Source organism: Methanolobus sp. (genome assembly GCF_016278365.1).
In the GTDB taxonomy this organism is placed as follows: domain Archaea; phylum Halobacteriota; class Methanosarcinia; order Methanosarcinales; family Methanosarcinaceae; genus Methanolobus.
This window is the reverse complement of record NZ_JADQBZ010000003.1, coordinates 173,014-277,184: the sequence shown is the minus strand read 5'-3', so window position 1 is coordinate 277,184 and position 104,171 is coordinate 173,014. Positions and strand designations below refer to the sequence as shown.

Annotated in this window: 102 protein-coding genes and 2 tRNA genes (1 of these 104 running past the window's edge); 43 read left to right on the top strand and 61 right to left on the bottom strand. The window is 44.0% G+C overall.

Translation table 11 applies throughout. The features are described from left to right. Positions 1-533: 533 nt before the first annotated feature. The 5 genes from QZZ22_RS03480 to QZZ22_RS03460 all read right to left on the bottom strand — a co-directional run bounded on the left by QZZ22_RS03480 (position 534) and on the right by QZZ22_RS03460 (position 6,240). Entirely contained in the window at positions 534-1,142 is a 609-nt protein-coding gene (locus QZZ22_RS03480) for a transporter substrate-binding domain-containing protein (protein ID WP_292462728.1), read from the bottom strand. Positions 1,143-1,388: 246 nt separating this feature from the next. Then, on the bottom strand, positions 1,389-3,809 hold the full coding sequence (locus QZZ22_RS03475; protein WP_292462726.1) for a PAS domain S-box protein: 2,421 nt from the start codon (positions 3,807-3,809) through the stop codon (positions 1,389-1,391). Positions 3,810-4,102: 293 nt separating this feature from the next. Beyond that, on the bottom strand, positions 4,103-5,278 hold the full coding sequence (locus QZZ22_RS03470; protein WP_292462725.1) for an aminotransferase class I/II-fold pyridoxal phosphate-dependent enzyme: 1,176 nt from the start codon (positions 5,276-5,278) through the stop codon (positions 4,103-4,105). Positions 5,279-5,327: 49 nt separating this feature from the next. After that, complete coding sequence (locus QZZ22_RS03465) at positions 5,328-5,819, bottom strand: Lrp/AsnC family transcriptional regulator (protein WP_292462723.1); 492 nt, start codon at positions 5,817-5,819, stop codon at positions 5,328-5,330. A gap of 46 nt (positions 5,820-5,865) precedes the next feature. Continuing rightward, positions 5,866-6,240, bottom strand: a complete 375-nt coding sequence (locus tag QZZ22_RS03460; protein ID WP_292462721.1) for a 30S ribosomal protein S8e — start codon at positions 6,238-6,240, stop codon at positions 5,866-5,868. A gap of 225 nt (positions 6,241-6,465) precedes the next feature. On the opposite strand from QZZ22_RS03460, the gene rnz reads away from it, so the two are divergent. Continuing rightward, the gene (rnz, locus tag QZZ22_RS03455) at positions 6,466-7,392 is read left to right on the top strand and encodes a ribonuclease Z (protein WP_292462719.1); all 927 of its coding nucleotides are present in this window, start codon (positions 6,466-6,468) and stop codon (positions 7,390-7,392) included. Between the two features lie 53 nt (positions 7,393-7,445). On the opposite strand, the gene QZZ22_RS03450 is transcribed toward rnz, so the two are convergent. Next, positions 7,446-7,712: a hypothetical protein gene (locus QZZ22_RS03450; RefSeq protein ID WP_292462717.1), complete on the bottom strand. Its 267-nt coding sequence runs from the start codon at positions 7,710-7,712 to the stop codon at positions 7,446-7,448. Positions 7,713-7,750: 38 nt separating this feature from the next. Continuing rightward, positions 7,751-8,878: an AAA family ATPase gene (locus tag QZZ22_RS03445; RefSeq protein WP_292462715.1), complete on the bottom strand. Its 1,128-nt coding sequence runs from the start codon at positions 8,876-8,878 to the stop codon at positions 7,751-7,753. Positions 8,879-9,048: 170 nt separating this feature from the next. On the opposite strand from QZZ22_RS03445, the gene QZZ22_RS03440 reads away from it, so the two are divergent. Together QZZ22_RS03440 and QZZ22_RS03435 are read left to right on the top strand one after the other, a co-directional pair. Continuing rightward, a complete protein-coding gene (locus QZZ22_RS03440; RefSeq protein WP_292462713.1) occupies positions 9,049-11,331 on the top strand; it encodes a PAS domain-containing sensor histidine kinase in 2,283 nt (760 codons plus the stop codon). A gap of 97 nt (positions 11,332-11,428) precedes the next feature. Beyond that, positions 11,429-11,503 (top strand) — tRNA-His (locus QZZ22_RS03435). 277 nt (positions 11,504-11,780) lie between these two features. Here the strand turns inward: QZZ22_RS03435 and purF are convergent. The 3 genes from purF to QZZ22_RS03420 form a co-directional block, all read right to left on the bottom strand. Beyond that, entirely contained in the window at positions 11,781-13,196 is a 1,416-nt protein-coding gene (purF, locus tag QZZ22_RS03430; protein ID WP_292462710.1) for an amidophosphoribosyltransferase, read from the bottom strand. 34 nt (positions 13,197-13,230) lie between these two features. After that, on the bottom strand, positions 13,231-13,401 hold the full coding sequence (locus tag QZZ22_RS03425) for a 50S ribosomal protein L37e (protein ID WP_292462708.1): 171 nt from the start codon (positions 13,399-13,401) through the stop codon (positions 13,231-13,233). Positions 13,402-13,492: 91 nt separating this feature from the next. Beyond that, complete coding sequence (locus QZZ22_RS03420; RefSeq protein ID WP_015054685.1) at positions 13,493-13,711, bottom strand: LSm family protein; 219 nt, start codon at positions 13,709-13,711, stop codon at positions 13,493-13,495. Positions 13,712-13,965: 254 nt separating this feature from the next. On the opposite strand from QZZ22_RS03420, the gene thiD reads away from it, so the two are divergent. The 9 genes from thiD to QZZ22_RS03375 all read left to right on the top strand — a co-directional run bounded on the left by thiD (position 13,966) and on the right by QZZ22_RS03375 (position 21,088). Further along, complete coding sequence (gene thiD, locus QZZ22_RS03415) at positions 13,966-14,775, top strand: bifunctional hydroxymethylpyrimidine kinase/phosphomethylpyrimidine kinase (protein ID WP_342765071.1); 810 nt, start codon at positions 13,966-13,968, stop codon at positions 14,773-14,775. Positions 14,776-14,858: 83 nt separating this feature from the next. Continuing rightward, positions 14,859-16,163: a DEAD/DEAH box helicase gene (locus QZZ22_RS03410; RefSeq protein WP_292462706.1), complete on the top strand. Its 1,305-nt coding sequence runs from the start codon at positions 14,859-14,861 to the stop codon at positions 16,161-16,163. Positions 16,164-16,201: 38 nt separating this feature from the next. Then, positions 16,202-16,813, top strand: a complete 612-nt coding sequence (gene trmY, locus QZZ22_RS03405) for a tRNA (pseudouridine(54)-N(1))-methyltransferase TrmY (protein ID WP_292462705.1) — start codon at positions 16,202-16,204, stop codon at positions 16,811-16,813. Positions 16,814-16,837: 24 nt separating this feature from the next. Further along, on the top strand, positions 16,838-18,130 hold the full coding sequence (locus QZZ22_RS03400; protein WP_292462703.1) for a tRNA pseudouridine(54/55) synthase Pus10: 1,293 nt from the start codon (positions 16,838-16,840) through the stop codon (positions 18,128-18,130). An 80-nt stretch (positions 18,131-18,210) separates the two neighbouring features. Then, on the top strand, positions 18,211-18,504 hold the full coding sequence (locus QZZ22_RS03395; RefSeq protein WP_292462702.1) for a 50S ribosomal protein L21e: 294 nt from the start codon (positions 18,211-18,213) through the stop codon (positions 18,502-18,504). Between the two features lie 138 nt (positions 18,505-18,642). Continuing rightward, a complete protein-coding gene (locus QZZ22_RS03390) occupies positions 18,643-18,996 on the top strand; it encodes an RNA polymerase Rpb4 family protein (protein ID WP_292462700.1) in 354 nt (117 codons plus the stop codon). A 74-nt stretch (positions 18,997-19,070) separates the two neighbouring features. Next, on the top strand, positions 19,071-19,664 hold the full coding sequence (locus QZZ22_RS03385) for a DUF655 domain-containing protein (RefSeq protein ID WP_292462748.1): 594 nt from the start codon (positions 19,071-19,073) through the stop codon (positions 19,662-19,664). Positions 19,665-19,680: 16 nt separating this feature from the next. Beyond that, the gene (gene rsmA / locus QZZ22_RS03380) at positions 19,681-20,493 is read left to right on the top strand and encodes a 16S rRNA (adenine(1518)-N(6)/adenine(1519)-N(6))-dimethyltransferase RsmA (protein ID WP_292462698.1); all 813 of its coding nucleotides are present in this window, start codon (positions 19,681-19,683) and stop codon (positions 20,491-20,493) included. 1 nt (position 20,494) lies between these two features. Next, entirely contained in the window at positions 20,495-21,088 is a 594-nt protein-coding gene (locus QZZ22_RS03375) for a HemK2/MTQ2 family protein methyltransferase (protein WP_292462746.1), read from the top strand. A 26-nt stretch (positions 21,089-21,114) separates the two neighbouring features. Here the strand turns inward: QZZ22_RS03375 and QZZ22_RS03370 are convergent, their stop codons facing one another. Both QZZ22_RS03370 and QZZ22_RS03365 read right to left on the bottom strand, forming a co-directional pair. Continuing rightward, a complete protein-coding gene (locus tag QZZ22_RS03370; RefSeq protein WP_292462697.1) occupies positions 21,115-21,969 on the bottom strand; it encodes a 2-oxoacid:ferredoxin oxidoreductase subunit beta in 855 nt (284 codons plus the stop codon). Next, positions 21,970-23,697 carry a 2-oxoacid:acceptor oxidoreductase subunit alpha gene (locus QZZ22_RS03365; protein ID WP_292462695.1) on the bottom strand — a complete coding sequence of 576 codons (1,728 nt, stop codon included), beginning with the start codon at positions 23,695-23,697 and terminating at the stop codon, positions 21,970-21,972. A 440-nt stretch (positions 23,698-24,137) separates the two neighbouring features. Between QZZ22_RS03365 and QZZ22_RS03360 the strand changes: the two genes are divergently transcribed. Both QZZ22_RS03360 and QZZ22_RS03355 read left to right on the top strand, forming a co-directional pair. Then, the gene (locus QZZ22_RS03360; protein ID WP_292462693.1) at positions 24,138-24,935 is read left to right on the top strand and encodes an ATPase domain-containing protein; all 798 of its coding nucleotides are present in this window, start codon (positions 24,138-24,140) and stop codon (positions 24,933-24,935) included. Between the two features lie 50 nt (positions 24,936-24,985). Beyond that, complete coding sequence (locus QZZ22_RS03355; protein ID WP_342765074.1) at positions 24,986-25,876, top strand: methanogen output domain 1-containing protein; 891 nt, start codon at positions 24,986-24,988, stop codon at positions 25,874-25,876. Here QZZ22_RS03355 and QZZ22_RS03350 read toward each other — a convergent pair. The 4 genes from QZZ22_RS03350 to QZZ22_RS03335 form a co-directional block, all read right to left on the bottom strand. Further along, a complete protein-coding gene (locus QZZ22_RS03350) occupies positions 25,873-26,262 on the bottom strand; it encodes an AIR carboxylase family protein (RefSeq protein WP_292462691.1) in 390 nt (129 codons plus the stop codon). The genes QZZ22_RS03355 and QZZ22_RS03350 overlap by 4 nt on opposite strands. A gap of 9 nt (positions 26,263-26,271) precedes the next feature. Further along, a complete protein-coding gene (locus QZZ22_RS03345) occupies positions 26,272-26,559 on the bottom strand; it encodes a chorismate mutase (protein WP_292462688.1) in 288 nt (95 codons plus the stop codon). After that, a complete protein-coding gene (locus QZZ22_RS03340) occupies positions 26,560-27,435 on the bottom strand; it encodes a shikimate kinase (RefSeq protein WP_292462686.1) in 876 nt (291 codons plus the stop codon). Positions 27,436-27,850: 415 nt separating this feature from the next. Next, a complete protein-coding gene (locus QZZ22_RS03335; protein ID WP_292462684.1) occupies positions 27,851-28,402 on the bottom strand; it encodes a hypothetical protein in 552 nt (183 codons plus the stop codon). A gap of 625 nt (positions 28,403-29,027) precedes the next feature. Between QZZ22_RS03335 and QZZ22_RS03330 the strand changes: the two genes are divergently transcribed. The 7 genes from QZZ22_RS03330 (at position 29,028) to cfbA (ending at position 35,684) form a co-directional block, all read left to right on the top strand. After that, a complete protein-coding gene (locus QZZ22_RS03330) occupies positions 29,028-30,050 on the top strand; it encodes a 4Fe-4S binding protein (RefSeq protein ID WP_292462683.1) in 1,023 nt (340 codons plus the stop codon). 1 nt (position 30,051) lies between these two features. Beyond that, on the top strand, positions 30,052-31,809 hold the full coding sequence (locus tag QZZ22_RS03325; protein ID WP_292462682.1) for a formylmethanofuran dehydrogenase subunit A: 1,758 nt from the start codon (positions 30,052-30,054) through the stop codon (positions 31,807-31,809). Positions 31,810-31,814: 5 nt separating this feature from the next. Further along, positions 31,815-32,624 (top strand): formylmethanofuran dehydrogenase subunit C, encoded by an 810-nt coding sequence (locus QZZ22_RS03320; RefSeq protein ID WP_292462680.1) that lies wholly within the window; start codon positions 31,815-31,817, stop codon positions 32,622-32,624. Positions 32,625-32,634: 10 nt separating this feature from the next. Next, the gene (locus tag QZZ22_RS03315; protein WP_292462678.1) at positions 32,635-33,024 is read left to right on the top strand and encodes a molybdopterin dinucleotide binding domain-containing protein; all 390 of its coding nucleotides are present in this window, start codon (positions 32,635-32,637) and stop codon (positions 33,022-33,024) included. A 1-nt stretch (position 33,025) separates the two neighbouring features. After that, entirely contained in the window at positions 33,026-34,339 is a 1,314-nt protein-coding gene (locus QZZ22_RS03310; protein WP_292462676.1) for a formylmethanofuran dehydrogenase subunit B, read from the top strand. Positions 34,340-34,352: 13 nt separating this feature from the next. Continuing rightward, positions 34,353-35,159: a formate dehydrogenase accessory sulfurtransferase FdhD gene (fdhD, locus tag QZZ22_RS03305; RefSeq protein WP_292462674.1), complete on the top strand. Its 807-nt coding sequence runs from the start codon at positions 34,353-34,355 to the stop codon at positions 35,157-35,159. Positions 35,160-35,288: 129 nt separating this feature from the next. Then, positions 35,289-35,684: a sirohydrochlorin nickelochelatase gene (gene cfbA, locus QZZ22_RS03300; protein WP_292462672.1), complete on the top strand. Its 396-nt coding sequence runs from the start codon at positions 35,289-35,291 to the stop codon at positions 35,682-35,684. A gap of 41 nt (positions 35,685-35,725) precedes the next feature. Here cfbA and QZZ22_RS03295 read toward each other — a convergent pair whose 3' ends face one another. The 4 genes from QZZ22_RS03295 to QZZ22_RS03280 all read right to left on the bottom strand — a co-directional run bounded on the left by QZZ22_RS03295 (position 35,726) and on the right by QZZ22_RS03280 (position 39,751). After that, positions 35,726-36,790 carry a GTP-binding protein gene (locus QZZ22_RS03295; protein ID WP_292462670.1) on the bottom strand — a complete coding sequence of 355 codons (1,065 nt, stop codon included), beginning with the start codon at positions 36,788-36,790 and terminating at the stop codon, positions 35,726-35,728. A gap of 77 nt (positions 36,791-36,867) precedes the next feature. After that, entirely contained in the window at positions 36,868-38,139 is a 1,272-nt protein-coding gene (locus QZZ22_RS03290) for a GTP-binding protein (RefSeq protein WP_292462666.1), read from the bottom strand. 375 nt (positions 38,140-38,514) lie between these two features. Beyond that, the gene (locus tag QZZ22_RS03285; RefSeq protein WP_292462741.1) at positions 38,515-38,970 is read right to left on the bottom strand and encodes a GTP-binding protein; all 456 of its coding nucleotides are present in this window, start codon (positions 38,968-38,970) and stop codon (positions 38,515-38,517) included. 88 nt (positions 38,971-39,058) lie between these two features. After that, complete coding sequence (locus tag QZZ22_RS03280; RefSeq protein WP_292462665.1) at positions 39,059-39,751, bottom strand: DUF169 domain-containing protein; 693 nt, start codon at positions 39,749-39,751, stop codon at positions 39,059-39,061. A gap of 232 nt (positions 39,752-39,983) precedes the next feature. Between QZZ22_RS03280 and QZZ22_RS03275 the strand changes: the two genes are divergently transcribed. After that, positions 39,984-42,005 carry a hypothetical protein gene (locus QZZ22_RS03275; RefSeq protein WP_292462662.1) on the top strand — a complete coding sequence of 674 codons (2,022 nt, stop codon included), beginning with the start codon at positions 39,984-39,986 and terminating at the stop codon, positions 42,003-42,005. Between the two features lie 95 nt (positions 42,006-42,100). On the opposite strand, the gene clpB is transcribed toward QZZ22_RS03275, so the two are convergent. The 4 genes from clpB to groES form a co-directional block, all read right to left on the bottom strand. Then, positions 42,101-44,758 (bottom strand): ATP-dependent chaperone ClpB, encoded by a 2,658-nt coding sequence (gene clpB, locus QZZ22_RS03270; RefSeq protein WP_342765073.1) that lies wholly within the window; start codon positions 44,756-44,758, stop codon positions 42,101-42,103. 158 nt (positions 44,759-44,916) lie between these two features. Continuing rightward, on the bottom strand, positions 44,917-46,143 hold the full coding sequence (locus QZZ22_RS03265) for a DEAD/DEAH box helicase (protein ID WP_292462657.1): 1,227 nt from the start codon (positions 46,141-46,143) through the stop codon (positions 44,917-44,919). A gap of 238 nt (positions 46,144-46,381) precedes the next feature. Next, on the bottom strand, positions 46,382-47,989 hold the full coding sequence (gene groL, locus QZZ22_RS03260) for a chaperonin GroEL (RefSeq protein ID WP_292462654.1): 1,608 nt from the start codon (positions 47,987-47,989) through the stop codon (positions 46,382-46,384). A gap of 44 nt (positions 47,990-48,033) precedes the next feature. Further along, positions 48,034-48,309 carry a co-chaperone GroES gene (groES, locus tag QZZ22_RS03255; RefSeq protein WP_292462652.1) on the bottom strand — a complete coding sequence of 92 codons (276 nt, stop codon included), beginning with the start codon at positions 48,307-48,309 and terminating at the stop codon, positions 48,034-48,036. Positions 48,310-48,478: 169 nt separating this feature from the next. Between groES and QZZ22_RS03250 the strand changes: the two genes are divergently transcribed. Beyond that, complete coding sequence (locus tag QZZ22_RS03250; RefSeq protein ID WP_292462650.1) at positions 48,479-48,889, top strand: ArsR family transcriptional regulator; 411 nt, start codon at positions 48,479-48,481, stop codon at positions 48,887-48,889. A gap of 59 nt (positions 48,890-48,948) precedes the next feature. Here QZZ22_RS03250 and QZZ22_RS03245 read toward each other — a convergent pair whose 3' ends face one another. Beyond that, positions 48,949-49,788, bottom strand: a complete 840-nt coding sequence (locus QZZ22_RS03245) for a molybdopterin synthase (RefSeq protein WP_292462648.1) — start codon at positions 49,786-49,788, stop codon at positions 48,949-48,951. Between the two features lie 129 nt (positions 49,789-49,917). Between QZZ22_RS03245 and radC the strand changes: the two genes are divergently transcribed. After that, positions 49,918-50,610, top strand: a complete 693-nt coding sequence (gene radC / locus QZZ22_RS03240) for a DNA repair protein RadC (RefSeq protein ID WP_292462645.1) — start codon at positions 49,918-49,920, stop codon at positions 50,608-50,610. Between the two features lie 20 nt (positions 50,611-50,630). Here radC and QZZ22_RS03235 read toward each other — a convergent pair whose 3' ends face one another. From QZZ22_RS03235 to QZZ22_RS03210, 6 genes are all read right to left on the bottom strand, one after another. Further along, a complete protein-coding gene (locus tag QZZ22_RS03235) occupies positions 50,631-51,371 on the bottom strand; it encodes a 3-oxoacyl-ACP reductase family protein (protein ID WP_292462643.1) in 741 nt (246 codons plus the stop codon). Positions 51,372-51,373: 2 nt separating this feature from the next. Then, positions 51,374-52,348: an NAD(+) synthase gene (gene nadE / locus QZZ22_RS03230; RefSeq protein WP_292462641.1), complete on the bottom strand. Its 975-nt coding sequence runs from the start codon at positions 52,346-52,348 to the stop codon at positions 51,374-51,376. Positions 52,349-52,364: 16 nt separating this feature from the next. Next, entirely contained in the window at positions 52,365-53,375 is a 1,011-nt protein-coding gene (locus QZZ22_RS03225; protein ID WP_292462639.1) for a hypothetical protein, read from the bottom strand. Next, on the bottom strand, positions 53,356-54,834 hold the full coding sequence (locus tag QZZ22_RS03220; RefSeq protein WP_292462637.1) for a class I adenylate-forming enzyme family protein: 1,479 nt from the start codon (positions 54,832-54,834) through the stop codon (positions 53,356-53,358). The genes QZZ22_RS03225 and QZZ22_RS03220 overlap by 20 nt, the downstream gene beginning before the upstream one ends. Beyond that, complete coding sequence (locus tag QZZ22_RS03215; protein WP_292462635.1) at positions 54,831-55,085, bottom strand: acyl carrier protein; 255 nt, start codon at positions 55,083-55,085, stop codon at positions 54,831-54,833. Before QZZ22_RS03215 ends, QZZ22_RS03220 begins: the two co-directional genes overlap by 4 nt. A 218-nt stretch (positions 55,086-55,303) precedes the next feature. Then, positions 55,304-55,999, bottom strand: coding sequence for a hypothetical protein (locus QZZ22_RS03210; RefSeq protein WP_292462633.1), 696 nt, complete (start codon positions 55,997-55,999; stop codon positions 55,304-55,306). 589 nt (positions 56,000-56,588) lie between these two features. On the opposite strand from QZZ22_RS03210, the gene QZZ22_RS03205 reads away from it, so the two are divergent. From QZZ22_RS03205 to QZZ22_RS03125, 17 genes are all read left to right on the top strand, one after another. Beyond that, positions 56,589-57,101, top strand: a complete 513-nt coding sequence (locus QZZ22_RS03205) for an acyltransferase (protein ID WP_292462631.1) — start codon at positions 56,589-56,591, stop codon at positions 57,099-57,101. A 254-nt stretch (positions 57,102-57,355) separates the two neighbouring features. Continuing rightward, entirely contained in the window at positions 57,356-58,426 is a 1,071-nt protein-coding gene (gene wecB, locus QZZ22_RS03200; RefSeq protein ID WP_292462629.1) for a UDP-N-acetylglucosamine 2-epimerase (non-hydrolyzing), read from the top strand. Positions 58,427-58,460: 34 nt separating this feature from the next. Further along, complete coding sequence (locus QZZ22_RS03195) at positions 58,461-59,705, top strand: nucleotide sugar dehydrogenase (protein WP_292462627.1); 1,245 nt, start codon at positions 58,461-58,463, stop codon at positions 59,703-59,705. 226 nt (positions 59,706-59,931) lie between these two features. Then, positions 59,932-61,158, top strand: coding sequence for a glycosyltransferase family 4 protein (locus QZZ22_RS03190; protein ID WP_292462625.1), 1,227 nt, complete (start codon positions 59,932-59,934; stop codon positions 61,156-61,158). After that, a complete protein-coding gene (locus QZZ22_RS03185; protein ID WP_292462624.1) occupies positions 61,133-61,930 on the top strand; it encodes a hypothetical protein in 798 nt (265 codons plus the stop codon). Before QZZ22_RS03190 ends, QZZ22_RS03185 begins: the two co-directional genes overlap by 26 nt. Then, complete coding sequence (locus QZZ22_RS03180) at positions 61,927-62,952, top strand: peptidoglycan bridge formation glycyltransferase FemA/FemB family protein (RefSeq protein ID WP_292462622.1); 1,026 nt, start codon at positions 61,927-61,929, stop codon at positions 62,950-62,952. Before QZZ22_RS03185 ends, QZZ22_RS03180 begins: the two co-directional genes overlap by 4 nt. Before the next feature lie 34 nt (positions 62,953-62,986). Continuing rightward, positions 62,987-64,192: a glycosyltransferase family 4 protein gene (locus QZZ22_RS03175; protein WP_292462620.1), complete on the top strand. Its 1,206-nt coding sequence runs from the start codon at positions 62,987-62,989 to the stop codon at positions 64,190-64,192. A gap of 134 nt (positions 64,193-64,326) precedes the next feature. Next, positions 64,327-65,535: a hypothetical protein gene (locus tag QZZ22_RS03170; protein ID WP_292462618.1), complete on the top strand. Its 1,209-nt coding sequence runs from the start codon at positions 64,327-64,329 to the stop codon at positions 65,533-65,535. Beyond that, positions 65,481-66,638 (top strand): glycosyltransferase family 4 protein, encoded by a 1,158-nt coding sequence (locus tag QZZ22_RS03165; RefSeq protein ID WP_292462617.1) that lies wholly within the window; start codon positions 65,481-65,483, stop codon positions 66,636-66,638. Before QZZ22_RS03170 ends, QZZ22_RS03165 begins: the two co-directional genes overlap by 55 nt. 130 nt (positions 66,639-66,768) lie before the next feature. After that, on the top strand, positions 66,769-68,700 hold the full coding sequence (locus QZZ22_RS03160) for a hypothetical protein (protein ID WP_292462615.1): 1,932 nt from the start codon (positions 66,769-66,771) through the stop codon (positions 68,698-68,700). A 68-nt stretch (positions 68,701-68,768) separates the two neighbouring features. After that, a complete protein-coding gene (locus QZZ22_RS03155; protein ID WP_292462613.1) occupies positions 68,769-69,875 on the top strand; it encodes a glycosyltransferase family 4 protein in 1,107 nt (368 codons plus the stop codon). Between the two features lie 69 nt (positions 69,876-69,944). Further along, positions 69,945-71,432, top strand: coding sequence for an oligosaccharide flippase family protein (locus QZZ22_RS03150; protein ID WP_292462611.1), 1,488 nt, complete (start codon positions 69,945-69,947; stop codon positions 71,430-71,432). Positions 71,433-71,829: 397 nt separating this feature from the next. Continuing rightward, on the top strand, positions 71,830-73,605 hold the full coding sequence (locus tag QZZ22_RS03145) for a right-handed parallel beta-helix repeat-containing protein (protein ID WP_292462610.1): 1,776 nt from the start codon (positions 71,830-71,832) through the stop codon (positions 73,603-73,605). Between the two features lie 495 nt (positions 73,606-74,100). Then, entirely contained in the window at positions 74,101-76,668 is a 2,568-nt protein-coding gene (locus QZZ22_RS03140; protein WP_292462608.1) for a disaggregatase related repeat-containing protein, read from the top strand. A 105-nt stretch (positions 76,669-76,773) separates the two neighbouring features. Continuing rightward, entirely contained in the window at positions 76,774-78,303 is a 1,530-nt protein-coding gene (locus QZZ22_RS03135; protein ID WP_292462605.1) for a right-handed parallel beta-helix repeat-containing protein, read from the top strand. A 96-nt stretch (positions 78,304-78,399) separates the two neighbouring features. Then, positions 78,400-78,981, top strand: a complete 582-nt coding sequence (locus tag QZZ22_RS03130) for a metal-dependent hydrolase (RefSeq protein ID WP_292462603.1) — start codon at positions 78,400-78,402, stop codon at positions 78,979-78,981. Positions 78,982-79,224: 243 nt separating this feature from the next. Continuing rightward, the gene (locus tag QZZ22_RS03125) at positions 79,225-79,485 is read left to right on the top strand and encodes a hypothetical protein (RefSeq protein WP_292462600.1); all 261 of its coding nucleotides are present in this window, start codon (positions 79,225-79,227) and stop codon (positions 79,483-79,485) included. A gap of 77 nt (positions 79,486-79,562) precedes the next feature. On the opposite strand, the gene QZZ22_RS03120 is transcribed toward QZZ22_RS03125, so the two are convergent. Both QZZ22_RS03120 and QZZ22_RS03115 read right to left on the bottom strand, forming a co-directional pair. Further along, a complete protein-coding gene (locus tag QZZ22_RS03120; RefSeq protein ID WP_292462597.1) occupies positions 79,563-80,375 on the bottom strand; it encodes a CPBP family intramembrane glutamic endopeptidase in 813 nt (270 codons plus the stop codon). Continuing rightward, positions 80,365-81,210: a DUF1616 domain-containing protein gene (locus QZZ22_RS03115; protein ID WP_342765070.1), complete on the bottom strand. Its 846-nt coding sequence runs from the start codon at positions 81,208-81,210 to the stop codon at positions 80,365-80,367. The genes QZZ22_RS03120 and QZZ22_RS03115 overlap by 11 nt, the downstream gene beginning before the upstream one ends. Positions 81,211-81,545: 335 nt before the next feature. Here QZZ22_RS03115 and mmp11 point away from each other — a divergent pair, with 335 nt between their 5' ends. After that, on the top strand, positions 81,546-82,472 hold the full coding sequence (gene mmp11, locus QZZ22_RS03110; protein ID WP_292462592.1) for a methanogenesis marker protein 11: 927 nt from the start codon (positions 81,546-81,548) through the stop codon (positions 82,470-82,472). Next, a complete protein-coding gene (locus tag QZZ22_RS03105) occupies positions 82,465-84,000 on the top strand; it encodes a thiamine pyrophosphate-dependent enzyme (protein ID WP_292462590.1) in 1,536 nt (511 codons plus the stop codon). The genes mmp11 and QZZ22_RS03105 overlap by 8 nt, the downstream gene beginning before the upstream one ends. A gap of 68 nt (positions 84,001-84,068) precedes the next feature. Here QZZ22_RS03105 and QZZ22_RS03100 read toward each other — a convergent pair whose 3' ends face one another. From QZZ22_RS03100 to QZZ22_RS02965, 28 genes are all read right to left on the bottom strand, one after another. Further along, a complete protein-coding gene (locus QZZ22_RS03100) occupies positions 84,069-85,046 on the bottom strand; it encodes a methanogenesis marker 12 protein (protein ID WP_292462589.1) in 978 nt (325 codons plus the stop codon). A 16-nt stretch (positions 85,047-85,062) separates the two neighbouring features. Next, entirely contained in the window at positions 85,063-85,410 is a 348-nt protein-coding gene (locus QZZ22_RS03095) for a DUF2103 domain-containing protein (RefSeq protein WP_292462587.1), read from the bottom strand. A 75-nt stretch (positions 85,411-85,485) separates the two neighbouring features. Continuing rightward, positions 85,486-85,923 carry an ACT domain-containing protein gene (locus tag QZZ22_RS03090; RefSeq protein ID WP_292462585.1) on the bottom strand — a complete coding sequence of 146 codons (438 nt, stop codon included), beginning with the start codon at positions 85,921-85,923 and terminating at the stop codon, positions 85,486-85,488. 41 nt (positions 85,924-85,964) lie between these two features. Beyond that, entirely contained in the window at positions 85,965-87,269 is a 1,305-nt protein-coding gene (locus tag QZZ22_RS03085) for a phenylacetate--CoA ligase (protein WP_292462583.1), read from the bottom strand. Positions 87,270-87,287: 18 nt separating this feature from the next. Beyond that, on the bottom strand, positions 87,288-88,280 hold the full coding sequence (locus QZZ22_RS03080; protein ID WP_292462581.1) for a DHH family phosphoesterase: 993 nt from the start codon (positions 88,278-88,280) through the stop codon (positions 87,288-87,290). Positions 88,281-88,338: 58 nt separating this feature from the next. After that, positions 88,339-88,692: a prefoldin subunit beta gene (locus tag QZZ22_RS03075; protein ID WP_292462579.1), complete on the bottom strand. Its 354-nt coding sequence runs from the start codon at positions 88,690-88,692 to the stop codon at positions 88,339-88,341. Between the two features lie 109 nt (positions 88,693-88,801). Next, on the bottom strand, positions 88,802-89,044 hold the full coding sequence (locus tag QZZ22_RS03070; RefSeq protein WP_292462739.1) for a KEOPS complex subunit Pcc1: 243 nt from the start codon (positions 89,042-89,044) through the stop codon (positions 88,802-88,804). Between the two features lie 2 nt (positions 89,045-89,046). Beyond that, complete coding sequence (locus tag QZZ22_RS03065; protein ID WP_292462578.1) at positions 89,047-89,514, bottom strand: rRNA maturation protein; 468 nt, start codon at positions 89,512-89,514, stop codon at positions 89,047-89,049. A gap of 6 nt (positions 89,515-89,520) precedes the next feature. Beyond that, complete coding sequence (locus tag QZZ22_RS03060; protein ID WP_015054636.1) at positions 89,521-89,658, bottom strand: DNA-directed RNA polymerase subunit P; 138 nt, start codon at positions 89,656-89,658, stop codon at positions 89,521-89,523. A gap of 7 nt (positions 89,659-89,665) precedes the next feature. Next, complete coding sequence (locus tag QZZ22_RS03055; RefSeq protein ID WP_292462575.1) at positions 89,666-89,953, bottom strand: 50S ribosomal protein L37ae; 288 nt, start codon at positions 89,951-89,953, stop codon at positions 89,666-89,668. Positions 89,954-90,001: 48 nt separating this feature from the next. Further along, positions 90,002-90,769 carry an exosome complex protein Rrp42 gene (gene rrp42, locus QZZ22_RS03050; protein ID WP_292462737.1) on the bottom strand — a complete coding sequence of 256 codons (768 nt, stop codon included), beginning with the start codon at positions 90,767-90,769 and terminating at the stop codon, positions 90,002-90,004. Positions 90,770-90,773: 4 nt separating this feature from the next. Next, positions 90,774-91,814: an exosome complex exonuclease Rrp41 gene (rrp41, locus tag QZZ22_RS03045; protein ID WP_292462573.1), complete on the bottom strand. Its 1,041-nt coding sequence runs from the start codon at positions 91,812-91,814 to the stop codon at positions 90,774-90,776. 58 nt (positions 91,815-91,872) lie between these two features. Further along, positions 91,873-92,664, bottom strand: coding sequence for an exosome complex RNA-binding protein Rrp4 (gene rrp4, locus QZZ22_RS03040; protein ID WP_292462572.1), 792 nt, complete (start codon positions 92,662-92,664; stop codon positions 91,873-91,875). Between the two features lie 9 nt (positions 92,665-92,673). After that, entirely contained in the window at positions 92,674-93,366 is a 693-nt protein-coding gene (locus QZZ22_RS03035; protein ID WP_292462570.1) for a ribosome assembly factor SBDS, read from the bottom strand. Positions 93,367-93,403: 37 nt separating this feature from the next. Next, positions 93,404-94,204, bottom strand: a complete 801-nt coding sequence (gene psmA, locus QZZ22_RS03030) for an archaeal proteasome endopeptidase complex subunit alpha (RefSeq protein WP_292462568.1) — start codon at positions 94,202-94,204, stop codon at positions 93,404-93,406. A gap of 70 nt (positions 94,205-94,274) precedes the next feature. Next, complete coding sequence (locus QZZ22_RS03025; protein WP_292462565.1) at positions 94,275-94,649, bottom strand: Rpp14/Pop5 family protein; 375 nt, start codon at positions 94,647-94,649, stop codon at positions 94,275-94,277. Continuing rightward, positions 94,649-95,386: an RNase P subunit p30 family protein gene (locus tag QZZ22_RS03020; protein ID WP_292462562.1), complete on the bottom strand. Its 738-nt coding sequence runs from the start codon at positions 95,384-95,386 to the stop codon at positions 94,649-94,651. The genes QZZ22_RS03025 and QZZ22_RS03020 overlap by 1 nt, the downstream gene beginning before the upstream one ends. Then, positions 95,379-95,831, bottom strand: a complete 453-nt coding sequence (locus QZZ22_RS03015) for an RNA-binding protein (RefSeq protein WP_292462560.1) — start codon at positions 95,829-95,831, stop codon at positions 95,379-95,381. The genes QZZ22_RS03020 and QZZ22_RS03015 overlap by 8 nt, the downstream gene beginning before the upstream one ends. Continuing rightward, positions 95,828-96,418: a 50S ribosomal protein L15e gene (locus QZZ22_RS03010; RefSeq protein ID WP_292462558.1), complete on the bottom strand. Its 591-nt coding sequence runs from the start codon at positions 96,416-96,418 to the stop codon at positions 95,828-95,830. Before QZZ22_RS03010 ends, QZZ22_RS03015 begins: the two co-directional genes overlap by 4 nt. A 241-nt stretch (positions 96,419-96,659) precedes the next feature. Then, the gene (locus tag QZZ22_RS03005; RefSeq protein WP_292462556.1) at positions 96,660-97,424 is read right to left on the bottom strand and encodes a response regulator; all 765 of its coding nucleotides are present in this window, start codon (positions 97,422-97,424) and stop codon (positions 96,660-96,662) included. A 227-nt stretch (positions 97,425-97,651) separates the two neighbouring features. Continuing rightward, positions 97,652-97,846: transfer RNA gene (locus QZZ22_RS03000), tRNA-Trp, on the bottom strand. 75 nt (positions 97,847-97,921) lie between these two features. Next, entirely contained in the window at positions 97,922-98,998 is a 1,077-nt protein-coding gene (gene cobT / locus QZZ22_RS02995) for a nicotinate mononucleotide-dependent phosphoribosyltransferase CobT (protein ID WP_292462554.1), read from the bottom strand. A 60-nt stretch (positions 98,999-99,058) separates the two neighbouring features. Continuing rightward, positions 99,059-100,492 (bottom strand): proline--tRNA ligase, encoded by a 1,434-nt coding sequence (gene proS / locus QZZ22_RS02990; protein WP_292462552.1) that lies wholly within the window; start codon positions 100,490-100,492, stop codon positions 99,059-99,061. A 193-nt stretch (positions 100,493-100,685) separates the two neighbouring features. Beyond that, positions 100,686-101,411 carry a redoxin domain-containing protein gene (locus tag QZZ22_RS02985; RefSeq protein WP_292462735.1) on the bottom strand — a complete coding sequence of 242 codons (726 nt, stop codon included), beginning with the start codon at positions 101,409-101,411 and terminating at the stop codon, positions 100,686-100,688. Positions 101,412-101,604: 193 nt separating this feature from the next. After that, entirely contained in the window at positions 101,605-102,243 is a 639-nt protein-coding gene (locus QZZ22_RS02980; protein WP_292462550.1) for a ZPR1 zinc finger domain-containing protein, read from the bottom strand. Next, positions 102,240-102,620 (bottom strand): cell division protein SepF, encoded by a 381-nt coding sequence (gene sepF, locus QZZ22_RS02975; protein ID WP_015054620.1) that lies wholly within the window; start codon positions 102,618-102,620, stop codon positions 102,240-102,242. The genes QZZ22_RS02980 and sepF overlap by 4 nt, the downstream gene beginning before the upstream one ends. 185 nt (positions 102,621-102,805) lie before the next feature. Beyond that, a complete protein-coding gene (locus QZZ22_RS02970; RefSeq protein WP_292462548.1) occupies positions 102,806-103,288 on the bottom strand; it encodes an RNA-binding protein in 483 nt (160 codons plus the stop codon). 102 nt (positions 103,289-103,390) lie between these two features. After that, a protein-coding gene (locus tag QZZ22_RS02965) for a valine--tRNA ligase (protein ID WP_292462545.1) crosses the window boundary here: on the bottom strand, positions 103,391-104,171 show its 3' end. It continues 1,811 nt past the right edge of the window; only the last 781 of its 2,592 coding nucleotides appear in the window; its start codon lies off the right edge, out of view; it ends in the stop codon at positions 103,391-103,393.

The window sequence follows — 104,171 nt, the reverse complement described above, 5'->3', positions numbered from 1 at the left end:
ACGCGAGTCTTCGGGAACTACGGATCGCTGCCAGCTCACTTATTCTATCACTTTTTCTTGTATTATTATGATCATTGTGACCGAAGGTCATGCTTATGTTATTTTGTTATTGTTATGTTCTGATACTGGTGCTTTTGCACTATCCCTGTTGCTTCCTGGGTAATTGAGGTTGCACCTTTTTCATTATATTTAGCATATGCGGTATATTCAAAAAATCTGTACTATATTTGTCAAAAAACATATCCTTCCATAGCTACACAATCAAGACTTCATTTCCCTAATCGTGATTGATGGCTTCGCTCCTGATATCACTGAACGTAAAAAAGCAGAAAGGCACTCTGAGAATTGAAAACGAATCTGGAAAAGGTAATATTTCACATGTCCATTTTTAAAGGAATTTTGCCAGAACTATCACTCCTAAAATTTGTCCGGCTATTCAATCTTTAGACAAAAACAAAAAAGGAAAAGCAGAGTATTTGTGCATTTCACTCTTACTGATGGTTTAATAGCCATTATTCGGTCAGGTAATTGATTTAGGCAAGGTCAATGGCTGAAAGGTACTGACCGAGAATCCGTTCATATTCGCTAATGCCCTCAGTATCTTTCTCTTGCTTGATATCATCGAGTGCCTGTTGGAATGACCGTACTCTTGAATCAGGTATGTCCTTACTGAAGGCGTAGTAAAGGTCCTGGGTATGTAACTGATACACAACCGTGAAATGAGAATTGTTCCCGGTTGTCTGTTCGGTGAAGTACCTGCCTGAGGCTTCAGGGCATGCCCAGAGATCAATCTCACCTTTGTCAAGTGCCATAATTATTGTGGACACGTTGCTTTCGGGCACGATCTGGCTCTCATTTACACCAATACCGAGCAGATGCTGGATCGCTATATTGTCGGTAATCACTTCAATGCGATATCCCTTAAGGTTTTCGGAATTCTCTATAGTTATTCCTATGTCTGGTTTGGCAAACAGGACCTTTATTGCCTCGAGCAGATCGACGGAGATTCCCTGCAGAGTCCCGTTCTCCTGATAATTTGAAGGAGGAAGCTGTTCAGTATAGTATGTCAGGTCGGCCGGCTCCGAGGTGCCACTTAAATCTAAGGGCTCTGATTCAGGTTCAGAAACGCATCCTGCAACCATGATTAACGCTTCGGTGAGCACCACAATAAGTAAAAGGTAAGTCTCTCATAAAGAGAGTAACATGGGTCTTATCGACTGCAGATCTATTTATGTGTATATATATAAATAAGTATTGATTATTCCTCTTATCCTCTTAAACATAGCTCCAAACGGTGTTACATATGTATTAGACTAAAATAGTGGTTCCAAGTCTTTCTTTATGGTCATGTCATGGGGAATATATGTGCAGGAGGATCCCATGAATGTTTAAACATCTGGTGATTCCTTTTTTAAAGGGACTGTAATAGTAAATCTAGTACCTTTACCAGGTTCACTCTCAAGAGTAATATTGCCATCATGCATTTCCACAAACTTCTTGACAAGAGAAAGACCTAGTCCTGTCCCATCGTAGTGTCTGGATGTATCGGAATATACCTGATAAAAAGGCATGAATAACTTCTTTTGTTCCTCTTCGGAGATACCAATGCCATTATCACTTACAGAGATTTCCAGCATGTCATCCTTTTTACGTGCATCTATACACACATATCCATCTTCTTGAGTGAATTTTATTGCATTGCTGACAAGATTATACAATATCTGTTTCATGCGCACTTTATCCGCACTCACACAGAGGGATTCCGGCTGAGTAGAAACTGAAAATGAGATATTCTTCTTTTTTGCCAAGAAAGAAACCATATTTCCCACATTTTTCAATAAATCATATATATAAAAATCCTCGTAATGTAACTCCATCTTGCCGGATTCTACTTTTGACAGGTCAAGAATGTCATTGATAACTTCCAATAGGTGCTTCCCGCTGGCCAGTATATGTCCAAGAGACCGCCTTTGCTGATCATTAACTTCCCCAAATGCCTCCTCAAGCAGCATATCTGAGTAACCGATTACTGCATTGAGTGGAGTCCTCAGCTCGTGGCTCATGCTGGCAAGGAATTCGCTTTTAGTTTTGCTGGCCATCTCAGCAGCCAGTTTTGCACTTATCAGGGCTTCTTCAGCATCTTTCTGTCTGGAGATATCCTGGAAATTCTCAAGGATGAAAGTCTTTCCTTCTATTGTTATCTTTGTGGCATTCTTCAGGATCGGATTTCTCCTACCATCCTTACATTTAATTGTAGTATCCATTCCCTGGAAGCATTCCATGCCTTCTTCCCAGATCGGGCATTTCTTTGAAGAAGAACCTTTGGGGCATAATATATCGCAAAGTTGCCCTATAAGTTCCTCCCTCTTATATCCTGTGAGCTCACATGTCCTGGAATTTACATCCTCTATCACATAATCCTGACCGATTATAAGTGTCCCGCCAGGCATGTTCTCATAGAGTGTCGCCAGACGTTCCTTACTTTCCTGAAGGATCATCTGCGCTTTCTTGCTTTCAGTAATGTCATCCAGACTTAGCATCACATTGGTATCGCCGTTTAAACCTATTCTGGCAGTGGATATCAGCAGATGGCGTGTTAATATTTCGCCATCTCTAGCAATATTGAGATCACCTTCAACCTTATGGAAAACTTTTCCAGTATTAAAGGTTTCTGTGAATGTATTCCTTACCGCACATTCTGCGCATCTATCGCTTGCGCCACAACCTTTCTCTTTAAATGAATTCACACACGAAAAGGCCGTACCCCCAAGTAATCCAAGAATATCTTCTTTTTGCTTCCCGACAGCTTCAGCACCTGTGCGGTTAATGTTTGCAACTCTGCCTTCTTCATTGACCAGGAGCATGGCAACAGGTGCATGATTGAAAATTGTTTCTAAAACGTTCTTTTGTTTATGGATTTCAGCCTCAAGCTGCTTACGCTCGCTAATGTTGCGCGAAACTCCCAGGAAGGATCGAAAGTTTCCTGCATCATCGAAAATAGGGGTAACTGTCACATCGACCCAAACCGTAGAGCCATCTTTTCGGTATTGTTCCAGTTCTAACATGCTCTTAAAATAAGACTTGTTACCTTGTTGTATATCTACAAAGAAAGTTTTTATTATTTCATTTACTTTTTCAAGGGAATGGGAAGTTAACTTATCTCTAAGAGGTTTTCGCATTGCCTCTTCTGGAGAATATCCAGTCAGTTTCATTTGGGAAGGACTCACATAAAGGAAATTGCCTTCCTTATCCATCATCCATATCACATCATCGATATTCTCTGTAATTATGCGGAATCTATCTTCAATAATTTTAAGAGATTCGCTATTAATATTTTCCTGGAATGCATCGGAAGGTATTGACTTCTGCCGGGTGGACCTGCTGGCGTAGTTATTGGCCGTGCTCCTACATTTGTTTTTCTGCTCCCTTAAAGCAAACTCTGCATTACGGGACCTAATAAGCAAACCAATCGCATGGAATAGTTCATTTCCTGTGAATGGCTCTTTGACATAAGTTGTAAGCTCCATTCTTCCAAGCCAGTTAAAGAAATGCTCATCGGGCTCTTCAACGATGAATAATAAAGGAACAGGGATTTTGTTAAACGCCGCTCTGATACAGTTTAAGATGTTATCTGATGCTCCTTTCATATGTGTGCAGATAACGACTTCCGGTTTTTGTGCAGCAATTGATTTTGATAGATCTGTCTTGGTAATAGATAACAGGGATGTAGAATAACCATTAGCATCAAGGAGTCCCTCAAGGGATTTCGAATATCTCTGACCACAATCAAGCAGTATTACATTGGGCATTTGTTTTTCAACCAAGTTGTTTCAAATCGTTAAATACACCATGATTTAGTTATACAATGTGTATAGCGTTAATCCTTTTAACAATTGCACACTATAATTACTCATAAGTTAACTCTTTTAAAAGAGAATGCTTCCTATAAAAATATACTCTTACAACAAATAATGTATGAGACATCTTGTGTATGCATAACATGTCTGCTGGACACTATTACAAATAGAATATCAGGTATGTTTAAAAGTGCGCCACTTACATAAGACAATGCACTTTTGAACACTATTGATCCAATAGAAAATCACAGCCTATCCACAAATGCCTCTATCCTTGCCAGAGCTTCCTCTATCTCTTCCCGGGAAGTGGCATAGGAGCAGCGTAAAAAGCCATCACCGGCCTTACCAAAGACATTGCCGGGGATTGTGACAACTTTCTGTTCAAAGAGGAGTTTTTCAGCGAACTCTTCAGAAGTCAGCCCTGTGTTCTGCACGGACGGGAAAGCATAGAATGCCCCGCTTGGCTCGAAACACTCAAGGCCAATCTTGTTTAGGCCGTTTACGATAAGGTGGCGGCGGCGGTCATAATCACGCACCATGCGCTCCATTTCATGCGTGCCGTTGCGCAGGGCTTCTATAGCGCCTATCTGGCCCATGATGGGAGCGCACAACATGGAGTACTGGTGTATAAGCATCATGGAAGAAATCACTTCACGTGGTGCCATAGCATAGGCCATCCTGAAACCAGTCATTGCATAGGCTTTGGAAAAGCCATTTAGGAGAATAGTTCTGTCGCGCATGCCATCAATTGAAGCAAAACAAGTATGCTTCCCCTTGTAAGTGAGACAATCATAGACTTCATCGGAAATCACCATGATGTCGTGCTCTGACACTACATCGGCAATGGCCTCAAAGTCGTTTCTACCCATGGTGGCACCCGTGGGATTGTTCGGGTAATTAAGAATCAAAGCCTTTGTCTTATCAGTGATAGCAGCTTCAAGGTCCTCAGCATGCAGCTTGAACTCGTTCTCCAGACAGGTTTCCACTGGAACAGGTACACCTCCTGCAAACATCACTGAAGGTGTATATGCAACATAGGATGGCTGAGGGATCAGTATTTCGTCGCCCGGGTTTGTGATTGCGCGTATAGCTACGTCCAGAGCCTCGCTTACACCTGAAGTTACAAGAATCTCCGAATTTGGGTTATAGGACGTTCCATATTTATCTGAAAAGAAACTGGATATCTCTTCACGAAGTTCCATGAGACCATAATTTGAAGTATAAGAAGTCTCCCCACACTCAAGGGAGTGGATGCATGCTTCCCGGATATGCCACGGAGTTACGAAATCCGGCTCACCCACACCAAGAGATATAACATCATCTATCTCTGATGCAAGATCAAAATAGCGACGTATGCCGGAGGGAGGAACCTTCTTCATCACATCCGCAACAAATTTTGAGGGGAGGCATGCTTTTCTCATTAGGATTACTTCCTGCAGAATATATCATATTTTATGTAATAAAATAAAACTATGGTGTCACGGGTAAACGTGCAACACGGTCCTCTTCATAGAGGATTATTCCATCCTCTTTATAGGTCTTGAGCACAAAATGAGTAGTAGTGTGCTGCACTTGATCAAGAGTGGAAATTTTCTCAGCTACAAAGAAAGCGACTTCTTTCATAGAATGCCCCCCTACAGTAAGGGACAGGTCATACTGCCCTGAAAGCAGCCTTACAGAGCGCACTTCCGGGAACTTGTATAGACGCTCCACAAGCGCCTGGTAACCAAGCCTGCGCTCCAGGCTTACCTTGAGCTCGATGATAGCATATACATTCTCATCACCTGCAAGATCCCAGTCAACTACTGTCTTATACTTGCGGATGATGCCGTTATTTTCCATCTCTTTTATTCTGTTGCTTACTTCTTCAGCAGAAAGGCCAGTAAGAGCTGCTATCTGCTCAGATGTCATTCTCGCATCATCTTCAAGACATTCTAGTATATGACGTGTATTTTCATCCATCTGGAAAACCTCATCGCAACAGAAATAAAAAAATAAAGGTTTTGGTTTATTCTATCAGTACTGCGTTGACAACTCCGTCCTGTCCGGGGCGGCTTGTAACCTTTGCATTACCTAGAGCAGTCTTGACGACAGAGCCTCTTGTGAGTATGTTACGCCTGACGTAGTGCTCATTTGCGGTGTTTCCGACTACTTTGCTCATGGTTGTCTTCTGGGTCTTACCCTGTGCATCGGTGACATTCACGACATCACACTGCATGAGTCTTACCTTTCTGTTACCGCCGGTAGTTGAAACGTTCTTCCTTTTGGTCACAGCTATGCGAGTATCTGCGGATTCGCGACCTAATTCGTGCTTTCTCTTGCTGCGGAATGCCTTAATCTTGGCACCGGTATAGCTTCTTCTGGATCTGCCTTGCCATTTCATGATATATCCTCTGGATAATTATATGAGAAATTGATTGTGATTCAATAGCCAAAATATGACTTATGGACGTATCATTAATAATAAGATTCTATATGAACTTTTCGAATGGCAAGGAATATCCTCAAAGAATAACACTAAATGAAATGGCAAAAGCATGTATTCTTTTTTCAGTTTGATGATTCTAAGAAGCAATTCATAAATAACTATAGCACTTAATAAAGCTACATGCTTCGTGTAACTTTTCTTGGCACCGGTGGTTCCCTTCCCACTCCCGAACGTAATCCATCAGCCATAATGATCAATCGTGAGGGTGAGCTCATGCTGTTTGACTGCGGAGAAGGAGCGCAGCAGCAGATGATGCGCGCAAAGACCGGCATGAAAGCACTGAGTTCTATTTTTATTACTCATTTCCACGCAGACCATATACTGGGGATACCGGGACTGATACAGACAATGTCCTTTCACGGAAGAACAGAGCCCCTCAAGATATACGGACCTCACCATGTGCATGAGTTTGCAAGGATACTCAGTGCTCTGGGGTATTACAAACTCCGCTTTGAGATAGATGCAGTTGACCTGGAGCCAGGGGACATTATCAAAAGAGATGGCTACTCCATCCATGCCATAAAGACGCAGCACAGTGTTCCTAGTGTCGGGTATGCACTCATAGAGGACGAGCGCATAGGCAGGTTCGATCGAGATAAAGCCATTGAGCTTGGAGTCCCTCCCGGACCTCTATTCTCAAAACTTCACAGGGGGGAGCCGGTTGAAGTAAATGGCAGAACCATCACATCAGTAGAGGTTGTAGGAGAGCCACGCCCGGGCAGGAAGATAGTATACAGCGGGGATACAAGGCCATGTCCGGAAATACTGGAAGCAAGCCGTGATGCAGATTTGCTTATTCATGACTCCACCCTTGCAAATGACCAGCAGGAATGGGCAAAGGAGTCCATGCATTCCACCGCTGAAGAAGCGGCACTACTCGCGAAAGAAGCAAACGTATCCATGCTCATATTGACACATATCAGTTCCAGATACTCCGATGATGCGGAACCTTTGCTTAAAGAAGCAAAGAAGGTCTTTGAGAATGTTACAATAGCAGAGGACCTAATGGAAACCGAGATACTACTCCGGGAATATGCGAGGAAATAATCTGCAAGGATCATATTCAATAAAAGAAAAAGGAAAACGAAAAGGGAGGTAAATCAGAGATAAGTCCAATCCAGCCTATTATCATCAGCATCATAAAGAATGATCTCCATGGTGCGATCTTCAACCGGATATGCCAGGGGTTTGATGCCGACAAATAAGCTGTCTCCGGGCTGGAGGTCAAAACCCTCGGATTTCGTCCTGCCGAAATAGACACGTCCTCCGGATCTTACTTCCTCTACGACTATGCCTTTCCACATACCTTTGTCAAAGACATTTACGATAACGCACTCAAACCTGTCAGACTCATTTACCTCTGTCATGGAAACACGATATAGAAGCTAAATTTAAAAAGGTGACCCTAAATGTACATCTTTTCAGGGTTCAGGGTCTCATTGACTTTTTTGAGTTTCTTCACGGAAATCTCGAGATCTTCCTGGGTAACAGTGTCCCGGTCATCGATGATAGCCCTGTGCAAAGCAGTCTTGAGAACTTTTTCAACAAGATCACGCCCTGAAAGACCTTCTGTCATTTTGGCAAGGGATTTCATGTCGATGTCGGCAATTTCAAGCGGGAAGGTACCTACATTGGATTCAAGGATCTGATAACGTTCCTGCTCATCAGGTAGTACAAATTCTATCTCTTCCTCGAATCTGCTGCGCACCGCAGGGTCAAGTGTATCTGTCCTGTTCGTGGCACCTATGGTGCAGATTCCGGGGCGCTCTACGATCCCGTCCATCTCAGTCAGCAGGGCATTGACTATCTCTGCCACGTCGCCACGTAGTTCCTGATATCTGCGGTCAAGGGCAATGGCATCCAGTTCATCAATGAAGAGGATACATGGTGCCATTTCCTGCGCCCGCTCGTAGAGTTGGTGTATCTGACGGGCCCCCTCGCCGACAAACTCTCCTATAAGCTCAGTTGCCTTCACAGGTAATATGGGGACCTGTGCTTTGTTTGCAATAGCCTTGGCAAACATTGTCTTGCCGGTTCCTGAAGGGCCATAGAAAAGGATGTTTCGGGGCGCCCACCTACCAAACTTCTCCGGCTCCTCAAGAAAGCGTTCGATAAGCCTGCACTTCTGGCGCGCGCTAAGCTGCCCGATGACATCATCAAAGCTAACTTTGCTTCTGAACTCGATCTTGGGGATAACACTGTCCATCATATCGCGCACGATAATGTTGGTATTGGGACCAATGACTGACTCAGGGGGTTCGACTTCCTTCACCTTATATGCGTAATCAGGGTACATACGTCTGTCAAAAAGATAATCGTCCTTGATAGCGGTAACGCCTTTCCACTGCTCTCTGGCATAATGTTCAAAGAGTCCCGGGTCCTCTATCTCCGGATATTCTTCCAGGATGCTGGTCATCGGATAGCCTGCAGGCTCAAGTACCAGATACTCCGCTGTGCTTTCCACGGGTTGCGATACGATGTCCCTGTTTGCTAGAGGGTTGGTTTTCTGGACAGTCCTTACTATGAATATCATCTCTTTTTGCTCTATATAGGTAGTTTGAATTTGCTAAATAGTTAAAATTAACCCTTAAACCTTTCGACCGCCTGGAGTTTATGAAGTAACTATTAATAATAGATAAATATAATAAAAGAGAATACAATATTCTACAATTTTCTTCAGCATATCCTGCGGGGCAACAAGGCATGAAAATACCAAATCTTGTGAATAGTGTGTTCCTTTTGATCGTATGCGTTCTGGGAATGCTCATGCTGTCACCATTTATAGTGTCCGGGGAAAATAAAGTCATAATTTTCAGCTCCGCACTTATTATTACAACATTTGCAGCCATTATCTATGCAAGTACGCGCATCGATAAAATGAACGGGGAACTGGAGACTAAAATAAATGACTTGAATGAAGAGAAAAAAAGAGTTGAGGAACTGATGGAACAGAACTCAGACATCGAAAGTTCACTCACCTCTCTGATATCCTTGTTCATCGCTCCAAAGGATGTAGATATGACCATTGATGAGACGCTGCAGAGGGCGGGCATGTTCTGCAGTTCCGAGTACAACTACCTGGTCATGCTCGGCAAAGACCGGAGTTCATTGCACATCAGCCATAAATGGGCTGCTTCACACTTGCCGGAAAGAAAAGCGGTGTTCGAGAATCTCCGCGAGTCAAACTTTCCCTGGATGATGGAACAGATACGGAACAGCGCGTCTCCAATACTATTGGAGAGCACATCATTGCCTAAAGCTGCAACAAGGGAAAAGGAAATCATGCGTGTGAGAAGTGTAAGCTCCATGGTAATAGTGCCGACTGAAATAGACGGGAATGTTGTCGGGTTCATATCTATAGAGAATCCTTCTTTCAATGACACGAGCTACAAGAAACAACTGCCTGCGTTGAAGATTCTTTCGGAGCTCACGGGAATGGTTCTGCAGCATAAATTGTTTGTTGAGAATCTCAGTCTTTTCAAAAACCTCATCAATCAGTCTAACGACTTCATATTTATGATAGATCCCTGCCTTGGGGCCGTCATCGATGTCAATGAAACGGCCTGTAATGAGTTAGGATATTCCAGGGATGAGTTCCTTGGTATGACGGGGGAGGAGCTTGAACGCATATTCTGCGGCCGCTTCTGGGAACAGGACATACGGGACATATGCGGTAATCGCTTCCTTGATATTGACAGGACCATAATCCGAAAAAACAATACGCTTGCTCCCGTAGAAATGAATGTCACTTTCACGACTCATGAAAATAACAACTACGCACTGGCAATAGTACGCGATATCACGAAGCGCAAAGAAGTTGAGGAAATACTCCGCAGAACGCAGGAGAGAGTGGAACTTGCCCTCAGGGGTGCAGACCTTGGCATGTGGGACTGGAATATCAAAACTAATGAGCTTATTTATAATGAGAGGTGGGCGGAGATAGCGGGCTATGCGCCGGCAGACATAAAGCCAAACTTTGACTCCTGGATGGAAATAATGCATCCTGAAGATCTGCCTCTTTTCATGGAGAACATCGGACTTCACCTCTGGAACGAAATCTCCTCTTTTGAATCAGAATTTAGAATGAAGGACAAGAATAATTCATCATGGAGGTGGATACTTGCCCGCGGGAAACTGGTTGATCGCAATGGTTCAGGCGAACCGGTAAGGCTTGCAGGCACAACCATGGATATCAGTGAAAGGAAGCAGTTCGAAGAGGAACTTCGAAGATCCAATGAACTCAAGGACCTGTTTACGGACATCATGAGGCATGACCTGCTTAATCCTGCAGGCAACATTAAAGGATATTCTGATCTTCTGTTTGAAACCGAATCAAGTGATAAACAGAAAGTACTTGTGAATGGGATAAAACGCAACAACGATAAGCTTATAGAGATGATAGAGACAGCAGCTACATTCGCAAAACTGGAGTCTGCAGAGAACATCCAGCTTGAAATTATGGACATCGGGGCCATCCTGAGGAACGCTGCTGAGCAGTTTGACCAAAAGGTGTTTGAGAAACAGATGACTCTAGAAATGAGGGCTGCAGGGGCTTATCATTCACTTGTTAATCCGATAGTTGAGGAAATATTTGCCAATTTCATTTCAAATGCTATAAAATACAGCTCGGAGAACACTTGTATTATCATAGATGTGGTTGATTCCAATTACCAGTGGAGAGTAGAGGTTACTGATCAGGGGGAAGGTGTACCTGATGAGCTCAAATCCCATGTTTTCGAGCGTTTCAAGCGGGTACATAAGAAAGGTGTTAAAGGCACCGGCCTTGGGCTTGCAATTGTTAAAAGGATAGCAGAGATCATGGGCGGGGAAGTCGGTGTGGAAGATAACCCTGCAGGGTTAGGTAGTGTATTCTGGGTTAAGTTCAGGAAACATGACCCTTATACTGACTCCTCATTACCGATCAGTGAAGACGACATAGGATGTGTTTCAGAGCCGTCTGCTAAAAGGAAACTCTTAGTTCACTGATTGTCCAGTTTTTGTACCGCCGGAAAGACAATTCCAAAGGAAAAGTTTATCTAAGAAAAGGACATCTAAAGGGTGCTTCCAAACAAAAGATATGCGTGCCGGGGTAGGGTAGCGGTTATCCTGTGGCCCTGTGGAGGCTACGATTCGAGTTCGATTCTCGATCCCGGCCCCATACTACTTTTCCAATTATCACCTTATTGGCTAAATTTTGCAATGCATTTTTTCAGTTTTTCCATGTAATTTAAAATTATTTTCAGGCGAATCCTGTAGTTTTCAAAAAAGGCTGTGTTTTTCCTATGTATGCATATAAATAAATTATCTGTAGCAGCGATAAATAAAGCCGGGATCAATAGTAAAAAGAGTCCAGTTATTAGTTAGTTTAAAAGAGTAATCCTTTTTACATTCAATATATAAAAAATATTGCAAAAATAAGCTTTGCCATTTATTTATTAAAACTCATGAAGCTTAAGTTGTCTGCGCTGACAGGTTTTTTCTCCCGGGATATCAACCGGGTAAGCACCTGTAAGGCAGCCCAGGCACAGGTCATCTCGATCTATGCCTATGGATTCCACCAGGCCCTCAATACTCAGATATCCCAGGGAATCTGCATTAATTACAGCTTCCACGCCTTTTATTGTCTTATGGGCAGCTATAAGCTCTTCCCTTGAAGCCATGTCAATACCAAGATAACATGGTGCAACTATAGGGGGGCTCCCTATACGCGCATGAACTTCCGTGGCGCCTGCATTTTTTATCATGTCAATGATGCGACGGGAGGTAGTACCCCTGACAATGCTGTCATCTATAAGAATTATCTTTCTGCCCCGGATGTTTTCTGCAATAGTGTTCATCTTGAGCCGCACTGCAGTTTCACGCATTGCCTGGCCCGGAAGAATGAAAGTCCTCCCGATATAACGGTTCTTCATGAGACTTTCTTCGTAGATGATATTTGACTGGCGGGAATAACCGATCGCTGAAGTGATGCCTGAATCCGGAACAGGGGATACCATATCAGCTTCAACGGGATGTTCTTTTGCCAACCTCTCACCGATGCGTTCCCGGACCTTATAGACAAGTCTTCCGTCAATAATAGAATCAGGACGTGCAAAATATATATATTCAAAAACACAGTGTGCACAAGTTGTTTCACGGAAAAGTTGGTGTGATTCGATCTCACCGTTCCGGAAAATAACCAGTTCGCCAGGGTGAACATCCCTGATCAGCTTCCCATTAAGCGTATCAATAGCTACACTTTCCGATGCAACAGCGTATCCTGAATCGATCGATCCGATGCACAATGGCTTGAATCCATAGGGATCCCTTACAGCCATCAGCAGGTCGTCGATCATAATGGCCAGTGAATAAGAGCCATTCAGTTGTTTCATTACATTGCCAATAGCTTCGGCGATACCATATTTCAAAAGCTCTTTGACTAGAAGATGTGCTATGACCTCAGTATCCGAACTTGCTACGAAAAAGTGCCCTTCAGATTCAAGCTTCCTGCGAAGGTCATTACTATTGACTAGATTACCATTATGAGCGATAGCAACAGTACCGCTTTTGTATTTAACAATGAACGGTTGACAATTCTCCAGCATAGAGTCGCCGCAAGTAGAGTACCGTACGTGTCCTATGCCTACCTTGCCTTTAAGTTCAAGAAGGGCATCCTTATCAAAAACTTCCGGAACAAGCCCCATACCTTTTATGGTCATGGGATCTTTGCCGTTATGAACGGTTATGCCTGAGGATTCCTGTCCGCGATGTTGCAAGGCATAGAGGCCATAGTATATCTGAAGTGAAGCAGGTATCGGGTGTGATTCGTTTCCATTTTTTACCACACCCACAACACCGCATTCCTCGCGCATTTTTATCTCCGGTGGATAGGGAGAAAAATCAGGCTTAAAGCTTGCACTTTGCCTGCCACTTATAACTTCTCATGCGAGAGGTCTTGCCGAAACCACAGCAAGTACATTGTTTTGTATGGATGTTGAGTGAAACACTGCCGCAGCGCCTGCACTTTGCATGTGTGCGCTTTTGCCTTTTACCCATTGAGGGAGTACCTTTTGACATTTATAATCACCTTTTAGTTGAAATTGGAAATAATCGTAAATCGTGTGGATTACCCTGATACGGTTATTAGTTCTTATACCTTACGTTTGTTTCAGGGGGACACATATACGATGTTATCGCCTCTGATAACAACACTGCCCAGCTTCCTTACAATATCTCCTTCTTTCAGCTCTTCAGCTTCATCGAGTACAAGGTTCATGTGAACGTCGTAACCCTGAAGTTTTCCTCTGAATTCTCTTGCGCCCTTCAATCTCACGATTACGGGTGTGTTCAATGCATTGTTCAATATATCAAGAGGTCTGTTTCCCATATTAGTTGCCTCATTTAATAAGTACGGATAATTGGTATATACCAGATATCTAAATTACTTTACGTACATATATAGGTCTTGTGATGACTCATTGTTGCAAGTGGAATATATAAATGTATCGCAAGAAGGTCTTTTTAGCAAGCAGATAGTACTATACGGCCATTTCATATGACCAACTACTATTTAACTTACAAGACTTTATGACCTCCGCACACAAGTAAATGTAATACAACCTATATAAGGAGAACATACAAATGAGAGGGGCAACTGTTGTAATGACCATTGCAGGATCGGATTCCGGTGGAGGGGCAGGAATAGAGGCGGATATCAAAACCATTGCAGCCATGGGGCTTCACGGGACATGCGCCATCACATCAGTGACCTCACAGAACACAACCGGAGTCCTGAGTGTCTTTGACCTGCCCCCGGAAGTGGTCGCCAGCCAGGTGGACGCTGTATGTACAGATATGACGATAGAATGGGCCAAGTCCGGCATGTTGTCATCATCGGGTATTGTTTCCATTGTTGCCGGTATGGTCCGCAAGTACGGGCTCAGGTTGATAGTAGATCCCGTAATGGCAGCCGAAGCCGGGGGTGACCTGCTCCAGAAAGATGCGATCAGGGCGCTAAAAGAAGAGCTCCTGCCCATAAGTCATGTCGTTACTCCAAATATCAATGAGGCCATGGCTCTTTCAGGCATGACCATAACGACAGTGGAGGAAGCAAAGCAGGCAGCCAGGGTCATTGCCAGGACAGGGGTCAAAGTAGTTATAATCACAGGCGGACATCTGGATGCATCCGATGTTATCTATGAGGCTAAAGAGGACCGGTTCACGGTCATCCCCGGAAAATTTGTAAAGGGTGGCACACATGGCTCAGGGTGCACCTATGCCTCCGCTCTTACCTGCTGTCTTGCACAGGGAATGACAATAGTGGAAGCAGCCAGCAAAGCCAAGGATTTCGTTGTTCGGGCCATCATCGGCAGCCAGAAGGTCGGCAAAGGTGCCGGGCCGGTAAATCCTCTTGCAGGAATCTGCAGGGATGCAGCAGCATATGAAGAATGATACTCGGCTGTTTACAAGAGCAGTAGCAATACATTAGCATCCATTATATTATCATTGTATCATTGTAATAAAGAGTGACAATCATGGATTCAGAATCAACAACATTCAAAGACTTCAACCTCACCAAAGGAGTGCTAAAAAGCATTAAAGTGATGGGTTATATCGAACCTACGGAGATACAGGTACAAGCCATCCCTCTGATAATGCAGGGAAAGGATATTATCGGACAGGCACGGACTGGTACCGGGAAAACGGCGGCATTTGGGATCCCTCTCGTAGAGTTAGTGGATAAGAAGAAGAGAGCCCTGCAGGCGATGGTTCTCTGCCCAACCAGGGAACTGGCGGTCCAGATCGCAGACGAGCTTAAGAAGATAGCACTTTTAACAGAGGGACTGAGCATAACAGCGATTTACGGCGGGCGGGCCATGGGCCAGCAGACGCAGGAACTTGAAAGCGGCGCACAGATAGTTGTCGGGACACCGGGAAGAGTAATAGACCACATCACGCGTGGAGCTATTAACATGGAAAGCATCAGGATCATGGTCCTTGACGAGGCTGACGAGATGCTTAATATGGGATTCAGGGAGGATATCGAGAAGGTGCTCGAACTCACCCCCGGGGAAAGGCAGACACTGCTCTTTTCCGCAACCATGCCAAAGACCATACTGAAACTGACCGACGAATACATGCGCGAACCCGAACACATAAAAGTGGCTAAAAAAGAGATGACGGTGCCTGGTGTGGAACAGTTCTACTTTGAGATCAAGGAAAGTTCCAAAATAGAGGTACTTCACCGCCTGATAGATGTGGAGAATATCCAGTCGGCCCTTGTATTCTGCAATACCAAGAAGGAAGTCGACAAAGTTCTTGTGAAACTCAGGTCCCATGGCCACTCGGTGGAAGCCCTGCATGGGGACATCCGGCAGAACCTCAGGGAGCGCACTGTCGATAAATTACGGGACGAAGATATCAGTATATTAGTTGCCACGGATGTGGCTGCAAGAGGACTCGACATTGAGAACATCGAAGTGGTCTTCAATTATGACCTGCCTCTGGAGATAGAGACCTATGTTCACCGGATAGGCAGGACGGCAAGAGCTGGAAGGCCGGGGCTGGCATACTCATTCATCAAAAAGAATGAAATGGGCAAGCTCACCGCGATTCAAAGATACACTAAGACTGAGATTACCCGGAAAGAACTTCCTACCATAAAGGATGCTGAAAAAGCCAAGGAAGCACAGGTTGCGGAAAAGGTGAGAACGAACATTCGCACCGGAAACCTGGAAAGATATGACGAATGGGTCGGGAAGCTGGCTGTCGAGGGCGCAGATTACAGGAAAATAGCTACCGCTCTTGCAAAGATTGTGCTCAAGGAAGGAAAGAACTGATCAGGGTACGTTAAATGTAACTAAAAGGGGAAATAAAAATGAAGGATTTTGTGATAATCGGCCACAAGGCGCTCACTACAGGTGATTTCTCGCTGAACGACCTGCCTGGTGCGGCAGGACGCATGGACATACTCTGCAGATGTATCAACTCAGCACTTTTCCTGTCCCACGGAATGAGGAGGGATGTCAACATACATCTGGTGCTGCTTGGAGAACCCGATCCCGGTAAGATCGTACGCTTCAATGGTGAACAGCTCAGGTATCTCAGCCCTGATGAGAGGAGCAGCGGATCCCTTATCAAAAAAGCACTTGAGAAGGATGCCACAGAATTCGAGTCACAATCCACTCCCGGAGTATGGATACGTCGTGGAGGGCTTGAGAAGCTGCTGGCTGAGTTCACGGCGAATAACAGGCGCATATATTACCTGCATGAAGGCGGAGGAGATGTGAGAAGTACCAGTGTCCTTCCTGATGATGCGGTATTTATACTGGGCGACCATATGGGAGTCACAGAAGAGGAAGAAGTAGCGATCAAAACGATAGCTTCCGGGACTTTGTCTATCGGACCCCTCTCACTTCATTCGGACCATTGCATAATCATTATCCTCAATGAGCTGGACAGGATCGGACAAAGCCGGACGGAAGCATAACTTACAAAAAATGAGAGTGATCGGATGAGCATACTTGAAACTGCTAAACGAATTGTCAATGAAGGACCTATTTGTGATAACTGCATGGGCAGGCAATTCGCAAAACTATCCACAGGCCTTACCAACGTAGAGAGAGGGAAGGCTGTAAAGCTTGCCCTTGCCATGGAAGGGGACCTGCTGCATAAAGCTTCGGGTGATGATGCCCTCCTCAAGCAACTTGCCCCAAGCAGCGCTTTCGCAAGGAAGACACTGGGAATCAAGGAAGATGACAGCAAATGCTGGGTGTGTCTGGGATTGTACGACAACCTGGATGCCTGGGCTGACAGGGCCGTAGAAGCTATCGGGGATATTGAGTATTCTACATTCCTTGTCGGGACAAAGGTCAGCGGGTTGCTGGGTGAGAACGAAGAGATACTTTGGAGTGAGTGCGGGATAACCTATGCAGAGCAGCTCAAGACGGAGCTGAACAGAGAGGTCGGAAAGCTCATAGCAGCACGTACCGGCAAAGAGGTTGAGTTCAACAGGCCGGATGTGCTTGTGACCCTTGACCTTGCGGAAGACGCTGTCAGGTTGCAGGTGCGTTCTATATATATACAGGGCAGGTACAGGAAGCTTGTACGTGGCATTCCACAGACCCGGTGGCCCTGCAGGAACTGCGGAGGCAGGGGATGCGATAAGTGCTCTTTTACAGGCAAGCAGTACCCGGAATCAGTGGATGAGCTCATTCGGGAGGAGATCCTCAAGGTCACAGGTGCCAGTGACACGACATTCCATGGAGCTGGAAGAGAAGACATAGATGCGCTTATGGGTGGCACCGGACGACCTTTTGTGGTCGAAGTGCTTAACTCGCCGATACGCTCCTTTGATGTAGCTGAGCTTGAAAAAAGGATAAATACCTTTGCGAATGGCAAGGTAGAGGTCCAGGAACTGCAGATGGTGCAGAAGGAAGTCATAGAGGCTCTTAAAGCATCAAAGGCGGATAAGGTTTATAACCTTAAAGTTACATTCAAAGAGCCAGTTTCCAAAGAAATGCTTATATCTGCCATCGACAGTCTGGTCGGAGCTGAGATATCACAGAGGACACCACAGCGCGTATCCCACCGAAGGGCGGATCTGGTGCGCAAGAGAAACGTACACGATATGCAGCTTACAGAACTGACGGACGAGTACGCCATCATGCAGGTTCACTGTGGCGGCGGGCTATATGTCAAAGAACTGGTATCCGGTGACGAAGGAAGGACACAGCCAAGCCTCACAGGATTGCTGGGGATACAGGCCATAGTCACTGAGCTCGATGTAATCAAAGTGGATATATGAATGCGTTTTCCGGTTCAAGGTTTATCACTAGAATATAATTATAGAATTGATCGTATCAAGTTAATCAATGGAGGAATATCATGCCAACATCACACGGTGAAAAATGCTGTACACGTTACAAGCTGAAAAAGAGTGTAAGAGAAAGAGGAATTTCCCCTGTTAGCAAGGCTATCCAGGAATTCACAGAGGGACAGATGGTCCACATCGACATCGACCCCAGCGTACAGAAGGGAATGCCAAATCCACGATTCCAGGGAAGGACCGGCAAGGTTTTGGGTCAGCGCGGCCGCGCATACCTGCTCCAGATAAGGGACGGCAATGCTACAAAGGAACTAATAGCCCTTCCGCAGCACCTTAAGCCACAGAAGTACTAAAGTACGGATATACCGTATTGTACCGGATCTTTGCACACAACGTCAGATATATCTTTGTTGGCAACAATAAAGATATACTGAATTATTTTAGTTGATGTCACATAGAGAACAGGATATAATAGTAAAGAGTGTATATCAATGATTGTTAAGGAAATTCTGAGCGAAGAGTTGCTTACCCTTTCCGAAGTGAAAGGTATTTTGCACCAGATAATGGAAGAGCGCCTGCAAAATGAAGAAGAGCTGGGATATGAGTTGCGTAAGGCTATCAATCATGCAGATACGTTCGCAAAGACATCTCCGGAAAAAGCAAGAGATCTTGTAAACAATCTCACGGCACTGGAAAAAATGAAACCTGAGATTGCGGTCAGGATAGCAGATATAATGCCAATGACCAGGGATGAGCTCAGATCCCTCTATGCAAAAGAAAGGTTCACCCTGAGTGATACGGAACTGGACCAGATGCTTGAAATGGTCGAAGGGGCAATGGATTAAATTTATATCCGATACATCCTTTTTTTCAAGAGAGAAAGTTTAACATCAGCAGTGGGTATGCCGGAGGGAATATGATGCAAGTTAAAGGAAAGCCACCTGAAAAAGAAGAATATGCGTGGGTCCTTGATTACCTGCCTTATGGAAGCAATGAGGACAAAAGACCATCCTACCAGAAGAAACCAGTGGTTCAGGCCATTGGTGAAAAGAACTTCGTATTGATGGAACTGGTGCCGAAGGAAGGTAAAAACCCGAATATACAGTCTCGTGTATATATTGGGGATGGGGACAGGGAAGAGATAGACCATGTAAAGCACAGGATCGGCTACAGTAACCTCAGCCATGGCGCCCAGCTGGAACTACCTTTTATACTGGAGGCGAACGTGAAAAGCGATGAAGAACGTTTCGTTAAGTTCTTCAACGATGCTCATCCGATCACCAACAGACTGCATATGCTCGAACTTCTGCCAGGTATCGGGAAGAAGCTTATGTGGGCTATCATAGACGAAAGGAAAAAAGGCGTGTTCAAGAGCCTTGATGATCTCCATACCAGGGTAGGAGGAGTGCACTCACCCCAGAAAGTCATATCCAACAGGATAATTGAAGAGCTCAGGGATGAGAACATTAAGTACAGGCTGTTCACCATTCCACCCAAACGTCCAAAAGAATAAGCAAGGTGTTCTTTTCTTGGTCCACAATATTCTCAGGAAGTATGGTATACGTGGCGGTGACCACGACCAGCATTTCCTTGTGGACGAACGTATACTCGACAGGATAGTCGATGCTGCAGATATCCGGCCCCATGAAACCATACTGGAGATAGGGGCCGGGATAGGTAACCTTACCGAACGTCTCATGAAGCGCGCCGGGAAAGTTATTGCAATCGAGCGAGATCCGGTTCTTGTGGATGTGCTCCTGGACCGCTTCGGAGAGAACGATAAACTTGAGATCATTGCAGGAGATGTTCTTGGAGTTGAATTCCCGCCTTTTGATAAAGTAGTTTCTAACCTTCCCTATTCTATCTCATCTGAGATTACCTTCAAGCTCTTCAGACATGAGTTCGAACTGGGAATTCTTATGTATCAGTACGAATTCGCACAAAGGATGGTAGCCCATGCAAACTCAGGGGATTATAGCAGGCTATCGGTCAACACATATTATTTCGCAGATTCGTCTATCATTATGGAGATTCCACGAGGTGCATTTTCACCGCCTCCTGAAGTGCTCTCTGCGGTCGTGAAAGTCAAGCCCAGGCCATCACCATTTGAAGTTGATGACAGCAAATATTACCTTGACTTCGTTACAGCTGTCTTCGGCCAGAGACGCAAGAAGATCCGCAACTCAATAATAAGGAGCAAGCAGCTTCTTGGAACCGATGACTTAAAAGAGTTCATCGGCAAGCTTCCACCAGAAATGCTTGACAAAAGGCCGGAGAACCTGGAGCCGGAAGAGCTTGCATATCTTGCAAACCTGCTTTACAGGCACAGGCAACAGGGATAGCATGGCCATCATCAGCTACAGGAATGCAACTATAAAGCTTGATGAGAATTCATATGATCCGGCAGAAGATTCTTTTTTGCTTGCCGATGCAGCAGTCGAACACACAAAGGATGGCTCCCGGGTTCTTGAGATAGGTACAGGCACAGGCTTTGTATCTGCTGTCCTCAGGGCAAACAGAGATGTCAAACTCATTGCAACCGAGATCAACCCTCATGCAGCCTCATGCGCACGGTCCAACGGCATCGAAGTCATCAGGGCCGACCTGTTTGCGGGCATATGTGAAAAGCATATCTTCGACCTGATTATCTTCAACCCGCCCTACTTGCCTACATCAGAGGATGAGAAGATACCGGGATGGCTGAATTATGCTTTTGATGGCGGCATTGATGGGCGTAGTGCAATTGAGCGATTCTTAAAAGAAACCTGCAACTACCTTGCATCCGGGGGGATACTCCTGCTGCTTATTTCGTCCCTGACAGGCATAGGCGAGGTAAGGAAAGAACTGGAAGGATATGGTTTCCAGACCGAGGTAGTGACCAGTGTGAAATGTTCCTTTGAAGAGCTTGTCGTTATTAAAGCAAGTATGCACAACTAGGGGAAAAATAAAAGAAGGATTGAAAGTCACATAAAACCGTCAATCAGTACATTCACTTTTTCTGTATTCGGTTTATGCCTTATAAGGGGAGCATCCCTGAGCACCTCATGATTGTCTTCCAGGACAGGTCTTTCGTTAACATAGAATATTCCAAGGGGTATCCGGTCACCCCATTCAAGGGATTTTTCAAAGGCTTTTACCCGGTCGTCAAGGGGATACTCGCCATCTTCCATCTTGTAAACTCTGTTCGAATACCACTTAAAAGTGTTCAGCTTGTTGAAAGTGACGCAGGGCTGCAGGACCTCCACAAGAGAAAGTCCTCTGTGCCGGATGGCCTTGATGAGCAGTTCCGTAAGATGCTGCACATCTCCTGCATATCCCCTGCTCACAAAAGAGCATTCCTGAGAGATAGCAAGTGCTATCGGGTTTAAGGGGTTATTAAAAACACCTTCCCTTTGTATCTTGGAAACCATGCCACGTTCACTGGTCGGAGAAGCCTGGCCCTTGGTGAGGCCATATATCTGGTTGTCGTGCACAAGTATAGTAATGTCAGGGTTTCTCCTGATCGCATGTATGAGATGGTTACCTCCTTCCCCATAACAATCCCCATCCCCTGCTACAGCAAGTACTGTCAGTTCATGGTTTGCCAGCTTTGCCGCAGTGGCTGGCGGAAGGGTACGGCCGTGAAGCCCGTTAAAAAAGTTACAGTTCAGGTACTGCGGGAGTTTGCCTGCCTGGCCAATGCCGGAAACAATCAGCACCTCGGAAGGCGCCTTTCCGAGATTTGCAAGAGCAGCCTTAAGCGCCTTAAGGATATTGAAATCGCCACATCCGGGGCACCATGCAGTTTCATAGTTCCCGTAATCTTCTACGCTCACCATTCAGATCACCTCCTTTTCCCGAAGAGCTTCGATTATGGACAGCGGGGTGAAAGGCAGGCCGTCATATCTCAGGACCTTATCAGTCACTTCGATACCTGCCTCTGTCAGGAGCAGCCTGGCAAGCTGGCCGGTATAATTGTTCTCCACGCATATCTTCTTCTTTGACTTTGCCAGCGCCTTCTGTGTGCTCTCTGCAGGCATTGGATAAATATGGTTGAAATGCACCAGATTAGCAGAATGGCCTTCCTTAGTAAGGATGTCAACCGCCTCAGCCAGCGGGCCGTAAGTAGAGCCCCAGCCAATTAGAGTAATCTTCGCCTCCTGCGGTCCATATATCGTAGGAGGCTTCATTTCAGTAGCCAGCAACTCCAGTTTCTTCATCCTCTTATCCGTCATCCTTATCCGGTTCTCCTGGCTCTCGTCTATACGCCCGAACTCATCATGTTCATCACTGTCCGCACATACAAGTATCCCTTCCTGGCCGGGAAGTGCTCTCGGGGAAATACCGCCTGGGGTGAATTTATAACGTTTGTAGTCTCCATGTTTAGTGCGCAATTCCTGGTCAGAGAGCAGGTGTCTTTCAACAGTGATCTTTGAAGTATCAAATCGCTTGCATGTGAATAAAGAATCAGCAAGATACTGGTCGCTCATGACAAAAACCGGGATCTGATACTTTTCTGCAATATTGAATGCTTCTGCCATCATATAAAAACAATCATCCGGAGTACCCGGTGCAAGGATGCACCTCGGGAACTCCCCCTGCGCCGCATGCAAAGCGAACAGCAGGTCCCCCTGTTCTGTCATTGTGGGAAGACCGGTTGCAGGTCCGGGGCGCTGTGCAAGGAAGATGACTACCGGGGTCTCGGTTATTCCGGCAAGTCCAAGAGCCTCGACCATCAGGGAGAATCCACCCCCGGCCGTAGTGACCATGGAGCGCGCACCGGTAAAAGAAGCACCAACTGCCATATTAAGCGCTGCTATCTCATCCTCCGCCTGTTCAACGACCACACCGAACTCACCTGCATGGCCTGCAACATAATTGAGCACGCCTGTGGAAGGTGTCATCGGGTATGCTGACAGGAACTGCACGCCAGCAGCAAGTGCCCCCAGACCTGCAGCCTCGTTACCTGCAATAAGCATCCTTTTCTCCTGTGCATCAGGCTTGGAAACATTGAACTTACATCCATGGGGGTAATTTTCCTTCACATGATCATAACCGGCCTTTGCTGCCTTATGATTACTATCAATGATTTCCTGGCCTTTTTTCCTGAATATCGCTGTGAGCACTTCATTAAGGGGATCCAGGCTCAGGCAAAGCAGCCCAATGACCGCACCAGCTGCAACGGTATTAGTATATATCTTGTTGCCACCCACATCCTTTGCTATTTTTAACAGGGGGACATGAAAGATGGAATCATGCTCTTTGTCCAGTTCAACCACATCCTTGTCGACTATCACAACCCCGTCGGACATTTCACCAAGATGACGGTCGATGGAAGCCCTGTCAAGAGCGATAAGTATGTCGACATCCTCACCCATTGCTGCAAGTTCGGAGCTACTGATCCGTATCTGGAATGTGTTGTGACCACCTCTTATCCTTGAAAGATAATATTGTGTACTGAACACATAGAATCCGCTCTTAAGCAGGCTCTTGGAAAGCACACTGCCCATAGTGTCCAATCCCTGACCTGCAGCTCCACCTATCTTTATCGTAAGATCTAAGTTCATTTAAATCCCCCTGCCATTTTCAATTTACTTTCAGACCATCCTGAAGGTCAGAAAAGTAGATAAAAGCCCGAATGCATGAAAGGCTTTACAAATGTATATTAGACAAATGAAATATTAGTCTCTGGCTTTATATTTGTAACTGTCTGCTATACTTTTACAAATAACATTGTATATAAACATATTATTAATTCTCTGGTTATGGAAACCTGAACATCTTGGCTCGGAGACAAATATCAGATATTTCTGATTGTGCATCGCATTCATGTAGTATTATATTAAGTATTTATTTAATTATTAATTCTTTGTCCTTTTATTCTTTTAGTTGCTCTTTCGTTTGTAAACGGGCCAGTGAGAAGTGTCAGCACTAGCTATTTATAATATACAGTATTATTATAATAAAATAAATATAAACTTCGATAACATAAATAGAAGTGGTACAAATGGACAGAATGCCAACTGGAATAGATAACTTAGATAAAAAGATAGGTGGTGGATACCCCAAAGGCAAAGGTATACTTGTTACGGGTGCTCCGGGAGCAGGTAAAACTATCTTTGGACTCCATTTTCTTAACAAATCCTGTATGGACGGGAACAAATGCATTCTGATTGCGACTGAAGAAACCCCTGAAGACCTGCTGGGACAAGCCGCAATGTTAGGACTTGGACTTGAGTCATTTATAGAAAAAGGACTCCTTCAGATAAAACCGGTCGTTGAACTGAGGACAAGGGGGATTGCACGTGAAGCGCAGCTTCTTGAAGATTTCAGTGATGATGAAATTAACATCATTGAGGAGACAGGACTTGACAGGCACTTCAGGCTTGACCGGGCTGATTTCAACATTGAAGAAATAGATATTCTCGACCTTGTAAGACTTATTCCGGAAGGCACCGATGTTGCTGTCATCGATAATCTGGGAGTGCTGGCATTTGGGCTTAGTGCCAAGGATTTCAGGGATAAGTTTGATACCCTCAACCGCCTGCTGGCAAAACAAAAGACAAGTACTTTGTACATCATGGATGAAGCCGCCTACGAAATGACACACAAAATTGCAGATTATTCCACCTATGGAGCAGTCAAACTGTTCATTAAAGAGAATCCCTATACAGGCAATAATGAGCGTTTCCTCAGCATACCCAAGATGCGTAGCACCAAAATCACTCTTGATATTAGCATCTTTGATATAACTCCTGCAGGGATTAAGTTAAAAGGATCCAAAAGCAAGCTTGTGGAGCTTTAAGTAGTTAGTCCGCCAATAAATATTTACATATAATAATTATATAATCATCTATTATTATTTATTCCGCATACTACCGAGGAGTTGTTGATATTTCCAGCGAGCAGAAGACAAAAATACTCATTGTTGACGACGAAATAATGAATATAGAACTACTCCGGGCTTATTTAGAAGACACATATGAGGTAATTGCAGCAGACAATGGTAATGTGGCACTGGAAATTGTTAAAAGCCAACAGCCAGATATTATTCTGCTTGACGTCATGATGCCCGATATAAATGGGTATCAGGTATGTGAAAAACTCAAACTGGATCATGCGACGCAGTTCATACCGGTTATAATGGTCACCGCTCTTTCGGGCAGGAATGACTGGGTAATGGGAATTGAAGCGGGGGCTGATGAGTTTTTGACAAAGCCTGTCAACAAACTCGAACTCATGACAAGGATACGCTCCCTGTTAAGGATTAGTAACCTTCATGCAGACCTGTTGGCTGAGAAGAACAAAATTGATTTGCAAAATCGTGTCCGTTCGGTACTCACCCAAATAATCCCTACACTTCTGAGAACACTGCCACCTGAACAAAAGGGCATTGTCATTCACCAGATGATAGACATGGTAGTAGATGCGATCCTGGAGAACACCGCTCCTGAGAACAATCTGGCAGGATATGAAACCGTGGGGGACCTCTGCTGTCAGATAATAAACCAGCTTGGAGCGAACTTCGAGGTTGATACTCGTGAGAATAATAACTGTACAATAAAAGGTAGCATCTGCCCATGGGGCAAAGAAGAGGCCAAGTCAAACCCCATTCTCTGTACTATCTCAAGAGGGATCTTCTCAAGAGTTGCAAACATGAAGGCAGATGACCTGGAAGTCGATGTCGTTGAGACGATGGGAAACGGCGATGAATGTTGCCTTTTTGAGATAAACAGGCTGGACTAAGGAAGAAGGTCCAGTATCCTTATGGCGAGATGAGCCGCGTTGGCACCGTTATCCACACCCACACTTGCTACAGGAACTCCCGGGGGCATCTGGGCGATTGAAAGCAATGCATCAAGTCCCATCATCTTTGCGCTAACCGGAACCCCTATTACTGGCTTCTTGGTCTTGGAAGCGATGACCCCTGGCAAAGCTGCTGAAAGTCCTGCTATCGCGATGAAGACCTTTGCGTCGCTTTGAGCAATATATTCTTCAAGCTCGACAGGATTACGATGAGCAGATATGACCTGAACATCATAGGAATATTTGCTGTTATCAAGTACATTACTTACCCTGTGGGCGATGGCTCTGTCTGATTCAGATCCCATTAATACTGCTATGTCTGTCATGAATAACACCTACGGAAGATTCCCTTCCCCACTTAATTCATGCTGGCGTTCTATGTTCATACGTATAAGAATTTGAAATATCTCTTTTATGGATGATGTATCCAGATTCCTCTCAGTAGCAGCATCAGTAGCCCTATCCAGCACTGCCTTATTCTGCGTACCGTCGTTGATCTGAATACTTTCCTTCTGTTTCGCCCTCAGGACTTTCTCTGCAAGAGCGACCCTTCGATGGATAAGTTCAACTATCTCCCGGTCAATCAATGCTATTTCCTCACGTACCTCTGTGATCGTTGTCATTTACTTCACCATCTGAAATTTACTTGCACCACTATTATTGATTTTTGTACTTATCACGTTGCCGCTTATCCCGCATTCTATCCACGCATCCCTTAGAACATCTGATGAGGCCTTATCAACAAGAGCAACATAAGAAGGGCCTGTGCCTGATAGTGTTACACCCTTGACACCTGCCTCAAGTGCACGCATCAGGAGCTCGGTATCAAAACCCAGCGCACTGCAGTATAAGAAACCATTGAGGGTCATGGCCTTTTCGTATTCTCCTTCGAGAGTAAGGCTGTAAGCGATATCCACCCATGGCGCTATTAGTTTTGATCGTTCAACGTTTGTACCGGAGCTGAATGATTTTTTGTCGGGCGCGAAGATTAGTACGTCTGCCTCTCTCTCTTCCCGTTTGATAAGTTCGGTTCTGTGATTGTCAGTAACAACGAAACCTCCGAAAAAGGAGGCACATGCATCATCAAAGGCGCCTGTGATTGTAACGCCGGCATCCTTTGCAGCTCTGACTCCAAGCCGTACCGCCTCAAGAGGTTCCATTTCTTCCCCGATAGCATCCAGTGTTGCCAGCACGGTTGCATTAGCGGCTGCACTGCTGCTTTTGAGTCCCCTTGCAAGAGGTACTTCACTGCTGGTCCTGACAGTGCCACCCATCTCAAGCCCGAAGTGATCCAGCACATACCGGACACAATTCTCAATGAGGCCGGTATCACCATCCGGCATTCCATCAATAGTTCCCCGAATAATAGTTTCGCTATGGGCTACCTCTACATGTGCAAAGGTTTTCAGGTCGATGCCAAAAGCCGCACCCTTCCAGGTCGCAATTGCATTGATGACTGTGCCTGCACCCAAAGAGTAAGCTTTACCCTCAAATGTCATGGCCTACACCTGTCTGAGAACATGGCTCGCTCCGCATTATTGACATGTCTCCCTAATAGTACGTATTATACTTAAATGTTTTATATTCAAAAGTTCGACTGCAAATGTATTTGGTATAGCAGGATACCTTTATTTATCATGGGCAAAAAAGTGTTAATCAGAGCAGATAAAAGCTCTATGTAATTAAAGGAGGAGTGGATAAATGGCATCTTCTGTCAACTCGTGCAGTGTTCTAAATAAAGGACAAAGAATAAAATGTGAGGAGTGTGGAATCACTTTAGAGGTCGTCGAAGAATGCAAAGGATGTCCTGCTGAGGGCTGCAACATAACATTTAACTGTTGTGGAAAGGACATGAATGTAACATGATAATAAAGGAAAGGCTTTAAAGGGTCCCTTTATTTACTTTTTTGCAATTTATGTAAATTGGCCGGTTAGGCCCAGTTCTGCCCTAATATCCGAATATAACTTTTCATAGACTGACACTACTGCCTGGTCAATTTCTCTTTTATCTGCCTTGTCCCCATGTTGCAGGAGCATGCTATTGCCCGAGGAACTATCCATACAGCTCCCGATCGATTTAAGGTAAAATCTGGATCGTTTAAAGTTGGACAGCACAGTCTCTAATTCATCATCACCATGTCCGTAAAGAAGAAGGATACCGTCTGATATATTTCCGTAGAACCGGATTTTCTCATATATTTCCCGGTTAAGCTTGCAATTGTCAAAATCCTGAAAAACACCCTGTATGGCTACAATAACATTGAATCCTGAACTCTTTTTCAGCGTTGTGGGAATTGAATCTGCAGATACAGCCTTAACTATGGCTCCTGTATCTTCTAGTGTCTTTTTAAAATCGGTGTCCTTACCGTTGACAAGAATAAGGCTTTCTATCGCGCCATCTTTCAATAATACTTGTGCAATTTCTTTTTTAAATAATTCACAGCCTATTATACTTAATAATGGCATATGTAGTCACTCCTGGATCTATCAAAGTAAGGCGTGCAGAACAAACACCTCCCTTTGCAGGTGCAGATGCAACGGATCATGCCCGGCATATTAATTCTCATCTTTTCTACAATATGCAGCACTTTTGAATCCTGCATTAGCCTATATTGATACTAACCCATAAGAAAGGGGGACAAAAGTAGTATAAATAATCATCGCAAACATTCCGAGTCCAAGTTGTATCGGAGAGCCTAAATCCATATGAAAATATTATGGGTAAAATAGATTATACCACCCCTGATATTCAATACATGCAAACGATACTTTTATAACAAATAGGTGTTACTATATTTACAATTCCAGGAGCCCAGAGGCTTCCGGGATTATGAATTATTGACATGGTAATCAAAGATGAATATTACACAGGTAAACCTGGATATCCTTCCGGAATTCTCTGAGAAGATCCGGGATTACCCTGAAAATGGCGTATTCATGCCACAAATGCAAGAAGTTGTGCTTGATTATGGGAATTTCCAGTGGACGCATATATTGGACTCTGCCATGAATTTTGAGGCTTTGTGTCCACCAAACGAAACAACCTTACAAAGCATGTGGAATCAAAAGGCAGGATTACGGAGAAAATGAGATGAGCGAATTAGTGTTTGGAGTAAAAGACGACAAGCAACTCGTATACATTCCCGAAAAATGTATTGGTTGTGGAACGTGCGTAATGGCATGTCCTAAAGGTTCATTGGTAATAGGCTCAGTGGGAGCCGTTGCCAGAGGGCTTATAGACAAGGATTTCCTGGAGAACAGATCAGAACTCTGCATTTTGTGCGGAATATGTGCCAAGACTTGCCCGACAGGCGCACTTGAACTGAGACAGGCCGGCAAAGCGGTAAATGACAATAGCTACATCAGCGTAGCGCTCAAAGAAACAACTGTAGATGAAGAAAAGTGTGTACATTGTGGCCACTGTGAACAGATCTGCCCGCAGGCCTGCATTGAGGTAAAGCAATGGCTCGCAGATGATGGCAGCGCACGTGTTGAGGGAGAAACACAAATAGATAATGAGTGCTGTATCCACTGTGGATGGTGTATGGAGGTATGTCCTGTAGATGCTATCACTGTTGAGAAGCCATTCGAGGGTACCTGGCACAGGGACGAGGCGACATGTACTGCATGCAGGACCTGTGTGGATACCTGCCCGTGCAATGCACTCTTCAATCCTGAATGGGAGTCTGGCGAGAGGGTAGATAAGGTCGCACAGCGCCCGGATGTATGTATCTACTGTGGTGCCTGTGATGTAGCCTGCCCTGTCAACGCAATTACAGTGACAAAGACAGCCATCGTTCCTGAAGTTGAGAAGAAGGCGCTCCTTGAGAAAAAACTGCTCAACAAGGAAGCACCAAGGCCAACACTTACATCAGAACTTGTTACGGACGAAGAAGCCTGCCTGGGATGTGGTAACTGTGTTATCGTATGTCCTGTTAACGCAACTGATGCGGACGTCGGTGCCGGCTACCTTAATGAGGTTGACAGCAAGAAACTTCTTGAGATAAGGAATGGTGTTGTCAATGTGGTCGATCAGGAACTCTGCGGCTCCTGCGGTGCCTGCGCCATGATATGTCCGGTCGATGCAATTAAATTAGTAGTAAGGGAGTTATAAAATGACTGGAACTATAGTAATCAAAAACGGTCATGTCTTCGATCCCCTCAATGAGATCAAAGGGGACAGAATGGACATTTTTATCAGGAACGGGAAGGTCGTAACAGAACTATCCGCAGCCGAGCTCAAGGACGCCAAGGAGATCGATGCATCCGGCAAGACAGTAATGCCCGGCGGGGTCGATTCCCACTCACACGTAGCCGGTGCCAAGGTCAACGTCGGCAGGATGATGAGGCCGGAGGACCACTACAAGTTCTACCAGAAGAAGACACCACTTACGCACTCCGGATGCGGGTACAGTGTTCCTTCTGTATACCTTGGAGGATACGAGTATTCCAAGATGGGATATACAACTGTTTTTGAGGCAGCTGTCCCTCCGATGGAAGCCCGTCACACCCATGAGGAAATGCGCTCCACTCCTATGATCGACATGGGTGGATATCTGGTACTGGGCAACAACTGGTTCCTGATGAGATACCTCAAGGAAGGGGACATCGAAAAGGCTGCAGCTTACATTGCCTGGATGATGAGGACCCACAAGACCTATGGTATAAAGTGTGTCAACCCTGCCGGTGTTGAGAACTGGGGATGGGGAGAGAACGTTAATGCCCTTGACCAGGCAAACATCCACTTCGAGGTCACACCTGAAGATATCATTAAGGGCCTTGCAGAGCTGAATGAGATGCTGGGATTTTCAATGCCTGTGCACCTGCATGCAAACAACCTCGGGCACCCTGGCTGCTGGGAAATCACAAGGGACTCCCTCAAGATCCCAAAGAGTGTAAAAGCCAAACCCAAAGACCCCAATGTTGAGTGGGCTGAGACAAAGGTCAACCCCAAAAGGCACGAATCCGTGTACCTTACACACTGCCAGTTCAATGCTTTTGGCGGAACATCCTGGAGAGACTTCGAGTCCGGTGTAAAGGGAATCACTGACTACGTCAACAGCCATGAACATGTCGTAATGGACAGCGGCTGTGTCCCATTCGGTGACGCCACAGTGATGACCGGCGACGGGCCTGCAATCCACGACCTTTACGTGCTTACCGGTAACAAGTGGTCCAACACTGATGTCGAGTGTGAATGCGGCTCAGGAGTACTGCCGTTCACCTACCTTAAGAGCAATCCCGTACACAGCGTACAGTGGGCAATGGGCCTTGAGGTACTGCTCTATGTCAAGGATGCATGGAAGAGTATCATGACCACTGACAGTCCCAACGGCGGACCATTTATAAAGTATCCGCAGGTCATTGCCTGGCTCATGTCCAACAAGGCAAGACAGGATACACTGAACGAGTGCCACAAGTGGGCAAGTGACAGGGCAGGCCTGGCTAGCGAGACCAGGGAAATGACACTCAACGAGATAGCTATTGTTACCCGTGCAAACGCTGCAAGGACCATAGGCCTTTCACACAGCAAGGGTACCCTCGGCATCGGAGCTGACGGGGATGTAGCCGTTTACGACATCAACCCTGCAAAACTCGAGGTCAGCGATTATGAGAGCATTATCAGGGCCTTTGAGAATGCAGCATATACTGTAAAGGGCGGAGAAGTAGTGTGCCAGAAGGGAGAGATAGTAGCAATCCCTGAGAAGAAGACTTACTACACCGATATAACAGTGAATGCTGAAGAAGAAAAGAAAATGATAGATGACGTGAAGAACTGGTTCAAGTACTACACAATAGGTTTCAGCAACTACCCGACACCTGAGAAGTACCTTGCAAACCCGACTCCTATCAAGATAGATGCAGAGGTGTGAATCCAATGGCAGAAGTAATTCTTAAACCGACAGGTAACTTCGACCTGACAGTAGAGGCAGAAGTGGTCACACCCGACAACTTTGCCGGAAAGAACGCGCAAGATATAGGAAAGTTACTTGTGTGGCAGGGTCCGAAGCAATTCCCGATCTCAGACTTTTTTGAGGTTGTGGGTAATGGTGGAAGTTCCGCACAGGACACTACCATCGTCATTGACGGAGATGTCATCAGAGTAAAGCGCATAGGGGAAGGCATGACTGCTGGCAAGATCCAGGTAAAGGGTTCAACCGGTATGCACACAGGAGCTGCTATGATTGGCGGAGAGATCCTTGTGGAAGGAAACACCGACTCATGGCCCGGGATGGAAATGAAGGGCGGTCTCCTGCACATTACAGGGAACGCACTTGACCATGTGGGATCCGCATACCGCGGAAGCTGGCATGGTATGACCGGCGGACGCATCGTTATTGATGGCAACGCAGGTAACCAGGTAGGCGGCGGCATGAGCGGAGGAGAGATCATCGTTGGCGGCAATGTTGATAACTTCTGCGGCACCCGTATGAATGGCGGCCTTATAGCCGTAAAGGGTAATGCCATCAGGACCGTTGGAGCAGAGATGACCGGTGGTACGCTTGTTATTGGAGGCGCCATCGATAAGTTCACCCCGGGATTCATGCAGACAGCAGTGGAATCGGACCTCAGGTTCAATGACATCGAATGTCCAGGGGAATACAAGAAGTTCGCAGGAGACTACGCCATTCCGCAGAAGGGAAAGGGCGTACTGTATGTATCCGCGCAGAACAACGAGGATCTGTGAGTTGATTTTCATGCAAGCATTACTCAATACAGGAAGTACTATAGAAGAAGGCAGGCTTGCCAAGGGAGGCGACAAGTATTCTGCCGCCTACACTAAGGAATGCGGAGTCTGCTGGATGTGTGCCCAGGATTATGAAGCACTCGGGCGTCCTGAGAAAGTGAAGGTTACAACCAGGGATGGTAAACACTCCATTGCGGTCTATTCAAAAGTAACAGAGTCAGTGAGAAGTGGCCATGTGTTCATTCCAAGGTCCATCTGGGCCAATATAGTGGTAGAACCAGGCACCTTCTCTACCGGCTCCCCACTTTACAAGGGAAGTCCTGTCACGGTTGCGCCTACAGATGAAGAGGTACTCAGCGCCGAGGAAGTTGTCCTGAAGCTGTACATGGGAGGCGAATAAAATGGTCTATAAGAACATTATCTGCCCCGTCTGCGGAGGCTCCTGTGACGATATCCAGGTGGAACTCAAGGACGGAAAGATAGACGTCCAGAACGCATGTAAGATGGGTAACGCCAAGTTCCAGGAAGTCGTGAGCTCACACAGGATAAGGAAGCCCACTGTCAGAGAGAATGGCAAGGCAAAGGAAGCAAGCTGGGAGGAAGCGCTTGATAAGGCAGCAGATATCCTGGTCAATGCAAAGAAGCCACTCTTCTTCCTTGGAAGCGAGACATCCTGCGAAGCCCAGGAAGTGGGACTGCACATCGCCGAATATCTTGGTGGAATAGCAGACTCAAATGCAACTATCTGTCACGGACCGACAGTCATGGGCATACAGGAAGCCGGCTGTGTAGGAGCAACTGCGGGTCAGGCAAAGAACAGGGCCGATGTTATCATCTACTGGGGAGTCAATGCACTCGAATCCATGCCAAGGCACATGTCAAGGTACGGTGTCTTCCCCAGAGGGTACTGGACAAAGAGGGGAAGATTTGACAGGACAATTGTCACGGTCGACCCAAGGGTAACGCCAACAGCTGCAGCTTCGGATATGCACATACAGCTTAACCCCAACAGTGACTATGAACTCCTGAGCGCTATGTTCACAATCCTCAATGGTAAGGAACCACACCACTCGGTCGAGGAGATAACAGGAATCCCGATCGCTGTGATGAAACAGACCGTTGAGATGATGAAAGAGGCAAAGTACGTCGGCATCTTTGTAGGACTTGGTGTCTCTTCATCATACGGAAAACACAGGAACATCGAAATCGCCCTGAACATGGTCAAGGAACTCAACAACTACACCAAGTGTAACCTTGGTGCGTTGAGAGGTCACTGTAACGTGGCAGGATTCAACCAGCTTGCGTCCTACCTCTACGGTTACCCCTTCGGTATCGATTTCACAAAGGGATACCCAAGGTACAACCCTGGAGAGACCACTACCGTGGACCTGCTCAGGGAGAAGGACGTCGATGCTGCATTTGTGATGTGCGGAGACCTTGTTAACCACATACCTGCGGACAGTGCGAAGTATCTTGCAAATATACCAATGGTATGTATGGATATCGCACCATGCCCCACAACAACAGCAGCCGATGTAGTTCTGCCCGGTGTCATTGACGCCATGGAATGTGACGGTACTTTCTACAGGCTGGACAACGTGCCGGTTCACTTCGAGCCGTTCACAGAATCCCCGTTCCCTGAAACAAAGAGCAACGAAGAAACACTCAAGATGCTCTTTGAAAAGGTAAAGGCCAAGAAGGAAGCAGCTAAGTGAAAAAGGTGTTCACATGGGAACAGGAAGGCCGCTGAAGGCTTCCGGGGATGAGGAAATCCGCCCCTCTCCCTTTTATATCCCCATGAAGTGTCTGGAAATCACTGATAAACAGGATCATTACGTAAATGTGGATGTCATTGTTGAGGAAAGGTTTGACCTTTTCGTAAATAATATCCACATAACCACTTTTTTTGCAAGCCCTGTGGAACTGAAAGAGCTTGCTCTGGGATTTCTGGTCTGCGAGGGTTTCATTGAACCCGGCGCAAAGACAGGCCCCATTAATGTGGCATCAGGTTCTATTCACTGTATACTTGATATCGATGCGACAGAACTTGCAACCCTGACACACCAGCAGAGGTGTGGGACCACTTCCTACCGCAAAGACGCAGCCTGTCATATCGTCTCTGATATACGTTTTAGTAAAGACGCCATCCTTAATGCCGTGGAACAACTCAAGGAAAAAGGAAAGGCCTGGCACAGGACCGGGGGAGCTCACACGTCCATGGTGTGCAATACCCATGGTGAAGTTCTCTTCTTCTGCGAGGATGTCGGAAGGGCATGTTCTGTAGACAAGGTAGTCGGTAAAGCCCTGCTAAGTGGTACGGACCTCTCGCAGTGCGCACTCGTGACTACTGGCAGACTTGCATTCACAATGGTTTCAAAGGCGGTAAATGCGGGTTTTCCTCTTGTTGCAAGTAAAGGTGCGACAGTCCGGGAAGCAGTGGAACTTGCGAACAAGTCCGGGATTACACTTGTAGCCTTTGCCCGGAAGCCGGGTATGCAGATATATAGCATGGAGGAGAGAATCGTTGTCTTATGAGGCTTTCATGCAAGACTACGGGGAGGTCCGCTTAAAAGCAAAAGAGTTATATTACATTAATATAAACTAAAGCCGTCTTTAGTAGCACTTTTAATAATGTTTATAATACTTATATAAATTGGTGATAAAATGAGTGAAAAGATAGGAATACTTGCAATTGGGCACGGCAGCAGATTACCATATAACAACCAGGTTGTAACAGAGATCGCAGATATGATATCAGAAAGCCACCCTGAATACATTGTAAAAGCAGGATTTATGGAGAACAGCACACCTACTGTCGAAGAAGCACTCCAGTCATTTGCAGGTACAGGTGTAACAAAAATAGCTGCAGTGCCTGTATTCCTTGCATCCGGCATCCATATCACACAGGACATCCCGGCTATCCTTAAGCTGGACCCGGAAACTCACGAAGGGAACATAGAGTTCGATGGTAAGAATGTCAAGATCGTCTATGGAAATCCCCTTGGCAGTGACAAGCTCATCGCGGAGCTTATCTTCAAGAGAGCACAGGAAGTTTTCTAAAGCTGTGTATAAACACAGCTTCTTTCTTGAATTGATGAAAGCTAGGTGCTTATGCCAAGCCCGCCAGATCTGGCAAATACCGAGCCTTCTACGATATCTGCAAGTTCGTCCCGCGCGATATCAGTGACAGCAGCAAACACCGTGAATTTATTTTTCTCTGCGCCATTGGTGCTGATAAGTTCCACTTCGGGATCGTCCCTGAAAGATGTCACACTTACTCTTAATGATACTGCTTCAGTCTGCAGGAACATTTTAAGATGCCCGAGGAACGCAGGGTTCAGCCTTACCACGCCGCTCTTGATGGAACGCATCACGTCCAGGGCAAGGTTTGTAGCCGTTTCCTTGTCAAGAGAACTGTTTATATCATATGATTCGGCATAACTGCTTACATTGAAATGATCGAAATCATCATCTTCACCAACTGTACATGAACCTTCAGATAAAACGTCAAAAGAATCCTGCTCTTTTCCACTTTTAACTCTTGAGTGGGGTATTACGCCCTGTAACTCCGCTTCCAGCATGTCCATCATGTTCAGGAATAATCCGTCTTCCTCTTTTAGTGACAATGAAAAAAGCCGCGCATCCGGGTTCATTTCCTTAATAGTGGCAGTTATACCAGAGAGTTTCCCCGGCTCTATCAGGTCCTTCTTGTTCAGCAGTATTATACCTGCATCTTTGGTCTGTTTCACAATGGAATCCTTTGAGCGTTTCATGATCACGTCGAACTTGCTGCCATCAAGGATAGAGATGATAGAGCCCATGCTTACTTCAGGTCCAAAATCCATTTTCTCGATCTCCTCTTTGATCCTTTGGGGGAAAGCCACACCAGTAGGCTCTATCAGAAGAATGTCCGGGTCGTACTGTGCCTGAACCAGGGCAATGTTTGCCTCAAGAGCATACCTCAGGGTGCAGCAAATACATCCTCTTGGCATCTCCTTGGATTCCAGCCCGTTCTCGCTTATGACCTGCCCGTCCACACCCACGTCGCCGACATCATTGACAAGCACAGATACGCTATAGCCTTTGTTTTTGAAATATCTGCCAATCTTAATAACGGAGGTTGTCTTACCGCTGCCCAGAAAACCGCTTAGGAGGAATATTTTCATGAAGATGCACCCTATAAATCTGTATTAGTCTTTACTTAGTAACCCGGAGATTCGAAAAAAGGAGGTAGAAGAAGGACTTACAGATGGCAAGTACCTTCACTATCGGAATTTACCAGATCGTGATCATAGATGTCATCCAGCACTTCCTGCTCCGGGGGAAGCTTGTGATGATGTTTATGATGGTGATCAGGATTTTCATCGTGGTCATGGTGGTCGTGGTGATCATGGTCGTGATCATGATCTTTCGGCTCATGCAACCGTTGGGAGAGCATGTTGTTTCTGCTAAAAACAGCCTTCACGCTCTCATCGACCAGCTTGATGAGCCCGTCCTCCTCCATACCCGATACTGCAGTCAATATCTTGAAACGGGGGGCATTTCCTGATGCCGTCCTTATAATATCAAGTACAGGATTCTCGGCGTAGGAAGTAATACTTATCTTCACAGTCTCACGGGGAGACTCCAGGAACATCTTGATGTGACCTACAAACTCCGGACTAGTCTGCATTATTGCAGATTTTACTGCCGCTGCAATGTCCATTGCAATTGATCTTGCTTCCTCTCTGCCAATATCCTCTTCCAGTATCCTGTAATCGTTGGCATAAGAAGCGAGTCCTGAAGAGTGGCTGTCATAATGGGTGTGTCCTCCCGGGGGATTTAACACAGGGAGTGCAATTTCGGATGACGATGAATTTGCCGGAGTTCCAATAGCTTCTGCATGAGTGTCATTGGGCGCGTCCTTAATTGTTACGGATGGAGCTATGAGCTTCATCATCTCATAGAAACCTTCATCTTCCTTTCTCAATGACATCTTCAGGATTTTGGCCTTGCGATTTAACTGCTGCACCGATTCTTCAATTATGGGGACGCGGATGGGGTCTACAATGTCCACTTTATTGATCACAAGGATCTCTGCATCTTCTATCTGCCTTACAGCATAGTTCTTTACGGACTTCATTATATCTTTAAAACGGCTTCCGTCTATAAGGGTTACAAGAGGAGCCACTCTTATGGATTCTCCAAAGTTCATCAGTTCAAGATTCTGTTTTATCACATTTGGAAAAGCGATGCCCGAGGGTTCTACTATAATAAAATCGGGATTATATGAGTTACGAAGTTCTGTCAATGTGGCTTTCATGTTCAGCTTGAGCGTGCAGCAGATACAGCCGTTAGTTATCTCCTTGGTATCCAGCCCATATTTGGAGATGATATCACCATCAATTCCAACCTCGCCTACCTCGTTAACTATTATCGCTACACTATGACCTCTTTCAGCCAGAGATTTACCTATATTTATCACAGTCGTTGTCTTTCCGCTACCTAAGAAGCCACCAATCACAATCGCATCCATCTGAAATCCTCCATAATAGATATGTACAGAATACTAATTGTTCATAATATATAAACTCATGTAGTATTTTGGTATTATGCCAAATTAGCATTAAAAAACACATGCACGTCCTGAATTATTTATCGCAATCTAATGACGCATAAAAATGAAAAAGACATATAAAAAAACAAGATATACAAGCAATCTTTGAATAGGTACCAATTTCAATAAATGGGGAAGCAATTATCTGGACAAATTATAAGCTAATTGATACTGATTAGTTAACATCCTAATAAAAATACTATTGTGGCAATGTTTGTGTATATACCAAAACAGAAAGAAGTAAAAAAATAGGGACCACATCTAAAAAGAGCAGCAAGAAAAGCCAGGTGCCCATCAAGCTTGTCGGGAATACGGAAGAGAGTTTCCAACAGACTTCCGTATAACAGTAGTCGTGCACATTATTGGTGCTGGTGTGGCCATTTGTGCAGGAGCTGACTTTGCATCTAAGACGCGTGGAGATATCAACCTGAGCAGTTCATCAAAACCTGCGGATTCTGTTTTAAGAGACATCTTCAGCACTGTAGCCAAAGGGTTCAACTGCTTCAAGGAGTCTTCAATTAAGGAAACCTGAATAGGATCCAGAACATCGACTTTAGTGATTACCAGGATTTCCGAATTGCCGATCTGCCTGAGCATATAGGTCCTTAAGCCTTTCATGAGATCCTTAAAGCGAGTTCCGTCGATAAGAGTCACAACAGGCGCTACAGCAAGGGAGTCCCCAAAGTTCATCAACTCAAGGTTTTGCATGATAACGTCGGCAAAAGCGAGGCCAGAGGGTTCTACAAGGATAAAATCAGGAACAAAACAAGAAATCCTGGATAATAGAAGATGACAGGCAGGTTAAGAAACCATGCCTGTCCATCTGCAGAACGAGATTTTAACAGGGCTGGCCAAACATCTTGTCTGCAGCCTTCACCAGTTCAGGAAGCTTCTCAACAGGAATACTGATAATCATCTCTTCATCCTGTATCTGGGTGTACTTGCGGCTTCCACTGCAACCTACGGTCACACCTACCTCCCCTGTAGTATATGGGAGTGCAACGCCATCACCGCACAGGCTCTGCTTGCCTGCAAAGCTTGAAGCGATTCTGCCGCCTGAAGTGTAAAGTAAAGCCTGGGACAGTTCCATAACATGTCGGGGAGTTGTGACTATGACTACAATGTCCGGTATGAATGTTGCCTGTTCCAGTGGAGCGTACATGATGGACTTGACAGAAAATGGTGTTACATAAGGCACTTTTTCCATGGTCTTCCTTGCAGCTTCAAGGTTGCCAAAGTGATTAAGGTGGAAGTAGAACTCGCCGTTCTTCAGCTTCTCTCCCATTTCACTCATGCCCATTACAGCAGCCCCTCCTTTACACTGGTGATCATCCAAAGTTGTATAGAATGCAGAACCAGTCCTTCTAACATTGTCTACCATCTGGCAATGCCTGGTAGATTCACCGATCTTTTCCATGCCTTGAGGAATGTCATTCTCATCAGCAGCAAGCCCAACTGCGACAGGAGATGTCTTCAGGTTTAATATTTCTTTAAGCTCTCGTCCAAATTTGTTAATTTCTTTAAGTTCCATTTTGTTCAATCTCCATCTGTAAATTATCTCGACATGTTTTGAAATAGGGATGTGTGAAAAACATACACAACTGTGATATCAGCCTATAAAAACCTTTCCAGAAAGACAGGAGACAATCCTCCTCAAGTCATCATTGATTTTAAAAATAGGTAGGTTTATATTTTCAGAAGTTAATAAAATATTAACAGCATATTTAATAGAAACATTTTAAAACATTCAACGGAGGAAAAACATGGGATGGTTTGATGTTGTTGCAGGTATTGCAACAGGCGGATTATATACTATAGGAAAAGCTGCCTATCAGGCAGGCAATGCAGCAGAATCTGCAGGCGATGCCGCAGAAGAAGCAGGGCTTGCAATTGCAGTCATCGGTTCAACGATCGAGACATTAGGGGAGCAGCTAATATCCACTCTGAAAGAAGCAGAAGAGCTCCTGACTATCAACAGGCTGACACCAAGAAGTGAGGCGGACCTGTGGGACGAAGAAAAATCAAGGCTTAATGTCCTGAAGCAGGAGAAAACGAAAGTAGAAAATGAACTTAAGGAGCTTGGGGTCAGCAATCCTTCAAGTTTCAGTTTCAACTTCTGGGACATTGTATCGAATATGGACCTGGTGATCAAACAGTTCCAGCTTCTTGGCAGGCTTGCAGCAGTCAATAAAGAGATACAGAACATATTCTATCAGGAACCCGGGGTGCTGACAACCGGCATATACAACGCAAAGGAATCACTAGAGCGTTTCAACACTATAGAGCAGCCCATGATAGAAGATATCCTGGCCTCTCTGGATGATAACCTTGAAGTTAGTGAAGAAATACTCCGGGAAATCAAAAAGCTCTTTGTGAGCACAACGAAAGTATCGATCCCTGTCACTGAGCAGAGCGAGTCTCTTAAAGACAATCTTGAAGCTATCAGGGTCGACAAACAATACTATAACAAACTGCTGACAAGAAAGGAAATTCTCACATCCAGAATGGCAGATGTGATCCGCGTCTACCCGGAAAATGTATTCCAGATAGGTATAGATTCCATCAGGGTCCCAAAAGAGAACATCTATGCATCAGATATTCTTGACAGCGTCATGAATATCGGTAACGTCATCGACAGCACTATCAATCAGGAAAATATTAAGGATGACCTCATCAATGCAGGAAATATCAAAGATGATGTAACCAACGTCATTAACATAACAGATGAAGCCGGCGTCGTTAACGTAAAGGACGACATGACCACTGTAGTTAACATAAAAGATGAAGCAGTAGTCATCGAAGCGGTCCGGGAAGATTCCATAAATACAGGCACTATTATAGGGAAAGATGCCACATTAGAAACAGATGTCATTCGGGAAACCGGAAATCTCGTCAAAGTTGATGGAGTATCAGGCTCAACTGCAGGATCCATAGGATCAGCTGCCGGTAAAGACGGTCCCATTGCATCTAAGGCTAATCGTGCTATTGTAAATGCATTGGAGGAAGGAGATACCCTTGCAGCGAAGGATGTCAGCGCAAGTCTAAGAGCCCTCTCCACCGCCGCAGCTGTCGCAACAGGGACTGCAGCGTCCAATTCCAATACTTACGTGCATTCCTCAATGCAGCCACACGGCGCCCGGATATCCGCATCCCTTAGCACCAAGTTCGATGGCTATCAGCGCAACTATGATTCCATGAAGGCGCAGAAAGCGTTCTACGCCAGGCAGGCCCAGAAGCTGGATAAAAAATATGAGAAACTAGCTAATAAATGGGTAGAGGTTCCCGGAGTTATCCCCGGGACACTTGAAGAGCTTCATGGAGTCCTGAACCGCGTAAGAACTGAAGAGCAACCGCGCATAGACATATTGCTTGATAACCTTAACGCAGAGGTCCCAAGAACACTCGAGGAACTACATGGTGTGCTCCAGGTCGTCAGGACAGAAGAACAGCCGCGTATAGACGCGCTACTTGATAATCTCAACACTGGTGTGCCGGGTACTCTTGAAGAATTGAATGCGGTGCTTCGGACAGTCAGGACAGAAGAACAACCAAGGATAGACCTGTTGCTTGACAACCTCAATGCAAACCTGACAGAATCAAAAGAAGCAATTACAAAAGCGAACGAAACCATGGAATCAGTACAGAAAGCCCTTTCACTCCTTGATACGGGTTCAAAACTGAACACAAACATGATAAAGATAGGCGCCATGGCAGTAGGTGGACTTGTCGTCCTTAACCTCTTTGTGGGCTTGATAGTCCTTATCAGAATGGCATTGGGGCTGTAATGCAGTCAGAATTTAAAACTTAAGCAAGAAGGATGGAGCCATCCTCTCTCCATCCTTACTCTTCTTAAAGATGCTCTCTTTCTCCGGAACCAGTCTTATCCTGCAGCTTCAGTTACATTTACAGATATACCTTTACCATCGGAGTTCACTGTCACTGTAGAGCCTTCCGGCACCTTGCCTGCAACTATGAGTTTGGCGATCTTTGTCTCGACCTCGTTCTGTATGACACGCTTAAGAGGTCTTGCACCGAAGGTCTCGCTGTAACCTGCCCGACCAAGATAGAGCTTTGCATCTTCTGTTATGTTGAGGGTTATCCTCTTCTCCTTAAGTCTTTCCTGCAAGTCCGCGACCTTGATATCAACTATCTGCGCCAGTTCTTCGGGCTTGAGCGCATGGAAGATGACAACCTCATCGATGCGGTTGAGGAACTCCGGCCTGAAATACTTGCCAAGCTCCTGCATGGCCCTTATCTGCAGCTCGGCATAATCAGCCTCCTTCCTGCTCTGCGGTTGCGGGAAATCCTGCTCAGGCCTGTAAGTGCCGCTGCTGTCGCCCAGCAGCTGGGTAAGATCGCCTCCGAAAATGTTGGAAGTCATCGTTATCAGGGTATTCTTGAAGTCCACAGTACGCCCCTTAGAATCTGTGAGCCTGCCGTCGTCCAGTATCTGCAGCATGACGTTGAAAACATCCGGATGCGCTTTCTCGATCTCATCGAACAGCACCACAGAGTATGGCCGTCTGCGCACAGCTTCGGTGAGCTGGCCGCCCTCATCATAGCCGATATACCCGGGCGGAGCACCGATAAGGCGAGCAACAGTGTGCTTTTCCATGTACTCCGACATGTCAATGCGTATCATGCTGTTCTCATCGTCGAACAGTTCTGCCGCCAAAGCCTTTACAAGCTCGGTCTTACCCACACCCGTGGGGCCCAGGAATATAAAGCTGCCAATTGGCCGCTTCGGATCCTTGATACCTGCATAATTGCGTATCACCGCATCAGACACGGCCTTGACGGCTTCCTCCTGTCCGATGATACGGTTGTGGAGATTCTCCTCGAAATGCATGAGCTTTTCACGCTGGCCTTCCATCAGCCGGGTTATAGGTATGCGAGTCCACTGGCTCACTACCTCTGCAATATCCTCCTCGCCTACCTCCTCACTCAGGAGCATGTCACCCTGCATTTCCTTAAGGCGAGTCTCTTCCTGCGTGTACTCCTTCTGTAGGGGGATAAGGGTGCCGTACTTCAGCCTTGATGCAAGTTCCAGGTTATTGTCATTTTCCGCAATCTCAAGCTGCACCTTGGTATCTTCTATCTGCTGCTTAAGAGCATTAAGCTTTGAAATAGCCTGCTTTTCCATGTCCCATCTGGCTCTCATGGCATCAGACTCTGCTCTTATGTCAGCAAGCTCCTTTTCCAGTGCTTCAAGCCTCTCTTTGGAAGCCTCGTCCTTTTCCTTTTTAAGAGCTTCACGCTCGATCTCAAGCTGCATTATTTTGCGGTCCGCCTCATCGAGCTCGGCAGGCTTGCTGTCGATGGCAGTCCTCTTCTTGGCAGCGGCCTCGTCCACAAGGTCTATGGCTTTGTCAGGCAGGAACCTGTCAGAAATATAGCGGCTGCTCATTACAGCGGCCGCGACAAGTGCAGAGTCTTTCAGGCGTACCCCGTGGTGCACCTCATACTTCTCCTTCAGGCCACGCAATATAGAAATAGTGTCCTCTACAGTGGGCTCTTCCACAAGCACTGGAAGGAAACGACGCTCCAGGGCAGCATCCTTCTCGATGTACTTGCGGTACTCATCCAGAGTCGTTGCGCCTATGCAGTGCAGTTCGCCGCGGGCGAGCATGGGCTTGAGCAGGTTACCGGCATCCATCGCACCTTCCGTTGCACCCGCACCCACGATTGTGTGGATCTCATCGATGAACAGGATGATCTGACCTTCAGAATCGGACACTTCCTTAAGAACGGCCTTGAGCCTTTCCTCAAATTCACCCCTGAACTTGGCACCCGCAACAAGTGCACCCATATCAAGAGCTATGATCCTTTTATCCTTCATAGCCTCGGGCACATCCCTCTTTGCCACACGCTGGGCAAGTCCCTCCACGATAGCGGTCTTACCCACACCTGCTTCACCGATAAGCACAGGATTGTTCTTTCTGCGTCGGGAAAGGATCTCTATGGAGTGCCTTATTTCCTGATCCCTGCCTATCACGGGATCGAGCTTTCCCTGGGATGCAAGATCCGTAAAGTCGATCCCGTACTTCTTGAGAGGCTCCATGGTAGCCTCCGGGTTTTCCGAGGTCACCCTCCTGTTACCCCTTACATCCTTGATGGTATTCAGAAGCCTGTCCCTTGTGACACCCTCAGAAGCAAGTATCTTACTGCTTGAACAACTGCTCTCACTAACAATTGCAAGCAGAAGATGCTCGACGCTGACATACTCATCTTTCATCTTCCCTGCTTCCCGTGAAGCTGAGTCCAGCACGCGTCGCAGGGTTTGTGTCATATAGACCTGTTCGCCACCAGGACCCGATACCTGGGGAAGTCCCTCAAGATGCAGCTCTACTTTCTGCGTCATCTGCTCAAGGTCTGCACCCAGGTTATTGAGCACGGTAGGCACAAGGCCTCCTGTCTGTTCGAGCATCGCAAGCAACAGGTGTTCACAATCTATCTGCTGGTTTCTGTATCTCGCAGCAATCGTTGTTGAATCCTGAACAGCCTCTTGGGCCTTTTGAGTGAAACGATTCAGATCCACGATCTCATCTCCCATATTATTATTGGAGTTTTCTCCCTTAATAATTAATCTGCATGTGCCGGGTATCCGTTGGTGCCAGTCTAACAGATGTCGCCCTTGTTTTGGTCTCTTATTCCTCCGCACAAAAAATAAGAGTAGGGGGCCGAATAATGTCGAATCTATCTTTTGTGGGTGCTGTGCCCCTGCCTTCTTGGAGGAGCACGCGGCTTTCTAGGAGCCGGCTTTGCTTCTTCCCCAACTGCATCCTGTGCCCGCTGTGAATGGTAGCGGTGCCTCATTACATCTATTTCCATTCTAGTGAGCTTTTCTATACTGCGAAGGAAGCTGCGTTCATCCGCTGCACAGAACGAATATGCCGTACCCTCTGCTCCTGCCCGTGCCGTGCGTCCTATTCTATGCACATAGCTCTCAGGTTCGTTGGGCAGATCATAATTTATAACGTGGGATATGTCCTCGATATCGATGCCTCGTGCTGCGATATCGGTCGCTACCAGCACCTGAAGTTCTCCGGCCCTGAAACTCTCCATCACCCTGGTACGATGGGCCTGCGATTTGTTACCATGGATAGCATCAGCACCCACACGGTTCTTGTTAAGTGTTTGTGCCACCTTGTTAGCCCTGTGCTTTGTGCGGGTGAACACCAGTACGCAGTTGAGGTGATCCTGCTGGAGAAGGCTCAACAGGAGAGCATCCTTATTATCCTGGTCCACAAAGAAGACCTTCTGCTCTATACGCTCCACAGTCGTTGCCTGAGGTGTCACTTCAACGCGCACAGGATCTGTCAGAAGTCTCTTGGTAAGCTCGCTTATCTGGGGAGACATAGTCGCCGAAAAGAAGAGTGAATGGCGCTTGTGAGGCAGCATCGATACGATCCTGTTGACATCCTTGATGAATCCCATGTCAAGCATCCTGTCAGCCTCATCCAGAACAAAGAACTCGACACCGCTAAGCTTGACAATACCCTGGTCCATCAGGTCAAGCAGCCTTCCCGGAGTGGCCACTAATATATCCACTCCCTTTGTGATACTCTTGAACTGAGGTACCTGGCTTACGCCACCAAATACGACAGTGTGTTTGAAATGCAGGAAATGGCCGTATGCGGCAAAACTATCACCGATCTGCGCAGCAAGCTCCCTGGTGGGTGCAAGTACAAGCACCCTGGGAAATCCTGGCGTCACATGCTTGTGTTTCTCGTGCATCCTCTGGAGTATGGGCAGCACAAATGCAGCGGTCTTGCCTGTGCCTGTCTGGGCGATCCCTATCAGGTCTTTGCCTTTAAGCAGTTGTGGTATAGCCTGTACCTGTATAGGGGTGGGCGCTATGTAGCCTTCTTTAGTAAGGGCCCTCTGAAGAGGGTCGATAAGATTTAGGTCTTTGAATAACATTTTATTCCTCTTGATAGTAGTAAAATTTGCCAAACAAAAGTTTGCCAATGAATATCTGGTAGTATGATAGACCTAGAGAGAGCGCATCGTATATGAAAGTGTGACTCCCCGCAACACTGATTACCTGATCGAGCCCCGAATCCAGTTTCTTCCCCGGTACAGGGACTATTAAGCAGGGGCCTGTCCTGCATTGAATGCACGCACAACACTCCCCGGCTTCGTAATAAAGAAGGAACGATCAGATTATGATCGCCGCTGTCTGCTTGTCCTTCTCATCATCATAGTCCGCTACAAGGGCTTCTGTTGTCAGGACCATGCCTGCAATGGAGGCTGCATTCTGCAGTCCGCTCCTTACAACCTTGGTCGGATCAATGACACCTGCCTCGAAAAGGTCCTCAAAGGTGTCGGTCTTCGCATTGTAGCCGTACTGGTCATTGGACTCAGCTCTTATCCTGGCAACAATCTCAGCACCTTCACGGCCTGCATTGACAGCGATCTGCCTCACAGGCTCTTCAAGTGAGCGCCTGACAATGTTCAGGCCTATCTTCTGATCACCCTCAAGATTCATGCCGTCAAGTGCAACAACTGCATGGAACAACGTTACACCACCACCTGCAATGACACCCTCCTCTACTGCGGCCTTTGTGGCATTGAGTGCATCGTCTATCCTCATCTTCTTCTCTTTGACCTCGGTTTCAGTTGCTGCACCTACTTTAATGACAGCTACACCGCCGCCAAGCTTGGCAAGACGCTTCTTGAGTTCCTTCTTCTTGAACTCGGCATCTGTGACCTTGACCTGGGACTCGATAAGTGCCATCCTCTTCTCGATGCTCTTTCTGTCACCTTTGCCTTCAACTATCGTGGTCTTGTTCTTGTCGATGTTGACCTTGCGGGCGTGTCCGAGCATGTTCTCTGAGAATTCCTCAAGTTTCATACCCTTGTCCTCGCTGATGAGCACACCACCAGTAAGCACAGCGATATCCTCCAGCATCTCCTTCTGCTCGTCCCCAAAACCTGGCGCCTTGACTGCGCAAACTCTCAGGGAGCCGCGGACGATGTTCAGAATGAGGGCAGCCTGTGCATCGCCTTCGACATCCTGAGCGATCATAACAAGAGGCTTGCCTTCTTTTGCGACCTTTTCAAGTACCGGGATGATCTGGTTCATGGTGCTGATCTTCCTGTCAGTTATCAGGATGTAAGGGTCCTCAAACTCGCAGGTCATCTTCTCGTGATCAGTTGCCATGTACGGTGAAACAAATCCACGATCGAACTGCATACCCTCCACTACCTCCAGGGAGGTTTCCATGGTCTTGGAGTTCTCAACGGTTATTACTCCATTGTAGCCGACCTTATCCATTGCATCGGCAATGAGAGAACCTATCTGCTCGTCGTTATTAGCTGAGATGGTAGCTACCTGCAGGATCTTGCCCTTGTCCTTGACTTCCCTGCTCTTTTCCTTTAGGTGGGCCACAACCTTCTCAGTGGCCTTCTCAATACCTCTCTTGACATCTATAGGATTGGCCCCTGAAGTGATATTCCTTAAGCCTTCAGTTATCATTGCCTGTGCAAGCAGGGTGGCAGTAGTGGTACCGTCTCCTGTAGTGTCCTGGGTCTTTGAAGCCACTTCCTTTACGAGCTTGGCACCCATGTTCTCGAACTTGTCTATAAGCTCTATTTCCTTGGCAATGGTCACACCGTCGTTGGTGACAACAGGACTTCCGGCCTTGTCAAGCACAACGTTCCTGCCTTTTGGGCCAAGCGTGATCTTAACAGTATTGGCAACCTTGTCCACACCGTTTAACAGCGCTTTGCGCGCATCTTCATTAAACATTATCTGTTTAGCCATGCAATTACCTCTGTGCTAATTATATTATTATAAATGCAGCAGTTTCACTCCTCAACTACTGCCAATAGATCCTTGAAATCGATGAACATGTGTGATTCACCATTGAAATCGATCTCATCGCTCTTGTATCCACCATAGATAACATGGTCACCCACTTTGAGCGGGAGCGCCTTGCCATCCTCAAAAGTACCTACTCCGACCACTATGCCCTCTTTTTTCTCTTCCTGGGCAGAATCGGGAATATATATGCCGCTTTCTGTAACTTCCGCTTTCTTGATAGCTTTGATTAATACTCGTTCTCCGATTGGTCTGATCATCATAGTTAATTATCCTCCAGAGTTATTCCGGCAACATCCGGATTACAACACACAATATAACAAAACTAATACTTAAATCTTTTCACTAAAATCTATTTTATTTATTTTTTGTAGATATGATTTCGATGAAATACGGAAAAGTATATAATCCCTTACGAAGATACTCAAATTCATGCCACAACAGATCATACTCATCAATCTTGAAAAGCCAAGAGAGAAAAAACTCGAGCATGATATAAACTGGTTATGTAACAGTTTCGGGCTATCCTCCGGCAGGGATACTGAAAACATCGCCACGCAGATCGTGATAGACTTGTTAAAGCAACTAGCTACAAATGAAGAACGAGTATCATCCGAAAAGATAGCCGAGGACCTGGAGGTCACACCCTCCAGAATTAACCACCATGTGAGGAACCTTATAAGCACAGGGCTTTTGTACAGGGAGAGAAGGGCACTCTGTCTCAGGGGCGGCAGCCTGAAAGCCGCAGTCCGGGAAATGAGAAAGGACTCCGACAGAATATTTGATGAACTTGAGGAAATAGCAGAAGAGATAGACAGGCAGATGGGGCTGAAGAACAGATAAATGGGTGATCAGACAGGAGTAGAAAATACCTGCCTTTTACCAGTGTCCATTCCCCGGATTCACTCCTCGCTGCTTTTGTCATGGACCCAGAAATCACCTTCTAGCGTGAACTCTTTTTTCCATATGGGGACTTCGTCTTTCAGACGCTCCAGGGCATCCACCAGAGTCACGAAAAGTTCTTTTCTGTGACCTGCCGCAACGACAATGTAAACTATGTCCTCACCTGCTTTTATAAGACCGGTCCTGTGATGCATCAGGATATCGATGATCCCTTCTTTCTGCTTCATCTCGGTGCATATTCTCTCCATAGCACGGTCCGCGACATCAGGATATTTTTCAAACTCCAGGGCCTGCGTATGGGTCTTACCTGTTACTTCACGGACAATACCCGTAAAAGTTGCGATTCCGCCTGAGAATCTGATATCAGGATTACTCTTTATTTTCCTAACAAGAGAACCCAGAGTTACCCAGTCTTCTTGCTCCTGAATAAGCTTCACAAGGCTTTCAATGTCCCAGTCGGACTTTTCGGGAAGACTTACAACCACGTTCTCAATATCCTTACTCTGAGTTGCATCCCCGAGAAAGATCTTGGGAAGGGAACTGCTCTTTGCGCCTTCCACAATAGCGAAGTCCATTCCACTGTCGGCCAGCGAGTCAAGGGCCTGTTCCAGTGTAGGATCGCGCTTTATTGTCACAAGCTCGGAGTCTGTAATAGCAACAACAGCATCTGCGCCCGCATCGAAGTGTTTTCCTGTATCGGTGCCTGCGGGATTGAATCGATGATGGAACATCAGTTTGACCGTGCCCACCTGGCCTTTTTTTGATAGCGCCTCTACAAGGCGGGTGACAAGCGTTGTCTTGCCCGTATTCTTGTAGCCTGACACACAAATGACTTTCATGAGGAAGATTATGAGCATTTATAATATAAGTACGCGGCGAAAAGCATTTTTAAACTATTTTAGAACCATATTAATTTATAATAAACCAATTTAGAAAAATTTATAAATAGGAAAATTCTCCTGCTTCCCATGAACAACCAGTACAAAATTTGTATCCGCGAAATGCCCGAGGACGAGAGACCCCGGGAACGACTGCTCAAATACGGCCCCGAAGCACTCTCAAACGCAGAACTGCTGGCGATCATCCTGAGGACCGGCACACAGAAAGAGAACATTATCAACCTCTGCAGCCGTATATTTTCAGAGTACAGCATCAAACAATTGAGCCAGGCCAACATAAGTAAGCTCACAGAGATCCACGGTATAGGTAATGCAAAGGCAGCCCAGATAGCAGCGGTTTTCGAGCTCGCTCGCAAGCTTGAAGGATTTACAGACGAGCCCCGTAGGAAGATACGGTCCCCTGCGGATGTGTACTCGCTGCTCTATCCGAAGATGCGGGAGCAGAAAAGAGAACGACTTGTAGCCCTGCTACTTGACACGAAGAACCAGGTACTCCGGGAGGAGGTCATTTCCATCGGCAGCCTGAACGCCAACATCGTCCACCCCAGGGAGGTCTTCAAGGTCGCACTTATGGAATCGTGCGCCTCTGTCATACTCTCGCATAATCATCCTTCAGGGGACCCCACACCAAGCAGGGAGGACATCGCAGTTACAGAAAAGCTCATAGAGGGCGGCAAACTGCTGGGCATAGATGTGCTGGATCATGTTGTTATCGGAGAGGGCAGGTATGTGAGTTTGAAGGATGAAGGGTATGTGAAATAACATTCCGATGTCGATAACGATCACATTATCTGGCAGCCATCCACCACAATGACTTCTCCGCTGACATAATCCCCAAGATCCGAACTCAAAAACAATATCACCTTTGCGACATCCTCCGGCGTACCGATACGTCCAAGAGCGATATTTGATAAAATTTTCTCCCGAGTCTCAGCTTTGATATCTTTTATCAGGTCCGTCTCAATCAGACCAGGAGCTATGGCGTTGACCGTTATCCCATACATGCCCAGTTCCTTTGCTACGGACCTTGTAAATCCAACAACTGCAGCCTTGTTTGCAGAATACACTGTCTGTCCGGCATCCCCATTGAGCCCTGCAGTGGATGACAGATTGATGATCCTTCCATATCTTTGTTTTCTCATCATGTTCGCTGCGTATCTGGTGCACAGGAACATACCCTTAAGATTGACGCCGATAGTCTGGTCGAAAAGTTCTGTATTTGAAAGTGCCAGGAGGCTATTTTTCATAACCCCTGCATTGTTGACAAGTACATCAAGCCGGGAGTGCTCCTCCTTTATGTACTTGAACATCGCCTTCACATCTTCTTCGGATGAGACATCGGCTCTGATCATCGAAGAATGAAGACCTCTTTCAAGTAACTGATCCATCAGTTCAGATGCCTGTTCTTCACTCTTATTGTAATTGATGATCACGTGTGCATGGTTTTCTGCTGCCATCAGGGCCGCAGCTCTCCCGATTCCCCTGCTTGCCCCGGTAACCAGTAAAACTTTACCCAAAAGCATTTTCAGTGATTGCCATTAAGAGAGAATACCGGCGCAGCCGCACGAATATACTCTGTGTTTTTCTTGACGACATCAAAGTGCTTCTGGGCTTTGATTATTTTCTCTTCGGGCAACCCTGTGTTCTCCTTGATCACATCCAAGGGAAGCTGGTGTTCCTGAGCATAAAGCAACTGGTCAATTGCATTCATGGGCATACGCCAGTAGAAATCCTGATCGGATGTGTAATGGCTCCACGTATCGGGACTTGGGGGTCTTTCTCTTATCGCCTCACTGACATTAAGGTGTTTTGCCAAAGCGTAGACCTGGGTCTTGTAGCAATCAGCCAGGGGTTCGATATCCACACCTCCGTCCCCATATTTTACAAACTGACCCAGAACCATTTCGGTCTTGTTGGTCGTCCCGCAAACGGCATAGTTCATTTTCTCGGCATACATATACTGGACGATCATCCTTGACCGTTGCTTAACGCCCTGCAATCCGATGAGTTCCAGATAATCCTTTGCCTTCAACCTGTGCTGTGCAACGACCTCACCGTCCTTTGCCAGCTTTATATATGGAACGTTCATTGATCCCCCATCCAGGAAATCAGGTAATACAAGTGATGTTTTGTGCACTTCCGGGTCGTATTCCGGACAGGCCCGCTTTATGACCTGGTCTTTCCTATTATATATATCAAGTGATTCCAGTATGGGAGATATAGGTACCTCTTCATATTGCACGCCCAGACTTTCACATATCTCTGCTCCCAGAGGCGTACTGGAAGGAGCAGATTCTTTCTCAGGGAGGAGAAGCCCATACACATTTTCCGCACCCAGCTCCTGTACAGAAAGTGTAAGTGTCACTGCGGAATCAACACCACCCGAGACTCCTAACAGTACTCCCTTCTTCCTGAAATCAGCAACATTCTGTTTTATGAAACCCCCGAGGTCCAGAGACAGTTTGCCAATATCTTTGTTCAATTCTTCTAATATTTGCATAATACTACTCCCCTAATTATTCCACCTTTAAGTTAAGTTTCTTCGCAGCATCCAATATCAGAGGCTGACATAATTCCTGATTTAGTTTTTTCAGTCCCTCTTCACGGGACATATCACCGCTTCGAACAATTCCTGCGATATCAAAAGCATAAGCATGAATGCCATATTTTTGCAGATGATTGTAACAAGCAAATGAGTTCAAAGTACAGTTGGTCGAATTACTGTCATGGATGTCAGGAGGATTCCATCCGATCTCAACCAGTTTCTCCAGGATCTTACCTTCATTATAATCCCACAGGCACAAAGGATGTATGATCTTTGGAACAATATTATCCATATTTTCAATTACTTCCTTTTTTACAACGAACATCTCATCCTTATCATCGATATCTATCTTTTGAAGTTGTTTCACAAAAAGATTCCTTGACCACTTTATAAAACTGGCAGACAGGTCGATAATAGGATTTGGAGTTTGTCCCGATGTAAATGCAAACATAATGAAAGGTGCTTTATGAACAATTGCCTGTTCTATCAATTTCTGTTTAATGATGCCTATACAGGTATTACATATGTCACTTGCTCTGTATTTGGCATACCTGGGAAATGCATCATAAGAATTTGCAGCCTTGCGGAACATGTCGTACAGTACCTCATCTTCCATGCTCAGTTTGAAATAGTCGCATCCTGTGATCTCACACATCTTTTTTGCGTTCTCAATTGCATTATCAGATATGAAACCGTTATCAAACTGAACAGCCATTACCTTCAGGAAAGGATATCTTTTATTAAGTTCATAGAGCGTGTATGAAGAATCTTTGCCACCGGAAAGTGCAAAGATCACGTCATATTTCCCTCTGCCGCTTTCCTCTTGAAATAACTCTTCCATTCGAACTATATACTCTTCCTTTTCTCCCGGAGAAAATGGCTTATATATCTCACAGAAATGGCATAACCCGCTATCTTCATCAATAGTTATTCCTGGAATATCCGAGTCCAGAATGCATTTTTTACATACTGTTCTTGACATTGTGGTAACCCTCAATAATAGATCGATTGGATATTTTCCCGTTCTCGCTTAGCGGAAGATGGTCGATAAAAAGTACCTCTAAAGGATGCAGGTAACCAGGCAGATTCTTCCGGCAGAAAGAGGAAATGCAAGTGGCATCCATGTCGTGGTTAGGTATCACCATTAGACTGATCGCATTTCCCAGAAGCTCATGGGAAACAGGGACAACAAAAACCCCGGAAACATCATTGTTGCTCTCTATATATTTTTCAAGCTCTCTTGGATTAACACGATGATCACCTATTTTTATAAGATCGTCCTTACGTCCCAATAATTTGAAATAGCCATTGGGTAACTTCTTTGCAAGGTCTCCAGTGTACATCCAGCCATTGATGATCTTTCTCTCAGTGGCAATCTCGTCATCCAGATAACCCAGCATGATATTGTCGCCCCTGGCAACCAGTTCACCTGTAATGTTTGGTTCAGCAGAGCAGTTATTTGCATCGAACACGTCCAGGATAACACCGGGAATAGCTTTTCCTATAGTATCAACAAATTCTTCCACATCCTCTGAAGGCAGGTAGGCAAGCCGGGCTGTGGCCTCGGTCTGACCATACATTGGCATCACCCTGATATCAGGATTTGAATCCTTTAAATTCTTCACAATGATATCATCAATGGCCCCACCTGCAGTCGCAGCAAGTCTTACGTTCCTGAAAGCATCTTTGAACTTTTCCGGATATCGGAGGAGCAGACGGTAAGTACTGGGAACCCCATAGAACATGGATATCCCTGATCTCATCATACTGAAGATCAAGCCCATGAAATTCATGGAAACTATACTTATACATCCTCCGGCCATAAGGTGAGAATTGATAATGGAATTACCGAAAGCATGATGAGGCGATATGACCAGTGCAGCCTTATCAGCAGGTGTTATTCCAAGTATCTCGATTATGGACGCTGCGTTTGCGATTAGGTTCCTGTCACTCAACATGACACCTTTTGGTGTGCCGGTTGTGCCGGAAGTGTACAGCACCAATCGAAGATTCGGATTGTTATATTCCTCTATGACCCTTTTACACAAAGTGTTTACAGAGTCATCATCCGAAACAACTATAACTGTTTCAAAACGCTTGAAAAAAGCCTCGCCAAATCTTGAATACTGCGCTTCCGTTACAATTATGTTATTGATGCGGGCAGTATCAAGAATTCGCTCCATATTGAAAGTCGCCAGTTCTATTGGCAGGGGTATTGCAGTATTATCTGATCGATAAACTGCCATGAGCATCTTAATATACTGTATGCCCGATTCCGCCAGTACTGCAAATCTGCAATTCCCAAATTCCGCCATTGAGGAAGCGATTCTATCTATATCGTTATCAAGGCAGCTGTAGGAAATTGTTTTTTCCCCTTCTTCCAAAGCAATCTGATGAGGGTTTTCGTTTGCATTTTTTGCTACAAAAGAATCAATTCTCATGATCTCTCGTATTTCAGTTTGAGGATAAGATTGGTAATCCCTTGCAGTGAATCTAAATTATCCGGAGTTAACATATCTTCCGGGATTTCTATTGAATAGCTCTCGCTTATGTGATCCAGAAGTTCTAGCAAGCCAATAGAGTCTATTATTCCGGCCTTAGTAAGAGATTCGTTGTCAGCGAACTGAGTGTTACTATCCATGAAAGACTGGCCTTTCAAAAAGTCAATTATATCGTCCCTTATCTTTTCCATTTGCTATCCACATCCCCTTTTTGAGAATCAGTTCAATAATTAGTGTCTCATGCCAACTGGTAGATAACACAGACTGATTCGCTCCCGAAATAAACAATGTGGTTTATGATATATAAGAATTATTAGGCATCCGACTGTGATGATCTAAGTATATAGTAATTACCACATACCGAATATGTGCCTTCTGCCAATTTTTAAGCTGACCACGTCACAGACTATTATTCAAATATAATCTTGCTGTGAGAATATTTTTCAAAAAAACTTATATTGATTTTGTACCGTACTGAACCTGTAACAACGGTAAGTATGTATTTGTTGTTTATAAAATAGCTGGAATGGCATATATTATCAATATCTGGTGCTTTATTGAGATAAGAAAAAATGCTCTGATTAGAAAATTTGCAATACGCTTCTTTCAGGGTCCATGATGTCAAACACATAAGGTCGGTTGCGCATCCATCAGCACATAATTTTTTTATCTGCATATACTTTGAAACATTTCTAAGAGATGTGTGTTTCCATTTTTCTGCATCAATACCAACCTTGATCTTTGAGATAGCCAGAAAGAATACATCTCCTGTATATGAAATACAGATGTTAAATTCATCATGGTCAGGCACATGGAGCCGACCATATTTGTCTTTGTAGATGGATACATCGAAAGTGGATTGCTTCTCAAGCAGAACACATAGGATGCATTTCAAAACCATTCGGGAGATATTATATCTTTTTCTGAAATATCCGGTTTGTAAGTTTTCCAGATGTTCCTTCTCGATGTTGTCGAGATGATCATAGCTCAGTGTGCCATAATCATTAATGTTTATAACAAGGATAAGAGTATCATTCTGTTCCCATAAATGAGGTATGTCCTCAAGAGAGACAGTGGATGATATGTTTAATGTTTTAGGTTCCATACTGATTCCCTTATTTCCTTTTAGGGTAACCTCTATATAAGCAGGAATGTTTAAATCAAAAAAACATCGTAATATCAGTTAAATGTAAGTTAAATGTCAGTTATTTACTCCAGTCTGATAAATCCATTTTCAAACTATAAATACTACTTCTTACAATTAACGTATGGGAGAATGATGGAGTTCAGAGAACTCAGTGATGAGCAATGAGAGCTTATTAAGCCGCGCTTATCATCATAAACAATTATTAAGGGAAAGAGAGGTGACAATCTCGCTGTGAGTAATGCTATTCTCTTTTCCTATGATAGCTGCAGTTGGGGGGATTTAATATTATAGGGATCATATTATCGATTGCCTGGAGGAAACTCTGGAAAATTATTCAGGGCCCTCATCCAGTCTACTCTGATTCTGTAAAGTGTAAAGAAAGTGCTTACTACCGGCCATTTATTCATGAGAGTCTACTTCCGGCCTTTGGAGTTAATTCTTCAGGAATATTAACGGGTAGATGACTGTCAGATAATGCACTATAATGCCCTATTTATGGAGTACTATGAGTTTTGGTAATTATTTTTATCGAAAGATCAGAGTTGGAATGGGAACAGCTAAATTGGAAGAAGAAGACTTTGGCTCATTGGTTAAAGCGATATTAGGCCGCTTTATCCAAATGTTTGCATTATACCTGCCGATGGCCCCAAACATGAGAGCACGATGCCAAAAGATCAGAGGGGTTGATATTGGGAAAAACGTGTTCATTGGTTTTGAAGTTTATATCGACCCTGTATATCCGCATATGATAAAGATAGAAGACGATGTGGCTCTCAGTGGAAGGAACTTAATATTGGTCCATACTTCTCCTCCCTTATATTTTAGTGAAACGCATCCTAGGATATCGAAGATGTTTACAAAGACATCGCCGGTGACAATTAAAAGAGGAGCTTGGATTGCTGTAGGTGTTGTGATATTACCAGGAGTCACTATTGGGGAGAATTCAATAGTCACAGCGGGATCAGTTGTAAGTAAAGATATTCCTTCAAATTGCATCGCACGGGGTAATCCTGCTGAAGCGGTATTTCAATTTGACAAGAAGCCAGTTTCAAAATTATAAATATTATATTATATTAGGTGTTATGAAAGGGTCGAAGTGGGGTGTTCTTAAGGGGGCATTGAGGATCGATAAGTGAAGAGTGGATCTTACTGGTGTTAAGTTAAATTATACTGGGGGTCAAAGGAATAAAAGGGGTTTGTTCCTAAGATGATACTGATAATTGATAACATAAAGAGAATTGGGAGGAAAAACGAGTGGTTGAAGGAAAGCATAAGGGGTACTGAAGGAATATATTTTAAAAAGGGGGAAAGAAGATGAAGATTGCAATCATCCTTGGAACCCGTCCCGAGATCATTAAAATGAGCCCGCTTATCAGAGAATGTGAGAATCGGGGTATTGACTACTATATATTGCATACAGGCCAGCACTATTCCTTCGAGATGGACAAAGTATTTTTTAATGACCTGAAACTGCCTGTGCCGAAGTACAATCTTGATGTTGGTTCAGGTTTACATGGTGAACAGACTGCAAAGATGATATCAGGCATCGAGAAAATACTAATACAGGATACTCCTGATGTAGTATTTGTCCAGGGCGATACCAATACTGTCCTTGCCGGTGCGTTAGCCGCCTCCAAACTGCATGTCATGATAGGTCATGTGGAAGCTGGCCTGAGAAGCTTTGACCGAAGCATGCCTGAAGAGATCAACAGAATCGTTGCGGATCATATTTCAGATTATCTGTTTGCGCCCACTGAGCATTCAAAAAAGTATCTTCTTGCCGAAGGTATCCCCGAAGAAAAGATCTTCGTTACAGGCAACACTGTTGTTGATGCCATTTATCAGAATCTGGAGATATCAAAAGAAACCAGACATACTCTGTCTGAACTAAATATGAAAAAAGACGAATATTTCCTGACAACTGTTCACAGGGCAGAGAACACGGATAAAAAAGAACGTCTTTCAAGTATACTTACTGGCTTTGAACAAATATATCAGGCGTTCAGCCTGCCAATTATTTTCCCTGCCCATCCGCGAACTGTAAAGAAGATACGGGAATTTGACCTGAAGATTCCAGATGGTACAAAATTGATCGAACCAATCGGATATCTGGATTTCCTGCAGCTTGAAGGTGATGCAAAGCTGATACTCACTGATAGCGGAGGATTGCAGGAAGAAGGATGCATCCTTGGTGTGCCTTGCATCACTTTAAGGGACAATACTGAGAGGCCTGAAACAGTTGATGTGGGAGCTAATGTCATAGCCGGAGTGAACAGCAATATAACACAACTTGCAAAGGAAATGACAGACTCTGCAACAAGCTGGAATAATCCCTATGGCAGGGGAAACGCAGCCGAATTGATAATTGACAAGATCCTTGGTTGACAAATCTACAAATATAAAGACGATAGGTGCTACCATGATAAAATTATGTGTTCTGGGATTGGGCTACATTGGCCTTCCTACTGCACTCCTGTTTGCAAACAATGGAATGGATGTTGTTGGAGTGGACATCAACGAAAGAGTTGTAAATACCCTTAAAGACTGCAAGATGCCTTTTGAAGAGAAAGGTTTTCAGGAACTCTTAGATGGGGCATGCAAAAAGGAAAGCTTCAGAGCAAGCACAAAAGTAGAGAAAGCTGACGTTTTTCTTGTAGCTGTTCCCACCCCTTTTGATGCAGAGCTCCGTATGGCTGATCTGAAATACGTGGTTTCCGCCTGCGAGATGATAATCCCCCATTTGGAGAAAGGTAACATTGTTATCATTGAGTCCACCATCCCGCCCAAGACCTGCGAGAAAAGGGTCAGAAGAATACTGGAACGATCCGGCCTGAAAGCATCACAGGACTTCTACATATCCCACTGCCCAGAGCGTGCTATCCCCGGTAATACTCTGCATGAGATGGTCAACAACGACAGGGTTATCGGCGGCCTTGATGAGAAGGCCACCGAACTCACCCGTGATCTGTACTCCAGTTTTGTTAAAGGCAACCTCTATCTCACAACCAGCACCACAGCAGAGATGATCAAGCTCATGGAGAACACCTACCGTGATGTGAACATCGCTCTTGCTAATGAGCTTTCAATGCTCGCCGAGGACTACGACATCAACATATGGGAAGCTATAGAGATAGCAAACAAGCATCCCAGGGTAAACATCCACAAACCTGGCCCTGGAGTAGGTGGACATTGTATAGCTATTGACCCCTGGTTCCTTACTGAAAACACAAGCGATAGTAGTCTGATAACTTTAGCCCGCAATATCAACGACTCCATGCCTATCCATGTTTTAAAGAAAGTTAAAGATCTTGTCAACGGTATAGAGAACCCTGTGATCACTGTCTTTGGGGTGGCCTATAAGGGAGATATTGCAGATACAAGAGCAACTCCTGCGCTGAAATTCATCAAACTGGCAGAGAAGGAAGGGTTTACTATCAGGATCTATGATCCATTTGTTAAGGAGTTCGAGTATCCTATTTTGAGCCTGGAAGAGGCTGTTAAGGGAAGTGATTGTATTGTTGTGCTGACGGATCATTCGGAGTTTCGGGAAATGAACCCTGATGATTTGTATCATATGATGAAAAATCCAAATATCGTAGATTCAAAAAACGTCCTGTCGAAGCAAACAGGATTGGAGCTCAATTATAATAAGAGTATAGCTTGATTGGAAAACCATAAAACGGTCTGTGTTTTTTATTTTTAGTGTTTCCTATAATTCTATATACATTGTTTTAGAGATAATAGTACGGATGGTACATACTCTGCAAATATATTGTTGCAGATGGAAGGTATTGAAAAGAATATTTGTTCATGATCAGTGAAATTCATATTTTTATCATAAAATCATAAAAATAAAGACGAAGTCATTGAATTGGGATTAAGGTTGTAAAATGATTCCACCAATCCAAAGAACACAAATTGAAAAAACCAATGTGTGTATGATTGCATATCGTTCCATACCTAAATTTATGAATAGATTAAAGATAGCCCAATCTTTATGCGAAAAGGAATGTGATGTTGACTTCATTTGCATATTAGATGAAAATCAACAATCGGAAGAAAAAATATATGATGTAAATGTTATCCGGATAAACGGCGATCATCAGAGGAAGGATTATTCTAAACTACTGTATAATTATATATCATTTATTACACGATCCTTTTTCAAGGTCCTTGATCTAAACCGAACGAAAAGATATTCCTATTTTCATATTCATACGCCTCCTGATTTTCTTATAGTAATAGCTATTCCATTTAAACTGATCTATGGGTCCAGAATAATTTTGGATTTACATGATATGTTTCCAGAAGCTGTGGAAAGTAACTTACGTTTTAAAGGAAGTAGCATATTAGTTAAGTTATCAGAGATGATAGAGAGAATCTCTATTTCTTTTTCAGACGCGATCATAGCAACTAATTCGTATGACAAAGAAATCATTGCATCTCGAAATAAAGTTGACCCTGATAAGATATTTGTTGTGATGAACACACCAAACTTAAAACAGTATACTATAGAAAATGCGGTGAAAAAAGATTACGGTCTTGAGAATAAATTCATTGTCCTATTTCAGGGAACCGTCTGGAAAAGAAGGGGCATTCAAACTATAATAGATTCTGTTAATCAATTAAAAAATAAGATACCCATTTACCTGATAATTGTCGGCGATGGTCCATTTGTAGAGAACTTAAAAGATATTGTGGCTGAGAAAGATCTCAATGATCTCGTCGAATTTACCGGGTGGGTAGACTTAAACACACTTTCAAAATACATTTCTATGGCAGATGTTTGTGTAATCCCCTTCTTAAAGACAAAGGTCAACGAAAGAGGGGTCCCAAATAAATTATTTGAATATACCATTCATGAAAAACCAATAATCGCATCAAGGTTAAAAGGAATGGCTTTGACTTTTTCTGAGAAAGAGATACTATTTTATGAGCCCGGAAATGCAGATGATCTGGCAGAAAAGATACTTTGGTGTTTTAATAACCCGGAAGAAACCAGGAAGATGATCAGTGATGCCAAACGAAGATACGAAGAAGAATATTCATGGGAGAAAATGGAGAACGAATTGTTGAGATCATATGACTCATTTGAAGGGAAGTGTTCTTGTGATTAAAGACCATGATTTTGATTTTACAATGGATAAGTTCGAGCAGCTCTGCTTTTCATTAGAGGAAAATAACTACCTCCCAATTACTCTGGCTGAATATATGACAGCGGACATATTACCTGAAAAGTATATGATGATGCGTCATGATATTGACAGAAACCCCTCAAAAGCACTGGAAACTGCAAGAATTGAGCAGGATTATAACATAAAAGCAACTTATTATTTTAGGGCAATTAACGATAAACTATTTTGTCCGGAAATTATAAACAAAGTCAAAAAAATGGGGCATGAGATCGGATACCACTATGAGGTTCTAAATGAGTGTAAGGGTAATTATGAAGAAGCAATAAAGCTTTTTGAGTCTAATTTGAAAAGGTTTAAAGATCTATGTGATGTAAAAACTGTATGTATGCATGGGCAACCGTTGTCAAAATATGATAATCGTGATCTATGGAAAAAATATGATTACAGGGATTTTGGAATTCTCGGAGAAGCTTATTTGTCTATTGGCGATTCTGTAAATTATTTATGTGATACTGGACGAAACTGGAATTTTGATCATTGTATAAGAGATTTTATTCCTAATAAAAAAGAAAATATTCGTATTAATTCGACTAATGATCTTATTCAATTAATTGAAGGCGGCAAAACTAACAATTTTTACATTTTAACTCATCCGGAAAGATGGTCCTCAAATGGTTTTGAATGGCTGTTATTTTATTCTAAAGACATGGTTTTCAATTTAGGGAAGGAGTTTTTGAGGATGACAAGATCATGATAGAAATAATAGAGAATGTTACAGAAGAAGCATGGGAAAAATTTCTATACACATGTGATGATGCGACTATTTACCACACTCCCGAATGGAAAACATTTTTGGAAAAAACCTTTGGATATAAATCCAAATATCTATTTGCAAAAGATGAAAGTGAGAATATTATAGGGTTGTTAGCTTCATTCTATGTTAGAAGCAAATTAAGAGGCAATGAACTTTGCACAGTCCCATTCTCCTACAATAGCAGTTGTATTGGTTCAGAGTCTGCAAAAAAGGATTTGTTAGACGAGGGGATAAATCTATATCATAAATTAAATGCTGATCGGTTTGAGATCAGAGATAAAGTAAATCATGATAAATTCCAGTTTCAAAATTCATTTTGTGCACATACCGTTGAATTATCCTCAGATCCTAATGAAGTCTGGCAAAAAATAAGTAGGGGTACTAGAAGTTCAACTAAAAAACCAATCAAGAATGGCCTCTCTGTTTATTCTACTAAAAGCCTGGAAGATCTGAAAGAATTTTGCGAGTTAAATTGCATTACTAAAAAAAAGATTGGCGTCCCATGTCATCCATGGAAATTTTTTGAAAATTTGTTTGAGTTGATGGATGAATATGTTATTCTTTATGTTGTAAAATATAACAATGAGATTATTGCAGGAGGGGTTTTTCAGTATTTTAAAGATACTGTTACTTTCGGATATGCCGCTTGCAATCCCGGTTATCTTGATCTGCGCCCTAATAATTTAATTGTTTGGAAAAGTATCGAAGATGCATGTGTAAATAACTATAAATACTACAATTTTGGGCGTTCATCATATGACAATAAAGGATTGATTGCTTTCAAAGAAAGATGGGGAGCTGTTGAGACTGAAATATGCTATAGTTACTATCCAAATATCCCTACTTCATCAATTATGAATCGTGATAACTTAAAGTATAAATTGGGAAGACAGGTTTTTAGAGAAATGCCGATTAAAATGTATAAACCAGTTAGCGAAATACTTTTCAAGCATTTATATTAAAAATTCTGAATATTCCACCTGTTTTAGAGGATAAATGACGCACAGTGATAATTCACACAGAAAAAAAAACGACAATGTATGTATGGTTGCATATAGATCTTTACCGAGGGATATTAACAGGATGAAAATATCCCGATCGCTGCATAATAATGGATATGATGTGGACTTTGTATCCTTAAAATATAAAGATCATCAGGGCACAGAGAGAATAAACGATATAAACATAATCAGGGTAACAGAGGAATTGCAAACAGATAATTTTCTAACAGTTTTCACAAATCATATATTATTTGGTATAAAAGCATTTTATAGAATTTCTCTCTTAAATAACTCACAAAAATATTCTTTTTTTCATGTACATAATCCTCCGGATTATTTAATTTTAATAGCTATTCCATTCAAACTGATCTATGGTTCCCGGATAATTCTGGATTTGCATGATATGCTTCCTGAGGCTGTGGAAAGTAACTTACAGTTCAAGGGAAGTGGGATTTTAGTGCAGGTATCAAAGATTATTGAAAAAGTAGCAGTTCACTTTTCCGATGCTATCATAGCTACGAATTCATATGATAAAGAAATCATTTCAGCTCGAAATAACGTTGATCCTGATAAGATATTTGTTGTAATGAATATACCAAACTTAAAACACTACACTATAGAAACTGCAGTGAAAGAAGATTATGGGCTTGAGAATAGATTTATTGTCTTATTTGAAGGAACCATCTGGAAAAGAAGAGGTATTCAAACTGTTATAGATGCCGTAGAGCTGTTAAAAGACACTATACCTATTTGCTTTTTAGTTGTTGGCGATGGTCCCTCCCTACAATACTTAAAAGATATTGTTGTTGAGAAAGACCTTAATGACTTCGTCAAATTTACCGGGTGGGTAGATTTAAATACACTTTCAAAATACATTTCTATTGCAGATGTTTGCGTAATTCCCTTCTTAAAGACAAAGGTCAACGAAAGAGGGGTCCCAAATAAATTATTTGAATATACCATTCATGAAAAACCAATAATCGCATCAAGGTTAAAAGGAATGGCTTTGACTTTTTCTGAGAAAGAGATACTATTTTATGAGCCCGGAAATGCAGACGAGCTGGCAGAAAGAATACTTTGGTGTTTTAAAAACCCGGAAGAAACCAGAAAGATGATCATTAGCTCCAGACAAAGATACGAAGAAGAATATTCATGGGATAGAATGGAGAAGATACTATACGAATGTTTTGAAAGCGTATAGTAAATATTACTTACTTTGGTCACATTAAAGGTCAGAGACATTTCAATGCAATGGAACAAAATTAAGACTAATTGAAATGTTGATGACAAGATATTTATTGATTAAATCTACTATTTACGTTGGGGTTTGAGAGCGTGGGTATTGGAGATAGTAATAACTTTGTATGGGAATCAGAAAAATCCCTTTACGATTGGACAAAAAATGAGAGTTATTGTGGTTGGGACATTTATGATGCATTGAATAGTGAATTAGTCCAGAAAATCTGTATGGACCAAAAACCACTTCAAATAATAGCAACCCAATTTAACAAATATTCTCCACTAAATTTCAGATCTCTCCTTAAGATAAATAAAGGAGTCGATATGAAAGGTATGGGCCTATTTAATCAATCATTCTCTAAAATGTATAATATTACAAAGGATGATAAATATAAGGCCGATATATTAAACGCTATAGAGATTTTTAAAAAAGAGTCAGTCAAATCTGAATATGGTTATGATTGCTGGTCTCACTATTTTAATTACACAAGTGCTGACAAAAACATATTGTCCCCCAGAGTACCCGATGTAATTACAACATCCAATGTCATTAAATCACTGGTTGACAGTTATTTCGTGGTTCAAAGAGATGATTTGAAAGAAATGAGCGAAAGTGCTTATCAGTTCATACGAAATTATCTTTTAAAAGAAACAGAAGATGGCCTTTTCTATTTAATGTACAGTCCATTGGATAACGACAAAATGGTGATAAATGCTTCTGCTTTAGGATTAGAAGCTATATCTAAATTGATGTATTTGTTTGAGAACGATAAAGAAATGAAAGAGATAGCCCGCAATCTTTGTGATCTCTTAATAAAAACACAACGATCAGATGGTTCCTGGGTATACAGTAAATATCATAATGGAAAAGAGAGGATACAAACAGATTTTCACCAAGGGTTCATATTGGATGGATTGATCGAGTATTTACCGTTTGCTGCTACGGATGAAAAAGCAACTGTACTCGAATCGATCCAAAAGGGCATAGACTTTTACCGAAACAAACAATTCCTTGACGATGGCAGATGTCATTTCCGTTATCCTCGATTTTATCCGAATGATGCACATAGTCAGGCCCAGGGCATAATTACTTTCAGCAAATTTAGTCTTTACGAACCCGAATACTTAGATTTTGCAGGAAAAATTGCCAGATGGACTATTTCAAACATGCAGGATGATTCCGGTTATTTCTACTATTACAAACATCGGTTTTTCACAAACAAAATTCCTCATATGAGGTGGTGTCAGGGTTGGATGATGTTAGCTTTATCCACTTATCTGGAAAGAGCAGAGATGGTAAAATGACAAGGGTACTGATGTGTGGACCGATTGCAAAAGCAGGCGGTGTTTCAGCACATACCATTAACTTGACGAATTCACTATTAAGAACAGGCTCAACTGTAATTCCATACAGTTTTCTGGGAGATTCGGAAAAAGAATTGGAGCCTTCTGAAGTAGGTGCTTTCAGAAAAACATATTACAGAACATTAGGATTGGTTATTGAATCGTATAGGAAAAGAAGTGAATACGATATAATTCACATTCAGACCTCGGGTGGTATTTTCAGTTTCATATCTTCAATCAGCGGAATCGCAGCAGCTAAAATGTTAAAAAAACATTCTGTTGTCACATTCCATTTTTCATGGATCGATTTCTATAAAAGATATCATGGAATTATCAGTTTTGTAATTCAAAATTGTGATACTTTTGTTACTGTTTCAGAAAGAAACAAACGATTATTGCTGGACTATGTTGCCGATAACTGTGCATCGAAAATAAAGGTCATACCTAATGGCTATGATGACAATTTGTTCAGGCCCCTTTTGAAAGAGGAGTCAAAAAAGAAGCTTCAAATTCCTTCTGAATCGATTGTCATTGTAAGTATTGGTAATTTGTTGCCACATAAAGGACATAAGAATCTGATCGAGGCTGTAAGCATACTCAAACAAAAGTTCCAGCTGGACAATCTGCTGTGCTATATTGTAGGAAATGGTCCTAGCTACAACGAATTAGAGAGTTTGATAGAAGAGCATTCTCTTGAAGGTTCTGTAATTCTCACTGGAAGAGCTAAATGGGATGATTTACCATTATATCTGAATTCTGCAGAATTATTGATATTTCCAAGCTTTTTAGATGGAGAAAGTTTTGGTATTGTCCAGATCGAAGCAATGGGATGTGGGAAACCTGTTGTTGCCACTCGCAATGGTGGTAGTGAAGAAATTATAATTTCTGATGATTACGGGCTACTTGTTGAACCGGGTAACTCGCAGGATCTGGCAGAGAAGATAGGCATTGCTTTGGAGAAAAAGTGGGACGAGAAGAAAATTTTGAATCATGTCCAACAATACCAGTGGGAGAATATAGCTGCGCAGGTTCAATATATTTATACATCTCCTCCATGCAAATAACATTAGGAATTAAAATGTTATTTTTATAAATTTCCTTGAAAATCTATAGTATGGTGTTCTCTGATTTAAGGGCCATCGTGGTTTGATTATGAGCAGTGATAAAAGAATATTTAGCTTAATGAGGTAGACAATGATCATTAAAGTTAAAAAACCACTCAAAGATAATATTACCATTAATTTAGCTTTAATTTTGCCGTTTCTAATTGTTTTTGCTATATTAAGTGGTGTTTTTGGAGCAGTTATTCTCAATAGATTTGACTTACTTATAAGAGGTTCAATAATAGCAGTTCCAGGAATATTTGCTGCAGTTACTTTATCTTATATCTATAAAAACTCAAATGAAAGAAAAGAGCATAATTCTAGTTTGGTCAACTTAAGCGAAAAGAAGTGTATAAAATTATTTTGTATTCTTTACTTGGCGAGTCTCATCATCCTGCTCATGTCAACTACTCGACCTTTACAGTATTTAACTATTATATTAATATTATATTTCATTGTTTTCATTCAAATATTCACTCGATCAAATAGTCCCCATATAATTTTATTTGAAATATTCTTTCTACTATTAAATTTAACGTATAGTGTCACTTTAAAATATTCATTATACTTTGGTGGAACTGATATATTGCCACATATGTTCCTTTCAGAGGTAACTTTTTTGTCAGGTCACACTATTCCTATAGATTTGAGTAGCGCTTATGCGGATTTTCCATTATTTCATATTTTTATATCTGAGGTTTCATATTTACTTGGTTCCAATATCCAGATCTCTTATTTTTTAATAACAGCGCCTGTCTTTGCAACTTCTATATTTTTTGTATATTTAGTAATGCTTAATATCTCTAATGATAAGAGAGTATCACTATTATCGTCTTTGCTTTTTTCAACATTTAGTGTTACTGTTTATTCCGGGATGTATATGGTGACACGAACTATGGCATTTATTGGTTTTGTTATAATCTTATATTTAATATACAATAGAAATAGTAAAAAATCACCTCTTTTAAAAACATTAGGGCTTTTATTTGGGATGTTCATCATATTAGTTCATCAAGTGTCAATACCACAAATAATTGTCATCTTTTTCCTAATTCTATTTGTTGAAATAGTACTAGGTAAGATAATGCAAGACAAAAGTAGCTATATAAGTCAAACATACGTGTTACTTCTAATAGTTAGCTTCATTGCTTATTGGCTTTATGTAAGCTATGCCTTTACTCAATCATTAACGGCACTGTACTTTGATTCTACAAATTATGAATCTTTGTCAATGAAACCAACTATCCAGGCAGGTAATCAATGGTATTTTATTTTCAACAATATCGGTTATTCTGCAGTTACTTTTTTGGCATTGGTAGGAATCGGAGGGACATGGTATGTACATAAAAAAAGTTACCTGCAAGTATTTGCTCTGATTTCGTTGTTGATACTACCACTGTATATTCCTACTCCTTTGCAACTTTTTTGGAATACAATGACATTCTTTAGATTTGATAGATTCATCTTGTTAGTGAGTCCCTTTATAGCTTTTATGATGGCCTTAGGTTTAATTTACTTAATGGAGCTTTTTCAATTTAAAAAAATAAATAAAAGCTACTTTTACACCATTTCACTTTTACTCCTATCAATACTTGTGGTCTCTTCAATAATATCCACATCTCCGGAACCGAGTTATAGCATCGATTCTGAAAGAAGATATTTTGATTCCGCGGAAGTGGCTTCTTTCAACTATGTCTTCGATTACATCCCATATGGTTCCCAATTATATTCAGATTATTTTACTAGAAGATATATACCATTCCAAAATTTTAGTCAGACTGAAACTTTAGGGCTTCCCTATTATAATGAAAGTTTTCGGACTTCTCTTAGCGTACGCAATATTCAGAGAACCAACGGATACATAGTCTGGCGTAACAAAGCTTTCCTTGAGTCAGGTTTAAGAGTAGGGGACGGAGGAATGGTGGATATGAGATCAGATAGTCCGGAATGGAATCGGATGAGCTCAGAGTTTGAAAAAAGAAATAAACTTTACTCAAATTCTCATGTAGAGGTATATTATTAAAAGTCTTTTCCAATTTGGAACGTTTATTATACATTTTATTTGAAGGGAGTAATATGGTGAAAATCTGTATGCTGGTTACAAATCCTTGTACAACTGATGCAAGAGTATTAAAAGAAGCTACTTCTCTCTCCAAAGGTGGACATGAGGTAGTGATCTGGGCAATATCTAAAGATGAAACACCGAAATTCCAACAGAAAGATGGTTTTTCTATAAAAAGAATTAATAAAAAAATGAAGGAGAACTCGTTCATGGGAAAACTAGAGCATTCTCCAAAGTTTATATCTCATTCAATTAAAGAAAATGCAGATGTTTATCATGCTCACGATATGAGTACTTTGTTAGAATGCTATATTGCTTCAAAATGGAATAGATCAAAAGTAGTATATGACTCCCATGAACTGTTTATAAGAGACTTCAATAGTAAAAATAACTATAAAAATATCTATTACTACCTGGAACGTTTCCTTATAAAGAAAGTTGATCTAATAATTACTGTCAATGATTTTATAGCTCAAGAATTACAGCAACGTTATGATCTTAAAAATGTTCCGTCTGTAATCATGAATTGTCCCTCCCTGCGTAATTCTAACGAATGTAATACAAATACCGAACTGGAGTCAAAGTATGATGGAAAAAATGTTATTGTTTTCCAGGGAATAATAAGGGAAGGTCTGGGCTTAAGAAATTTGATCAAATCTGTTGCTTATCTGAGCGATGACTATAATTTACTTATAATAGGTGATGGACCTCTCCTTGATGAATTGATTGATCTGTCTAAACAATTATCACTAGGTCAAAAAATCCATTTCACAGGAAGGATTCCTCACGAAGAATTGCTTTCATACACAAAAATTGCACATCTGGGTGTAATTTATCCAGAGAAATATAATTTAAGTCATTATTACATGGCACCAAACAAATTCTTTGAATATATCCATTCCAATATTCCAGTACTGGTTCCAGATTACCCATTTCTAAAAGAGAATGTATTAAAATACAAGATTGGTTTGCTAGCGGATAGTGAAAATCCCGAGGATTTTGCTAAATGCATCGTGAAATTTTTCAGCAACAGGGAGGAGTATGAAGAAATGAAACAAAATACTGAAATTGCAAAGAATAATTTAAATTGGGAAAATGAAGAAAAAAAACTATTAGAATTATACAGCAAGCTATGACTGATTTTTATAAATACTATTTATATAACTATAGGTTTAACAGCGAATTTTGAATAAAGGTACAAATAAATGAATCATGAGGAGGAAAAAACAAACGATACTTCTACCAATCAAAAAAAGCATAAAAGCTTCGCATCTGATGTTTTAACACTTGTTGGTGGAACAACTTTTGCTCAAATAGTCAGCCTATTAGCGGCTCCTATACTTACAAGGCTCTACGGGCCAGAAGATTTTGGAGTGTGGGCCCTATTCATTTCCGTTACCGGAATTATAGGGGTTATTGCCTGTCTTCGATATGAACTTTCAATAATGCTGCCGGAGTCAGATGATGATGCTATAAATCTTCTTGCTTTGAGTATTGCCATCGTTATAATGACATCAATAGTAACGATTCCATTAATATACATATTCAAGGCTCCCCTGGTTGTAGCTCTCAACTCTCCTCAGCTTGAAAATTATGTGTGGTTAATACCGCCATTTATCCTTATTAGTGGGGTTTTCCTTGCTCTGAATTACTGGAACTCCAGAACAAAAAATTTTAAGAGACTATCTTTTGCTCAGGTTTCCAGTTCACTCTCGTCAACTGGAACCCAGATAGGTGCTGGAGTCAGCGGATATACAACAGAGATTGGTTTGATCGCTGGGAGTTTTGTTGGAACGTTTATCTCTACAAGCGTCCTTGGAGGACAGATATGGAAAGACGATAAAAAACTGTTTAGAACATACATTCATCCAAGGAAAATGCTTATTGGTCTTAAAAGACATCGGAAATTTCCCCTCATTGATAGCTGGTCTGCTCTTCTGAACGCTATTTCCTGGCAACTTCCAGCATTTTTACTTGCATTTTTTTTCTCTCCTGCTATTGTAGGATTTTATTCGTTAGGATTTCGTCTGCTTCAAATGCCTATGAACTTTGTCGGTAAATCTATTTCACAAGTGTTCTTCCAAAGAGCTTCGATTGCCAATTACGAAAACAACTTGAACTTACTTGTTGAAAATGTATTCAGAGCTCTTGTGGTAGTCGGGATGTTTCCCATACTTACTGTTACAATTGTTGGGAGCGATATTTTCAGTGTAGTCTTTGGACAAACTTGGACCGAAGCAGGAGTATATGCGCAGATCCTGAGCATTTGGGCATTTGTATGGTTCATTTCCTCTCCACTAAGTTCGATCTATGTGGTATTGGAGAAACAACAATTTGGTCTCAAATTCAATGCTTTTAACTTTGCAACCCGGATATTATCTCTTGCAATAGGAGGCTATTTGGGCAGTGCAAGATTAGCATTGATTCTTTTTGCAGCATCAGGTATTATGGTATATGGATATTTGTGCCTAAAGATGATGTATTTCGCAGGGGTGAAAATGTCCAGAGTGGCACAGATTGTTACTTCTAATCTGCTATATTTTATCCCTGCAGGAACTATCCTTATTATTTTGAAATTACTTGAAGTAAACCAGTTTGTTATTGTAGCTGTTTCTGTTCTCCTTATTGCTATCTACTATGGATATATTATCACAACAGATAAGAAACTGAATTTGAAAGCCCATCTTTTTTAACTTATGTCCTAAAAAAGCATATCTTCTTTTTTGAAAAGTGAGTTTCAATTTATTGCAACTAATTACTTCTTGTTTAACTAATTACTTCTTGTTTAAAAGAGTCTTAAAATAGCTTTAAAATGACTTTTGAGTAACTTAAAGTCTTTTTTGGACCTGCAATGATATATATACATCAACGTATATTATCGAGGAGCTCGTCACAAAATGTAGTTACCCCACTTGATCCATTGACGAAATAACGGACACCCTCCCCAGGTGTCATACGTGTTTTTCTTCAAAGGACAAGTTTGACCCATAGACTTGTTTTTGACAGCTTGACCCAGATAACCGAAAAACGGCTATTACATATAGTGAGAGGCCTAAAATGGTTTATAGAAGAAAAATCCCCAGCTTTTTAATGATATGTCTGCTCCTTGGCTTAAGTCTGGGAACAGCAATTGCTTCAGCGGCCGACACCACCGCCGGTGAAGAGAATAACAACACAGTAAGCGTTTCCAAAGACAACACCATTTCATCAGTACCGGTCATTTATGTAGCCATAGATGGCAGTGGCGACTACAATTGCGATGGAATAGCTGACCAGGTTGAAATTAATGAAGCATTACAATATGCAAAAAACAATAATTTCGACACAGTATACATTAAATCAGGAACTTATACTATAGACGATAGTATTAGAGTCCCGGATGGTATGACACTGACAGGCGATTCGGATGCGACTGTGGAACTGGTCAAAGGATGGCGTGTTACCCGTTCTGATATGTTGACACCGATGATCACAGGAGCAACTACAGCCAGTTCAGACATTACGATAAGCGGATTCACGATAAACGGCAACAGATATGATCAGAACGCCATCATAGCCATGAAAGAAGTCGATTCCTTCCCCGCAATCCAATTCTTCAGTTCTGAGCGCATTACGGTAAAGGACATGGTAATTCGGGATATAGCAGGAGACGGTGTCAAGATCCATGGTGGAAAAGGACACCACAAGATCCTGAATAATACGATCCATGATACCGGTCATGATGACATTTTCCTAAAATCCGAGAATCATGTTACCATCGATGGTAATACACTATCCCGCGTCGCTGCTGACTGTGGTATAAGGCTTGATAATTGCGCAAACACGATGGTTACAAACAACTCCATCCAGACAGACAAAAATGCGCTTTACGGATGCTCCGGCATATACCTGCTTAAGCATGCCAATCAGCTCGAGTCATACAACATCACAATCGCATATAATACAATATACGACACACGCGAGATGGGCATTGTACTGGCCATAGCCAAAGATGCTAATAATCTGCCAACTACATATGCAAGAGACGTACATATATACAACAATACCATTCATGGTGCAGGTACAAATTACAGGACCGGATATCCCTATGGTGGAGGAATATGGCTTGACGGATGGAGCAATGTCATCATCGAAAATAATGTGATAGATGGAAGTATGGGAGATGGAATAGCATATGGGCAGAGATTCGCCAATACTCAAAGTGCTACCTATACAACAATTGTGAGGAATAACATCATCACAAACACTGTTGATTCACCTGTCCTGAACAATGACGGTTTTGGCATCAACAACCGCCTTGGCAGTAACTATAAGTTCGTCCTGGAAAACAACGTTATCTGGAACAATATAAATGGGAACTACAATAATGTTCAATCATCTGATACTGACATTAACGAAGACCCACTCTTCGTAGATCCCTCAAACCATGATTTCCGCTTAATGAGTTCGATGACAAATCCACTCACTGAAGACGGAAATCCGGCATCAGATTCCATTAATGGATCTGAACCAAACGGTGACAGCATTAACGTTGACCAATACAGTAACGCTACTGAAGCATCCAAAAGTGCTTCGGATAAACCATCTTTAGTGGACGATAACCGAGCTCCAATAATCACTATCTTCGAGCCTGTAGAAGCTGCAGTATTAGAAGAGGGAAGCACTGTCAATATCAGCGTGGGAGCGGTCGATGCTGAAGGCGACGAACTCAGCTACTCTATTACAATAGATGGCACAGAGGTAAGCACTTCCACAAGCTACGAATGGTACCTTGACTATGCATCCGCAGGGTCACATGTCATTGAGGTTACTGTGAGCGACGGTGTGAACACTGTCACCAGTTCCCATAACGTTTCGGTAGCTTGATGTCACCCTAAATGAGAGCAACAAGTACATAGCCTTCTACAGCTCTGGCTTGAACAATCCTGATCAGAAACAACCCTGGCATGAATGCCGGGTTGTGCATATTATTTCAGTTGAATCGTCTTTTATATATCCTAATGTATTCCGCCCTGATCTCTCCATTTTCACGAAAGAAGGGAAACGCCCGTTCATCCATTTCTCTGCTGGACAAAGCCTTCCTGATTCAAATATCACCGGTTCAAGAAACATGCATAGTTACTGCTTGAACTTAATTATAACGTATCAATACATGATTGCATATCATATTTTTATAAGAAACTGACTTACTGAGAATATATTAATATGTTCTTGTCTCAAAAAGTCGATATTATGAACATAATATTCCCATATGTGCCATAAATATTAGACAGTATATACTACATTATATATATAATGAATTCTATAAGCAAATCCTGATGACTACAAAAAGTACTAAATAGTCATCTATAAGGTGGTTTTATGAATAAAAACGTACTAAAAAAAAACGTAATGATAGGGTTATGTCTGCTAATCTGTATTAGCATTCCTGCTGCCCAAGGTTCTTCTTCATCTGTGCCAAGTATAACTGTGGCCACAGATGGCAGTGGTAACTTCAACTGTGACGGGACAGCTGACCAAATTGAAATTAATAAGGCATTAGTATATGCAAAGAACAATAATTTCGGTGCAGTATACCTGAAATCAGGAACTTACACTATAGACGATAGTATTAAGATTCCGGATGGTATGACACTGACAGGCGATTCGGATGCAACTGTGAAACTCATTGCGAACTGGGACGTTACACGTTCTGATATGTTCACACCAATGATCACAGGAGCAACTATAGCCAGTTCAGAAATTACAATTAGTGGATTCACATTAGACGGTAACAAGTACAATCAAGATGTAATAACAGCAATGAAGGAAGTAGATTCCTTCCCGGCGATCCAGTTCTATAATTCGGAATATATCACCATCAAAGATATGATGATCAGGAATATAGCTGGAGACGGTATCAGACTCAACGGTGGAAAAAGCCACCATCAGATCCTGAACAACACGATCCATGATACCGGTCATGATGATATTTTCATAAAATATGGGAATTATGATGTCATCGATGGTAACACACTTACCCGTGTTGCGCACGATTGTGGGATCAGGCTTGATGATGCTACAAACACGATGGTTACAAACAATACCATGTGGACAGATAAAAATGCGCTTTACGGATGCTCCGGCATATACCTGCTTAAGCATAACCTTCCAACTCGTGATATGTACAATATAACAATTGCATATAATACAATATATGACACTCGCGAAATGGGTATTGTATTAGCAATAGGCGCAGGTGCTAACAATCTGCCAGCCACAAGTGCAAGAGACGTACATATACATCACAACACTATCCATGGTGCAGGTACCAATTACAGGACCGGATATCCCTATGGCGGAGGAATATGGCTTGACGGATGGAGCAATGTCATCATCGAAAATAATGTGGTTGACGGCAGTATGGGAGATGGAATAGCATATGGGCAGAGGTTCGCCAATACCCAAAGTGCTACCTATACAACAATTGTGAGGAATAACATTGTCACAAACACTGTTGATTCTCCTGTCCTGACCAATGATGGCTATGGTATTAACAACCGCCTTGGCAGTAACTATAAGTTCGTCCTGGAAAACAATCTTGTCTGGAACAATGTCAAAGGGAACTATGGGAATGTTGGTTCACATGGTACTGATATCAATGTAGACCCACTCTTCGCAGATCCCTCAAACCAGGATTACAGCCTGAAAAGTGCTGCAGGCCGGTGGACTGGCAATAGCTGGGTATTTGACACAGTAACTAGTCCAGCAATAGATGCGGGAAGTCCGAAGTCCGATTACAGTCAGGAACCTGCACCAAACGGTAACAGGATCAATATCGGACGATATGGCAATACCGCTGAAGCATCCCGGAGCCCTTCGGATGAGCCAATTATAGTTCCCGAGGATCGATTGGTATACGACAACAGACTACGAGAAGCTTCTCCAAATGCTAATCTTGGAGAAAGCAGTTTTGTTGACATCGGAAATCTTGGTGGTGTAGGCAGTTACAGGGATGTTATGTGGTTCGACCTGAGCGAATATAACGCAACTGATACGATTACCAATGCAACACTTTCCCTGGACTGGTACTATCCTTCAAACACAGCAAGAGGCAGTGATACGATAGTAGAGATATACAGGCCGGCCGACTGGAACCCGGCGTATGTAAGCTGGAATAACAAAGACGCAAATACTCCATGGGACAATCCGGGTGGAGACTGGTTCGACAAGAACGGTGTAGCTCAGGGCGATGAACCTTATGCATCAATAACCTTCAAAGCCGGTGATATGCCTGATAACAGACATTATGAGTTTGATATCACAGAACTTGTTCAGGACTATGTAAGTGGAGAATACGAAAATACCGGCTTTTTCCTGAAAGCACGGGATGAGAACAATAATTACATAGCCTTCTACAGCTCTGACTGGGATGGCCAGGACCAGAGGCCACAACTGAACATTGACAGCACAGTGTCTGACAACACAGAACCTGCCAGCCGTGCACCAATAATCACTCTCTTCGAGCCTGTAGATGCTGCAGTATTCGAAGAGGGAAGCACTGTCAATATCAACGTGGAAGCTGTCGACGCTGAAGGTGACGAACTCAGCTACTCTATTACAATAGATGGTACAGAGGTAAGCACTTCCACAAGCTATGAATGGTACCTTGACTATGCATCCGCAGGGTCACATGTCATTGAGGTCACTGTGAGCGACAGTGTGAACACTGTTACCAGTTCCCACGCCGTTTCGGTAACCGACGTTCACCCGATATGGGATGTAAACGAGGACGGGGTTGTAGATATTCAGGACATCGATCTGATATGTCAGAATAGTGGTCCGGTATCCACAACATCTCTTCCACGATGGGACGTCAACCAGGACGGGATTGTGGACCTCCAGGATGTTTCTATTGTGGTAAACCACTTCGGCGAAATTGTAAACTAAGGCGCATATAGTGCGCCACTTTTTTTATTGTCTTTTTGTTAATATATATACTCCCCGAAGATAATATAATAAATGGTTTATATCTTCAAATTCTTATCTATTAACATGCCATACTCGATTGAACATATGTTCTTTGTACTTTGCATTAGTACGGCTGTAATTTATGCAGTCCTTATAGCCTTCCTTCGCACAGGATTTTCACAGAAGAATTATTTACATATTCTGCTGCTGCTGTTTGCAGGAGGTACCGGTGCACTGTTGTCAGATCATATGGCGGTGCACAACACCCTTACAGATACTTCTATGGAACAAACTGTTATTGTCTCCGCTTCAGCGCATTCTATATCTTCGTCTGTGCCAAGTATAACTGTGGCCACAGATGGCAGTGGTAACTTCAACTGTGACGGGACAGCTGACCAGGTTGAGATCAATGAAGCATTGCAATATGCAAAAAACAATAATTTCGACACAGTATACCTGAAATCAGGAACTTACACTATAGACGATAGTATTGAAATTCCGGATGATATGACACTGACAGGTGATCCGGATGCAGTTGTGGAATTGATTGAGGATTGGAGTGTTACACGTTCTGATGTGTTCAAATCAATGATTACAGGAACAACAGTGATTACTGGAAATTTCAATAAGGGTTCAAACATCACAATTAGCGGGTTTACATTAGATGGCAATAAACATAACCAAAATACAATATCCGAAATGAAAGCTATTGATTCCTTCCCCGCGATCCAGTTTTATTATTCAGAGTATATTACGGTCAGAGACATGGTAATCAAAGAAATACCCGGAGATGGCATTAGATTAAACAATGGGATAAGTCATCACAAGGTTTTAAATAACTTGATCTATGACACCGGTCACGATGACATTTTTATAAAGCATGGAAATTATGATGTTGTTGATGGCAACACACTCCCCCTTGTTGCGCATGATTGTGGGATCAGGCTTGATGATTCTACAAATATGATGGTCACAAACAACACTATATGGACAGATAGCACTGCACTTTATGGACTTTCTGGGATATACTTATTAAAACAGGACTCTGCTGCTGATGCATATAATATTACAATTGCGTATAATGCAATATATGACACTCGCGAAATGGGTATTGTATTAGCCACAGCCAGAGGTGCTAACAATCTGCCAGTCACAAGTGCAAGAGACGTACATATCCATAACAACATTATCTATGGGTCAGGTACAAATTATAGAACCGGGCATCCCTATGGTGGAGGTATCTGGTTAGATGGATGGAACAATACTATTATTGAGAATAATATAATTGATGCCAGTATGGGAGATGGAATAGCATATGCCCAGAGATTTCCCAATACCCAAGATGCTGCCTATACAACATTTGTAAGGAATAATATCATTATAAATACTGTCAATTCTCCTATCCAAAGCAATGATGGTTATGGAATCAATAACCGTTTTGGCGAAAATTATAATTTCATCCTGGAAAGCAACATTGTCTGGAACAATGAAAATGGGAACTACAATAATGTTGGATCACATGATACTGACGTTAATATAAACCCGTTATTCGCTGATCCCTTGACCTATATAGTCTACAAGATCTCTTTATGGCGGTGGCATCTGGCCAGGTGAGTGGATAATACATTCTCAATACTTTCATATTAATATATATTTCCCCAATGGATAATATAAAAAATGGTTTATAGCTTCAAGCACTTATCTATTAGCATGCCATACCCGATTGCACATACTATGTTCTTTGTACTTTGCATCAGTGCGGTTATGATTTATGCAGTCCTTGGAGCTTTTTCCCGCAAAGAACTTTCGCGTAAGAATTACATGCATATCCTATTGCTGCTGTTTGTAGGAGGCAGCGGTGCGCTGTTGCCAGATATCATGGCTGCATACGGTATCTTAACAGGCGGTTCTATGCAACATTGTACCATTGGCCCCGTTTCGACACATTCCCTGCTGTTCAGTTCTTCTGCAATCCTGTTTGGAATATTTGTTGGATATGTGGCGTACAGGAATTTTAGCAAGGCAGCATACATGGGATTATTTGCAGGATCTGCATTCATTTCGCACCTATTGCTGGATGATCTCGCAAGATATGAAATAGACTATTTTTATCCATTCTACCGGCCGGTCAGTATATTCTCATATCTGGATTCGGAAGTCGCCAGGACCTATTTTCTTTATTACGAGCTGGCATCCTATGCATTTGTCTTGTCTATCTTTTTTGTAATAATGATAGCATTGTTTGCATTGAGCCATCTTGGTTTTGAGTTCAGGTACAAGTCAGACAAGTAATAATGTCTGCACTTTTATAGAAAGTAGTGAACTATATCTGCGAAGAAAGTAGCTGCATTCAAAAACCGGTTTTTATGCATCCTTATATTAATCTTACCTAAAAACCTAACCTATTTTCAATTGCTTCTTCAAGCGATGAGCATGAAAGAGATTTGTTGGATTTTTATGATTTATATTATAATCAAGATGTATTAGTCAGCAATGGCTTAATAGGATGAACACGTAAATACGAACGGGGAGGTCATGCTTACAAGTATAGTAGCATCAACTACTACGACAAGTAGTATATCTACAGGAGTTCTGTTAATAACTACACCTGTTGGTCTTCCGGAATATGGGGTTTTGGCTGTTATTGTACTTATTGTGCTATTATCTGTAAGAGAAGTACTATCAGTATCTCCAAAATGGAGCAAGTCACTTGATTGCACCCTTAAAATGGCCATTATGCCACTAGTTATAGTTTTTGTTGCGATTGTTGTTTTTAAACTATCACACCTTAGATAATCCTGTCCTACTTTCCTGACAAATATCGAATCTTGTCAGTATACTTGTACAATTAAAATAACCAATACCAATACACCTCAAACATAAAAATATGGGAGAAGGGGAATAATACCAAATAGGAAGATATTGACAAATCCATGCGTCAGGCTGACCAGAGATAGACTCCCGGTCTTTTGGAACATATAGCCCAGAATAATTCCCACACAGACTACATACAGAACCTCATAAAAGGTACCATACCCTGAGTGCATAAACCCAAATACAATACTTACTATGACCAATCCTTTGAGTTTTCCGAAGGAAAGCTCCATACGGCTCTGTAACAGGAACCGGAAAATAAGTTCTTCCACAAACCCTACAACAAATATCATTATCAAAGATAACCTTAACAGGCTGATGAAGGAAGTATCCGGTATAAGGCTTTCAGGCCTTATTATCTGGAACTCTCCCCATGCAATCATAGCCCCCACAATGCCAGACAGGAGCAGGTAACCAGGAAGCTTTTTTAAGGGCACTCTAATGTCGGAGAGATTCACACCCTGATGTCTGAGAACCAGGTATGCAGGCAGCAGCATTGGTATGTATATGGAAATGAACATGTCAAGCGTTATCTCTGAAAATACAGGCATGGATAGGTTCAGAAGCCTTAATATCGGGAGCAGTAAAAGTACCTGTAAGGACCTGGAAACATGTGATTCCGGAATACGCATAATAGTGGCTATCAGCAGAAGTAATGTCAGAATATGGAATATAATTCCTGCCTGCACATGTCCGGAATAGATAAGCATTTCAGCCGCTATCACTATCATAAGAGGAAGGATTATAATCCGGTTGTCGCCAACAGATAAAACAGATCGAAGCTGATGTTCTAGATTTCCTTCAGATGGCACCCTCTACCTCCGTGACAGTGATCCATAGGCGCAGATCTCCATATGGATCTGTCATATTGTCCTCTTTATAAAGCAGGTACTGTAATTTCATGTCATTGCCTGTATCATCAGGTACGAGTGATAATGGCCGTTCCCATGTTTCGTTAGGATTAAGAGAGATATGCTGAAAAGTGCCGGGGATATCCTCTGGCTTATCGTCAAGGTATACCTGAAGAGAATAGTTCGTCACTGTAGATTCGTGATTAACAATACCAATTATGACATCAACACTTTCCCCGGCTTCCAGTTTCGTATTATAATCCTCTGCCATACCCTCGGATCCGAGTATGTAAAATTCAGTGAAGTTCTCTCCCTGCGTGGGAGTAATCACCACATAGGCAAGAGTCAGCACCAATATCAAAATCAATGATGCCAAAATAACATTCAGCATTCTGTCAAACCGGGTATCCTGTACTGTGAGCATTTCATGCTTAAACGATGTATACATTTGTCTGAAAGGAACTGTAAAGGCGTTCCCTCCCAAGGCCCTCCTTCTATGGATGGCAATCAGTACCATTGCCAGTGTAAAGACAGTAAGTGATACAAGTACAGGTAGCAGTTTTATTCCCCAGGGAGTATAGTTCAACAACAACCCGATAAGAGGAACCACAGCAATGCTCAGGCCAAAACTGAGTGCAATACGCTCTATGCCATCCAGATCACCCTTCCCTGGAAACAGGGCTGCTACAAGTGCATAACCCGGAATGAAAAGCACCATTGGAATGGCAAGTATCATGCGGATCGGACTATCGATCAGAGGGGGTACAATTATGGAAAAACCTGTGAGTAGTGCCAAGATTGTAATAACTTTTAGGTCTGCTTGAAAAGTCATCTGTTCTATTATTGAAATACACAGTGATAAGCATTCAGGCTACAACCCAGTGAACAATCAAAAAGATTGAGTAAAAATCATTAGAACAATAAATTAGTGTCATCAATATAAAAAAAGAATCTTTTTGAAGCAATACAGAAAACGATGTTCGGCTAATCAAACGCTGCTACATAGAACTCTTATGAAGTGTCAATCTTTGTTGCATTGGAGTAAGAAATTACTTTTTGGCACAGACTGTCGACCAGCCTCCGGGCAACCAACAAAAGATTTAAAGTACAGTCCGGCAATTAAGCAGTCAGATGAAAGAGATAGAACTTAAAGATCCATACACCATTCCCTATAAAGGAATATATGCCGTATGCGATAAAAACAATGAATATGCGGAGATCATTGAGCATACTAACTGCTACGGTGGTGCCGCCTGGTCGAAGTTCCATTATTCACATTCACCCCTTATCCTGAAGACAAGATCTATCGGGAACATGATCCGGTACCTTGTGAGGACAGGCACATCAAATCTTGAGCTCAGACCGTCCCGGTTTGCGGCAGGCATCGAGTCAGTACTTGTTAACGGCGGCGAAGTATCTATAACATATGCAGGACTTGGCGGCGGCGGGGTCGGTGCGACCAAGTGCAGGGCCCTTGCCGAGGGAGTTCTGCGCTACGAGTGCACCGAATCCGGCGGAGGACGTGCGGCAAAGGGTACCATTGTGGTTCCCAGAAGAGAGAGGGTCCTCATCGGTATTGATGACACTGACACCAAGGAAAAGGGAGCCACGTGGACCCTGACCCATAATATCGCAAAAGAATTGGATTGTCTGGAATCTATATACCTATCACATTCCCTTGTGCAACTCTTCCCGGTGGCTGCCAGGACACAGAACTGTGTCTCCACAGTACTGGAATTCGCCTGCGTCAATGAAGTTGCAAAGGAGGAACTGCTGCAGAGCATCAGAGCAGCACTCATCAAATACAGCGTCTCGAAAGATACAGGCATGGTTGTGCTTTCAGACTTCGATGCTACAGGGGTTCAGGAGTATAGTATGAAATGTCGCTCTGGCGAGCTTAACAGGGGATACGCTCTTCAGTATGCAAAGGAACATGATGTTGAGGTCTGGATAGACGGCAACGGCATTATCGGTGCGCTGGCTGCACTTTCATGGTTTGCGCGGCCTGATGAGTCCGTACGCCCTGATGCAAAGCTTGAACAGATAGAACATGAATGATAATATTCATACTACGGGACTTGATGCACTGTATCTTGCATCAGTTGACAGCAGTGTAAAACGAATTACTGCAGTTGCCGGCTTTCCGATTACGGCAGTCGCCGGGAAGTTCATCCGGGAAAAAAGCAAGGGAGCATATGAGTTCCACTGGTTCACCAGCGAGAAATCTGCGATGGAAACTGCGTTGGGAGCATCGGTCTCTGGTTGCAGGTCACTCGTGCTTGTCAAGCACGTCGGGATGAATCTCCTGGCAGACCCCCTGATAACCTCGGTCACGCATACAATCGGTGCCGGCGTGGTCATCCTTGCCGGTGATGACCCTGCAGCCATAGGGTCCCAGAATGAGCAGGACTCCAGATGGTATGGAAAAATAGCCGAGGTTGCAGTCTTTGACCCCTCCGGCCCGGAAAGCGCTTATAAATGCCTCATCCGGGCCTTTGAGATATCAGAGGAAACAAGCACACCTGTAATAGTCAGGGTCACGGACAGGCTTGAGAAAAGTGAAGGCAGTATCCGGAGAATAGCCCGCTCTTGCGACACTCAATTGAAGCTCTTTGACCCGTCCATGTGGAAACTCACAATGCACGGTAAACACCAGCGATTCCACCAGAAGTCCTATCCACTCCTAAACAGGGAGGCGGAAAATAGTTCCCTGAGCCGAGTATCTATAAGGGGGTCTATAGGAATCATATCTTCCGGCATACCATCTGCGATCGTAGATGAACTCCTGTCTGAAAACACTAGGTGGGCGGAGGTTTCCCATCTTGCACTTGGCATAGTGTCGCCTTTTCCCTACATGCTGGTGGCAAATTTTGTGAAAAAGCACGAGAGCCTCCTTGTTGCGGAGGAGAGCGAGCCCTTTATAGAATCCCATATCAGAATACTTGGTAATATCTCCGGAAAAGAAACAGGCCATCTTCCGTACGGGCTCCTGGACCGGGAAAATATTGGGTTTGCCCTGGCGAATCTTGATAGGCCACATGTAACTGAATACACATCCATCCAGACAATAGCAGAAAGGGGATCAAAGCCGATATGCAGCGATTGTCCCTACATGCCCCTTTACCGGACACTACGCAGGCTTGATGTTATGATCGCAGGGGATATGGGATGCTCCATACGCACGGCACCCGAGCCTCTTGGAGCTGTTGACACCGGATTCTCACTGGGAGGAGCTATCTCCACAGCCTGCGGTTTTCCTGAAAAGGGAATTGCGGTCATAGGTGATTTTGGGCTCGCTCACTCGGGTATTGTGGGACTCATAAATGCAGTGGATCATGGTTCAGATGTGCTTATCATTGTGCTGCAGAACGATATCGCAGCTATGACAGGTGGGCAGCCAACACCGGATATTAAGGAAGCGGTCCGTGCGCTGGTTCCGGATATGGCAGTATTCGATATTGATGCAGGTGTCTGTAGCATAAAGGAAACAGCAGTTGAAAAGGAACTGGAACGGATGATTGCAGGCAAACTGCAGGCCAGAGGTGTTTCCGTGATCTACGTTAAATGTAAGTGCTTGAGATTCTGAGCTTTAATGTCAGGAGAAGTGTTAAGGTTTGAAGTTGCAAATATCCAATAGGCATAACGTGGAGTTGTTCATAAATTTACAGGTATGCCCAGTATGTTGTCAGAGCCGGCAGCAATGTCGCGCGCTATCTCAGCACATCCGATAGCAGCGCTCCACCTGTCAAGCACATGGCATTTTGTTCCCAGGTGATCGTTAATCTTTTCAACTACACGGGGAACCTCTCCAACAGAGCCTTCCAGGACTACTTTGCCAACCACACCATAGTCTTTCAACAGGATCTGCATACAGGATATTTCCATGGCTGCGAAAAGAGCTATGGTATCCAGTGCCAGGAGTGCTTCAGGGTCACCGCTAAGAGCTGCTTTTAACAGTTCATGCCTGTCTGAGAAGGGAGTATGCCTGAGCACGCCTGCTTTAGTGAAAGCCTCATTGGCACTGATCTTGCCGGCGTCCACATCTCTTAGCGCCTGCACATCAAGAGGGCCGTGGATGAGTCCCGGAGCGAAGATACATGCATCTATAGCCCCGATTACCTTCCCACTTGCAACTCCAAGAGTGACGGTGTTGGAGCTTATGTCCGATAGTACAAAATCGTCAAAACCCATGCAGAAAGCATGATATGCTATACCTATCTTCTCAGGACTTGTGGAGTGGGAGAAAACATTAAGGCGGGGATCAGTACGGCTTTTATCATGTATCCCAGGTATGACGACAGCAGGAATGCCCGAATTCTGTATGGCATCGAACACACGGCTGCCTCCTCCGGTCCTCTTACCGGCACCTTCAATGCTTCTCACTCCACGGTTCTGCACATGGTGAATGTTCTCAATGGAAGTTATGCTGTCCCCCATGGAATAAGTAACTGCCATCATTTCAATTTCACTGCCTGTCACACCGAAACTTTCCTCCATCAGGGATATCACCTGTTCCTCACTCATCTCAGCAATGTCCTGTCTTGGGACTTCCAGCTTGATCACTTCAGCATTTTCCGTGCCGTTCGATGCAAAACGCATCGCAGTTGTACCATGGTCTATTCCGATAAACATGCTACCAGCCTGAAACTCATTCGTCTTTAAGCATTGCGTTCAGTTCTCCCATTATCCGCTCACCTTCCAGCAAGTTGCCCACGGTGGTGACGATGCGCAACTCCTGAAAGGATGTACCACAGGAGATGAGCATTCTCAGATTCCCCCGTTCATCAGGACGCTGAACCTTGCCGGTAATGACTCCGCCTGAAGGTGCTTTGCCCTTTACAGTTATCACTGAAGGGATTATTTTCTTGATCTCAGGGTGACGGCTTATCAAAGCCACAAGTTTCTTTCCCTGACGTTCTCCAATGATCGTTGTGTGAGAACCGCCGAGTTTACTTTTCGGTTTGTCTACTGGACCCACAGGTATACCGGCATTCATTTGAAGGGAATAACAGTAAGAAATATAAAATATTGGTGGTCGCTAACTGTAAAAATGCATAGATATCACCGCAGATCAGATCTGCTGGATATCTGCCATATCTATCAGTTTGATGCCAGCTCCCTGCAGGACAAGGATCGCTCCTTCAATATCATTTACTCTCAGGATCAGCAATGCCTTTTCGGTCTTTGTGACAAACGCATATGCATAGTCGATATTGATGTTCCTTTCACCCAGCACGTCAGCTATCTTTCCAAGGCCCCCGGGAACATCTTCCATCTCGATTCCCAGGACATTGGTCTCAGATACCGTGAAACCTGCATTATGCAGCACTTCATGAGCGTCGTCTGGCCTGTCAACAACCATTCTGATAATGCCGAAGTCTCCTGCTTCTGCTATTGTGAACGCCCTTATGTTAATCCCGGACTTGCGGAAGTTACTGGCGATATTGGCAAGACGACCCGGTTTGTTCTCAGCGAACATGGAAATTTGCTTTATGATCTTATCTTCCATTGAACCATCTCTTACAAATCAAGATTATGTCGTAACAGACATTATAAGTTCCTGTTGTCGATAACTCTCTTAGCTTTACCCATAGAGCGTGGAAGGCTGCCTTTCTCAACAAGCTCCACTTTTACAGCGATATTGAGCACATGCTTCAGAGAGGATGACACTTTGGATTCAAGCGCCATAATATCATTGACCTTGTCACTGAAAGCCTCATCGGTCATTTCAATCTGGACTTTCATGACATCAAGTTCGTTGATCCTGTCCACCACGATCATGAAGTGCTCCCCTACCTGCGGGATTTTCATAAGGACAGATTCTATCTGCCCTGGGAAGACATTAATTCCTCTGATGATCAGCATGTCGTCAACGCGGCCCAGTACGCGCATTATCCGCGGATGGGTCCTTCCACACTTGCACTCTCCCCGGTTGATGACGGTAATGTCGCCTATCCTGTACCTGATAAGCGGCAGAGCTTCCTTGGCAAGTGTTGTAATGACAAGTTCTCCACGCTCGCCGTCAGATAACTGCTCGCCTGTCACAGGGTCTATGACCTCGATAAGGAACTGGTCCGCCCATATGTGTATGCCGTCCTGGTACATGCATTCGGTGAAGAGAGGACCGCTGAGCTCCGAGGTGCCATAGATATCATAGGCTTTGATACCTGTAAATTCCTCGATCCTCCTCCTCATCTCCTCGGTCCATGGCTCCGCGCCGAAGATACCGACCCGCAGTTGCGTCTCCCCCTTTATGCTGATACCTGTTGTGTTGGCTACCTCGTTCATGAACAGAAAATAAGATGGAGTGCAGGCTATGACTGTTGAACCCAGGTCCTGCATCAGTTCTATCTGCCTTTCAGTGTTGCCTGAACTTACAGGAAGCACAGTTGCACCTACCTCCTCGGCACCATAGTGGGCTCCGAGACCGCCTGTGAACAGGCCATATCCATAACCTACCTGTACGATATCGCCTCTTCCAACACCAATGGAAGTCATTGCCCTTGCAAGAGATGTGGTCCATACATCAATGTCGTTCTGGGTATAACCGACGACTGTAGGTTTTCCTGTTGTCCCGGAGGATACATGGAAGCGTACAAGCTGCTCGTTGGGCACACAGAACATACCTGTAGGGTAAGTGTCCCGCAGGTCCCTCTTGTATGTAAAGGGCAGCTTTTGCAGATCTTCAAGGGATTTTATGTCCCCCGGCTTTACACCCGCTTCATCAAAACGCTTTTTGTAAAAGTCAGAATGCCGGTAAACATAGTTTACCAGATCGATTAACTTTTTCTCCTGTATCTTTTCCAGCTCGGAAACAGGCATTCTTTCTATCCATGGGTTCCAGTACTCTTTCATTCTATCGCCATTTCATTTTTATTCATGGTCTTCCTGCAGGACAGCAGGACATATGGAAGGATTCGGCTTACCTTTCAGTACTTTTCGTATCCTGCTCTTGCATTCTTCAACAATGACATCCATGTCCGCCACAACATCTATCCCGGCTGCACCGGCATGGCCGCCGCCTGTCCCGGTATAATTAACACTTATATCTTCCATGATCTTACCAAGGTTGACACCGGCACTCACTGCCTCACGCTTGGCTCTTCCACTGACCCTTACACTATTGTCTCTTGATGTGCCTATAAGGGCAATGTCAGCCCCGATATTAAGGAACATGGAGGAAGCTGCCCCTCCGAAAGAGTTCACATGTGAATTGACTATGAGCCAGTCATCCACACGCTCCATGGTGGTCCTTGTGGTGCATTTTAGCATAGCTATGCGCATGGATATGTCCTGTGGGGTCGTGGCCATCATCTCAAGGACTTCTGCATATTCCACTCCGCTTGTAGCTACTATCTCAGACACCGTTTTGAAAGTTTCTGATGTCGCATGTTTGAAATGGCCCGTGTCAGTAATAATGCCAGTCATCAGGCCCAGGGCGGTTCTACGCATGATGGGCGCTCCCATTATCTTAAGGATTCCAAAAACCATCTCTGCAGTGGATGTTGCATGGCGGTGCAGGTAAAAATCGGCATTCTCGATGAGTGCAGTAGTAGCATGATGATCAATAACGCAGTACTTCCCTAATTTTATGTCATTCAGCTGGGAAATTGTGGACGTATCCACCACAAGTGTGATATCATATTCTGCCGGGTCGGGCTTTTCAACTACCTTTATTTTCAGTCTGTCAATCAAAAGGGAAGCAACTCTGTTGCAGCCATCTACAAGCCCTATGGTCCCGCCTATTGCCTCTGCGAGAGCAAAAGCACTGCTAACTGCATCTGGATCGGCATTACGATGACATAAATATAGGATATTATGGTAATCCAGAAGCCTGTTGTAAAACTCCAGTTCTTCAACTTGCATGAACACCTCTGATCATCAATATAAGATTGATCCGGGTTACGCCAGTAAGGAATAGGGCTTATTGTGCCTGGTTCCCCATGGCCTGCTCAAGTTGTTCCTGAAGTTGCGTAAAACGCTTAGAGATACGTTCCTCCTGCCGGGAAATAGACTGAAGCCTCAGGGAGAGAGTTTCAACTTTATCTTTAAGTTTGACAAGTGTGTCTTCCTTGTTAGTTCTTATCTGGAGTTCCCCGACGGTTCTGTAAATAACAGCATCTTCCGAGAGTTTCTCAAGCTCTTCAAGCGCCATTTGAGATTCGTTCTGCAAGGATTCCATCTGCGCTTTCTGCATTGCAAGAGACTGTGCCTGCTGCTGAACTTGCTGTAACTGCGCCAGCTGGTTCTGTATCTGTGGGGGTATTTGCGTACTCATTTGGTTTCACCTGGCATACCAATAAACCTAAAGTGATTTTAATGTTTCTATACAGATGCCTTTGAAAAACAGGCACACTAATTCGTTTTTTAATGAGGATGAGGTCTTGTTAATATGAAGCTGCTTCCTTTAATGAAGACACTTCGTAAGCCACCTGTATCAGGCGCAGCCAGGTATTCAGTGATGAGCGCATAGAAACAATGTCATCTGCCTTTATGGTAAGATACAGAAAGGACCCCTCTGCCTTTAACTCTATACGGGACCTCTCTGTGACCGGAGTTTCAAGCTCAGGTTTCAAAGACCTGTAAATATTACAAGCATTGGTTGTTTCAAGTGCTGACCTGGCAACCAGTCTCAGGGAGAATCACCCTCGTATATCCGGTAGCTCCTGATTTTCAGGGTGAAAAGTATGATATCACTTTCGATGAAATCCATCTTATCCTCTGAAACAACAACCGCCAGAGAACCGGAGGACACCTCTGCATTTTCCAGCAGCAACATGCCCGATAAAGCTGATGCAAGGCTACCTTCTCCGACTACAACAGGTATTGAATCACGAGAGCGGGTATATGGGCTGGAAGATGGTATGAGAGTTATGTGGGCTGAAAGTGCACAAAATCCTTCCGGATCATATATGCTCACATTGCCAGGATTCCCATGATACTCTCCTATTATGAGAAGCGGAGAGCCATGAGAATTGTCAAGGACCTCACTCATGCTCATCTTGCCACGGTTAAAATAATCGCTGCCAAAAAAAGACGCCAGAAGCTTACATAAAGTACGCGTACTGGCGGAAGGTTTGCGAGAAGAAGTGATTAACATCTACTTCTACTCTGCTTTGATGCGCTTGATAGTTGTCGGTCGCTCTTTTACAAGTATCCTGTGCCCGCAGTATGGACAGCGGATGCCTGTGTACTCGTAGTCGATCTCAACATTTCGTTTGCAGCGCGTGCATTTGTAATCCATGTTAACCTTAAGCTAACTGTTCAGTGGCTTTCCTGACAAGGCGTGAAACTGTTTTACCAACACTGGTCTGTGGGATATAGGTACCACCGGCAAATGTATAGTCACATTTCGCGCATTTCCATATGCCTGTGCCAACCCTGCTTACAGTCGGACGTGCACACTTCGCACATACATGAGGCATACGCATCTTTTCTTCAATGTCTGCAACCAGTTTACGATCTTTCCTACCGTATCGTACACCAAACCTGCCTGCGGATCTGGTCACTCTCCCTTTCTTGGTATATTTTTTTGCCATGAGTCTAATCTCCTTGAGTTAAATATGAATTCAGTTGAAGTGTGAATATTAGATATTTGACAGATGAACTTTTCGCAACTCGGCTGCCTTTTCACATGCCATTTCGACAGCCTTGAGTGCCTGTTCCTCTGTTAACGCACCATCACCGCTTTTTTGCATTCCGGATATTGAACCATCCTGGTTTGAGACGATAGTGATCTTTGTGTCACAGACAGTTTCCTCATCCCGTCCGGGATCAACCATCAGGGAGCCACCTATGTTCACCACTGTGATTGCCAGGGGTGTATCCCTCATAGGCATCGCCATGTCTTCTCCTTTCCCATTACGCTCAGCAGGGATCGTCGTAGTCATGAGAGCCGCAATTGCACCGATAGATGAAGCGTCCTGGATATTGCCAGCATCATTGAGAACATGAATATCAATAAAGATAATCCATACCTCTTCTCCCTTCGTAATACATAACTTACTTAAATCAATTGCGCCTGATTCCCGAATACCTCTGTCTGTCACACGAGCCATCTCAATGGCGCCCTCTTTTGGAGGACCTGCCTCAAATTCAGGAGAAGCAAGCGGATTCAGCTCCAGACTGGTTATAATAACTCCCTCTCCGGCAGAGTCAGGGTATGGCGCGCCAGCCTGTACTTTTACACCAACAAGAACCTCGGTTTCACCGTACTTCACCCAGGCAGAGCCTTCCGCCTTATCTATAACTCTTGTCTCCAGTGTGATATCCCTAACCTGATCGAATGCACGGCCATCGACGCGCTTTCCCTTAAGCATCAGGTTGTAGATATAGTCCTTTTTCAACACAGACATTACTTCATTGCTCACGAGTCTCACTTCCTTCGGTGGCTACTTTTTCATCTTCATTTCCCGCTTCCTCATCTATGAGGTCAACAGGCTCTTCCTCCACTTCCAGAATCTCCTCATCAGCGTCTGCTTCTTCCAGGTCTTCTACAGAGTACTCATCCTCTGCGTCTTCTATTTCTGCATCCTCTGAACCTGCTTCTGCATCGCTTTTAGTGATTTCCTCTGCGGAGGCCTCAGCTTCTACTTCGGTTTCCCTCTCTTCCTCGACCACATCTTCAAGAGTGACCGCTATATCGATGGATTCTACCATCTCGTCAGGGACCTCGATTGCCAGCTGGTCATCTGCAAACTTACTCCTGAGAGCTTCCTTCTGTATCTCCATTATCTGCCTGCAGCCTTCCTTGCACATCTCCAGGGCTTTTTTGAATTCTTCCTGTGTCAGGTTCCCGTCCATCTGTAGCAGGGTTATCTCACCGTCCTGTGTCATTGCTACAGGAAGGTCTGCATCTCCGTAATTGTCTTCTGCCTTGTTCAGGTCAAGTACCAGCTGGCCGTCTACTTTACCGACAGCACATGAGGAAACAAGACTTTTCATGGGAATGCCTGCATCAGCAAGAGCTATGGAGGCAGCATTAATAGCAGCAGTCCTCGTGCCCGCATCTGCCTGAAGCACCTCTGCAAAAACATCAATTACCGCACCAGGATATAAATGTGTCATTACTACGGGCTCGAAAGCCTCGCGGCTCACCTTTGAAATTTCGATGCTCCTTCTGTTGGGACCCGGACGTATACGGTCCTCAACCGAGAAAGCTGCCATATTATACCTATATCTGATAAGGGCGGAGTCAGCTTTTTGAAGCCTCCTGGGATGAAGTTCCCGTGGGCCATAAACTGCCACCAGGATTTTATTATTGCCCCATTCAAGATAACAGGAGCCATCAGCTCTCGAGATCACGCCGATCTTGATTTTCATTTGCCTTATCTCATTGATCTGCCTGCCATCGAGGCGTAAACCATTCTCATCAATGAACTTTTCAGGTTTATCACTCATACTAATTCTCCAATATTCACGCTATAGGCCGGTCACATTTTACAGAAGACTGCCCGGATCATTCATCCGTTTCTTCAAGAAGCGCATCTACTTTCCTGTAGGTATCCTCGGAGATCTCGCTTGGATCCTCTTTCGCCTCATCCGAAGAATCCGCCGCGACAGTGTCGTTATCTGCAGAAACTATGCCATTTTCATTTTCTTTTTCATTCTTCAGGAATTGGTATATCCTGTCGGTCAGTCCGCTCATGTGAGACTGTTGCATGATCAGTCGGATTGCATCACCGAGAAGGTCCATATCCCTGTCCTTTCCGTTGATCCATACCCTTCCGTTCTGGCCTACGAAGATCTCACAATTAGTTTCCTTCTTAAGCATGGAAACCATCGATCCCCCATGCCCTATTACCCTCGGGACCTTTACAGGGACAACATCGATCAGACGCCCCACTTTGAGTGGACGCAATCCTCTCTCCCGCATTGATAATTCTACTTTCATGGCAGGACTCACGTCCTGTATACGCAACAATGCGGAATCGCCGACATCCATTATCGCAGCCATCTGGGAAGAGTCCACACGTCGGGGGTATTCCGAAGCATGCAACAGGCCATCATACGGCGAACCTATGTTGAATATCCAGTTCGAAGGTGTTACATCAATTACAGTGCCAATGACAAAATCTTTAGCTGCAGGTATGTACTTCCCGGAAAAAGGAATCACGGATATCCTGTTTTTGGCATTTTTTACACCATAAAGAAGAGAATATACCTTCTCATCCCGTACATAAGTGCCGGACCCTGCATCAGCCTTATTCTCTGACAAAAGCTGGCCAGGTATTACAATTTCACGTTCCATTATATATCCTCATACAATTTTTGTTTCGGCGTCCCCTTTTGTCAGGTGGTTTACCAGTCCGTAGAAATCATTCTGCATCCCTGCCGGCATCCTTATGACAGCAACCCAGGAGCCATCACCCTGCCATTCATTCTTCACAAGAATCCCAAATTTGGATATTTCCCCATAGGATTTTGCAGCGTATTCTCCGGGGACCTTCACTGCAATATTAATCTCTTCGAACCGTATGGGTATTATCGGACGAATCGCTTTCATCACAATGTTGACCTGTTCCTCAACGCTCTTGTAAAGATCGATATGGACCTTTGCTTCTTCCATAGCCCTCTCTATCCTGTTGGGGGGATGAGGTGTCATCGTCTGGGGATTAATTGCATTCTGCGCAATGATAGTGATGATCTGCCTGGTCTTCTCTTCAAGTATGTGCTTTCTCTGTTCCTTGGTAAGCTGAAGTTCGCCATGCAGGATTATATGCTTGGCTACTTCCATTACATCTGTAGTGCCAAAAGCACTCTCAAGATCGGATTCGGATATATGGTCCCCTTGATTAGCATCAGAGAAAACAGATTCAACAGCGACTATATCTTCCATATTGATCTTTTCGCCCCTTTTAAATGCAAATGCTGTGTCAGGATCTACAAACACCTCGAACTGGTGCTTGCCTTTCTTGAGCCTTGCTATTACAGATTCATCAAGAGATACCATATTAGTTCACTCCGGTCACTTTTTAGAATTTGTCAGATCACTCGGTTGACCCTTCTCCCTGGTCTCCGGTCTTCTCGCTTTCTTCCTTGGAATCATCCTTGGAGTCGTCCTTCAGTTCATCACGGATTCTCTGTACGTATGTTCCAACCTCTTCCTCGGAAAGCTTCCGGAACTGCCTGTCCTTGAGTGTGACAAGGCCGACTTCAAGCGTTGCAGCATCTACTTTCCCTTCAGTGGACTTGTAAAGTGCCTTCATTCCAAGCATAACAGCTGCATCCATATCCATGTCGTCTCTGTAGTCCGCTTCAAAGATCTCCATGAAGGTATTTCGACCAGCACCTATGGCGGTTGCTTTATACTCAAGCAAAGCTCCACTCGGGTCTGTTTCAAACAGGCGGGGCCTGGAATCGTCGACACCTGCAATAAGGAGCGCTGTACCGTAAGGGCGTACACCGCCATATTGGGTATAAGACTGCTTGTGGTCACATATCTTCTTAGAGAGTACTTCCACGCCTATTGGTTCATCGTAGGATACACGGTTTATCTGGGACTCGACCCTTGCCCTGTCCACCAGTGCACGGGCATCTGCAACCAGGCCTGATGTAGCAGCACCAATATGATTATCAATCTGGAATATCTTCTCAATTGATTCTGCCTCTATAAGCCTGCTTGTGATCCTTTTGTCAACAAGCAACACTACCCCGTCGTTTGCTTTTACACCGGCTGCAGTCGTACCTCTCTTAACAGCCTCTCTGGCATACTCTACCTGGAAAAGGCGCCCATCCGGACTAAAAACAGTAATGGCACGGTCGTAACCCATCTGTGGTGTCATTTGCATATTAATCTCATCTCCTCTGTTAACATAAAATAGTATCAGTAACTTCTAGTTTCTACTTGAAATATGTATTCTACTCATTTATATGTGACTGTTCCTTCGGGTTAAATACATCCACACCCGCTAAATACTTTTTTGTTGCCCCCATAACAGTTCCCGATACTCCGAGAACATGGATGATGACTTTTGTGCCTTTCACTTCAGTAATGGATGCAAGTACAGCACGTACATTTCCTGTCCGGTCATGAGAACAGCGAACCACTCCTTTTGAGTCTTCATATGCAAGCAGCCTGAGGGCACACTCACTGGAACCGACGTCACCCAGAAGCGAGCCTGCAGATGAGAACAGTTCTCTGATCACATCTTCCCTTCTTACAGGATCCTGTGAAATTACCTCTATGGCCAGGTAGCGAGTCCTTGCACGCAGTGTTGGGGGTAGCAGTTTCATCAACAGTCCTCCTCATTCATGCTTCCGGCATCTGCATCCTTATAAACCAATTGTACACCCTCGTTTATATATCCCACAGGAGGACGATTCCTTATGACAATAGAATGTGGGATTGTTGTGAGTCCGGCCACTGCCTCTTCCGCAGACATTCCAAATAATGCGGCAAGTGAAGCTATTTCCCGGGGAGCGCGCAGATCGAACCATGATCGTGCATTGCTTGATAAATGGAAAGGAACATCATATTTCCTTACAAGCTGCAGATTCTTCCTGCAGTTGGTCAATGCCTGAACCCTGCTGCCTCCCCTCAGGTGAATGAGGTCGCCAAGGTCAAAGGAAATAGCTACGCGGTTCTCGCTGGCTGCCTTTGCAAGCACCTGGTTGAAACCGTTTTCCTGTGCAATATTGAAATTTACCAGCAGGTCCACTCCGGGATTTTCCACAGCAGCCCTGTTAATGCTCTCACTGCCTCCCGATACCACTACGATATCGACCCTGTCCCGGTACTTATTGACTATACCATGCAGCTTTGAAGCGTTGTCAGTCCTTATCTCAACCCCGCTGATAATCTCAAATCCGTCAAAGCTTGCAGATGGGACTATCTGTTTTGTATTATCGGGGTTTGTAATGGCTATGCCACTATATCCTAATCGCCTGGCTACTGCAATGATCTCTCCAATTGTATTGCCACTTTCCTGAGTGCAACGGACATTCAGGTCATAATATCCAGGATCAGCCAAACAACTCCTCCACGACCATGCCGGCTTTCTGCCGGTTCTTCGGGTAAGTCTCTATTTTGACCCTGACAGTTATAGCATCCGATGAAGATGTCAGTTTTACTTCTCCCTCAAAAGCTGCCTGTTTGTCAAGCCTGAGATGGAATACCTGATTATCATCCAGGCGATCCGGCATCTCGCTCTTCAGTAATGTGACATCATCAGGAGACATGTGCTGCCTGATAAAAACGGCCAACGCTTTCAGGTCCTGTTTGCGCGGGATATGCGCACTGAAGATTTTCATGCTATTACCATAGTGGCCTTCAGCATCAATTACTTCCACAATATCATCGGTATTGTGGTCTTCCCCTTCAGAAGAATGCAGTAAAAATAAATCCAGGGCCTTGCGGACCCTGGCAGGATCTTCAGTGGAATGCGCTATCGCACGCAAGTCAATATAATGGATCACTTGCCCCTGTTCTGGTGTGACCTTATACTTGGCCTGGTCTTCTCGGTACCATTGCCACGGGTCATCATGCCTCGGCCCTTGCGGCCTGCACTGGTCTTGCCGCGCGGGGCACGTCCCTTGTGGGTGTTGTTGCATATCCAGTTAAGGTTGCTGTCACTCTTGATAACCGGGTGATTTGGGTCTACCAGAATGACTTCGTACCACTTGAGCTTACCATCTTCGCCTACCCAGTAGGAGTTCAGTACTTCCATGTTCGGGAACTTCCTGCCTGCGCGCTCTTCAGCAATCCTCTGGATGCTCTTTCCGGCAGTGATCTTGTTCTTACCCATGTTATGGGTACGTCTTCCGCGCACATACCTGGATCTCCTGAGGCTTCCCCTGCGAACCTGTACACGGGCAACTACTATGCCCTGCTTCGCCTTGTAACCAAGGGCGCGTGCACGGTCGATACGGGTGGGGCGTCTCACCTTTGTGACAGAGCCCTCTTTCCTCCATTCCTGGAGCCTTTCCCATCTGAGCCCACTGACGTAAGTGGTGTCAGGGTCCTTCCATGCATCTCTTATATAGCTGTAAAATGATTTGGACAAATATATTCACCTTGTTTCATTTATTTGTTTCACGGTTCAGCTTCAAAAGCCACATTCCCACGGGACACATCCCGACAATGAAACAGGACTAGTACCCACTTGATGGGATATAAACTTTCTTCCTGGAAAATAAGCGGGAACGCTTCATGAAAGAAGAGAATAAGAAAAATATAAGAGCTGAAAGGGAAAAAAGATAATAGGGCATTCCGTATTTTTAATAAATGACGTATTCCTTTAAATGTTATTCATCAAATATACTAAGATCTTCTCCAGAACAGATCAGGCCTGTGATCTCACCGTCATTGCCATTAAGAACAGTATCATACCAGCGCACGGTGATGTGCCTGCCATCCTTACGCACTATCGGGATCTCCCAATAATCCGGCAGTTCCGATGTCCCGGTCATAGCAGCCTCTAAAGAGGCCCTGACATCAGCAATCATATCGTTGCGAACAATGGCTTTCACAAAATCCTGCCCTATCAGCTCAAACTCCTCATATCCCAATGTCTCATTGCCTTTTCTGTTAATGAGATTGACTCTGAGCTCCGCATCTATAACAACTACAATAAAACCTGCTGCATCGAGATAGTTCATCGCATCATTTCTCTCAGCAAGGATCTTGTCCTGCAGGTGCTTGATGCGCAGCAGGGATCTGACGCGAGTGACCAGTTCCATCCGGTTCACTGGCTTGCCCAGAAATTCGTCAGCACCCACTTCAATGCCTTTTATCCTGTCATCCTTACCCGACAGGGCAGTGACCATTATGACCGGAAGGAACTGAGTCTCCACCGAGGTCTTCAGACGTCTGCAGACTTCATACCCATTCATGTCAGGCATCATTACATCCAAAAGGACTATGTCGGGTTTATCGATCTTGATTCGCTCAAGGGCCTCATGTCCATTGTATGCGTTAATCACATCATACTCCGACCTCAGATAAAGCCCCATCAATTCAACAATTGCCTGCTCATCATCAACTATGAGTACTTTGTCCCTATTCTGCATGCACCTTATGCTCCATTTTTACTGTACACTGATTATTATTGCACATCCCTGTTTAATATATGCATGTCAATATAAATATGGTGGTATCACATCATTTTAGTTCACATTATGCGAAAAGATTGCTATAATCCCGAATATACAATATTACTCTCTGCATATATAATTTTAGGCACATGAATAAGTAAGACACACCAAGAAATAGAAAAAATGAAACTATAAATGAGAAATGGGGCTGGTGAGATTTGAACTCACGATCGACGGGTCTCTCCGAACTGCTGCATTACACAGCATTAAGGTATGAGCAACATCAGTGCTCCAACGGTTCCTCACCGGCCAACCCCGTCGGGTTAAGCCTCAGTAGACCCGTTGTTCATCATTTATCCGCTGGAGCCCATCGCCATGCCGGGCTAGGCCACAGCCCCATAAACTGACTCGTACCCCTGAATAAATCTTATCTATGATATATTTAGCGGTACGATTAAGGAACAAGTAAAAAATCACATCTCCTGACATTTGATTCTGTCAAGGTCTCCAAGCCTGCACAGGTCTGCACATAGATTCTCTATCTCCGAGCGGATCTTTTCTTTGGAATGGCCATACATCAATGCAAGATACATGGCTCCGCCTGCACCTACGCCCTCCTTCACAAAACCAAGCTCATACTGGCGGAGACCTTGGGAAACAGACTTACCAAATTCTGGATCCACACCATAGAACCTGGCATCCAGTTGGCCTGCAATTTCCCTGAAATTGGCAGTATCATCGCTGACAACATAACTGGTCGTAACTATTTTGATACTTGCCATCGGATATCCAAGGTGCTTTATCACTGCATAGATGGATTCCATCTGGGTGCCACCCGCAAGTATTACAGAAGTGCTTCCAAGACCTGCAGTAATACCTGCCACTGCGACCATCATGGGATCGCCCACGCAACTGACAGCCCTGAGAGGCTCATCCCGCAGGGAGCCTGATGTGATTCCCGATGATGCCAGCGCGGCTGCAACAACTTCTCTTTTAAGAGTAAGAGGATTGGAGCTGGAACTGCTGCTCACATCCCCATCATACCCGAGGGACTGCAGCACGGCGTTTGCAGTTGTCGTACCGCCAGGAATGCTCTCCCCTATCACCACAAGATCATGATTTAGAGCAAGTTGCTGCCCCAGTTTGAATGCGTTCCTGAAAACCTCCTCGATATTCTGTACTGCCACAGGACCCCTTATATCAGAGCCCGGCATCCCCCCCAGGTCAACGAGCGGAACTTCTTTTGCAGGAAATACCTTCAGACCGGCGTTCACGATCATTAAAGGCACACCTGTCAGAGTCAGAGCTGCTCTGGTTATGAGGGCAGGAGTCGGAGTGTCATAAGGAGGCGTCATCGGCAGTATCGGTATGTCGATGATCGTACCCTTGTGCAGGACCTCTGCATCTCCTGCAGGGGTATAATCAGTCAGCCTTGCAGTTTTTCCCGCAGCTGAAAGTCCTTCAATGTAGGCGGTCTCGGTGTTTCCCAGCACACAGACAAACAGCGGCCTTTCGGGCAATCTGACATTCTCGGGCGATAGAGCATCCATAATTATCACCTAACGTATTTTATAGGGTATATATCATATTTTCCCAGATTTTCTTGAATCTCAGTATGTTCTTGCCACATACACCTGCGTGTCTGCATCAGCATCGCAGGTGATGCATTTACCCTCGCACGCAGCCTGTCCCGTAGGAATGCCCAGGATACCCGCACCAATCTCATCTTCAAGCCGCAGGCCGCACTCTTTCTTGCCACACCAGAATACTTTTGCAATACCCTTTGTGATATTCTCCTTCACTTCTGCAGGAGTCTGGCAATCAAATATGCGCTCTTCCAGTTCCTTCTTTGCCTTCTCGTACAGATCGGTCTGGATCGCACTGAACACTGAAAGGACTCCATTTTCAATGTTATCAAGAGGAACCTGCTGTTTTTCGCCGGTGTCACGGCGCACAAGCATGGCGGAGTTGTTCTTGAGATCCCTTGGACCAAGTTCGATCCTTACAGGGACTCCTTTCATTTCCCATTTGTAGTACTTGGCACCCGGACGGTTCTCGCTTGCATCCATTTTCACCCTTATGCCTACCTTTTCAAGATTGTCCCTGACTGTCTCGCATGCCCGGAGGACATCGGACGACTCCTTAAAGATAATTGGGATGATGGCAACCTGTACCGGAGCGACCTCTGGAGGAATAACAAGTCCCTTATTGTCCCCATGGATGGATATCAGCGCAGCTATAGAACGCTCGGAGATCCCATAGCAGGTCTGATGGGCATAGACCTGCTCGCCATTCACATCTTCATAGGTGATATCGAAGGTCTTTGCAAAGTTAGCTCCAAGATGATGCGCTGTACCAACCTGAAGAGTCTTGCCGTCGGGCATGAGCGCATCTGTAGCTATGGTATAGTCAGCCCCCGGAAACTTATCCCAGTCAGGCCGTTTGGAAGGCAGTACGGGAATAGCAAGCCTGCGATAGAATTCAGTGTAGATGCGGATAGCTTCATCGACCTGGGCTGCAGCATCATCCCACGTGGCATGTACTGTGTGTGCTTCCTTGAATGATGTAATCTCACGCAACCTTATCAGCGGACGTGTATGCTTGGTTTCATACCTGAAAGTGTTTACTATCTGGTAGAGCTTGAGGGGCAGGTCAGCATGGGAGCGAATCCACATCTTGTACATTGGATAGATAGCCGTCTCACTCGTTGGACGAAGTGCGAGTTTCACATCCAGGGGGGTTGTGCCTCCATGAGTGACCCAGTAAACCTCATCTTCGAACCCCTTGATATGCTCAGCCTCTTTCATGAACTCGTTCTCTGGTATCAGCAGAGGAAAAAGCGTTTCCTGATGATCTTTATCAAGAAGCTCGCGAATAATGCCGTAAACATTTCTCCGAATGTTGAAACCAAAAGGATACCACACGTAAAGCCCTTTAACCGGGTAACGTACATCCATGATCTCCCCTTTCTGGAGGAGGTCGTTATACCATTCACTAAAACTCTCTTTTTGAGGAAGTGCAGCCTCTTTCTCTTGTTCTGCCATATGGTCACCTTATTTCTACTTTCATTTCCGCTTGATTTTGGATAATTAAATAAGTACATTGCTTATAGGCATTTCCTTTGAGACCCGCTGCAAGTAGTCTGTGGAGTCGCTGCCGGAGTACGCCCGAAATCATCAGTAAGATGAAATCTCTGATTAAAATTAAGATAAGAACATATGCGCTGCTGAAAAAAAGCTATCTTCTGCGGTCCTTTCTCATGCAGAGGAACCATCCGCTGCACTTCAGACCACTGTCCTCATCAGTTTCCCGATCCTTTGCATCAGTCCAGGTAGTGGGATTCGGGACTATCACATCGTCACCAGGATGCCAGCCCTCCGGTGTATACACCTGCTCGCTATCCGATTTCTGAAGAGCAAGAATCAGTCTTTTGATTTCATCCATATTCCTGCCGGTGGAGAAGGGATAGAGTAACATCGCGCGTATCTTTGCCTGAGGGTCGATTATAAAGGTCGCGCGCACCGTCTCTGTGCTGAATTCCTGCAGGCTGAATTTTCCGCCTGAGCGCTCGAACCTCTCAAGGATCTCTTCCGGGGAGTAACGTGCGTTGGGATGTATCATGCCGTACCTGCGTGCAATCTCCATGCTGAGGTCTTCGATGACCGGGAACATGATATCAACATCCTTCATGCCTTTATACTCTATCTTGTCCCTGATGGCCTCAAGCCACGCTATATGGGAACTGTTACTGTCAATAGAAAGGCCAAGCAGTTCAGTGTTAAGTTTCCTGAACTCCTGCTGCATGAAGGCAAAACGCATGAACTCTGTGGTACAGACCGGAGTGAAATCACCGGGGTGACTGAAGAACACAACCCATTTCCCCCTGTAATCATCCGGGAAATTCACAACACCCAAGGTTGTCCTGGCCGTAAAGGACGGCGCATCATCTCCTATAAGTGGCATGGTAACATTATGACAGCATTCCTCTGGCAAGATGCATTCCCTCACAGTGTTTTAAATATGTGATTGTTATTATCAGACTACAATATATATAAGGTTTCGGAAGATGCAGGATAATTCCAGGGAAGGTCGAAAGAGACAAATTGAGATTTCAAAAGGAAAGTGGAAGTGGCTGAAAAAAGATAGGATGTAGGCATTAATCAGTAATCGTATGATTCTGGTCGCATGCATCGATCTCTATCTCTGATGTAGAAGTATCAAACACTATCATTCCCGTTTTAAGGTGTTCTACCTCTCCAGGGGTTAGCTGCCTTGACTTTGCCCTTTCAGATATGATGGCGCTGTTTCCCATAGGGTCCTCTATGATAAGTGTGAGTTTCTTTTGTCCATCTATCGCATCCCTTAAAGCCTGCTGGATATCAAGCCCCAGGGAATATTTCTCGGGGTCCTCGATATGCCACTTCGTTGCAGTCATGACAACGTCCAGTATTCTGTCAAGGACACCTTCCACGTTAGTTACATAAGATTCGGAGATCGAGCCGGGTTCCACATCAATACCAAGTTCAGGTATGCGGATAGTTCCGGAGGTGGAACGTACGACCCTGCTGTTCAGGTCTTCCTGATTTTCCAGTTCCAGTTCATATCGCATTGGTGCACCCTGTGCAAGGATAAGCGTATCGGCAAACCTAAAGCCGCATTCGCACCGGGAAGTAATATGCATGACCTCCCCAAAATAAGGAATATCATCACCCTGCCAGTTGATGATAAGATCCTCATGACACAGAGGACAGGAGGTCCTGGTCACAAAATGATGGCAGGGGGCCTCTTCACTCAATACCTTCCACCAAGGATCTTCGATCTGTCGATCTTGATGCCGGTAGGTGTCACAAGCACCTGGTCATCCTTTATTCCTGCGATATCGCCGTGAACGTCGATGACAACATCCTTGAGATCCTTTAATGCACGGTCAAGCATGAGTTTATCAGCTTTTATGTTAGAGATATCTATCATCACGATATTGCCACTATATATCTCCTTTTTCAGGGCAGTCAACTCGTTAAGGTTGGTCAGTTCAGCTACCCTTACGTATGTCTCTGCAGGTTCCTCGTCCAGCACTTCTTCGTACTTTGTAAGGTCAAGTTCCGTATATTCATCCTCAACTGTTGTGGTTTTGCTAGTGCCACCAAACAACTTGTTCATGATCTTTGCCATAATGTGCCCTCATGTATTCAATAACATTGCTGCTATATTAATAATATCGATACTACTTAAATTGTTACCGGAATTATGTTCAGTTCAAAGCAGCAGGTTGGTTCCGCACTTACATGACACTTCCGGTTTATCCGATAATTATACTTACATTTATACATCAGTTCATGATATATTAACCATTTCTTTCAGATGTCAAGATTCCAGAGCTTGTCGCCCACATAATGGACAGATTTTATCGCCTTGCCTGAACTTGCCTTCATTTCAGCACCGGAAATTATGGCAATGCCTATGGCAAGTGGCTTTTTGTGTGTTTCCTCCACAATGATCACAGGGTCACCAGCCCGGATATCGGGGTCTGCGGAAACTATCCCCGGGCACATCACATCAGCTCCGTTGACAACGAAGCGGATAGCTCCGGCATCTACCTTGACTACGTTCTTCATCAGGCCAAGCTCAAGTACTCCCCTTACGGTCGGGAAGTAAATATCACCTATCTTGAACAGGAGCAATTTGCCTTCGATTATCACAATAGGCAAGTCATCAGCAGTGGCTGTTTCAAACTTCTTTTCAGAGAAACTGTCGACCACATCGCCGAAAGAATCTTTTAGTTCCTTCAGCAATTTGATCTTATCCGATTTCCTTATTTGTATCCTGGATCTGACTTTCAACTGATCACCCATAACACAGACAAGCATGTCCAATTTTGATTATGCATGGGGGACTTTTAAAGATTGCGTGGAGAAACGCATCCATATCCCTCCATACATATGTTACCTCACGATAACAACGGGCATTCCGCTGACATCGAGAACATCCACCGACCTGCCTGCTGAAACAACTTCCTTTTCGATCTCAACGAAATCCGGTTCAAGTTCTATGACCTCTCCGTTGATAGATACAGATATCTTGCCCTTTGAAATATCGTCCGCAACTTTTTTAGGGTTCTCTTCAAGCAGGGCATCAATAATCGCCTTTGCCTTTCCTCTGAATACCGGGCCTATTTTTCCCATGTTGGGCTTAATATTCACAGGCACATGCTCAAAGTCCGGCTTGCCGGCGATAATCTCTACAGGGGAATTTGTCACACCTATAAGATCGGTGATATCTATATCCACGCCATATAGCTCGATCTTTTCCAGACGGGCGTTCAATGCCATCCCTTTTTCAGACTTGTATCGCCTGACAGCACTTGCAACATCCTTGATGAACTCACCGGATTTCTCGACATCGGCATCTATAAGGTCTTCTCTTGCCTGTGGCCATGACTGGACATGTATGCTCCCCTTGCCAATATTTGAGAACATCTCTTCCGCGAAGAAAGGAGCAAAAGGTGCGAGCAGCCTTGTCAGTGTGTCCACCGTGACAAACAGGGTATACTTTGCAGCTTGCTTCCCGATACCATCGTCTCCGTAAAGACGGGACTTGATGAGTTCAAGATAGTTGTCAGCAAGTATATCCCATGAGAAGCCGCGTATCGCCTTGAAAGCTTCATCGAATTGATATGTATCCATGCTCTGTGTCACGGATAGGATAAGCCGGTTAAGGTGGCTC

Excerpts from the sequence above, each read along its gene's own strand:
- QZZ22_RS03125 (WP_292462600.1), top strand. The coding sequence starts at position 79,225 with ATGCTTACAAGTATAGTAGCATCAACTACTACGACAAGTAGTATATCT.
- psmA (WP_292462568.1), bottom strand. The coding sequence starts at position 94,204 with ATGCAAATGACACCACAGATGGGTTACGACCGTGCCATTACTGTTTTT.
- QZZ22_RS03470 (WP_292462725.1), bottom strand. The coding sequence starts at position 5,278 with ATGAGAAAAGCATGCCTCCCCTCAAAATTTGTTGCGGATGTGATGAAG.
- QZZ22_RS03275 (WP_292462662.1), top strand. The coding sequence starts at position 39,984 with ATGGGATGGTTTGATGTTGTTGCAGGTATTGCAACAGGCGGATTATAT.
- proS (WP_292462552.1), bottom strand. The coding sequence starts at position 100,492 with ATGGCAGAACAAGAGAAAGAGGCTGCACTTCCTCAAAAAGAGAGTTTT.
- QZZ22_RS03295 (WP_292462670.1), bottom strand. The coding sequence starts at position 36,790 with ATGAAAATATTCCTCCTAAGCGGTTTTCTGGGCAGCGGTAAGACAACC.
- QZZ22_RS03130 (WP_292462603.1), top strand. The coding sequence starts at position 78,400 with ATGCCATACCCGATTGCACATACTATGTTCTTTGTACTTTGCATCAGT.
- QZZ22_RS03035 (WP_292462570.1), bottom strand. The coding sequence starts at position 93,366 with ATGGTATCTCTTGATGAATCTGTAATAGCAAGGCTCAAGAAAGGCAAG.
- QZZ22_RS03360 (WP_292462693.1), top strand. The coding sequence starts at position 24,138 with ATGGACAGAATGCCAACTGGAATAGATAACTTAGATAAAAAGATAGGT.
- QZZ22_RS03180 (WP_292462622.1), top strand. The coding sequence starts at position 61,927 with ATGATAGAAATAATAGAGAATGTTACAGAAGAAGCATGGGAAAAATTT.
- wecB (WP_292462629.1), top strand. The coding sequence starts at position 57,356 with ATGAAGATTGCAATCATCCTTGGAACCCGTCCCGAGATCATTAAAATG.
- QZZ22_RS03310 (WP_292462676.1), top strand. The coding sequence starts at position 33,026 with ATGGTCTATAAGAACATTATCTGCCCCGTCTGCGGAGGCTCCTGTGAC.
- QZZ22_RS03095 (WP_292462587.1), bottom strand. The coding sequence starts at position 85,410 with ATGAATGCCGGTATACCTGTGGGTCCAGTAGACAAACCGAAAAGTAAA.
- QZZ22_RS03345 (WP_292462688.1), bottom strand. The coding sequence starts at position 26,559 with ATGACAACGATCACAGAGGTACGTGAGGAAATAGCATTGATTGACCGG.
- thiD (WP_342765071.1), top strand. The coding sequence starts at position 13,966 with ATGAGAGGGGCAACTGTTGTAATGACCATTGCAGGATCGGATTCCGGT.
- QZZ22_RS03075 (WP_292462579.1), bottom strand. The coding sequence starts at position 88,692 with ATGAGTACGCAAATACCCCCACAGATACAGAACCAGCTGGCGCAGTTA.
- QZZ22_RS03365 (WP_292462695.1), bottom strand. The coding sequence starts at position 23,697 with ATGAACTTAGATCTTACGATAAAGATAGGTGGAGCTGCAGGTCAGGGA.
- QZZ22_RS03245 (WP_292462648.1), bottom strand. The coding sequence starts at position 49,788 with ATGAAAGTCATTTGTGTGTCAGGCTACAAGAATACGGGCAAGACAACG.
- QZZ22_RS03160 (WP_292462615.1), top strand. The coding sequence starts at position 66,769 with ATGATCATTAAAGTTAAAAAACCACTCAAAGATAATATTACCATTAAT.
- QZZ22_RS03440 (WP_292462713.1), top strand. The coding sequence starts at position 9,049 with ATGAAAATACCAAATCTTGTGAATAGTGTGTTCCTTTTGATCGTATGC.
- QZZ22_RS03055 (WP_292462575.1), bottom strand. The coding sequence starts at position 89,953 with ATGGCAAAAAAATATACCAAGAAAGGGAGAGTGACCAGATCCGCAGGC.
- QZZ22_RS03090 (WP_292462585.1), bottom strand. The coding sequence starts at position 85,923 with ATGGAAGATAAGATCATAAAGCAAATTTCCATGTTCGCTGAGAACAAA.
- QZZ22_RS03080 (WP_292462581.1), bottom strand. The coding sequence starts at position 88,280 with ATGCAAGTTGAAGAACTGGAGTTTTACAACAGGCTTCTGGATTACCAT.
- groES (WP_292462652.1), bottom strand. The coding sequence starts at position 48,309 with ATGATGATCAGACCAATCGGAGAACGAGTATTAATCAAAGCTATCAAG.
- cobT (WP_292462554.1), bottom strand. The coding sequence starts at position 98,998 with ATGGATGCTCTATCGCCCGAGAATGTCAGATTGCCCGAAAGGCCGCTG.
- rrp42 (WP_292462737.1), bottom strand. The coding sequence starts at position 90,769 with ATGTCTGTGTTGAAAAAGGACTATATCTACAACCTGATGCTTAAGGGA.
- QZZ22_RS03330 (WP_292462683.1), top strand. The coding sequence starts at position 29,028 with ATGAGCGAATTAGTGTTTGGAGTAAAAGACGACAAGCAACTCGTATAC.
- QZZ22_RS03250 (WP_292462650.1), top strand. The coding sequence starts at position 48,479 with ATGCCACAACAGATCATACTCATCAATCTTGAAAAGCCAAGAGAGAAA.
- QZZ22_RS03195 (WP_292462627.1), top strand. The coding sequence starts at position 58,461 with ATGATAAAATTATGTGTTCTGGGATTGGGCTACATTGGCCTTCCTACT.
- QZZ22_RS03155 (WP_292462613.1), top strand. The coding sequence starts at position 68,769 with ATGCTGGTTACAAATCCTTGTACAACTGATGCAAGAGTATTAAAAGAA.
- QZZ22_RS03320 (WP_292462680.1), top strand. The coding sequence starts at position 31,815 with ATGGCAGAAGTAATTCTTAAACCGACAGGTAACTTCGACCTGACAGTA.
- nadE (WP_292462641.1), bottom strand. The coding sequence starts at position 52,348 with ATGCAAATATTAGAAGAATTGAACAAAGATATTGGCAAACTGTCTCTG.
- QZZ22_RS03220 (WP_292462637.1), bottom strand. The coding sequence starts at position 54,834 with ATGAGAATTGATTCTTTTGTAGCAAAAAATGCAAACGAAAACCCTCAT.
- sepF (WP_015054620.1), bottom strand. The coding sequence starts at position 102,620 with ATGGCAAAGATCATGAACAAGTTGTTTGGTGGCACTAGCAAAACCACA.
- QZZ22_RS03235 (WP_292462643.1), bottom strand. The coding sequence starts at position 51,371 with ATGCTTTTGGGTAAAGTTTTACTGGTTACCGGGGCAAGCAGGGGAATC.
- QZZ22_RS03395 (WP_292462702.1), top strand. The coding sequence starts at position 18,211 with ATGCCAACATCACACGGTGAAAAATGCTGTACACGTTACAAGCTGAAA.
- QZZ22_RS03205 (WP_292462631.1), top strand. The coding sequence starts at position 56,589 with ATGGGAACAGCTAAATTGGAAGAAGAAGACTTTGGCTCATTGGTTAAA.
- QZZ22_RS03465 (WP_292462723.1), bottom strand. The coding sequence starts at position 5,819 with ATGGATGAAAATACACGTCATATACTAGAATGTCTTGAAGATGATGCG.
- QZZ22_RS03400 (WP_292462703.1), top strand. The coding sequence starts at position 16,838 with ATGAGCATACTTGAAACTGCTAAACGAATTGTCAATGAAGGACCTATT.
- QZZ22_RS03325 (WP_292462682.1), top strand. The coding sequence starts at position 30,052 with ATGACTGGAACTATAGTAATCAAAAACGGTCATGTCTTCGATCCCCTC.
- QZZ22_RS03100 (WP_292462589.1), bottom strand. The coding sequence starts at position 85,046 with ATGTTTATCGGAATAGACCATGGTACAACTGCGATGCGTTTTGCATCG.
- QZZ22_RS03340 (WP_292462686.1), bottom strand. The coding sequence starts at position 27,435 with ATGACATTTGAGGGTAAAGCTTACTCTTTGGGTGCAGGCACAGTCATC.
- radC (WP_292462645.1), top strand. The coding sequence starts at position 49,918 with ATGAACAACCAGTACAAAATTTGTATCCGCGAAATGCCCGAGGACGAG.
- QZZ22_RS03445 (WP_292462715.1), bottom strand. The coding sequence starts at position 8,878 with ATGATATTCATAGTAAGGACTGTCCAGAAAACCAACCCTCTAGCAAAC.
- QZZ22_RS03215 (WP_292462635.1), bottom strand. The coding sequence starts at position 55,085 with ATGGAAAAGATAAGGGACGATATAATTGACTTTTTGAAAGGCCAGTCT.
- QZZ22_RS03350 (WP_292462691.1), bottom strand. The coding sequence starts at position 26,262 with ATGACAGACATAGCAGTATTAATGGGATCTGAATCAGACAGAGCCATC.
- fdhD (WP_292462674.1), top strand. The coding sequence starts at position 34,353 with ATGGGAACAGGAAGGCCGCTGAAGGCTTCCGGGGATGAGGAAATCCGC.
- QZZ22_RS03135 (WP_292462605.1), top strand. The coding sequence starts at position 76,774 with ATGCCATACTCGATTGAACATATGTTCTTTGTACTTTGCATTAGTACG.
- rrp41 (WP_292462573.1), bottom strand. The coding sequence starts at position 91,814 with ATGAGTGATAAACCTGAAAAGTTCATTGATGAGAATGGTTTACGCCTC.
- trmY (WP_292462705.1), top strand. The coding sequence starts at position 16,202 with ATGAAGGATTTTGTGATAATCGGCCACAAGGCGCTCACTACAGGTGAT.
- QZZ22_RS03085 (WP_292462583.1), bottom strand. The coding sequence starts at position 87,269 with ATGAAAGAGTACTGGAACCCATGGATAGAAAGAATGCCTGTTTCCGAG.
- purF (WP_292462710.1), bottom strand. The coding sequence starts at position 13,196 with ATGCGCGAGGAATGCGGTGTTGTGGGTGTGGTAAAAAATGGAAACGAA.
- QZZ22_RS03025 (WP_292462565.1), bottom strand. The coding sequence starts at position 94,649 with ATGAAACTGCTACCCCCAACACTGCGTGCAAGGACTCGCTACCTGGCC.
- QZZ22_RS03190 (WP_292462625.1), top strand. The coding sequence starts at position 59,932 with ATGATTCCACCAATCCAAAGAACACAAATTGAAAAAACCAATGTGTGT.
- mmp11 (WP_292462592.1), top strand. The coding sequence starts at position 81,546 with ATGAAAGAGATAGAACTTAAAGATCCATACACCATTCCCTATAAAGGA.
- QZZ22_RS02985 (WP_292462735.1), bottom strand. The coding sequence starts at position 101,411 with ATGCCACTTATAGGAGATGATGCGCCGTCCTTTACGGCCAGGACAACC.
- QZZ22_RS03105 (WP_292462590.1), top strand. The coding sequence starts at position 82,465 with ATGAATGATAATATTCATACTACGGGACTTGATGCACTGTATCTTGCA.
- QZZ22_RS03290 (WP_292462666.1), bottom strand. The coding sequence starts at position 38,139 with ATGGATGCGATTGTGATTGGTGGCTTCTTAGGTAGCGGAAAGACAACG.
- QZZ22_RS03390 (WP_292462700.1), top strand. The coding sequence starts at position 18,643 with ATGATTGTTAAGGAAATTCTGAGCGAAGAGTTGCTTACCCTTTCCGAA.
- cfbA (WP_292462672.1), top strand. The coding sequence starts at position 35,289 with ATGAGTGAAAAGATAGGAATACTTGCAATTGGGCACGGCAGCAGATTA.
- QZZ22_RS03065 (WP_292462578.1), bottom strand. The coding sequence starts at position 89,514 with ATGTTAATCACTTCTTCTCGCAAACCTTCCGCCAGTACGCGTACTTTA.
- QZZ22_RS03480 (WP_292462728.1), bottom strand. The coding sequence starts at position 1,142 with ATGGTTGCAGGATGCGTTTCTGAACCTGAATCAGAGCCCTTAGATTTA.
- QZZ22_RS03145 (WP_292462610.1), top strand. The coding sequence starts at position 71,830 with ATGATATGTCTGCTCCTTGGCTTAAGTCTGGGAACAGCAATTGCTTCA.
- QZZ22_RS03410 (WP_292462706.1), top strand. The coding sequence starts at position 14,859 with ATGGATTCAGAATCAACAACATTCAAAGACTTCAACCTCACCAAAGGA.
- QZZ22_RS03210 (WP_292462633.1), bottom strand. The coding sequence starts at position 55,999 with ATGGAACCTAAAACATTAAACATATCATCCACTGTCTCTCTTGAGGAC.
- QZZ22_RS03420 (WP_015054685.1), bottom strand. The coding sequence starts at position 13,711 with ATGGGAAACAGACCTCTTGATATATTGAACAATGCATTGAACACACCC.
- QZZ22_RS03175 (WP_292462620.1), top strand. The coding sequence starts at position 62,987 with ATGACGCACAGTGATAATTCACACAGAAAAAAAAACGACAATGTATGT.
- QZZ22_RS03460 (WP_292462721.1), bottom strand. The coding sequence starts at position 6,240 with ATGAAATGGCAAGGCAGATCCAGAAGAAGCTATACCGGTGCCAAGATT.
- QZZ22_RS03335 (WP_292462684.1), bottom strand. The coding sequence starts at position 28,402 with ATGCCATTATTAAGTATAATAGGCTGTGAATTATTTAAAAAAGAAATT.
- QZZ22_RS03060 (WP_015054636.1), bottom strand. The coding sequence starts at position 89,658 with ATGGATTACAAATGCACGCGCTGCAAACGAAATGTTGAGATCGACTAC.
- QZZ22_RS03450 (WP_292462717.1), bottom strand. The coding sequence starts at position 7,712 with ATGACAGAGGTAAATGAGTCTGACAGGTTTGAGTGCGTTATCGTAAAT.
- QZZ22_RS03375 (WP_292462746.1), top strand. The coding sequence starts at position 20,495 with ATGGCCATCATCAGCTACAGGAATGCAACTATAAAGCTTGATGAGAAT.
- QZZ22_RS03315 (WP_292462678.1), top strand. The coding sequence starts at position 32,635 with ATGCAAGCATTACTCAATACAGGAAGTACTATAGAAGAAGGCAGGCTT.
- QZZ22_RS03005 (WP_292462556.1), bottom strand. The coding sequence starts at position 97,424 with ATGCAGAATAGGGACAAAGTACTCATAGTTGATGATGAGCAGGCAATT.
- rrp4 (WP_292462572.1), bottom strand. The coding sequence starts at position 92,664 with ATGGAACGTGAAATTGTAATACCTGGCCAGCTTTTGTCAGAGAATAAG.
- QZZ22_RS03150 (WP_292462611.1), top strand. The coding sequence starts at position 69,945 with ATGAATCATGAGGAGGAAAAAACAAACGATACTTCTACCAATCAAAAA.
- groL (WP_292462654.1), bottom strand. The coding sequence starts at position 47,989 with ATGGCTAAACAGATAATGTTTAATGAAGATGCGCGCAAAGCGCTGTTA.
- QZZ22_RS03425 (WP_292462708.1), bottom strand. The coding sequence starts at position 13,401 with ATGTCAAAAGGTACTCCCTCAATGGGTAAAAGGCAAAAGCGCACACAT.
- QZZ22_RS03370 (WP_292462697.1), bottom strand. The coding sequence starts at position 21,969 with ATGGTGAGCGTAGAAGATTACGGGAACTATGAAACTGCATGGTGCCCC.
- rnz (WP_292462719.1), top strand. The coding sequence starts at position 6,466 with ATGCTTCGTGTAACTTTTCTTGGCACCGGTGGTTCCCTTCCCACTCCC.
- QZZ22_RS03140 (WP_292462608.1), top strand. The coding sequence starts at position 74,101 with ATGAATAAAAACGTACTAAAAAAAAACGTAATGATAGGGTTATGTCTG.
- QZZ22_RS03475 (WP_292462726.1), bottom strand. The coding sequence starts at position 3,809 with ATGCCCAATGTAATACTGCTTGATTGTGGTCAGAGATATTCGAAATCC.
- QZZ22_RS03280 (WP_292462665.1), bottom strand. The coding sequence starts at position 39,751 with ATGGAACTTAAAGAAATTAACAAATTTGGACGAGAGCTTAAAGAAATA.
- QZZ22_RS03225 (WP_292462639.1), bottom strand. The coding sequence starts at position 53,375 with ATGTCAAGAACAGTATGTAAAAAATGCATTCTGGACTCGGATATTCCA.
- QZZ22_RS03385 (WP_292462748.1), top strand. The coding sequence starts at position 19,071 with ATGCAAGTTAAAGGAAAGCCACCTGAAAAAGAAGAATATGCGTGGGTC.
- QZZ22_RS03265 (WP_292462657.1), bottom strand. The coding sequence starts at position 46,143 with ATGTTATTCAAAGACCTAAATCTTATCGACCCTCTTCAGAGGGCCCTT.